The 86,600-nt window shown below is 65.2% G+C and carries 75 protein-coding genes, 9 pseudogenes and 3 riboswitches (1 of these 87 cut by a window edge); of the genes and pseudogenes, 44 read left to right on the top strand and 40 right to left on the bottom strand.

Annotation, left to right across the window (positions count from 1 at the left end):
- Positions 1 to 216: pseudogene (locus tag FFS12_RS07330) on the top strand (peroxiredoxin); the annotation flags it as partial.
- A 224-nt stretch (positions 217 to 440) separates the two neighbouring features.
- The gene (locus FFS12_RS07325; protein ID WP_137886226.1) at positions 441 to 1,553 is read left to right on the top strand and encodes a CapA family protein; all 1,113 of its coding nucleotides are present in this window, start codon (positions 441 to 443) and stop codon (positions 1,551 to 1,553) included.
- Positions 1,554 to 1,684: 131 nt separating this feature from the next.
- On the opposite strand, the gene FFS12_RS07320 is transcribed toward FFS12_RS07325, so the two are convergent.
- From FFS12_RS07320 to purE, 3 genes are all read right to left on the bottom strand, one after another.
- Positions 1,685 to 2,218: a DUF3299 domain-containing protein gene (locus FFS12_RS07320; protein ID WP_137886225.1), complete on the bottom strand. Its 534-nt coding sequence runs from the start codon at positions 2,216 to 2,218 to the stop codon at positions 1,685 to 1,687.
- A 92-nt stretch (positions 2,219 to 2,310) separates the two neighbouring features.
- Positions 2,311 to 3,396 carry a 5-(carboxyamino)imidazole ribonucleotide synthase gene (locus FFS12_RS07315; protein ID WP_137886224.1) on the bottom strand — a complete coding sequence of 362 codons (1,086 nt, stop codon included), beginning with the start codon at positions 3,394 to 3,396 and terminating at the stop codon, positions 2,311 to 2,313.
- A 148-nt stretch (positions 3,397 to 3,544) separates the two neighbouring features.
- Positions 3,545 to 4,036 carry a 5-(carboxyamino)imidazole ribonucleotide mutase gene (purE, locus tag FFS12_RS07310; protein ID WP_137886223.1) on the bottom strand — a complete coding sequence of 164 codons (492 nt, stop codon included), beginning with the start codon at positions 4,034 to 4,036 and terminating at the stop codon, positions 3,545 to 3,547.
- Positions 4,037 to 4,330: 294 nt separating this feature from the next.
- Here purE and adhP point away from each other — a divergent pair, with 294 nt between their 5' ends.
- Positions 4,331 to 5,353 (top strand): alcohol dehydrogenase AdhP, encoded by a 1,023-nt coding sequence (gene adhP / locus FFS12_RS07305; RefSeq protein ID WP_137886222.1) that lies wholly within the window; start codon positions 4,331 to 4,333, stop codon positions 5,351 to 5,353.
- A 35-nt stretch (positions 5,354 to 5,388) separates the two neighbouring features.
- Here the strand turns inward: adhP and FFS12_RS07300 are convergent, their stop codons facing one another.
- On the bottom strand, positions 5,389 to 6,303 hold the full coding sequence (locus tag FFS12_RS07300) for a LysR substrate-binding domain-containing protein (RefSeq protein WP_137886221.1): 915 nt from the start codon (positions 6,301 to 6,303) through the stop codon (positions 5,389 to 5,391).
- Between the two features lie 181 nt (positions 6,304 to 6,484).
- Between FFS12_RS07300 and FFS12_RS07295 the strand changes: the two genes are divergently transcribed.
- The 3 genes from FFS12_RS07295 (at position 6,485) to FFS12_RS07285 (ending at position 10,407) form a co-directional block, all read left to right on the top strand.
- Positions 6,485 to 7,909: an aspartate ammonia-lyase gene (locus tag FFS12_RS07295; protein WP_137886220.1), complete on the top strand. Its 1,425-nt coding sequence runs from the start codon at positions 6,485 to 6,487 to the stop codon at positions 7,907 to 7,909.
- A gap of 176 nt (positions 7,910 to 8,085) precedes the next feature.
- Positions 8,086 to 9,546 (top strand): sodium:alanine symporter family protein, encoded by a 1,461-nt coding sequence (locus FFS12_RS07290; protein ID WP_137886219.1) that lies wholly within the window; start codon positions 8,086 to 8,088, stop codon positions 9,544 to 9,546.
- A 105-nt stretch (positions 9,547 to 9,651) separates the two neighbouring features.
- A complete protein-coding gene (locus FFS12_RS07285; RefSeq protein ID WP_137886218.1) occupies positions 9,652 to 10,407 on the top strand; it encodes an ABC transporter substrate-binding protein in 756 nt (251 codons plus the stop codon).
- A gap of 10 nt (positions 10,408 to 10,417) precedes the next feature.
- On the opposite strand, the gene FFS12_RS07280 is transcribed toward FFS12_RS07285, so the two are convergent.
- Positions 10,418 to 11,899, bottom strand: coding sequence for a PLP-dependent aminotransferase family protein (locus FFS12_RS07280; protein WP_137886217.1), 1,482 nt, complete (start codon positions 11,897 to 11,899; stop codon positions 10,418 to 10,420).
- 121 nt (positions 11,900 to 12,020) lie between these two features.
- On the opposite strand from FFS12_RS07280, the gene FFS12_RS07275 reads away from it, so the two are divergent.
- The 3 genes from FFS12_RS07275 (at position 12,021) to FFS12_RS07265 (ending at position 13,972) form a co-directional block, all read left to right on the top strand.
- Positions 12,021 to 12,653 carry an FMN-binding negative transcriptional regulator gene (locus tag FFS12_RS07275; RefSeq protein WP_137886216.1) on the top strand — a complete coding sequence of 211 codons (633 nt, stop codon included), beginning with the start codon at positions 12,021 to 12,023 and terminating at the stop codon, positions 12,651 to 12,653.
- A gap of 167 nt (positions 12,654 to 12,820) precedes the next feature.
- On the top strand, positions 12,821 to 13,270 hold the full coding sequence (locus FFS12_RS07270; RefSeq protein WP_137886215.1) for a GNAT family N-acetyltransferase: 450 nt from the start codon (positions 12,821 to 12,823) through the stop codon (positions 13,268 to 13,270).
- A gap of 21 nt (positions 13,271 to 13,291) precedes the next feature.
- The gene (locus FFS12_RS07265) at positions 13,292 to 13,972 is read left to right on the top strand and encodes a GNAT family N-acetyltransferase (protein WP_137886214.1); all 681 of its coding nucleotides are present in this window, start codon (positions 13,292 to 13,294) and stop codon (positions 13,970 to 13,972) included.
- 172 nt (positions 13,973 to 14,144) lie between these two features.
- Here the strand turns inward: FFS12_RS07265 and FFS12_RS07260 are convergent, their stop codons facing one another.
- The 3 genes from FFS12_RS07260 to FFS12_RS07250 form a co-directional block, all read right to left on the bottom strand.
- Positions 14,145 to 15,515, bottom strand: a complete 1,371-nt coding sequence (locus FFS12_RS07260; protein ID WP_256657301.1) for a S8 family peptidase — start codon at positions 15,513 to 15,515, stop codon at positions 14,145 to 14,147.
- Positions 15,516 to 15,746: 231 nt separating this feature from the next.
- Positions 15,747 to 17,555: a sodium-extruding oxaloacetate decarboxylase subunit alpha gene (gene oadA / locus FFS12_RS07255; RefSeq protein ID WP_137886213.1), complete on the bottom strand. Its 1,809-nt coding sequence runs from the start codon at positions 17,553 to 17,555 to the stop codon at positions 15,747 to 15,749.
- A gap of 10 nt (positions 17,556 to 17,565) precedes the next feature.
- The gene (locus FFS12_RS07250) at positions 17,566 to 18,984 is read right to left on the bottom strand and encodes an acetyl-CoA carboxylase biotin carboxylase subunit (protein ID WP_137886212.1); all 1,419 of its coding nucleotides are present in this window, start codon (positions 18,982 to 18,984) and stop codon (positions 17,566 to 17,568) included.
- A gap of 217 nt (positions 18,985 to 19,201) precedes the next feature.
- On the opposite strand from FFS12_RS07250, the gene FFS12_RS07245 reads away from it, so the two are divergent.
- Entirely contained in the window at positions 19,202 to 20,149 is a 948-nt protein-coding gene (locus tag FFS12_RS07245; protein WP_171011839.1) for a LysR family transcriptional regulator, read from the top strand.
- Here the strand turns inward: FFS12_RS07245 and FFS12_RS07240 are convergent.
- Both FFS12_RS07240 and hexR read right to left on the bottom strand, forming a co-directional pair.
- Positions 20,091 to 20,315 (bottom strand): PA3496 family putative envelope integrity protein, encoded by a 225-nt coding sequence (locus FFS12_RS07240; protein WP_137886210.1) that lies wholly within the window; start codon positions 20,313 to 20,315, stop codon positions 20,091 to 20,093. The genes FFS12_RS07245 and FFS12_RS07240 overlap by 59 nt on opposite strands.
- 97 nt (positions 20,316 to 20,412) lie before the next feature.
- Complete coding sequence (hexR, locus tag FFS12_RS07235; protein ID WP_137886209.1) at positions 20,413 to 21,279, bottom strand: transcriptional regulator HexR; 867 nt, start codon at positions 21,277 to 21,279, stop codon at positions 20,413 to 20,415.
- A 132-nt stretch (positions 21,280 to 21,411) separates the two neighbouring features.
- Here hexR and zwf point away from each other — a divergent pair, with 132 nt between their 5' ends.
- A complete protein-coding gene (gene zwf / locus FFS12_RS07230) occupies positions 21,412 to 22,836 on the top strand; it encodes a glucose-6-phosphate dehydrogenase (RefSeq protein ID WP_218568966.1) in 1,425 nt (474 codons plus the stop codon).
- 91 nt (positions 22,837 to 22,927) lie between these two features.
- On the opposite strand, the gene FFS12_RS07225 is transcribed toward zwf, so the two are convergent.
- Positions 22,928 to 25,813: an EAL domain-containing protein gene (locus FFS12_RS07225; protein WP_137886207.1), complete on the bottom strand. Its 2,886-nt coding sequence runs from the start codon at positions 25,811 to 25,813 to the stop codon at positions 22,928 to 22,930.
- Positions 25,814 to 26,013: 200 nt separating this feature from the next.
- Between FFS12_RS07225 and uvrD the strand changes: the two genes are divergently transcribed.
- The 4 genes from uvrD to FFS12_RS07205 all read left to right on the top strand — a co-directional run bounded on the left by uvrD (position 26,014) and on the right by FFS12_RS07205 (position 30,468).
- Entirely contained in the window at positions 26,014 to 28,200 is a 2,187-nt protein-coding gene (gene uvrD / locus FFS12_RS07220) for a DNA helicase II (protein WP_137886206.1), read from the top strand.
- 177 nt (positions 28,201 to 28,377) lie between these two features.
- Positions 28,378 to 28,953, top strand: a complete 576-nt coding sequence (locus FFS12_RS07215; RefSeq protein WP_137886205.1) for a TetR family transcriptional regulator — start codon at positions 28,378 to 28,380, stop codon at positions 28,951 to 28,953.
- A gap of 113 nt (positions 28,954 to 29,066) precedes the next feature.
- Positions 29,067 to 29,927, top strand: a complete 861-nt coding sequence (locus tag FFS12_RS07210) for a Tim44 domain-containing protein (protein WP_137886204.1) — start codon at positions 29,067 to 29,069, stop codon at positions 29,925 to 29,927.
- Between the two features lie 133 nt (positions 29,928 to 30,060).
- A complete protein-coding gene (locus FFS12_RS07205) occupies positions 30,061 to 30,468 on the top strand; it encodes an SMI1/KNR4 family protein (RefSeq protein WP_137886203.1) in 408 nt (135 codons plus the stop codon).
- 69 nt (positions 30,469 to 30,537) lie between these two features.
- Here the strand turns inward: FFS12_RS07205 and FFS12_RS20130 are convergent.
- From FFS12_RS20130 to FFS12_RS07195, 3 genes and pseudogenes are all read right to left on the bottom strand, one after another.
- Positions 30,538 to 30,642, bottom strand: a pseudogene (locus FFS12_RS20130) (hypothetical protein); the annotation flags it as partial.
- 50 nt (positions 30,643 to 30,692) lie between these two features.
- Positions 30,693 to 31,358, bottom strand: coding sequence for a GntR family transcriptional regulator (locus FFS12_RS07200; protein WP_137886202.1), 666 nt, complete (start codon positions 31,356 to 31,358; stop codon positions 30,693 to 30,695).
- 69 nt (positions 31,359 to 31,427) lie between these two features.
- A pseudogene (locus FFS12_RS07195) lies at positions 31,428 to 31,547 on the bottom strand (SDR family oxidoreductase); the annotation flags it as partial.
- A 199-nt stretch (positions 31,548 to 31,746) separates the two neighbouring features.
- Between FFS12_RS07195 and FFS12_RS07190 the strand changes: the two are divergent.
- The 4 genes and pseudogenes from FFS12_RS07190 (at position 31,747) to FFS12_RS07175 (ending at position 35,567) form a co-directional block, all read left to right on the top strand.
- Entirely contained in the window at positions 31,747 to 33,138 is a 1,392-nt protein-coding gene (locus FFS12_RS07190) for an aspartate aminotransferase family protein (RefSeq protein WP_137886201.1), read from the top strand.
- Positions 33,139 to 33,246: 108 nt separating this feature from the next.
- The gene (locus FFS12_RS07185; RefSeq protein WP_137886200.1) at positions 33,247 to 34,626 is read left to right on the top strand and encodes a glutamine synthetase family protein; all 1,380 of its coding nucleotides are present in this window, start codon (positions 33,247 to 33,249) and stop codon (positions 34,624 to 34,626) included.
- A gap of 15 nt (positions 34,627 to 34,641) precedes the next feature.
- Positions 34,642 to 34,818, top strand: a pseudogene (locus tag FFS12_RS07180) (SDR family oxidoreductase); the annotation flags it as partial.
- Positions 34,819 to 35,084: 266 nt separating this feature from the next.
- Positions 35,085 to 35,567, top strand: coding sequence for an acyl-CoA thioesterase (locus FFS12_RS07175; protein ID WP_137886199.1), 483 nt, complete (start codon positions 35,085 to 35,087; stop codon positions 35,565 to 35,567).
- A gap of 55 nt (positions 35,568 to 35,622) precedes the next feature.
- Here FFS12_RS07175 and FFS12_RS07170 read toward each other — a convergent pair.
- A pseudogene (locus tag FFS12_RS07170) lies at positions 35,623 to 35,814 on the bottom strand (pyridoxal kinase); the annotation flags it as partial.
- 131 nt (positions 35,815 to 35,945) lie between these two features.
- Between FFS12_RS07170 and FFS12_RS07165 the strand changes: the two are divergent.
- Both FFS12_RS07165 and FFS12_RS07155 read left to right on the top strand, forming a co-directional pair.
- Positions 35,946 to 36,401 (top strand): DUF3301 domain-containing protein, encoded by a 456-nt coding sequence (locus FFS12_RS07165; protein WP_137886198.1) that lies wholly within the window; start codon positions 35,946 to 35,948, stop codon positions 36,399 to 36,401.
- Positions 36,402 to 36,658: 257 nt separating this feature from the next.
- A complete protein-coding gene (locus tag FFS12_RS07155) occupies positions 36,659 to 37,069 on the top strand; it encodes a hypothetical protein (RefSeq protein WP_137886196.1) in 411 nt (136 codons plus the stop codon).
- A gap of 149 nt (positions 37,070 to 37,218) precedes the next feature.
- On the opposite strand, the gene FFS12_RS07150 is transcribed toward FFS12_RS07155, so the two are convergent.
- Positions 37,219 to 38,097: an alpha/beta fold hydrolase gene (locus FFS12_RS07150; RefSeq protein ID WP_137886195.1), complete on the bottom strand. Its 879-nt coding sequence runs from the start codon at positions 38,095 to 38,097 to the stop codon at positions 37,219 to 37,221.
- Between the two features lie 52 nt (positions 38,098 to 38,149).
- Complete coding sequence (locus FFS12_RS07145; protein WP_137886194.1) at positions 38,150 to 39,118, bottom strand: GTP-binding protein; 969 nt, start codon at positions 39,116 to 39,118, stop codon at positions 38,150 to 38,152.
- 81 nt (positions 39,119 to 39,199) lie between these two features.
- On the opposite strand from FFS12_RS07145, the gene FFS12_RS07140 reads away from it, so the two are divergent.
- Positions 39,200 to 39,553 (top strand): NADH:ubiquinone oxidoreductase, encoded by a 354-nt coding sequence (locus tag FFS12_RS07140; protein WP_137886193.1) that lies wholly within the window; start codon positions 39,200 to 39,202, stop codon positions 39,551 to 39,553.
- Positions 39,554 to 39,582: 29 nt separating this feature from the next.
- Here FFS12_RS07140 and FFS12_RS07135 read toward each other — a convergent pair.
- A pseudogene (locus FFS12_RS07135) lies at positions 39,583 to 40,086 on the bottom strand (GTP-binding protein); the annotation flags it as partial.
- Here FFS12_RS07135 and FFS12_RS20125 point away from each other — a divergent pair.
- Together FFS12_RS20125 and FFS12_RS07130 are read left to right on the top strand one after the other, a co-directional pair.
- Positions 40,078 to 40,221 (top strand): annotated as a pseudogene (locus tag FFS12_RS20125) (GTP cyclohydrolase I FolE2); the annotation flags it as partial. The pseudogenes FFS12_RS07135 and FFS12_RS20125 overlap by 9 nt on opposite strands.
- Positions 40,222 to 40,404: pseudogene (locus FFS12_RS07130) on the top strand (metal ABC transporter solute-binding protein, Zn/Mn family); the annotation flags it as partial.
- 28 nt (positions 40,405 to 40,432) lie between these two features.
- On the opposite strand, the gene FFS12_RS07125 reads toward FFS12_RS07130, so the two are convergent.
- Entirely contained in the window at positions 40,433 to 40,954 is a 522-nt protein-coding gene (locus FFS12_RS07125) for a DUF3617 domain-containing protein (protein WP_137886192.1), read from the bottom strand.
- Between the two features lie 161 nt (positions 40,955 to 41,115).
- On the opposite strand from FFS12_RS07125, the gene cls reads away from it, so the two are divergent.
- Entirely contained in the window at positions 41,116 to 42,555 is a 1,440-nt protein-coding gene (gene cls / locus FFS12_RS07120) for a cardiolipin synthase (protein WP_137886191.1), read from the top strand.
- 23 nt (positions 42,556 to 42,578) lie between these two features.
- Here the strand turns inward: cls and cfaB are convergent, their stop codons facing one another.
- The 8 genes from cfaB to FFS12_RS07080 form a co-directional block, all read right to left on the bottom strand.
- Complete coding sequence (gene cfaB, locus FFS12_RS07115) at positions 42,579 to 43,769, bottom strand: C17 cyclopropane fatty acid synthase CfaB (protein WP_137886190.1); 1,191 nt, start codon at positions 43,767 to 43,769, stop codon at positions 42,579 to 42,581.
- A 102-nt stretch (positions 43,770 to 43,871) separates the two neighbouring features.
- Complete coding sequence (locus FFS12_RS07110) at positions 43,872 to 44,654, bottom strand: DUF2063 domain-containing protein (RefSeq protein WP_137886189.1); 783 nt, start codon at positions 44,652 to 44,654, stop codon at positions 43,872 to 43,874.
- Complete coding sequence (locus FFS12_RS07105; RefSeq protein ID WP_137886188.1) at positions 44,645 to 45,490, bottom strand: DUF692 domain-containing protein; 846 nt, start codon at positions 45,488 to 45,490, stop codon at positions 44,645 to 44,647. Before FFS12_RS07105 ends, FFS12_RS07110 begins: the two co-directional genes overlap by 10 nt.
- Positions 45,491 to 45,548: 58 nt before the next feature.
- Positions 45,549 to 45,803, bottom strand: coding sequence for a hypothetical protein (locus tag FFS12_RS07100; RefSeq protein WP_137886187.1), 255 nt, complete (start codon positions 45,801 to 45,803; stop codon positions 45,549 to 45,551).
- A gap of 177 nt (positions 45,804 to 45,980) precedes the next feature.
- Positions 45,981 to 46,739, bottom strand: a complete 759-nt coding sequence (gene cobM, locus FFS12_RS07095; protein ID WP_137886186.1) for a precorrin-4 C(11)-methyltransferase — start codon at positions 46,737 to 46,739, stop codon at positions 45,981 to 45,983.
- 32 nt (positions 46,740 to 46,771) lie between these two features.
- Positions 46,772 to 47,182, bottom strand: coding sequence for a cobalamin biosynthesis protein (locus FFS12_RS07090; RefSeq protein WP_137886185.1), 411 nt, complete (start codon positions 47,180 to 47,182; stop codon positions 46,772 to 46,774).
- 109 nt (positions 47,183 to 47,291) lie between these two features.
- On the bottom strand, positions 47,292 to 47,999 hold the full coding sequence (locus tag FFS12_RS07085; RefSeq protein ID WP_137886184.1) for a CbtA family protein: 708 nt from the start codon (positions 47,997 to 47,999) through the stop codon (positions 47,292 to 47,294).
- A 10-nt stretch (positions 48,000 to 48,009) separates the two neighbouring features.
- Entirely contained in the window at positions 48,010 to 48,195 is a 186-nt protein-coding gene (locus tag FFS12_RS07080; RefSeq protein WP_137817515.1) for a CbtB domain-containing protein, read from the bottom strand.
- A 109-nt stretch (positions 48,196 to 48,304) separates the two neighbouring features.
- Positions 48,305 to 48,533: riboswitch (cobalamin riboswitch) on the bottom strand.
- Between the two features lie 89 nt (positions 48,534 to 48,622).
- Positions 48,623 to 48,837: riboswitch (cobalamin riboswitch) on the top strand.
- A 172-nt stretch (positions 48,838 to 49,009) separates the two neighbouring features.
- On the opposite strand from FFS12_RS07080, the gene cobW reads away from it, so the two are divergent.
- The 4 genes from cobW to FFS12_RS07060 all read left to right on the top strand — a co-directional run bounded on the left by cobW (position 49,010) and on the right by FFS12_RS07060 (position 55,733).
- Positions 49,010 to 50,077 (top strand): cobalamin biosynthesis protein CobW, encoded by a 1,068-nt coding sequence (gene cobW, locus FFS12_RS07075; protein WP_137886183.1) that lies wholly within the window; start codon positions 49,010 to 49,012, stop codon positions 50,075 to 50,077.
- Between the two features lie 119 nt (positions 50,078 to 50,196).
- Entirely contained in the window at positions 50,197 to 53,952 is a 3,756-nt protein-coding gene (cobN, locus tag FFS12_RS07070) for a cobaltochelatase subunit CobN (RefSeq protein WP_137886182.1), read from the top strand.
- Positions 53,953 to 54,072: 120 nt separating this feature from the next.
- Positions 54,073 to 55,077, top strand: coding sequence for an ATP-binding protein (locus tag FFS12_RS07065; protein ID WP_137886181.1), 1,005 nt, complete (start codon positions 54,073 to 54,075; stop codon positions 55,075 to 55,077).
- Positions 55,002 to 55,733: a VWA domain-containing protein gene (locus FFS12_RS07060; RefSeq protein ID WP_137886180.1), complete on the top strand. Its 732-nt coding sequence runs from the start codon at positions 55,002 to 55,004 to the stop codon at positions 55,731 to 55,733. The genes FFS12_RS07065 and FFS12_RS07060 overlap by 76 nt, the downstream gene beginning before the upstream one ends.
- A 91-nt stretch (positions 55,734 to 55,824) precedes the next feature.
- Here FFS12_RS07060 and modC read toward each other — a convergent pair whose 3' ends face one another.
- From modC to modA, 3 genes are read right to left on the bottom strand one after another with little or no spacing between them, the layout of a single operon-like run.
- On the bottom strand, positions 55,825 to 56,964 hold the full coding sequence (gene modC, locus FFS12_RS07055) for a molybdenum ABC transporter ATP-binding protein (RefSeq protein ID WP_137886179.1): 1,140 nt from the start codon (positions 56,962 to 56,964) through the stop codon (positions 55,825 to 55,827).
- Between the two features lie 36 nt (positions 56,965 to 57,000).
- Positions 57,001 to 57,681, bottom strand: coding sequence for a molybdate ABC transporter permease subunit (gene modB / locus FFS12_RS07050; RefSeq protein ID WP_137886178.1), 681 nt, complete (start codon positions 57,679 to 57,681; stop codon positions 57,001 to 57,003).
- A gap of 19 nt (positions 57,682 to 57,700) precedes the next feature.
- Positions 57,701 to 58,456: a molybdate ABC transporter substrate-binding protein gene (modA, locus tag FFS12_RS07045; RefSeq protein WP_137886177.1), complete on the bottom strand. Its 756-nt coding sequence runs from the start codon at positions 58,454 to 58,456 to the stop codon at positions 57,701 to 57,703.
- A gap of 745 nt (positions 58,457 to 59,201) precedes the next feature.
- On the opposite strand from modA, the gene FFS12_RS07035 reads away from it, so the two are divergent.
- The 5 genes from FFS12_RS07035 to FFS12_RS07015 all read left to right on the top strand — a co-directional run bounded on the left by FFS12_RS07035 (position 59,202) and on the right by FFS12_RS07015 (position 64,436).
- On the top strand, positions 59,202 to 59,549 hold the full coding sequence (locus tag FFS12_RS07035) for an MTH938/NDUFAF3 family protein (RefSeq protein ID WP_137886176.1): 348 nt from the start codon (positions 59,202 to 59,204) through the stop codon (positions 59,547 to 59,549).
- 148 nt (positions 59,550 to 59,697) lie between these two features.
- Positions 59,698 to 61,641, top strand: coding sequence for a DUF47 family protein (locus FFS12_RS07030; RefSeq protein ID WP_137886175.1), 1,944 nt, complete (start codon positions 59,698 to 59,700; stop codon positions 61,639 to 61,641).
- Positions 61,638 to 63,257: a PEP/pyruvate-binding domain-containing protein gene (locus tag FFS12_RS07025; protein ID WP_137886174.1), complete on the top strand. Its 1,620-nt coding sequence runs from the start codon at positions 61,638 to 61,640 to the stop codon at positions 63,255 to 63,257. Before FFS12_RS07030 ends, FFS12_RS07025 begins: the two co-directional genes overlap by 4 nt.
- A 202-nt stretch (positions 63,258 to 63,459) precedes the next feature.
- Complete coding sequence (locus tag FFS12_RS07020; RefSeq protein WP_137886173.1) at positions 63,460 to 63,873, top strand: arsenate reductase ArsC; 414 nt, start codon at positions 63,460 to 63,462, stop codon at positions 63,871 to 63,873.
- 338 nt (positions 63,874 to 64,211) lie between these two features.
- Positions 64,212 to 64,436 (top strand): hypothetical protein, encoded by a 225-nt coding sequence (locus tag FFS12_RS07015; RefSeq protein ID WP_137886172.1) that lies wholly within the window; start codon positions 64,212 to 64,214, stop codon positions 64,434 to 64,436.
- Between the two features lie 43 nt (positions 64,437 to 64,479).
- Here the strand turns inward: FFS12_RS07015 and FFS12_RS07010 are convergent, their stop codons facing one another.
- On the bottom strand, positions 64,480 to 65,253 hold the full coding sequence (locus tag FFS12_RS07010; RefSeq protein ID WP_137886171.1) for a CHAD domain-containing protein: 774 nt from the start codon (positions 65,251 to 65,253) through the stop codon (positions 64,480 to 64,482).
- Between the two features lie 69 nt (positions 65,254 to 65,322).
- Positions 65,323 to 65,818: pseudogene (locus FFS12_RS20120) on the bottom strand (ParA family protein); the annotation flags it as partial.
- A gap of 144 nt (positions 65,819 to 65,962) precedes the next feature.
- Between FFS12_RS20120 and FFS12_RS07000 the strand changes: the two are divergent.
- A complete protein-coding gene (locus FFS12_RS07000) occupies positions 65,963 to 66,748 on the top strand; it encodes a TOBE domain-containing protein (protein WP_137886170.1) in 786 nt (261 codons plus the stop codon).
- 60 nt (positions 66,749 to 66,808) lie between these two features.
- On the opposite strand, the gene FFS12_RS06995 is transcribed toward FFS12_RS07000, so the two are convergent.
- From FFS12_RS06995 to cbiE, 3 genes are read right to left on the bottom strand one after another with little or no spacing between them, the layout of a single operon-like run.
- A complete protein-coding gene (locus tag FFS12_RS06995) occupies positions 66,809 to 67,528 on the bottom strand; it encodes a cobalt-precorrin-6A reductase (RefSeq protein ID WP_137886169.1) in 720 nt (239 codons plus the stop codon).
- Entirely contained in the window at positions 67,525 to 68,637 is a 1,113-nt protein-coding gene (locus FFS12_RS06990) for a cobalt-precorrin-5B (C(1))-methyltransferase (protein ID WP_137886168.1), read from the bottom strand. The genes FFS12_RS06995 and FFS12_RS06990 overlap by 4 nt, the downstream gene beginning before the upstream one ends.
- A gap of 12 nt (positions 68,638 to 68,649) precedes the next feature.
- On the bottom strand, positions 68,650 to 69,879 hold the full coding sequence (gene cbiE / locus FFS12_RS06985) for a precorrin-6y C5,15-methyltransferase (decarboxylating) subunit CbiE (protein WP_137886167.1): 1,230 nt from the start codon (positions 69,877 to 69,879) through the stop codon (positions 68,650 to 68,652).
- A gap of 231 nt (positions 69,880 to 70,110) precedes the next feature.
- A riboswitch (cobalamin riboswitch) is annotated at positions 70,111 to 70,342 on the top strand.
- A gap of 91 nt (positions 70,343 to 70,433) precedes the next feature.
- On the opposite strand from cbiE, the gene cobG reads away from it, so the two are divergent.
- From cobG to FFS12_RS06940, 9 genes are all read left to right on the top strand, one after another.
- Positions 70,434 to 71,822: a precorrin-3B synthase gene (gene cobG / locus FFS12_RS06980; protein WP_256657298.1), complete on the top strand. Its 1,389-nt coding sequence runs from the start codon at positions 70,434 to 70,436 to the stop codon at positions 71,820 to 71,822.
- Positions 71,815 to 72,441: a precorrin-8X methylmutase gene (locus FFS12_RS06975; protein ID WP_137886165.1), complete on the top strand. Its 627-nt coding sequence runs from the start codon at positions 71,815 to 71,817 to the stop codon at positions 72,439 to 72,441. Before cobG ends, FFS12_RS06975 begins: the two co-directional genes overlap by 8 nt.
- Complete coding sequence (locus FFS12_RS06970) at positions 72,438 to 73,187, top strand: precorrin-2 C(20)-methyltransferase (RefSeq protein ID WP_137886164.1); 750 nt, start codon at positions 72,438 to 72,440, stop codon at positions 73,185 to 73,187. Before FFS12_RS06975 ends, FFS12_RS06970 begins: the two co-directional genes overlap by 4 nt.
- 176 nt (positions 73,188 to 73,363) lie before the next feature.
- A complete protein-coding gene (cobJ, locus tag FFS12_RS06965) occupies positions 73,364 to 75,019 on the top strand; it encodes a precorrin-3B C(17)-methyltransferase (RefSeq protein ID WP_137886163.1) in 1,656 nt (551 codons plus the stop codon).
- A 165-nt stretch (positions 75,020 to 75,184) separates the two neighbouring features.
- Positions 75,185 to 76,288 (top strand): AI-2E family transporter, encoded by a 1,104-nt coding sequence (locus FFS12_RS06960; RefSeq protein ID WP_137886162.1) that lies wholly within the window; start codon positions 75,185 to 75,187, stop codon positions 76,286 to 76,288.
- A 19-nt stretch (positions 76,289 to 76,307) separates the two neighbouring features.
- Positions 76,308 to 77,855, top strand: coding sequence for an efflux transporter outer membrane subunit (locus tag FFS12_RS06955; protein ID WP_137886161.1), 1,548 nt, complete (start codon positions 76,308 to 76,310; stop codon positions 77,853 to 77,855).
- Positions 77,848 to 78,978, top strand: coding sequence for an HlyD family secretion protein (locus FFS12_RS06950; protein ID WP_137886160.1), 1,131 nt, complete (start codon positions 77,848 to 77,850; stop codon positions 78,976 to 78,978). The genes FFS12_RS06955 and FFS12_RS06950 overlap by 8 nt, the downstream gene beginning before the upstream one ends.
- A 19-nt stretch (positions 78,979 to 78,997) precedes the next feature.
- Positions 78,998 to 80,023, top strand: coding sequence for a DUF2955 domain-containing protein (locus FFS12_RS06945; protein ID WP_137886243.1), 1,026 nt, complete (start codon positions 78,998 to 79,000; stop codon positions 80,021 to 80,023).
- Positions 80,024 to 80,034: 11 nt separating this feature from the next.
- Positions 80,035 to 80,520, top strand: a complete 486-nt coding sequence (locus FFS12_RS06940) for a potassium channel family protein (protein WP_137886159.1) — start codon at positions 80,035 to 80,037, stop codon at positions 80,518 to 80,520.
- Between the two features lie 66 nt (positions 80,521 to 80,586).
- On the opposite strand, the gene glmS is transcribed toward FFS12_RS06940, so the two are convergent.
- From glmS to atpD, 5 genes are all read right to left on the bottom strand, one after another.
- Entirely contained in the window at positions 80,587 to 82,437 is a 1,851-nt protein-coding gene (glmS, locus tag FFS12_RS06935; RefSeq protein ID WP_137886158.1) for a glutamine--fructose-6-phosphate transaminase (isomerizing), read from the bottom strand.
- Positions 82,438 to 82,447: 10 nt separating this feature from the next.
- Entirely contained in the window at positions 82,448 to 83,218 is a 771-nt protein-coding gene (locus FFS12_RS06930) for a DeoR/GlpR family DNA-binding transcription regulator (RefSeq protein ID WP_137886157.1), read from the bottom strand.
- A 229-nt stretch (positions 83,219 to 83,447) separates the two neighbouring features.
- Positions 83,448 to 84,812, bottom strand: coding sequence for a bifunctional UDP-N-acetylglucosamine diphosphorylase/glucosamine-1-phosphate N-acetyltransferase GlmU (gene glmU / locus FFS12_RS06925; protein ID WP_137886156.1), 1,365 nt, complete (start codon positions 84,810 to 84,812; stop codon positions 83,448 to 83,450).
- 98 nt (positions 84,813 to 84,910) lie between these two features.
- Positions 84,911 to 85,336 (bottom strand): F0F1 ATP synthase subunit epsilon, encoded by a 426-nt coding sequence (locus FFS12_RS06920; RefSeq protein ID WP_137886155.1) that lies wholly within the window; start codon positions 85,334 to 85,336, stop codon positions 84,911 to 84,913.
- 44 nt (positions 85,337 to 85,380) lie between these two features.
- Positions 85,381 to 86,600, bottom strand: partial view of a F0F1 ATP synthase subunit beta gene (gene atpD, locus FFS12_RS06915; RefSeq protein ID WP_137886154.1) — the 3' portion only. It continues 157 nt past the right edge of the window; 1,220 of the gene's 1,377 nt are visible here — the last part of the coding sequence; its start codon lies beyond the right edge, outside the window; it ends in the stop codon at positions 85,381 to 85,383.

The following is an 86,600-nucleotide window of genomic DNA, read 5'->3' as shown; positions in this document are numbered from 1 at the left end:
CCGATGAGCGCCGGGCGCAACTTCGACGAAGTCCTGCGCCTGCTCGACTCGCTGCAACTGAACGCCAAGCACACGGTCGCCACCCCGGTGAACTGGAAACCGGGCGAGGACGTGATCATCCCCACTTCGGTGTCCGACGAGGAGGCCAGGAAGAAATATCCGCAGGGCTTCAAGACGCTGAAGCACTATCTGCGCGTGGTGGCGCAGCCGAGGTAACGAGCATTGCCATGGGCAAGGGGCGCACGAGGCGCCCCTTGCCCATGGCAATGCTCACCGGCGCGCTCAAAGAGTACGTCCCCTTTAGCCTGGCCCTGGCTACCCTGAAGAGGCTGCAGACTCGCTAGCTATAGTTAAGGCGTGATGATCGTTGCGATGGGGCGGTGAGCTAATCGGGGGGCTGTCACCGGTTTACGTTATTCAGGCTATTCGGGAGGGCGCCCATGGCCGCTGTTACCGATACGCTGAAGCTGTTTCTCGCCGGCGACGTCATGACCGCCCGCGGCATCGACTCAGTGCTGCCGCATCCTGGCGATCCGCGGCTTTACGAGTCCTACGTCAAGGATGCCGGCGTTTACGTCCGGCTGGCAGAAAGACTCAATGGCCCGATTCCCCGTCCAGTCGACTTCAGCTATGTCTGGGGCGCTGCGCTGGATGAGCTCGAACTGCGCCAGCCACACGTACGCATCATCAATCTGGAAACTGCGGTGTCGCGCCACGGCCGACCGGAGCCAAAGGGCATCAATTACCGCATGAGCCCGGAGAACTTCCCGGCCATCAGCGCAGCCGGCATCGACTGCTGCGTGCTGGCCAATAACCATGTGCTGGACTGGGGGGCCGCCGGCCTGATCGATACGCTGGAGACGCTAGCGAGCAACGGCATGTGCAGCGCTGGCGCCGGGCGCGACCGGCAATCTGCCGAAGCACCTGCCGTGCTGCCGCAACCTGGCGGGCGGCGCTTGCTGGTATTCGGTCTCGGCACGCCCGACTGCGGTATTCCGCCGGACTGGGCCGCCACGGCTAGGCACGCGGGCGTCGCGTGGCTGGCGGATCTGTCGAGGCACAGCTTGCGCCCTGTGGCCAAACGAATTCTCGAGGGCAAAAGCCCGGGGGATCTGGTGGTCGCCTCCATTCACTGGGGCGGCAACTGGGGGTTCGATATCTCACAGGAGCAGACCCGGTTCGCCCATGCCTTGATCGACGAGGCCGGGGTTGACCTGGTGCACGGGCATTCCTCGCACCACATCAAAGGCCTCGAGGTGTACCGCGAACACCTGATTCTCTATGGCTGCGGTGATCTGCTGAACGATTACGAAGGCATCGAGGGCCACAGTGCCTTTCGCGGCGACCTGGGGCTCATGTACTTTGCCGCGTTGGACCCGGGCGGGCGTCTGCAGTCGCTCGACCTGGTCCCTACCCGCCTCCGGCGCTTGCGCATCTGCCGCGCCGAAGGGGATGACCGTCAGTGGCTGCACGACACCCTTGCGCGCGAGTGCGCGCGCCTGGGCAGCAGCATCCAGTTGGGGGCGGACAATGCCTTCGCGTTGCGTTGGTAGGCGCCTCCGGACAGGACCAACCCTTGTCCGCCGCTGGGCCTGTTGGTTTTTGGCCCCCCGACTGAGTTGATTTTTGCCGATGGGGTTTTACACAGAGCTACGACCCTCGGCGCAACCGAGTCGTCGGCTGACTACAGATCGGCGTCCACCACCACCCGCACCTGGCTCGCCTCCAGCGCATAGGCCGCATCGGCCAGATCATTGCTGACCGGCTCGACCTTCAGCGTGCCGCTCACCCAGAGCGGGGTGTAGAGGTCGTCCAGCTGCAAGCCTTTGGGGTAGCGCACCAGCACCAGTTGGTTGGGTGGCGGTGGCGGGACGTGGATGCAGGCGCCGGGATAGGGGACGAGGAAGAACAGGGTGCTGCGGCCTTGACCGTCGGTTTCCAGTGGCACGGGGTAGCCACCGAGGCGGATCTGTTTGCCGTTCAGGGCGGGCACGGTCTTGGCCGAGTACATGACTGCCGGCAAGCCCTTTTCCTGCTTTAGCCCACCCTTGCCATTGAAGGTGCCATTCGCCTCGGGCGTGTCGTGGCTGATCTCCGGCATGGCCTCGAGGGCTTGCTGGTCGGCCTCGGGCAGCAGCTCGAGCCAGTCGGTTTCCGGCAGTTCGGCGTGGGCAAGGCTGCTGAGCAGCAACAGGGTCATCAGGATCAAACGGCGCATGACAAGGCTCGAGATGAAGACCGGGTAAGACTAGCGCGCAGGCGCTGCGCCGTTCCAGCACCCTCCCCCTGGCGGGAGAGGGCGTAGCAGGCTCAAGCCTTGCCGATCAGCGTTTCCACGGCGGTGATCTGCCGGTCCAGCGTGGCGCGGTCGGCGCTGCGCAGGGTGGCGTGACCGACTTTGCGACCCACCTTGAAGGCCTTGCCGTAGTGGTGCAGGTGGCAATCCTCGATGCTGATCACCTTGGCCACGTCCGGCACTTCGCCGATGAAGTTGAGCATGGCGCTTACCCCGACCTTTTCAGTTGAGCCCAGCGGCAGGCCGGCGACGGCGCGCAGATGGTTTTCGAACTGGCTGCACTCGGCGCCTTCGATGGTCCAGTGCCCGGAGTTGTGCACGCGCGGGGCAATTTCGTTGGCTTTGAGGCCGCCGTCGACTTCGAAGAATTCGAACGCCAGCACGCCGACGTAGTCGAGCTTGGTCAGCACCCGGCCGACATAATCTTCCGCCAGCGCCTGCAACGGATGCGCGCTGCTGGCGATGGACAGGCAGAGGATGCCGTTTTCGTGGGTGTTGTGCACCAGCGGGTAGAAACGCGTTTCGCCATCGCGGGCGCGCACGGCGACCAGCGAGACTTCGCCGCTAAAGGGTACGAAGCCTTCGAGCAGGCACGGCACGCTGCCCAGCTCGGCGAAGGCGCCGGTCACATCGGCCGCTTTGCGCAGGACTTTCTGGCCCTTGCCGTCGTAGCCGAGGGTGCGGGTCTTCAGCACCGCCGGCAGGCCGATGCGGGCGGCGGCGGCGTCGAGATCCGCTTGCGACTGGATGTCGGCAAACTCCGGCGTGGGGATGCCGAGTTCCTTGAATAGGCTCTTTTCGAACCAGCGGTCGCGGGCGATGCGTAGCGCTTCGGCGCTCGGATAGACCGGTACGAACTGCGAGAGGAAGGCCACGGTTTCCGCCGGTACGTTCTCGAATTCGAAGGTCACCAGATCCACTTCGTCGGCCAACTGCCGCAGGTGATCCTGGTCGCCGTAGTCGGCGCGGATATGCTCGCCGAGGGCGGCGGCGCAGGCATCCGGCGCCGGGTCGAGAAAGGCGAAATTCATCCCCAGCGGAGTGCCTGCCAGAGCCAACATGCGACCCAGCTGGCCGCCACCGATTACACCAATTTTCATCTATAGAGCCCCTTTCAGTAGGTGGCGAGACCAAGCAGTTGAGCGACGCACGCAGCGCAGGAAGCGGAGTTTACACACAGTAAATGAGCATTCCGAGCAGCGGACGGCGCTCAACTGCGCCGCATCGCAGCCCTAATGGAATGGGCTCTCAGGCCTCACGCGGGTCCGGATTGTCCAGCACGCTGTCCGTCTGCTCGGTGCGGAACTGCTTCAGCGCGGCATGGAACTGCGGGTGCTGGTGGCCGAGGATGCTCGCCGCCAGCAGTGCGGCATTGACCGCGCCGGCCTTGCCGATGGCCAGGGTGGCGACCGGGATGCCCGCGGGCATCTGCACGATCGACAGCAGCGAATCGACACCCGAGAGCATCGACGACTGCACCGGCACGCCGAGCACCGGCAGGTGCGTCTTGGCGGCGCACATGCCCGGCAAGTGGGCGGCGCCACCGGCACCGGCGATGATCACCTGGATGCCGCGCACGTCCGCCTGTTCAGCGTACTGGAAGAGCAAGTCCGGGGTGCGGTGGGCAGAAACCACCTTGACCTCGTAGGGAATGCCCAGTTTGTCCAGCATTTCGGCGGTGTGGCTAAGGGTGGACCAATCGGACTTGGAGCCCATGATCACGCCAACCAGTGCGCTCATCGTCGTGCCTCTTCTTCATTGGGCGCCCGCAGGCGCGGCAAAAACTAACAAGCCACGCTGGAGACCAGGCGTGGCTTGTGTGCGAATGCTTTCTGTGTGAAAGGCCAGGGCCGGTGTGAGACCGGCCAAAGGCCGCGCAGTATAGCGCAAAGCCTGGGCTGGCGAGTATCCACTGTGACCGTCCGTCCAGCGCCCCACGCGACAGCCGACAAAGCGCTAAAAAGTTATCTTGACTCAAGGTTCGACAGCCACAGCGGCGGACAATCCCGCCGTGCCCCTCAAGAGGAACGCGCCATGTCCACGACCATGCAGGCCGCAGTCGTCCACGCCTTCGGTCAACCGTTACGGCTCGAAGAAGTGAAAATCCCACTGCCCGGCCCCGGGCAGATTCTAGTGAAGATCAAGGCCTGCGGCGTCTGCCACACTGACCTGCATGCCGCCGAAGGCGACTGGCCGGTGAAGCCCAGCCTGCCATTCATTCCCGGCCATGAGGGGGTGGGCTACGTCGCCGCCGTCGGCGCCGGGGTGACCCGAGTGAAGGAAGGCGACCGTGTCGGCGTACCCTGGCTGTACAGCACCTGCGGCTGCTGCGAATACTGCCTGAGCGGCTGGGAAACCCTCTGCGAAAGCCAGCAGAACACCGGCTATTCGATCAATGGCGGCTACGCCGAGTACGTGTTGGCGGATCCTAACTACGTGGGAATCCTGCCGAAAAACGTCGAATTTGCCGAGATCGCGCCGATCCTCTGCGCCGGCGTCACCGTCTACAAGGGCCTCAAGCAGACCGGCGCACGGGCTGGCCAGTGGGTGGTGATTTCCGGCATCGGCGGCCTCGGCCACGTCGCCGTGCAATATGCCCGCGCCATGGGCCTGCATGTGGCGGCGGTGGATGTAGATGACGCCAAGCTGGCCCTGGCACGCAAGCTCGGCGCCAGCCTGACCATCAACGCCCGCAATGAAAATCCCGTTGAGGTGATCCAGCGCGACATCGGCGGCGCCCACGGCGTACTGATCACCGCGGTCTCCAACAGCGCCTTCGGCCAGGGCATCGGCATGGCTCGCCGGGGCGGTACCGTGGTGCTGATCGGCCTGCCGCCGGGGGATTTCCCCACACCGATCTTCGATGTGGTGCTCAAGGGCCTGAGCATCACCGGCTCCATCGTCGGCACCCGCGCGGATCTGCAAGAAGCCCTGGAGTTCGCCGGCGAAGGCCTGGTCAAGGCGACCATCCACACCGATAAGTTGGAGAACATCAACCAGATCCTCGACCAGATGCGCGCCGGTCAGATCGAGGGCCGTGTGGTGTTGGAGATGTAGGCACCAGGGCGGACGGGCATCAGCCGAACTCCATCCTAGACTGGCTCGGCACTCCCCGCCCCACCCTCGAGCTTGCGCCAGAGCAGGCGCACCGCCGCCTTGCGCACCAGCGCGCAGCGGTACAGACGAATCTCCAGTGGCACATGCCACTGGGGGCCGCCGCACTCCACCAACTCGCCGCGGGCCAGTTCGGCGGTGATGCTCAGGCGCGGCACCCAGGCCACCCCCAAGCCCTGCAACGCCATGCTCTTCAGGCTATCGGCCATCGCCGTCTCGTACACCGTGGTCGAACGCAGCCCCCGCTGGCGCAGCAGCAGATTCACCGACCGGCCAAGGAAGGCGCCCGCGCTGTAAGCCAGCAGCGGCACGCTCTGGCCGCTCTCCAGATCGAACAAGGCCTGGCCATTGGCAGCCACCGCGCAGACCGGCAGCATCTCGGTGCGCCCCAGGTGCAGGGAGGGGAAAATTTCCGGGTCCATCTGCAAGGACGCGTCCGGGTCGTAGAAGGCCAGAATCAGGTCGCAGGCGCCTTCGCGCAGGGCATGCACCGCCTCGCCGACGTTGGTCGCCACCAGGCGGCTGGCGAGATTCAGACCCTCGCTGCGCAAGCGTGCGATCCACGGCGGGAAGAAGCCCAGCGCCAGCGAATGCGCGGCGGCGAACTGCAACACCTCGCCCTGCTGCCCTTCCAGGTGGTGCAGGTGGCGCACCACATCGCCGAGCTGCTCGATCACGCTGCGCGCGGTGACCAGGAACAATTGCCCGGCCTCGGTCAGCTCCACCGGCGTGCGCGCGCGATTGACCAGGGTCAGCCCCAGGGTTTCTTCCAGGTTGCGAATCCGCCGGCTGAAGGCCGGCTGAGTGACGAAGCGCTTCTCGGCCGCCTGGGAAAAACTATGGGTCGCGGCCAGGGCACTGAAGTCCTCCAGCCATTTCATTTCGAGGTTCACCTGGGGCCTCCTCGGCCGTTATCACTGAGATCTATACGCTCGCCACCAAAGCAGCGTCACACCGACATTATGCCGATTCGGTATGGGCCAGCGCTTAACAGCATTGGCCGAATGAAAAGCTCAAGCCTAGTCTAATCGGCATCGCGGCCTAGTCCGTGCCTACCCTGAGATGACTTACATCATGTCTGCTGCTGCATCCTTCCGCGTCGAAAAAGACCTGCTTGGCACCCTCGAAGTTCCGGCTGAAGCCTATTACGGCATTCAGACCCTGCGTGCCGTGCATAACTTCCGCCTCTCCGGTGTGACGCTGTCGCATTACCCGAAACTGGTGATCGCCCTGGCGATGGTCAAACAGGCCGCCGCCGACGCCAACCGCGAGCTGGGCCACCTGTCCGCCGCCAAGCACACCGCGATCAGCACCGCCTGCGCCCGCATCATCCAGGGCGAGTTCCACGAGCAGTTCGTGGTCGACATGATCCAGGGCGGCGCCGGCACCTCGACCAATATGAACGCCAACGAGGTGATCGCCAATATCGCCCTGGAAGCCATGGGTTTTGAGAAAGGCGAGTACCAGCACCTGCACCCGAACAACGACGTGAACATGGCGCAGTCGACCAACGACGCCTACCCGACCGCCATCCGCGTCGGCCTGCTGCTCGGCCATGACAGCCTGCTGGGCGCCCTGGACCGGCTGATCCAGTCGTTCGCCGCCAAGGGCCTGGAGTTCGGCCACGTGCTGAAGATGGGCCGCACCCAGCTGCAGGACGCCGTGCCCATGACCCTGGGTCAGGAATTCCGCGCCTTCGCCGTGACCCTCGGCGAAGACCTACAACACCTGAAGCGCCTGGCGCCCCTGCTGCTCACCGAAGTCAACCTGGGCGGCACCGCGATCGGCACCGGCATCAACGCCGACCCGGGCTATCAGAAGCGGGCGGTCGAGCGTCTGGCCATCATCAGCAACCACCCGGTGGTGGCGGCGGCCGACCTGATCGAAGCCACCTCGGACATGGGCGCCTTCGTGCTGTTCTCCGGCATGCTCAAGCGCACCGCGGTCAAGCTGTCGAAGATCTGCAACGACCTGCGCCTGCTGTCCAGCGGCCCGCGCACCGGGATCAACGAGATCAACCTGCCGGCGCGTCAGCCGGGCAGCTCGATCATGCCCGGCAAGGTCAACCCGGTGATCCCGGAAGCGGTCAACCAGGTGGCCTTCGAAGTCATAGGCAACGACCTGGCGCTGACCATGGCGGCCGAAGGCGGCCAGCTGCAGCTGAACGTGATGGAGCCGCTGATCGCCTACAAGATCCTCGACTCGATCCGCCTGCTGACCCGCGCCATGGACATGCTGCGCGAGCACTGCATCGACGGCATCAGCGCCAACGAAGCGCATTGCCGCCAGCAGGTGGAGCAATCCATCGGCCTGGTCACCGCGCTGAACCCCTATATCGGCTACGAGAACGCCACCCGCATCGCCAAGGTCGCCCTGGAAAGCGGCCGCGGCGTGCTGGAACTGGTGCGTGAAGAAGGCCTGCTGGACGAGGCCACCCTGGCCGACATCCTGCGCCCGGAAAATATGATCGCGCCGCGTCTGGTGCCGTTGAAGGCCTAAGTCCAGCTACAGATACAGGCTCTACCGCAGAGCACGCTCACCAGGCTAAGGGGATCACTCTCCCCTCGCCTTTCAGGAGATGAGGCGAACCCTCATCTCCTTTTTTATGCCTGCTGGCGCAGAAACCCGGCTCCCGCTCTAGGCGCACCCGCAATAACAATAAAGAGGGATACATCATGCTTGAGGTTCTGAACGACTTCCTGTCCGGCAAGCTGCTGATCGTGCTGATCGTCGGCCTGGGCAGCTACTTCACCATCCGCTCGCGTTTCGTCCAGTTCCGCCATTTCGGCCACATGTTCAGTGTGTTCAAGAACTCCATCCGCGGCAGCGCCGGCCAGCTCAGCTCGTTCCAGGCGCTGATGCTCAGCCTGGCCGGCCGGGTCGGCGCCGGCAATATCGCTGGGGTCGGCATCGCCGTGACCCTGGGCGGCCCGGGCGCGGTGTTCTGGATGTGGGTGACCGCCCTGGTCGGCATGTCCAGCAGCTTCTTCGAATGCTCCCTGGCCCAGCTGTACAAGCGCGCCGACGGCGACGGCCTGTACCGCGGCGGCCCGGCCTACTACATCCAGCACGGCCTCAAGCTGCGCTGGATGGCGATGACCTTCGCCGTGCTGCTGCTGGTGACCTACGGCTTCGCCTTCAACGGCCTGCAATCCTTCACCGTGACCCACTCGCTGGAGAACGCCTTCGGCTTCCCGGTCGAGTACACCGGCATCGGCCTGGCCGTGCTGCTGGGCCTGGTGTTCATCGGCGGGATCAAGCGCATCGCCGCGGTCTCCGACCTGCTGGTGCCGGTCAAGACCCTGGCCTATATCGGCGTGACCCTGTACGTGATCGCCACTCAGATCGAGCTGGTGCCGGGCATGCTGGTGACCATAGTCAAGAGCGCCTTCGGCCTGGAACCGGCCTTCGCCGGCCTGCTCGGCAGCGCCATAGTCATGGGCGTGAAGCGCGGTGTGTTCGCCAACGAAGCCGGCCTGGGTAGCGCACCGAATGTGGCCGCCGTCGCCGCGGTCAAGCACCCGGTGGCCCAGGGCGTGGTGCAGGCGTTCAGTGTGTTCCTCGACACCTTCGTCATCTGCACCTGCACCGCCCTGCTGATCCTGCTGTCGGGCTTCTACACCCCGGGCTTCGAAGGTGACGGCATCGTCCTCACGCAGAACTCCCTGGCCGCGGTGGTCGGTGACTGGGGCCGGATCTTCGTCAGCGTGGCGCTGAGCCTGTTCGTCTTCACCTGCATCCTCTACAACTACTACCTCGGCGAGAACGCCCTGCAGTTCCTCATCGGCCGCAGCCGTGTCGCCCTGCTGAGCTACCGCGGCCTGGTGCTGGCGCTGATCTGCTGGGGTTCGCTGCAGAACCTCGGCACCGTGTTCGCCTTCGCCGACATCACCATGACCCTGCTGGCCTTCGTCAACCTGATCGCCCTGGCCCTGCTGATCAAGGTTGGCCTGCGCCTGATGCGCGACTACGACGAGCAGCGCAAGGCCGGCGTGGAGACCCCGGTGTTCGACGCCCGCCAGTTCGCCGATCTGGACCTGGACCCGGCCGCCTGGCCGGAGGCACCCCTGGCGCCGCTGGCAGCCTGGCCCAGCGCGGCCAGCCAGCCGCCGGTCAACGCCCTGCAACAGCGTTGACTTATCGCCGCCTGGGCCTTGGCCCGGGCGGCGTTCGTTGTGTCATAGGCCCCGCGCGGCCAACTGGCAAGCGCGGGACTCTCCGTTTCACAGGAGTGCCAGACCATGCGCCATTATCTTTCAGCTGCATTGTTGTGTTGCTGGCTGTTCAGCCCCTTCAGCCAGGCCGAGTTGCCGCCGGGTTACCGGATGGTGCTGCTCACCGAGAACTTCCCGCCCTTCAATATGGCGAACAACGGCAAGAACTTCGCCCGCGACCCGAATATTCAGGGCGTCAGCGCCGACATAGTGCGTGAGATGTTCAAGCGCGCCGCCATCGACTACAGCCTGACCCTGCGCTTCCCCTGGGACCGCATCTACCAGCAGGCGATGCACAGCCCCAATCACGGCCTGTTCTCCACCTCCCTGAGCGAGGCGCGCAAGCCCTTGTTCAAGTGGGTCGGGCCCATCGCCCAGTATCAAAGCGTGCTGGTCGGCCTCAAGGACGGCGGCCCGCAGCTGGACAACCTGGAGCAGGCCAAGGCCTACCGCATCGGCGCCTACCAGAGCGCGGCGGTCAGCCAGCACCTCGAACGCCTGGGCTTCAAACCGCAAAACGCCCTGCGCGACCAGGAAAACATCCGCAAACTGCTCAGCGGCAAGATCGACCTGTGGGCCACCTCGGACCCGGTCTGGCGTTATTACGCCAAGCAGGAAGGCGTGAGCGGGCTGGAAACCGTGCTGAGCTTCGACTCCTCCAAACTCTACCTGGCGCTGAACAAGGACACCCCGGACGAGGTGGTCGAGCGCCTGCAAAGAGCCCTGGACCAGATGAAAGCCGAGGGCTACGGCAGCTGCACCAAGAACCCCGAACTCTGCTAAGAGCCGGCAGTCAATCCGCCCAGGCCTTGCGCAACGCGCGCAGGGCCTGGGCGATCTGCGGCTCGGCGACCCCGGCGAAACCCAGCACCAGCCCGGCCCGCTGGTCCTCAGTGCCCGGCGAATCCGCCAGCCAGTAATCGCTCAAGCCATTCAGCTCGACCCCGACCGCCGCCGCCCGCGCGATCAGCTCGCGCTCGCGCGCCCGGCTCGCCACCCGCACGCTCAGATGCAGGCCGGCATCCACCGCCGGCAGCGGCTGACAACCGGCGATGGGTTCCGGCCAACCGCGCAACAGCGCATCCCGGCGCGCGCGCGCAGCTCGGCGCATGCGGCGGATATGCCGCTGGAAATGCCCGGCGGCGATGAACTCGGCCATCACCGCCTGGGTGCCGATTTCCGAGTGCCGCACGCCCAGGGCGCGCAGCTGCGCGAAGGCGTCGGCCAAGGCGGGCGGCACCACCAGATAGCCCAGACGCAGGCCGGGAAAGGCGATCTTCGAGAAGGTCCCGACATAGAGCACCCGGCCCTGCCGATCGAGCGCGGCCAAGGGCGACAGCGGCGTACCGCGATAACGGTATTCGCCGTCGTAATCGTCTTCGACTATCCAGGCCTGCTCGCGCTCGGCCCATTCCAGCAACTCCAGACGCCGCGCCAGGGACAGGGTGACGCCGGTCGGGTACTGATGCGAAGGCGTCACATAGGCCAGCCGGCAATCCTTCAGCGCCGCCAGTTGCGCGCAGTCCAGGCCGTCCCGATCGACCGCGATCCCGTGCAGCCGCGCGCCGGCCAGTGCGAAGGCCTGCCCGGCGGCGCGATAGCCGGGGTTTTCCACCGCCACGCCATCGCCCACCTCCAGCAGCAGCTGGGCGCACAGGCTGATGGCCTGCTGGGCGCCGCTGGTGACTATGACCTGGGCCGGATCGCAAACCAGCCCGCGGCTATTGCGCAGGTAGGCGGCGATCAGCTCGCGCAACTGCGGGTCGCCCGCGGGCTCGGCATAACCCAGGCGCTCCAGCGGCGGATGACGCCAGAAGCTCGATTGCAAACGGGCCCAGATGTCGAAGGGGAACAGGTCGAACGCCGGGATGCCGACGCGAAAGGCGCGGGGCGCACCGGCGCGCGGGGCGGGCAAGCGGTTGTTCTGCAAGCGCCAGAGCAGGCTGGTCTGCGGCGCACTGGCCGGAGGCACAGGGGCGCTGGGCGGCGCGGCGCTGCCGGCCAACTCCGCCACATAGGTGCCATCGCCGATGCGCCCCTCGAGATAGCCCTCGGCATATAGCTGGTCGTAGGCGCGCACCACGGTATTGCGCGATACCCCCAGCGCCGCCGCCAGGTCACGGCTGGCCGGCAGGCGCACGCGGCTACTCAGCTGACCGCCAAGAATGCGCTCGCGCAGAGCCTGATACAGCTGGCGGGACAAGCCTTGGCGGCGGTCGAGATGAATGCCCGAGGGATCGAGCGGCAGCGGTGGACACGGAGTGTTCGGGGGCATGATCGACGGGCCGAGTGGTGATCATCACAGCCTAAATTGGCCCAATGAAAATTGCCATGAATGGCTCTTACAACAGACCAATAGCCGGCCTAGGATGCGTTCATCCCGCCGGAGAATCGCCATGTACCTACCGCCCGCGTTCCGTGAAGAAGACCTGCCCACGCTGCATGCGCAGATCGCGCAGACACCTTTGGCGATCCTGCTGAGCCAGGGCGACAACGGCCTCGAAGCCAGCCATCTGCCGCTGCTGCTGAGCCCCGACGAGGGTCGCTTCGGCACCTTGCAAGGCCACTTCGCCCGGGCCAACCCGCACTGGCGAAGTCTCGCGGCCGGCGCCGAGGTGCTGGTGATCTTCCCTGGCCCGCAGGCCTACGTCAGCCCCAGCTATTACCCGAGCAAGGCCGAGCACGGCAAGGCGGTGCCGACCTGGAACTACATCGCCGTCCACGCCCATGGCCATGCCGAGGTCTACGACGAGCCCCAGCGCCTGCGCGAACTGCTGACGCGGCTGACTCGGCAACACGAACGAGACCGGCCACAGCCCTGGTCGCTCGACGATGCGCCGGCGGACTATCTGGACAGCCTGCTGCGCGCCGTCGTCGGCTTCTCCCTGCCGATCGAGCGCCTGGAAGGCCAATGGAAACTCAGCCAGAACCGCAGCCGCGAGGACCGCGCCGGCGTGCGCAAGGGACTGGCCAGCAGCGCGTCAGCGAGTGACGTCGAACTGGCGGCACGGATGCAGGACGGTTCGTAGGGACACACTTGAATACGAGCAGGGCTGCAATTCTTTGTAGGAGCGGGCCATGCCCGCGAAAGCCCCTCAAGTAAAAGCATCGCGGGCATGGCCCGCTCCTACAGGTTTTGCACTCTTCCAAAGCACGCCCTGCAACCCCAAAACAACCCTCTGTGGGAGAACAGACGATGACCACGCTCACCATCCGCCCCGTCAGCCCGGACGACCACGCCGCCTGGCTGCCCCTGTGGCAGGGCTACCAGCGCTTCTACAAGAGTGAAATTCCGGAGGAAACTACCGCCGTCACCTGGCAGCGCTTCCTCGATCCGGCCGAACCCATGCACGCCACGCTGGCTTGGCAGGGCGAACGCGCTGTCGGCCTGGTGCACTGGATCTTCCACCGTTCCTGCTGGACCACGGGCGACTACTGTTACCTGCAGGATCTGTTCGTCAGCGAAGGCCAACGCGGCGGCGGCATCGGCCGGCAACTGATCGAACATGTCTACGCCCAGGCCAAAGCCGCCGGCGCCTCGCGGGCGCACTGGCTGACCCACGAAACCAACCTTGACGCCATGCAGCTCTACGAGCGCATCGCCGAACGCTCCGGCTTTATTCAGTACCGCAAGCTGCTGCCTTAATCACCATCACGAGGACCCGCCATGTCGAACCAGCCTTTACTGCACTGGCAGCCCGCCAAAGCCCCCGAACGCCAGCCGTTGAGCGGCCAGCGCGTGCGCCTGGAACCCCTCGACCCGACCCGCCACGGCGACGATTTATGGCAGGCCCTGCAAGGCTCGCAGGCCGACCCGGCGCTCTGGGACTACATGGCCTATGGCCCGTTTGGCGAGCGCAGCGCCTTCGACGCCTGGCTGAGCGGCAATGCGGCGAGCAGCAATCCGCTGTTCTACAGCGTGATCGACCCGGCCAGCGCGAGCGCCCAGGGCCTGCTCAGTTTTCTCAACATAGTCCCGGCCCATGGCAGCATCGAGATCGGCAATATCTGCTACGGCCGCGCCATGCAGCGCAGCGCGCAGGCGACCGAGGCGATTTACCTGTTAGCCCAATACGCCTTCGAACTGGGCTACCGCCGCCTGGAATGGAAGTGCAACGCGCAGAACGCCCGCTCGACACGGGCCGCCGAGCGCTTTGGTTTCAGCTACGAGGGGCTGTTCCGCCAGCACCTGGTGATCAAGGACCGCAACCGCGACACCGCCTGGTACGCCCTGCTCGATAACGAGTGGCCGGCCGTGCAGCGGGCCTTCGAGCGCTGGTTGGCGGCAGACAATTTCGATGCTACCGGCCAACAACGGCAGACCTTGGCGGCACTGCGCAATAGTTAAGAACGGCGCACTGCTGGGGCGGAACAGGTCGATGCCGTTCACCGCGACCTATGCGGCGAAATGCTCGACCTGTAGACGGCGGCCTACTGCCTCACGGTCGAGTGCGCCCTACAGGGTATGCGCAGGCGTAGGGCGGACTCGGCGCGCAGCGACAGTCCGCCCGCTCGCACACTCAGGGGCAACTCAGTTCGCTGCCGAAGCCAGCCACGTCCAGGCGCCGCGCTTGCTGAACGTAGCCCTGCAGAGACGGATCGACCGCCGCCTGGCTCAGAATTGCAGTCTTGATCTGCGTGGCGTCGGCGCAGGGGTTGAGCGATCTATACAGGGCCGCCGCGCCGCTGACATGCGGCGTCGCCATGGAGGTGCCGCTGTAGTAGGCATAGCTGGCCTTGCCCTTGCGATCGGGTACGGTGGAAAGAATGCTCACACCCGGCGCGGCGATCTGCACCGTGTTGACGCCCCAGTTGGAGAAGCTGGCTTTACCGCCCAGCTTATCCACCGCCGCCACGGCCAGCAGGTTGGCCAGCGGGTAGCTGGCCGGATAGCTCGGGCTGCTGTCGATATTCACGCCGGCGTTGCCGGCCGCGGCGATGAACAGGATGTTGGCATCGCCAGCAGCTTTGATGGCATCGGACAATGCTTGGGAATAGCCACCGCCGCCCCAGGAGTTGTTGCTCGCCACCAGGCCCGGAGCATGGCGCTGCTTGAGGTCGGTGATGTAGTTGACCGCCTTGACCGCATTGGCGGTGGTGCCGCCCTGCCGACCGAGGAACTTGGCGCTGATCAGTTTGGCCGTCGGGCAGACGCCGAACACGCCGATAGCGTTATTGATCGACGCCGCCACGGTGCCGGCGACGTGGCTGCCGTGATCGTCGCTGGCGCCGTCGTAGACGCTGGCGTCGTTGCTGACGAAGTCCCAGCCATTGATGTCGTCGACATAGCCATTGCCGTCATCGTCGAGCCCATTTTTTAACTCGCCTGGGTTGACCCAGACATTGGCCTTAAGATCCGGATGGCCGATCATCAGGCCCTCGTCGATCACCCCCACTACCACCGAGCTGTCGCAGCGCCGGTCGGCATTCCACGCGGCCAGCGCGCCAGAGCCATAGGGGTGGCTGGGCGAAGTGCCGGCCCCCTGCATGCCCCACAGATTGCCCAGATAGGGGTCGTTCGGATTGTCCGTCTGCGTGCGGTACAGCCAGTTCGGCTCGGCGAAGGCCACCGCCGGATCGGCCGCCAGCTGTTCCAGCAGGCCCGCGCTCACCGCCCCCGGCCCTTGCAGGCGCACCCGCAGCAGCTCGCCCTGGTCGGCCCGCCGACCGCTCAGCCGCTCCAGCGGCAGCGCGCCGATCGCCGCGAGCAGCGCCTGCTGCGCCGCCGCCGAGGACTCGGCGCGGAACTGCACCAGCAGTTCCCCGGGCACATGCGGGCGACCGGCACTCAGGCTCTGCTTGACCGCCGCCAGGCCGGCCGGGTCGGCCAGCGCCAGCGCCGACGCCAGGCAGGCGGCCAGCGGCCATAGATGGATCTTCAGGTTCTTCACGATACGGCCCTCCACTCGACGGGAAAGGACCCACGCGCACGTCCCCGGCACACAGCCGCCTGCTCACCATGGCACTTGGGTCGCCAGTTCCTCCGGCGGCGCCAGACCCGCGCCACCGCCAGATGCTTCTAACAGTAGAGTACCAATCCCGACCGCCGGCCAGTCGCCAGCAACCCCGCAGGACCGCCGGCGCTACCGCTGGTCGCGGCGCATCGCTTAGCTCAACAGCGCCTAAGCCTCGATCTCGACCAGAATTTCGCCCGGGTTGACCCGGTCGCCCTTGGCCACATGGATGGCCGTGACAGTGCCGGCGATACCCGCCTGCACTTCGGTTTCCATCTTCATCGCCTCGCTGATCAGCACGGCCTGGCCGGCTTTCACCGTGTCGCCTTGCTTGACCAGCACGTCGACTATATTGCCCGGCATGGTGGTGCTGACGTGGCCCGGCGCGCTGGCCTGCTTGCGCTTGCCGCTGGCGCCGCTGACGAACTCGTTGAGCGGCTCGAACACCACCTCTTCCGGCATGCCGTCGATGGACAGGTAGAAGTGGCGCTTGCCCTCGGTCTTCAGGCCGACGCCGGTGATGTCCACGCGGTAGCTCTCGCCATGCACGTCGATGATGAACTCGGTCGGCACGCCCTCGCCGCCGGCCGCCGCCACACCGCCGGCTTCCGGGATCGGCAGCAGGGCTTCCGGCGTCAGAGTGCCGGCTTCGCGCTCTTCGAGGAACTTGCGCCCGATGTCCGGGAACATGGCGTAGGTCAGCACATCCTCTTCGGACTTGGCCAGGGCGCCGATCTCTTCGCGCAGCTTGCTCAGCTCCGGCTTGAGCAGATCGGCCGGGCGCACCTCGATCACGTCTTCGCTGCCGATCGCCTGGCGCCGCAGCTTCTCGTTGACCGCGCCCGCCGTCTTGCCGTAACGGCCTTGCAGATAGAGCTTCACTTCGTTGGTGATGGTCTTGTAGCGCTCGCCGGCCAGCACGTTGAACACCGCCTGGGAGCCGACGATCTGCGAGGTCGGGGTGACCAGCGGCGGATAGCCGAGGTCTTCGCGGACCTTGGGAATCTCGGCGAACACCTCGTTGATGCGATGCAGCGCGCCCTGCTCCTTGAGCTGGTTGGCCAGGTTGGACATCATGCCGCCCGGCACCTGGTTGACCTGCACGCGGGTGTCGACCACGGTGAACTCGCTCTCGAACTGGTGGTACTTCTTGCGCACGGCGTAGAAGTACAGGCCGATCTCCTGCAACAGCGGCAGGTCCAGGCCGGTGTCGTATTCGCTACCCTTGAGCGCCGCGACCATCGATTCGGTGCCCGGGTGGCTGGTGCCCCAGGCGAAGCTGGAGATGGCGGTGTCGATATTGTCGGCGCCGTTCTCGATCGCCTTCAGCTGGCACATGGCGGCCAACCCCGCCGTATCGTGGGAGTGGACGAACACCGGCAGCGACTGCTCGGCCTTCAGCGCCTTGACCAACTCGCCGGTGGCGTAGGGGGTGAGCAGGCCGGCCATGTCCTTGATCGCCACCGAGTCGCAGCCCATGGCTTCCATCTGCTTGGCCTGGGCGACGAAGGCCTCGACCGTGTGCACCGGGCTGGTCGTGTAGCAAATGGCGCCCTGGGCGTGCTTGCCGGCGGCCTTCACCGCTTCGATGGCCACCCGCAGGTTACGCACGTCGTTCATCGCATCGAAGATGCGGAACACGTCGATGCCGTTCACCGCGGCCTTGGCGACGAAGGCCTTGACCACGTCATCGCTGTAATGCCGGTAGCCGAGCAGGTTCTGCCCGCGCAGGAGCATTTGCAGACGGGTGTTGGGCAGCGCCGCGCGCAGCTTGCGCAGGCGCTCCCAGGGGTCTTCCTTGAGGAAGCGCACGCAGGCGTCGAAGGTCGCGCCGCCCCAGACTTCCAGCGACCAGTAGCCGACCTGGTCGAGCTTGGCGCAGATCGGCAGCATGTCTTCGGTGCGCATGCGGGTGGCGATCACCGATTGGTGGGCGTCACGCAGGATGGTGTCGGTAACGTGGATCTTCTTAGTCATATTCAGTTCCTCACAGGCCGGCGTGGGCGGCGATGGCGGTGGCGATGGCCAGGGCCAGGTGCGATGGGTTGCGCTTGATCGAGTACTCGGTCAGTTCCGGGTGGCTCTCGACGAAGCTGGTGTTGAACTGGCCGCTGCGGAACTCCGGGTTACGCAGAATTTCCTGGTAGTAGGCGGCGGTGGTCTTCACCCCTTGCACGCGCATGTCGTCCAGGGCGCGCAGGCCGCGGTCCATCGCCTCTTCCCAGGTCAGCGCCCAGACCACCAGCTTCAGGCACATGGAGTCGTAGTAGGGTGGAATGGTGTAGCCGGTGTAGATCGCCGTGTCGGTGCGCACGCCGGGGCCGCCGGGCGCGTAGTAACGGGTGATCTTGCCGAACGAGGGCAGGAAGTTGTTCTTCGGGTCTTCGGCGTTGATGCGAAACTGCAAGGCGAAGCCGCGGTACTGGATGTCTTCCTGCTTGACCGAGAGCGGGTTGCCTGCGGCGATGCGGATCTGCTCGCGGACGATGTCGATGCCGGTGATTTCCTCGGTGATGGTGTGTTCCACCTGCACCCGGGTGTTCATCTCCATGAAGTACAGCTCGCCATCTTCGGCGAGCAGGAACTCCACGGTGCCGGCGTTCTCGTAGCCCACCGCCTGGGCCGCACGCACCGCCAGGTCGCCGATATAGGCGCGCTGTTCCGGCGTCAGTTGCGGGCTGGGGGCGATCTCGATCAGCTTCTGGTTGCGCCGCTGGATCGAGCAGTCGCGCTCGAACAGGTGCACCACGTTGCCGAAGCTGTCGCCGAGGATCTGCGCCTCGATGTGCTTGGGATTGACGATGCACTTTTCCAGGAAGACCTCGGCCGAGCCGAAGGCCTTGGTCGCCTCGGAAATCACCCGCGGGAAGGCCTGCTCCAGTTCCTCGGGGCTGTTGCAACGGCGGATACCGCGACCGCCGCCACCGGAAGTGGCCTTGAGCATCACCGGATAACCGATGCGCTCGCCTTCCTTCAGGGCCTCGGCGATATCCGCGACGTTGCCTTCGGTGCCCGGGGTGACCGGCACGCCGGCGGCGATCATGCTGCGCCGGGCCTCGGTCTTGTCGCCCATGCGGCGAATCACCTCGGCCGATGGGCCGATGAATTTGATCCCGCGCTCGGCGCAGATCTCCGCCAGCTCGGCGTTCTCGGAGAGGAAGCCATAGCCCGGGTGCAGCGCATCGCAACCGGTCTCGACCGCCAGATTGACCAGCTTGCGCGGGTTCAAGTAGCCGGCCAACGGCTCGGCACCGATGCTGTGGGCCTCGTCGGCGCGCTTCACGTGTAGCGCCATGCGGTCGGCATCGGAGTAAACCGCCACCGAGCGGATGCCCATCTCGGCGCAAGCGCGCACGATGCGGACGGCGATCTCGCCACGGTTAGCGATCAGGATTTTCTTGATCACGGAAGGTTTCCCTCGGCCTGGTGAACTGGCGACCGCTTACCGCCGGTCGACCCCTGCGCGAGCCCGAGAATCACATTCTGGAGCCCATTCGCGTAGTTACCCTAGCCCCCTGCACCGATTAACCAAAATCAATAATTATTGGGTTAGCTATTAGTAAAGACTTATAGTCACTCGACCAAACATAGCTAAACAGGTGAAATCCGTGCGTAAGTCCTTGATGCGCATGACCTTGCGTCAGCTCCAGGTGTTTCGCGCGGTCTGCGAAAGCCGCTCCTACAGCCGCGCGGCCGAGGAAATGGCCCTGACCCAGCCGGCGGTCAGCCTGCAAATTCGGCAGTTGGAAGAGCTGGTGGGGCAGCCGCTGTTCGAGTACGTCGGCAAGAAGCTCTACCTGACCGACGCCGCCGACGCACTGCAACGCGCCAGCGCGGATATTTTCCAGCGCCTGGAAAACCTCGATATGCAGCTCTCGGATTTGCAGGGCTCGCTGCAGGGCCAGCTCAACCTGGCGGTGGAATCCAGCGCCAAATACTTCGCGCCGCACCTGTTCGCCGCCTTCAAGCGCCAGCACCCGGAGGTCAACCTGCACCTCGCGGTGGTCAACCGCGCCCAGGTGATCAAGCGCCTCGCCGACAACCGCGACGACCTGGTGATCATGTCGCTGGTGCCGCAGGACATGGCCCTGGAGTTTCTGCCGTTCCTGAACAACCCGATAGTCGCCGTGGCGCCGCCCGAGCATCCGCTGTGCAGCGCCGGGCCACTGACCCTGAAAGACCTGGAACCCTACCCGCTGCTGATCCGCGAACCCGGTTCCGGCACCCGCAAGGCCTGCGAGGAGTATTTCCAGCAGAAGCACGCGCACTTCGCCCAGACCCTCGAAGTGGCCTCGCTGGATGCCCTGCGCGAATGCGTGGTGGCCGGCCTCGGCCTGGCGCTGCTGCCGCGCCACGCAGTCAGCCTGGAGCTGGCCACCGGCCTCTTGCGCGAGCTGGCGGTGGAGGAGCTGCCGCTCTACCGCAGCTGGTGCGTGGTCCATGCCCGAGGCAAACGGGTGTCGCCGGTGGGTCAGGCGTTTCTGGCGTTTATCCGCGCCGAACGCACGCAGATCAGCGCGCTGGCCGCGCGTTTCGCCGGGACGCTGCCCGGACCGCATCCAGGTAATTAGCGGCGATCAGTTCGGGGAAGTCGACCAGCTCCTGCTGCAGCCGGCGCTGCTCGGCGAAGTCCTCGATGGCACGGCGGTAGGCCATGCGGCGCTGATCTTCTTGCTGGCGGCGGGTTTTAGCCGCCGAGCCTGAGTACTGCTGCGAGTCATCCACATAACGAGCCATCTCGGATCTCCCATGAACGAGTGCGGGGAGCACCAGCATGGGCGGCGGGCGTTACGTTTTAGCGGCAGAGCAATGAAACTGCGGTGACCGCGCGGTGTCAGTCTTCGCTCGCCTTCACGGTCTTCGGCGACAGGCGCAGGCTGCGCAAGCTGCGCTTCACGCTCTTCAGGTGATTGACCAGGGTCGGCCCACGGGCCATGGCCACGCCCATCGCCAGCACGTCGATCACCACCAAGTGGGCGATCCGCGAGGTCAGCGGGGTGTAGATCTCGGTGTCTTCCTGCACGTCGATGGCCAGGTTGACCGTGGCCAGCTCGGCCAAGGGCGTTTGGCTCGGACACAGGGTGATCAAGGTCGCGCCGGTTTCGCGCACCAGGTTGGCGGTGATCAGCAGATCCTTGGAGCGCCCCGATTGCGAGATGCAGATGGCCACATCGGTCGGCTTCAGGGTCACCGCCGACATCGCCTGCATGTGCGGATCGGAATAGGCCGCCGCCGTCAGCAGCAGGCGGAAGAACTTGTGCTGGGCATCCGCCGCCACCGCTCCGGAGGCGCCAAAGCCATAGAACTCCACGCGCTGGGCCTGGGAACAGGCGGCGATGGCGCGCTGCAGGGCCTGCGGATCGAGCTTTTCGCGCACCTCGATCAGGGTGTGCAGGGTGGTGTCGAAAATCTTCAGGCTGAAGTCGGCGACCGAGTCGTCTTCATGGATCGCGAACTGGCCGAAGCTGGCGCCGGCCGCCAGGCTCTGCGCCAGCTTCAGCTTGAGATCCTGGAAGCCGGTGCAGCCGATGGCGCGGCAGAAGCGCACTATGGTCGGCTCGCTGATTCCCACGCTGTGCGCCAAGTCGGCCATGGAACTGTGCATCACCGCCGCGGGGTCGAGCAGCACGTGATCGGCGACCTTAAGTTCCGACTTTCGTAACAGATGACGCGACTGGGCAATGTGTTGCAAGAGGTTCAAGGGGCTGGGCTCTGTTGATGGGTTATGATCGGCGCACGCCGGGTTGTAGCGTGCTTGTAGTTATACTACATGACCCGCCTCCCGCCCAGGTAAACCGCGCTCGGAGAGCCCTTGTTGACCATCCCTTGTGACATGTTGGTATTTGGCGGTACCGGTGATCTGGCCCTGCACAAACTGCTGCCGGCGCTCTATCACCTGCACCGCGACGGCCGCCTGCATCCCGACCTGCGCATCCTCGCCCTGGCCCGCAGCGCGCTGGCCCGCGAGGCCTATCAGGCGCTGGCCGAGCGGCGCTGCCGGGCCCAGGTCGCCCGCGCCGATTTCGATGCGCCGAGCTGGAGCAGCTTCGCCGCCCGCCTCGACTACTTCGCCATGGACGCCGCGCAAAGCGCCGACTTCGGCCGCCTGGCCAAACACCTGGGGCAGGCCGAGCAACGCGTGCGGGTTTACTACCTGGCGACCGCGCCGGACCTGTTCGAAGACATCGCCGCCCACCTGGCCATCGCCGGCCTGGCCGGGCCGCACGCGCGCATCGTCCTGGAGAAGCCGATCGGCCATTCGCTGGAGTCGGCCCAAGCCATCAACGCGGCGATCGGCGCGGTGTTCGATGAGTCGCGGGTGTTTCGCATCGACCACTACCTGGGCAAGGAGACTGTGCAGAACCTGATGGCCCTGCGCTTCGCCAATGCCCTGTTCGAGCCGGTGTGGCGCGCCGGGCATATCGACCATGTGCAGATCAGCGTGTGCGAAACCCTCGGAGTGGAAAACCGCGGCGCCTACTACGACCGCTCCGGCGCCATGCGCGACATGATCCAGAACCACCTGCTGCAACTGCTCTGCCTGGTGGCGATGGAGGCGCCGGTGCGCTTCGACGCCGAAGCGGTGCGCAACGAGAAGCTGAAGATTCTGCAGGCCCTCAAACCCATCTCAGGCCTCGATGTGCAGGACAAGACCGTGCGCGGCCAATACGCCGCCGGGAAGATCGGCGGGCAGGAAGTGCCGGCGTATTATTTCGAAAAAAATGTCGACAACGACAGCGATACCGAGACCTTCGTCGCCCTCCAGGTCGAGATCGACAATTGGCGCTGGGCGGCCGTACCGTTTTACCTGCGCACCGGCAAGCGCATGGCGAAGAAGGCTTCGGAGATCGTCATCCAGTTCAAGCCGGTGCCCCATCGCCTGTTCGACGGCGGCCAAGCCAATCGCCTGCTGATCCGCCTGCAACCGGAAGAACGCATCAGCCTGCAACTGATGGGCAAAACCCCCGGCAAGGGCATGCGCCTGGCTCCGGTGGAGCTGGACCTCAACCTGGCCCAGGCGTTCCACCAGAAACGCCGCTGGGACGCTTACGAACGGCTGCTGCTGGACGTGATCGAGGGCGACTCGACGCTGTTTATGCGCCGCGACGAGGTGGAAGCCGCCTGGGCCTGGGTCGACCCGATCCTCAAGGGCTGGCTGGAGTACTACCAGAACCCGCGCCCCTACCCGGCGGGCTCCAACGGCCCCGAGCAGGCGCAGAGCCTACTGGAACTGCAAGGGCGCAAGTGGCTGGAGTGAACGCAGCAGCCTTGTAGGGTGCAACCCGCGCGGAGAGGTCATTAACCTGGCGCGGTTCACCCGGCGCGCCTATCCCCACGGCAAATCCGGATCACCACCACAGCGCCGTCGCCTGATCGCGCAACAGCTGCGCAAACTCCTCCGCCTCCAGCGGCCGGCTGATCAGGAAGCCCTGGATCTCGTCGCAGCGCTGGGCTTTGAGGAAGTCCATCTGCGCCTGGGTTTCGACGCCTTCGGCGACCACCTTCAACTCCAGGCTGTGGGCCATGGCGATGATGGCGCGGGTGATGGCGGCGTCTTCGCCGTTGGCCGAGAGGTCGCGGATGAAGGTCTGGTCGATCTTCACGTAGTCCACCGGAAAGCGCTTGAGGTAACTCAGTGAGGAATAGCCGGTGCCGAAGTCGTCGATCGCCAGCTTCACGCCCAGCTCGCGCAGCTGCTGGAAGGTCGCGATGACGCTCTCGACGTTGTCGAGGAGCTGACTTTCGGTCAGCTCCAGCTCCAGGAAGCGCGGCGCCAGGCCGGTTTCGTCGAGCACCTGGCGCACCAGGCTGGTCAGGTTGCCTTGGCGTAACTGGTGCACCGAGAGGTTCACCGAGACGCGGATATCCGCCAGCCCCTGGCGTTGCCATTCCCGCGCCTGCCGGCAGGCCTGGCGCAGCACGAATTCGCCGATCGCCGCGATCAGCCCGGTCTCCTCGGCCAGGCCGATAAAATCCCCCGGCGGCACCAGGCCCAGCTCGGGATGACGCCAGCGCACCAGGGCCTCGGCGGCGTTCAGGCTGTCATCGGCCAGACACAGCTTGGGCTGGTAGAAGACCTCCAACTGGCCGAGCTCGATGCCTTTGCGCAACTGGTTTTCCAGCTGTAGACGCTCGAGGGTGCAGGCCTGCAGGTTGTCGGTGAAGAATTGGAAGCTGTTGCCGCCCAGATGCTTGGCGTGCTGCATGGCCATGTTGGCCTGGCTGATCAAGGCGGAAATTTCCCGCGCGTTGTCCGGCAGCAGGCTGATGCCGAGGGACGCGCTGACCACCAACTCCTGACCGCCGACGGTCATCGGCATGCGCAGCTTGGCGAGCAGGCGGCTGGCCATCCGCGCCAGGCTCGACAGGCTGCCGTAGGAATCCAGCAACACGGCGAATTCGTCGCCGGAGAGCCGCGCCAGGGTGTCGGCCTCCGGCACCGCCTGGGTCAGGCGCCGGCTCATCTGCCGCAACAGCTGGTCGGCGACTTCGTGGCCGAGGCTGTCGTTCAACAGCTTGAAACGGTCCAGGTCGATATGCAGCAGGGCCAGGCTGCGCCCGCTCTGCCGCGCGCGTTGGCTGGCCTCATGCAGGCGCGCCTTGAACAGCGTGCGGTTGGCCAAGCCGGTCAGCTCGTCGTAGTGCGACAGGTAACGCAGGCGCTCCTCGGCATCGCGGCGCGCCGTTAGGTCGGCGAAGAAGCCGACGATATGACTGACCCGCCCGCGCGAGTCGCGCACCACATTGAGCTGCAACCACTGCGGGTACAGCTCGCCGTTTTTGCGGGTTTCGATCAACTCGCCCTGCCAGGTGCCGCTCAGCTCCAGCTCCTGGCGGATCACTTCGTACTGGCGGCGCGTCGCCCGGCTGCTGATCAAGCCGGCGACGCTGCGCCCATGTACTTCGTCTTGGCTGTAGCCGGTGACCTGGCTATAGGCCCGGTTGACCGCCAGTACTAGGTAGTCCGGGTCGAGGATGACGATGCCCTCGCTCGCCGCCTCGAACACGGTGGCGGCCAGGCGCTGTTCTTCCTCACGCCCCTTCCAGCTACTGATGTCGCGGCGGGTGCCGAGCATGCGGGTGACCTGGCCCTGGGCGTCGCGCTCCACCGCGCGGCCGCGATCCTCGATCCATACCCACTGGCCGTCGGCGTGGCGCACACGGTATTCGATCTGGTAGCCGTCGCTCAGCCCCTTCAGGTGCTCGACCAGGGTTCGCCGCAGCAAGGGCAGGTCTTCCGGGTGCAGGCGCGGCTTAAGATCGCGCAGCATGGCCTTCACCTCATCCGGCTCGAGGCCGAACAGCTCCTTGAGCTGCGAATGGTGCACCTGGTCGGTCACCAGGTTCCAGTCCCACAGGCCCAGCTCGCTGGCCTCCAGCGCCAGGGCCAGGCGCTCCTCGCTCTTGCTCAGGGCATGGCTGGCCGCATCCAGCTCCAGGGTGCGCTGGGCCACGCGCATTTCCAGCTCGCCGTGGGCCTGGCGCAATTCGCGTTCGGCGCGCCGGCGCTGTTCCACCTCGCGCGCCAGCTCGCCGTTGAGCCCCTCGGCCTGGGCCTTGGCGGATTCCAGGTGGCTGATCAGCGCCTGATTGTGGAAACGCTGGAGCAAACTGCGCTGCACCAGGCGATTGACCTGCCAGGCCACCACCAGTAGCGCGCCGAACAGAATCAGCCCGAGCAACCCCCAGCCCTGCTGCAACGGCTGGCTACTGAGCAGGAGATAGACCACCGCCGGCAGCAGGCACGGCAAGGCGAAGGTCAGAAAAGCCGAGAGGCTGACCGCATAGGCGATGCTGGCGGAGAGAATGGCGGCGGCGATCAGGCCGAACATCAGCGCCTGCTGGAGGAAGGCGTCCGGCGGCACCAGGGCGATCGCGCCGATGGCCAGGGTCACCCCGGAAGCTGCGGCGCCGAGCAGGAACATCCGCCGCCAGTGCGGCTTGGCCTGGCGCGAGGGCCGCGCGGCATTGAAGGCCGCCACCTGAATCAGCCGCAGCACGGCCAGCAGCATCAGCCCGATCAGCCAGCCGGAGAGCAGCAGGCCGCCCTGCGGGGCCCATAACAGATAGGCGCAGGCCAGGCCGCTGAGCAGCATGAATAGCGTGGGGATCCGCGAACCCTGATAGAGCAGACGGGTGCGTTCAACGGCGATGTCGGTGGCGAACAGCTGGCGGATCTCCCGGTCGGCGTCCGCAGACGACTGCGCGGGGAGGGTCCTGGAATGAGCGGTCATAGGCTATTTTCTTGTGATGCCGTGCCTAGGCGTCGCCGGAGCATACCCGAGCCCAGGGCATCACCCAAGGCTGAAGTGCGGCATTTGCACCGCCGCCAGCCCGTACTTTCGATAGCCGCGGCCGCGCCTGTCAGGCCGACCGACCGGTCATTCGCCGCCTGGCGTTTGCCCTGGCTACCCTGGCCCCCTAGAATGCCGCGATGCGCGACGATCTCTCCCTTCTGCTGAATTCCCTCAACGACGCTCAACGCCAGGCTGTAGCAGCCCCGGTGGGCCGTCAGTTGGTCCTGGCCGGCGCTGGTTCCGGTAAAACCCGGGTGCTGGTGCACCGCATCGCCTGGTTGATCCAGGTCGAGCACGCCTCGCCACACTCGATTCTGTCGGTGACCTTCACCAACAAGGCCGCGGCCGAGATGCGCCAGCGCATCGAGCAGATCCTCGACATGAGCCCGCAAGGCATGTGGGTCGGCACCTTCCATGGCCTGGCGCACCGCTTGCTGCGGGCGCACTGGCAGGAAGCCGGCCTGAGCCAGAGCTTCCAGATTCTCGACAGCGACGACCAGCAGCGGCTGGTCAAACGGGTGATCCGCGACCTCGGCCTGGACGAGCAGCGCTGGCCGGCGCGCCAGGCCCAGTGGTTTATCAACGGGCAAAAGGATGAGGGGTTAAGACCCCAGCATATCCAGGCCAGTGGCGATCTGTTCCTCGCCACCATGCGCAAGATTTACGAAGCCTACGAAGCGGCCTGCCTGCGCGCCGGGGTGATCGACTTCTCCGAGTTGCTGCTGCGCGCCCTGGACCTGTGGCGCGACCATCCGGGCCTGCTCGAGCATTACCAGCGGCGCTTCCGGCACATCCTGGTCGACGAGTTCCAGGACACCAACGCCGTGCAGTACGCCTGGCTGCGCCTGCTCGCCAAGGGCGGCGACAGCCTGATGGTGGTCGGTGACGACGATCAGTCGATCTACGGCTGGCGTGGGGCGAAGATCGAGAACATCCATCAATACTCGGCGGATTTCCCCGACGCCGAAACCATCCGCCTGGAGCAGAACTACCGCTCCACCGCGAGCATCCTCAAGGCGGCCAACGCGCTGATCGTCAATAACAGCGGGCGCCTCGGCAAGGAGCTGTGGACCGAGGGCGGCGAAGGTGAGCCGATCAGTCTGTACGCCGCCTTCAACGAACACGATGAAGCGCGTTACGTGGTGGAAAGCATCGAAAGCGCGCTGAAAACCGGCTTGGCGCGCCGCGATATCGCCATTCTCTACCGCTCCAACGCCCAGTCGCGGGTGCTGGAAGAGGCGCTGCTGCGCGAGAAGATTCCCTACCGCATCTACGGCGGCCAGCGCTTCTTCGAGCGCGCCGAGATCAAGAACGCCATGGCCTACCTGCGCCTGCTCGACGGCCGCGGCAACGATGCGGCGCTGGAGCGGGTGATCAACGTGCCGGCACGCGGCATCGGCGAAAAGACCGTCGAGGCGATCCGCGACCACGCCCGGCATGCCGATCTGTCGATGTGGGAGGCGATGCGCCAACTGCTCGCCAACAAGGGCCTGAGCGGTCGCGCCGCCGGCGCCCTGGGCGGCTTTGTCGAGCTGATCGAGAACCTCGCGGCCAAGGTCCTGCAGATGCCGCTGCACCTGATGACCCAGACCGTCATCGAGCAGTCCGGGCTGATCAGCTACCACAAGGAAGAAAAAGGCGAAAAAGGCCAGGCGCGGGTGGAAAACCTCGAGGAATTGGTCAGCGCCGCGCGCGCCTTCGAGAACAACGAGGAAGAGGATCTAACGCCGCTGGCGGCGTTCCTCGGCCACGCCTCGCTGGAAGCCGGCGACACCCAGGCCGACGAGCATGAGGACAGCGTGCAGCTGATGACCCTGCACAGCGCCAAGGGCCTGGAGTTCCCGCAGGTGTTCCTGGTCGGCATGGAAGAAGGCCTGTTCCCGCACAAGATGAGCCTGGAAGAACCCGGCCGCCTCGAGGAGGAACGCCGCCTGGCCTACGTCGGCATCACCCGCGCCATGCAGCACCTGGTGGTCAGCTACGCCGAGACCCGCCGGCTGTACGGCAGCGAGACCTACAACAAGGTCTCGCGCTTCGTGCGTGAGATTCCGCCGGCGCTGATTCAGGAAGTGCGCCTGTCCAACAGCGTCAGCCGGCCCTATGGCTCCAGTCACCGGGGCGCCAACACCAGCAGCCTGTTCGCCAATGCCGAGGTGCCGGAAACCGAGTTCCGCCTCGGTCAGGCGGTGAAACACTCGCTGTTCGGCGAAGGGGTGATCCTCAACTTCGAAGGCGCCGGCGCCCAGGCGCGGGTGCAGGTGAATTTCGCCGACGAAGGCAGCAAATGGCTGATGCTCGGCTATGCCAAGCTGGAGCCGGTGTAAGTCGTGTAGGGCAATGCAACCCGCGTGAAATGGGATGATTCAGTTGGCGGGTTTCACCCTGGGCACTGCCACCCCCCCGCGCCGGGCGATAACCCCGCCGAGCCAGAGGGCTCCGTTGGTCGTTTTCATCGGCAGCCCAAGGTTCGCGACTCATACTTGCAAGTCGAGGTATGCCCGATGAATCGATCGCCCAGCGCCAAGCAAATTCTCGACTGCGCCCTTGAACTGGCCGACACCTGTGGCTGGGAGCGTCTGCATCTGTTCGCAGTCGCTGAGCGACTAGAGGTCGGCCTGGACGCCATCGCCCGCCATTACCGACAAAAAGACGACTTGGTCGAGGCCTGGTTCGACCGCGCGGACAGCGCCCTGCTGGCACGCGCCCAGGCACCCGACCTGGCGGCGCTGCACCCCGAAAAACGCCTGGAAGAACTGCTGATCGCCTGGCTCAACAGCCTCGCCGCGCACCGGGCGGTCACCGCGCAGATGCTGCTGTACAAGCTGGAGCCCGGTCACCTGCACTTGCAGGTACTCGGCCTGTTGCGCATCAGTCGCACCGTGCAGTGGTGGCGTGAGGCGGCGCGCCGCGAGAACCAATCGCTCAGCCGGATCATCGAGGAAAGCCTGCTGAGCACCGCGTACCTGTGCACCTTCCTGCATTGGCTGCGCCACCCGCAAGAGGAAGAAGCCGATCTGCGCGCCTTCTTGCGCCGACAGCTGCGCTGCACGCCGCTGCTCCTGCTGCTGCGCCCCTAGGTTTGCCGCGCTGCACGCCGGCGGGCAAAAGCCCGAAACACTCTGCCGCTGGTCATAGCCACTCAGCCTGTGCAACATGGCGCGCGTTGAATCAATAACAGAGAGCTCCAACAATGAAGCGTTTCCTCAGCCTTGCCATGGTGCTTTGCGTCGCCCTGACGCTCAGCCTGGATGCCAATGCCAGACGCATGGGCGGCGGTAAATCCTTCGGCTCGGCGCCGACCCACCAAACCCGCCAGGCCACCCCGCCGGCCACCAACCAGGCCGCCGCTCCGGGCCGTGCAGCCCCTGCCGCCGCGGCCAGCGGTGCTTCGCGCTGGCTCGGGCCGCTGGCCGGGATCGCCGCCGGTGGCCTGCTCGCCTCGATGTTCATGGGCGACGGTTTCCAGGGCATGCAGATCTTCGACTTTCTGATCATCGGCCTGATCGCCTTCCTGGCCTTCCGCTTCATTGCCGCCCGTCGCCGTCAGCAGGCCCAGGGGCAACCGGCCGCTGCCGGGCATGCGCCGTTCCAGCGGCAAATGCCGGTGCCCGATGCGCCTTCACCAGCCTCGATCTTCGGCGGCAGTAGCAGCAGCGCGGCCGCACCGGTGATCAACGCCCCGAGCTGGTTCAACCAGCAGCGCTTCCTCGAGGCCGGCCGTGAGCACTTCCTGTCCCTGCAACAGCACTGGGATGCGGCCGAGATGGACAAGATCGCCGAGTTCGTCACCCCGCAGATGCTCAGCTTCCTCAAGGAAGAACGCGCCAGCCTCGGTGACGGCTTCCAGTCCACCTATGTGGATGATCTGCACGTGCAGCTGGACGGCATCGATGAACTGGCCGACAAGACCGTGGCGACCCTGACCTTCAGCGGCGTCGCGAAGACCTCGCGCTTCGACCAAGGCGAAGCCTTCAGCGAAAGCTGGCGCATGGAGCGCGGCAACGGCGACAACCCGCCGTGGCTGGTCGCCGGTATCCGCCAGAACGGCTAAACCTGACAGGCGTTAGCGCTACAGCGAAAACCCCGGCCCTGGTCGGGGTTTTTCTATTCAGACAACCGCAGGCATTGCGCTTGCGCCGAGCTACTGTATAAAGCGCGCCATCCCAAGTGAGAGGTTCTCTGCCATGGAAGAAGTGATCGACGAGCTGCGTGAACTCAACGAGAAAGTCCCGGTGCCCCTGGAGCTGCCGGACGAAGAATTGCTGGTGGAAATCGAAGAGCAGTTGCTGATCAACCTACCCTTCGAGTTTCGCGAATTTCTGCTCAAGGTCAGCGATGTGGTCTACGGCCGCCTGGAGCCGGTGACCGTGACCGACCCGCAATCGCATACCTACCTGCCGGAAGTGGCCTCGGTGGCCTGGTCGCTGGGCCTGCCGCGCGAGCTGATTCCGCTCTGTGAAGACCACGGCAACTACTACTGCGTCGAACTGGACGGCACCGTGCTGCTGTGGGACGGCGACGAAGCCGAACTGACCGACGAGAGCTGGGATTCGGTGTGGAAGTGGGCGCGCGAGGTCTGGCTGCAAAGCTGAAAACGCCTGCTAGCCGCTCGACCGTGATTCCCGTAGGGCGGCCTCGCCGCGAAGCGGCAGCCCGCCAGCGAGAACCTCGACAATCACCTTGCGCACCCGCTCGGTGGGCCGGCCGGCTTTCTCTGGGGTCACGCCCATATCCGCCAGCAACATGGAAAGCGCCTTGAGCTCGCGATTGCCCCATATCCGGATCGCGAGCAGGGCTCGCTCCTACAGCTTCTGCGTCAGACGCGAACCTTGCCATTGCTCGCCTCCAGGCTGAGCAGATTGAGCAGGAACTGCCCGAAGTAGCTCAGATCCTGCTCCAGGGCCGCCCGCGCGGCCTTGCCGTCACCGGCCTGCAGCGCCTTGAAGCAGTCGTCGTGGAAGTCGTTGAGGCGCAGCGACAAGTCGGCCTCGGTGAACAGCCGATTGAAGAACGGCCCGACCTGCAGCCACAGCCCTTCGATCAGGCGCAGCAGCACCGGGTTGGCGCAGGCTTGGTAGAGGGTCAGATGAAACTGGCTGTTGTCGTTCAGATAGCCCCGCACGTCGCGGCGCTCCAGCGCGTTTTCCATGCGCTCGACACAGCCCTGCAGGATCGCCAGATCGCTGGGCGTCAGGCGCGGCGCGGCGGTCTCCACCGCCAGACCTTCTAGCGCCAGACGCACCTGGAGCAACTGCTGAAAGCGTTCGCGGGTCATCGGCGGGACGCGCACCGAGCGCTGCGGCTCGGCTTCCAGCGCGCCTTCGGCCACTAGGCGTTGCAAGGCGGCGCGCACCGGCATCGGGCTGGTGCCCAAGGCCGCCGCCAGGTCGCGGATTTTCAGGCGTTCGCCGGGGTGGAATTGCCCGGCCAGCAGGCCCTCGCGGATACGTTGGTACAGCTGTTCTTGCAGATTGTCGGCCATGCTCGCGTCACCGTGCAGGGGCCGGCGGCGCCGGCAGTTGGTTCAGGGTCAGGCTGCAGTTGCGCATCGTCAGGGTGCCTTGTTCTCGATCAGACAGTTACCGCCATCCACCACCAGCAATTCGCCGGTGATGTAGCTGGCCTCAGGTGAAGCGAGGAAGGCCACGGCCGCGGCGACCTCCTCCGGGCGATCGCGAAGCCAATCCCCTCGGCGCTGCCCGCACCACTGACTAACGCCACCTGTCCTTGCCATGGGCTCACCGACATAAAAATCCTCTATGTGATCACAAATTATGCGAATTGTAGCTTATCGGCTTTTTTATCGCAGCTATTGACAGTTCTGTGATCACAAAACAATCATGTGCGGAAATTCGAACGAGGTGCTCAAGATGACCGCCAGCGGTATCAGCGAAAGCGCCGTGGAAACCTTGGCCGCCCGCGAGCGCGCCCGTTTCCTCGAGCAGAACCCCAACTCCATCGCCCTCGCCGAGCGCGCCCGCCACTCGCTGTTCGGCGGCGTGCCGATGCACTGGATGAGCGACTGGTCGACGCCTTCGCCGCTGTTTGTCAGCCGTGCCCAAGGCGCGCGCTTCTATGACGTCGATGGCCACGAGTACGTCGACTTCTGTCTCGGCGACACCGGCAGCATGTTCGGCCATTCGCCGGCGCCGATTGCCCGCGCCCTCGCCGAACAAGGCGGCAACGGCCTGACCACCATGCTCCCCGGCGAAGATGCAGTAATCGCCGGCGAGCTGCTCGCCGAACGCTTCGGCCTGCCCTATTGGCAAGTCGCGACCACCGCCACCGACGCCAACCGCTTCGTCCTCCGCTGGGCGCGGGCGATCACTAGCCGCAAAGTGGTTCTGGTGTTCGACGGCTGCTACCACGGCACAGTCGACGACGTCATGGTTCGGCACCAGAACGGCCGCACCGTGCACCGCCCCGGCCTACTCGGCCAGGCCTACGACCTGACCCAATACAGCCGCGCCGTGCCCTTCAACGACCTCGCCGCCCTCGAAGCGGCCCTGGCTCAAGGTGACGTGGCGGCGGTGCTCTGCGAGCCGGCGATGACCAATATCGGCATGGTCCTGCCCGAGCCCGGTTATCACGCCAAGCTGCGCGAGCTGACCCGCCGGTACGGCACGCTGCTGATCATCGACGAAACCCACACCATCTCCACCGGCCCCGGCGGCTGCACCCGCGCCTGGAACCTGGAGCCGGACTTCATCACCCTCGGCAAACCGATCGCCGGCGGCGTGCCCTGTTCGGTCTACGGTTGCAGCGCGGCAATGGCCACGGCCATGCAGCTGGCCCGCCGCTACGCCAGCGAGCACAGCGAAGGCCACGGCCACAGTGGCATGGGCACCACCCTGTCGGCCAACGCCCTGGCCATGCACTGCATGCGCACCAATCTCAGCGAAGTGATGACCGCGGCCGCCTATGCGCACATGCTGCCGTTGGCCGCGCGCCTGGCGGCCGGCTTTCGCCAGTTGATCGCCAAGCACGCGCTCGACTGGTCGGTGACCGAACTCGGCGCCCGCAGCGAGTTCCAGTTCTGCGCCCAGTCACCGAAAACCGGCGCCGAGGCCGAAGCGGCCTTCCATGACAGCCTGCAGATGACCCTGCACCTCTATCTGATCAACCGCGGCATCCTCATCACGCCGTTCCACAACATGACCCTGTGCTGCCCCAACACCAGCGTCAGCAATGTCGATCGTCTGCTGGCGACCCTGGATGAAGCGCTGAGCGAGCTGCTGGCTATTCCCGGCGCGCGCGAGTAGCCCCAGTTGGCGGACTGCCGCGTCGCGGCGAGTCCGCCCTACGCCCCGAATCCGTAGGGCGTACTCGCCGAAGGCAGTACGCCTCCCCCCCAGCACGAGATAGCCACCATGAAATTTGCCGATATCCAGGAAGCCCGCGACTTCCTCGAACAACATCCCGAGGTGCGCAGCCTCGAGCTGTTCATCATCGACGCCAACGGCGTGCCGCGCGGCAAGTTGCTGCATCGTGAAGAGCTGCTGGCGGTCTTTGAGTCCGGTCGGCCCCTGCCGAGCACCATCCTCGCCCTGACCATCAATGGCGATGACGTCGAAGACACCGGGCTGGTCTGGGAAGTCGGCGATGCCGACTGCTGGACCTACCCGCTGCCCGGCAGCCTGTGCCTGCAACCCTGGCGCCAGCAACCGACCGGCCAGTTGCAGGTGAGCATGCACCCGCAGCACGGCCAACCCGCCGCCGTCGCCGATCCGCGGCATATGCTGATCAAGGTGATCGACGGCCTGAAGGCCGAGGGTTATCACCCGGTGATGGCCGTCGAGCTGGAGTTCTACCTGCTCGACCGTGAGCGCGGCGAACACGGGCGGCCGCTACCGGCGCGGCAGATGAACGGCCAGCGCCCGCAGGCCACCCAGGTGTATGGCGTGTATGAGCTGGAGCAGCTGCAGCCGTTCCTCAATGATCTGTACGACGCCTGCGATGCCCAGGGCCTGCCGGCGCGCACGGCGATTTCCGAATACGCCCCGGGGCAAGTGGAGATCACCCTCGAACACCGCTACGACGCACTGCAAGCCATCGACGAAGGCATTCGCTACAAGCGCCTGGTCAAAGGCGTGGCGAACAAGCACGGCCTGCAGGCCTGCTTTATGGCCAAACCCTTTGGCGATCTGGCCGGCACCGGCATGCATATGCACGTCAGTTTGGCGGACGAGAAAGGCAATAACCTCTACGCCAGCGAGCTTTCTGACCTTGAAAGCAGTGCGGGCACACTCTTGAAGCATTCCATCGGCGGCATGCTGGCCACCCTGCTCGACTCGCTGGCGCTGTTCTGCCCCAACGCCAACTCCTTCCGCCGCTTCCAGGCCAACAGCTATGCGCCGCTGGCGCTGACCTGGGGCATCAACAACCGCACCGTGTCCCTGCGCGTGCCGGGTGGCCCGGCCAAGAGCCGGCATATCGAGCACCGCATCTGCGGCGCCGACGCCAACCCCTATCTGGCCGCCGCGGCCATTCTCGCCGGCATCCATCACGGCATCCGCCAGCAGCTCGATCCCGGCGCGCCGATCGTGGGCAACGGCTACGCCCAGGCCAAGGAGTTTCTGCCGACCGACTGGCTGACCGCCCTGCGCGCACTGGAAGACTCCAACTGGGCCAAGGAAGTCTTCGGTGCGGAGTTTCTCAAGGTCTATCTAGCGATCAAGCACGAGGAATACCGCCAATTTATGGGCGAGGTCGGCGAGCAGGATTGGCGCTGGTACCTGACCCAGGCGTGAGAGCGCTAAGCTGAAGGCAATCCCAAGGCCTACAAACGCCAGCTGCTGGCGCTCTACCCGCAGGGCCAAGACGCGCGTTTTATCCGCCCGGAGGAAGTCGCCGAACTGGTCTGGTTCCTCTGCCAGCCCCACGCGGAAGCCCTCACCGGGGCCAACCTGGCGATCGATTTCGGCCTCTCGGCCGGCAAGTAAGGCGTAGCGTCGGCGCCAGCGCCCGCGCTGCAGGCCACCCCCCCGACGCACCAATCGGGGGCGCACGCCCCGACCTACGCGCAGCAAACCCCCGCAAACAGGCGACCAACCCCTTAGACGCACGGCCCCCGAGCGCCGGCGCCGTGCGCTAAAACGTGGCGCGCGGCAGATTTCGGCAGGCTCCACCCCTGGCCTGGCGCTATCCTTGCTATGACGCCCCGACATCCTCGCCTGGCGAAGATCCCCCGCCCCTTAAAGAGTCTGTTATGGAATTTGGAAACGCCCAGCTGTCGATGACCGTGTTGATGACCCCGGACAAGGCCAACTTCTCCGGCAACGTGCATGGCGGCACCCTGCTCAAGTACCTCGACGAGGTCGCCTACGCCTGCGCCAGCCGTTATGCCGGCTGCTATGTGGTGACCCTGTCGGTGGATCAGGTGGTGTTCCGCGAGCCGATCCATGTCGGCGAACTGGTGACCTTCCTCGCCTCGGTCAACTACAGCGGCACCAGCTCGATGGAGATTGGCGTCAAAGTGGTCACCGAGAACATCCGCGAGCGATCGGTGCGGCATACCAACAGCTGCTTCTTCACCATGGTCGCCGTCGACGACGCCGGCAAGCCCACCCCCGTGCCGCCCCGCCAGCCGCACAGCGCCGACGAAAAACGCCGCTTCAAGCAGGCCCAGCAGCGCCGCCAGCTGCGCCAGGAGCTGGAGCGGCGCTATCAGGAAATCCTCGAAGAAGCCTGAGGCCAGGCCGCGCCGCCTACACATCTTGTTTAACTAGGCGCGGCCTCCCCTCCGGCGCCGGAATTTGCGCCGACGCCAACACTTCTCCCGCCCACTGGCCATACTGAGTGTGATGGGAGAATTGCACGGTATTCAGCGGCCAGACGTCGACCCCAAGGCCCGGCATGGGCCATGCCGCCACGCTGCCGCCGGCATGGCCGAACAGCCCATGGGCCTGGATCGCGGGCAGGTGCGCTGGGCGTTGCATGCCGGGTTCCTGAGTCGTGAAAGCGGCAATCGTGAGAGCGAAAGTATGGCGGCAAATAGCCCCGACCAGGCAGGCTGGAGTGCCTGGCGCGCGGCGGTTAAGCTGACCGCCCTTGTTGGAGCGCAACCACCATGCTGACCCTGGGTAATCTGTTCGTGCTGATGCTGCTGGCCGCCGGCGGCGCCTGGCTGTGGCATGCCCATGGCTTGCGCGAACGGGCCTTGGCGCAGGTCAAACAGCATTGCCTGCAGGTGGACGTGATCCTGCTCGACGACAACGTCGCCCTGCGCAGAATCGCCCTGCTGCCCGACGCCCGCGGCCGTAAGCGTCTGGCGCGGGTGTATGGCTTCGAGTTCACGGTCACCAGCGAACAACGGCATGCCGGCACCATCATCATGTTCGGTGAGCACGTCGGCCATATCGAGCTGGCACCGCACCCGTTCGTGGAAAAACCCGCCAGCGCCTTGGACAAGCCCGACCTAGTGCCCGAGATAACGCCCGACAAAACGCCGGTGAAGCCCAGCACCTCTGCCGAAGTGATCCAGCTCAGCGAGTGGCGGCGCACCCATGACAAGTGGCACCACTGAGCCACGCCAGCATTAGCAGGCCGTTGAAAAACTACCTACGTTGCCGATACGGCGTTAAAAACGGCCTCAAAATGCTCATTTACAACACGTAAACTGCGCTTTTTCGGCCGTTTTTGCCTTGTCTCGGCTGCCTCGCCTACATTTTTCAACGGCCTGTTAGTGGCCTGTGTAGCGGCATTGCCTTTCGTCTTGGCTGCAAGAACGAATTTTTGCAGGCGTGGTCTCACCCCCATCTGATCGATCACCGAGGAGGCATCATGCTTATTAAGAAGAAAACACTGTTGGCCGTGGCTGCGTGCACGATGATGTTCGCCTCGGCTTCCCTGCTCCCCATCTCCGCCGCCCATGCAAGAAGCGGAAACGGTGGAGGGCACGGCGGCGGCACTGCCGGCGGGCATTCCGGCAGCCATAGCAGTAACGGCCATGGCGCCGGCTTGAGCAGCGACCACTCCGGGAAGGCAGTCAGAGCGGGGGATGAACACAGCAACCACTACGGCAGAGATCGGGCGGATGACTCCGAGCATGGCTCGATCACCTCCGGCGTCGCCAACTCGAAGGACACCCGAGGCTTGTCCAAGGCCACGGCCATTTCGGCCACCACCCCCGGCGAGCACAACACCAAAGGCTTGAGCAACGCCGCAACCTCGACCTCCAAGAACGACCGCTGATCTCCGGCAGTTTCGCCGGGCGCGCCGTCCGCGGATGACGCACCCGGCCTCCAGCAGTCCCGGCTGCCGTGTTGCTTTGGCGCCGCATGGAGTTGCGGGGACACCGAAGCCGTTGTTCACGGCCGATCCGGCGGCGGAGCTTGCCCGGCTCAGCTGTGTTGCAAGAGGAAATTGGCGACGCGCTCGGCGCAGTCCTGCGGGGCTTCCTGCATAAAGCAGTGCCCGCCGGCCACCACCTGGGCACTGACGTGGGCATTTAGCGCCGTCACCCGCGCCACCGCCTTGGCGACGAAGGGATAGCTCTGCTGACCGTGCAGAATCCGCGTTGGCGTCACTATCCCGCCCAGCGACGGCCACAGCCGGCGGGGGTAGGAACTGAAGATTTCCACCTCGCGGCTCGGCCGGCATTTCAGCTCGACGCCGCCCTCCACCTCCTTCAGCGCATGCTCGACATAGGCCCACAGCGCCGCATCCTCCCAGCCCTTGAAGATGCCACGGCCATACAGCCCGGCATAGGCCGCGGCTCGGTCCGGCCACTGCCGCCGGCGGGCGGCGGACTTGCGCGCCAGGGTGCTGCGCCGATGCAGGCCGAGCACTTCGGACAGCGCCATCACGCCGATCAGCGCCGGTGGAAACAGCACCGGGTCGAGCAGCACCGCGCGCCGAAACAGCTGCGGCTGCTTGGCCAGGATCAGACTGCTGAGCACCCCGCCAAAACTGTGCCCGACGGCAAAGCAGGGCACCGCGCCGAAGATCCCGCGGCCACTCTCGAAGGCCTCCAGCGCCAGCTCGGCACTGCGGTTCCAGCCATGAAAACGCCCGCCGTGGTCGCTGTCGCCATGGCCCTGGATATCGCACAGCCAGAGGTCGAAGTCCGCCGCCAAACGCTTGAGCAGCGGCTCATAAGTGCGCCCGCAAAAACCATTGCCATGCAGAAAATGCAGCAGCGGTTTACCCGAGGGCGGGCAGTGCCAGCCACGCAGGGTGAAGCCGGCGGAAGTGGGATGGGACCAAGGCTCTAGCGTCATGGGATAACTTTGCGGCGAAGTGAGCGCGGCAGTTTAGCTGCCGGCTGGCGTGCTAATCCAGCTGACAGGCGGCCAGCCCGGCGCTGAGCGTCGCCTCATCCTGGGCCTGGCTGAAGATCAGCTCCAGGCGCGAATCCTTACGCCATTCGCTGGCTTGCCAATGGACCGGTTCACCGTTCAAGGCATTGCCGGAGAGCCAGCCGGCATTGGTCTGCAGCACCAGCTTGGCGCGCCGCCAGGGCAACGTGGCCAGCCACAGCTGCACGCGCATCAACTCGAAACGCTGACTCGGGTGCCAGCGCCAACCGATGCTCCAGCCCTCCACCTGCCCCTGGCTTTGACAGATCGGCTGCCGGCGGTCGAGCCAGACACTCGGCAGGCTAGGCGCACCAGTCGATGGCAACCCCAGTGCCTCCCCGGCGCTCTCGGCCTGAGCCTGCAGACCTGGCAACTGGGCCAGCGCCAGCGCGCCCTGACTGGTCCAGCACCACGGCCGCGACGGCAGCTCGGCCAGCAGCCGCGCCCGCACCGCATCATCGAGGTTTTCCGCCTTGTTCAGCACCAGCAAACCCGCCTCGGCCAACGCCGCTTGCTGAGTCTCTGGCAGCGCTTGGCCGGCGGCCAGGGCGACGGCATCCAGCACCAGCACACTCGGCTGCACCGCCAGCACGCCCGCCCAGGGTGGCTCATGCAGCTGGCGCAAAATTTCCGCCGGGTGGCCAAGACCGGACGGCTCGATCAGCAGGCGATGCGGCTTGGCCTTGCGCAGCAAGCGGGCCAGACCGATCTGAAACGGCGCGCCATTCACGCAGCACAGGCAACCGCCGGCGACTTCACCGAGGGCGATGCCATCGTCGCTGCTCGCCAGCAGCGCGGCGTCCAGGCCAATCTGGCCGAACTCATTGATCAGCACCGCCCAACGCTCGTGCACCGGCCGCTGCGCCAGCAACTGGCGAATCAGGCTGGTCTTGCCCGCGCCCAGGGGGCCGGCGATCAGGTGGGTGGGGATATTCTTCAACATGGGCTTATGGTGAGGCTTGTCCGGGTCAGGGGCAAAGGTGTCGTGCTAGAGTCCCGCGCATTTCGTTCTGGAGGCGTTGTCATGCGTCTGTGGCTGCTCGCACTGCTATCCGCCCTGCCCTTGTTCGCCCAGGCCGAAGCCTGTGTGGTGCATAGCCAGGCCGCGCGACTGGACATCAAGGTCTGCCAGCAAAACCGCAGCATCCCGGCGCAACTGTTTCGCCAGGGCTTTTGCCAGCCGCAACTGCAAGGGCAGAAGGTGGCCGTCGAGTTTGTCGAGCAGTGCCCGAGCGGCTCCTTTGGGGTCTGCCGCTCGGCCCGGGTGGCCGGCACGCCCTACCAGCAGGACATCCATTACTACGGCGTGGCCAGCGACGCGGCCTATCTCAAGCCGGCCTGCGAGGGCCAAAGCCAAGGCCTGTGGATGGGCCGTTAGTCGCCTGTCCGCTGCTTGGCGGGCGAGTATCAGGCGGCCTCCGCATGCCGGGGGCCGAAGGGGTCCGGCAACTGTTGCCAGGCCTCCACGCCCTGGGCCATTTCGAAGTCCGTCAGCTGACAGGCATCCAAGTCTTCATTGAGCTTGGCGAAGTCGATGTTCTGCCCGATAAACACCAGTTCCTGGCGGCAATCGCCGACCTCTTCACGCCAATTCCGCATGATCGTCTGCAGCCCTTCGGCATCTTGCGGCCATTGGCTCTTGGGCACGAAGCGCCACCAGCGCCCGGCGAAACCATGGCGCAGCAAACCGCCGGCCTGGGACCAGCTACCGGCTTCTTGGTGCTTGCTGACCGGTCAGCCCCCGTTGGAACGCAGCAATCGGCCATTGGTCCACTCACGATTTATGAAGCTGAAAAAGCGCTCGGGATGGAACGGCCGCCGCGCCCGGTAGGCGCTCGAAGCAATGCCGTACGCCTCGGTTTCCGCCACATGCTCGCCGCGCAACTCCTTGAGCCAACCCGGCGCCTGCGCAGTGAAGCCCTGTTCAAGCGTCCGGCGCTGGTCAGCCCTTTGGCTGGCTGGAAGTCATACCCGGCCTGCATCGCTGCACGCCAGGATTCACGGGAGTTCCACGTGGAACTGAGCCTCGCCGTGAGCTATTCGTCGGCGGTGTTCATCGAGAACATCAAGGACTCGCGCCTGCTCGAGCAAATCGCCCAGGAAAGCGGGACGCAGATCGGCGGCACCCTGTATTCCGACGCCCTCGCGGCTTCCGGCCCGGCCAGCAGCTTTATCGGTCGGTTCGAGCACAATCTGAAAACCCTGCATCAGGCGCTGGCGCAGCCATAAGCAGCGCGCAGCAGATCATCAACAGGGACTAAGGCTGGCGCGGTTGTAACGTGCCGCACTCCGCCGCCAGCCAACGCCCGTGGGATTCCAGGCTGCCGCTTTGCGGCTGGCCGCCCGCCGTGAAGGTGCTGTTGAGCGTGGTGACGAACTCGCGATCACTGACAAAACGCGTCTGCCCTTCGCCCTTGCCCTGCGGGCAGCTAAAGCGGAACTTCCAGAGCTGCGCGCTGCGTTCGGTGATCTGCTGGGTACAACCGGCCTGCGCACCCTGCAGGGGAATAGTGTCGGTCTTGGCCTGCTCTGCAGTCAGGCAAACGCGCACCCCTTGCCCAGCGATGGCAACCCCCTGCTGCGCCATCGCCTGTTCGGCCATTTGCCGCGGCTGTGCCGGTAAATTACCGAGCAATAGCTCCAGGTTCGGCAACGCCTGACCATTGAGCTGCATAGTGTTCGGGCTGATTTCCCAGAGCCCGGGCTGCAGCGTTTGTGCCTGGGCCAGTTGCGCTAGCAGGCAGATCGCCGCACTAAGGGTAAAAAGGCGGATGTCCATGCTCGGGATTCCTTGCAGAGGCTGCTTATGCGCTCGGCGTGGCCCGCCCGAATAGCGTGCCGGCGACGCCAACCCGCGCTAGCCTACCCAGTAGTAGACGCCGTCAGTGGCTGACAGTTGCAGCGGCGCACGGCACCTTTGCGCAAGGAAAGTACTCGAGCATGGACTACAGCATTCCCCCGCTACTCGGCTATCTGCTGGTGCTGGTGCATCTGCTCGGGATTGCCGCGGCCATCCATGCGGTGCTCAGCGTACGCACTGCGCAAGGTGCGATTGCCTGGGCCATCGCCTTGCTGTTTATGCCCTACCTGACGCTGCTGCCGTATCTGGTGTTCGGCCGCAGTACCTTCGACGCCTACATCAAAGCCCGGCGCCAGGCCGACCGCGAAATGCACCGCGCGATGGCTAACCTGAACTGGCGACCCTGGGTAGAAGAAGCCCTGGCGGCACGTGAATCCGAGGTTTACGGCAATCTGCGGGCCATGCCGCGTCTGAGCCGGATGCCGTGCCTGGCGAACAACCAAGTACGCCTGCTGATCAATGGCGAGGCCACCTTCGCGGCGATCTTCGCCGCCATCGGCGCGGCCCGGCAGGCGATCCTCATCCAGTTCTTCACCGTCCATGACGATGCTCTGGGCCGCCGCCTGCAAGCCTTGCTGTTGGAGCGCGCCGCGGCCGGGGTCGCCGTCTATTTGCTCTACGACAGCATCGGTAGCCATGCCTTGCCGCGCAGCTATGTCGAACGCCTGCGCAGCGGCGGTGTGCAAATCCAAGCCTTCGCCACCCGCAGCGGGATGTTCAACCGCTTCCAGGTCAACTTCCGCAACCATCGCAAAATCGTGGTGGTGGACGGCGAGTACGGTTTCATCGGCGGGCACAATGTCGCTGACCTATACCTCGGCCTGAAACCGCCGCTGGCGCCCTGGCGCGATACCCATATCGAACTGCGCGGGCCGGTGCTGGCCTGTCTGCAGGAGTCGTTCGCCGAGGACTGGTTCTGGGCCACCCGGCAGCTGCCGCCGCTGATTCTGCCGGAGGCCTATCCCAGCGGCGGGATGCTCTGTCAGGTGCTGACCAGCGGCCCGGCGGATGCGCAGGAAACCTGCTCGCTGTTCTTCGTCGAAGCGATCCATGCGGCGCGCGAACGGCTGTGGATCACCAGCCCGTATTTCATCCCCGACGAGGCGGTGTTCGCCGCCTTGCGCCTGGCGGTGCTGCGCAATGTCGATGTGCGTATCTTGCTCCCGGCGCGGCCCGATCACCGCATGGTGTTCGCCGCCTCCAGCCTGTACGCCTTCGAGGCGCTGCATGCCGGCGTGCGCGTGTTCCGCTACCAACCGGGCTTCCTGCACCAGAAAGTCGTGCTGATCGACCAGGACGCCGCCGCCATCGGCAGCGCCAACCTGGACAACCGCTCGCTCCGACTGAATTTCGAGATCATGCTGCTCACCGTCGATCGCGGCTTTGCTAAGGAAGTCGAGCGGATGCTCGAAGACGACTTCGCGCAATCGCACGAACTGGCCGCCGGCGACGACCAACATATCCATCGCCTGCGGCAGCTCGGCATGCGGGTGGCGCGGCTGATTTCGCCGATTCTCTGAGGCTACCCCGGCGCGCTCTGCTTTCAGGCTTCGCGGTAAAGATCGGCCCGACTCCAGGGCAGTTCGTGGGAACCATCGCTTAACGGCTTGACCGCCAGAATCTGATGCAGATTCATCCAGCCGCGGGCAAACCCATAGGCGCAGCCGGCCAGGTACAAGCGCCAGATCCGTAACACCTGCTCCGGCACCAACTGCGCCGCCTCCGCCAACTTGTTCTCCAAACGCGCGCTCCAAAACTCCAGGGTTCGCGCGTAATGCCGGCGCAGGCTTTCCACATCCACCACTTCCAGGCCCGCCTCGCTAAGGAGCGCAGTCATGTTGGCCAGATGCGGCAGTTCACCGTGGGGGAACACGTAACGGCCGATAAACGCGCCGGCACCGCGCCCGACCGGCCGACCATCGGTGTTCTTGGAGGTGATGCCGTGGTTCAGCACCAGCCCGCCGGCCCGCACCGCGCCGTACAGGCGTTGACAGTAGAGCGGCAGGTTGGCATGGCCGACATGCTCGAACATGCCGACGCTGACGACCTTGTCGAAGCGACCATCCTGCGGCAGATCGCGGTAGTCCAGCAGTTCCAGTTGCACCTGAGCCTCCAGCCCTTCGGCCCTGACCCGCGCGCGCGCCAGCTCCAGCTGCTCCTGGCTGAGGGTGATGCCGAACACCTGCACGCCAAATTCGCGGGCGGCGAAGCGTGCCAAGCCGCCCCAACCACAGCCGACATCGAGCAGACGCTCACCCGGCTGCAGGCGCAGCTTGCGGCAGAGGTGGCGCAGCTTGGCCTGCTGGGCCTGTTCGAGATCTTCCGTGCCGGTCTCGAAGTAGGCACAGGAATAGACCATCTCGCGATCCAGCCAGAGCGCGTAGAACTCGTTGGAGAGGTCGTAATGATAGGAAATGGCGGCGGCATCGGTGGCCTTGTCATGCTCGGTGCGCGCCGGCAGGATCGCCTCCCCCTCGCCGAGCAGCGCTTGGCTGAGGACATCGCCGATGCGAATGACTTCGCTCATCGGCCCCTCGAGGCCCAGCCGCCCCTCCACGAAGGCGCCACCCAGCGCATCCAGGCTGGGATGGGTGAATTGCGCGACCAGGCTCGGATCTTTGAGCACCATGGTGACGCTCGGTGCCGGGCCGAGGTCGAGTTCATGACCGTTCCACAAGCGCAGCCGCAATGGCAGTTGAAGGTCGCGCAGGGTCGGTGGAAGTTGCGCCAGCATAGGGAGCTCCACGTTCACACTCATGAGTGCAAGCGTAGTTCAAATGCCTCCCAGGCCAAGCCAGAGGTTCAACGACCTCGTTATAGGCCCAACAACCTTCGCCTATGACACCCGCTGCAGCAGCCCCTCGCTCAGCCATTGCTTGAGCCAGGTCGCCGCCTGCACAGGCGCGGCGTCGCCCTGCGCGCTCAGCTCGACGCATAACTCGGCGAAATTCCAGCCTTGCTGGCTCATGCCGTGCAGCGCCGCGGCTTCCGCAGGACCCAGGCTGCGGTACTGGCTGACCAGGCCCTGGCGCCAGATCAGACAGACCTGCGGCTGTTCCAGCGGCGTGCTGGCCGGCGGCTCGTCCGCGGCCTTGAGCGCGCGCCACAACGCCAGGCTGTTGTAGTGGCAGACCTGCCACTGCACGCTGGGCAGCAGGCGTACCCGCAACTCGGGCCAGTCCGCGGCCGGCAGCGTGGCCATGCTCTGCAGGGTCAGGGGTTCGCCGTCCGCGGCGTCGAAGGCCAGGGTGAAGGCCCATTCCAGACGCGCGAGTTCGGCCAGCGGCGCGCCCTGTTCGGCGACCAGGTAGCCGTCGATAAAGTCCGCCAGCCGCGCGCCCAGCCAGCGCAGGCTGAAATGACGGGAGGGATGAGCTTGCAGGTAGGCACTCGCCAGGCGCTCGAACTGGTCGTCGCCGAGCCAATGACGCAGGGTTGGGAAGTCTTCGCGTAGGGCGTCCAGCAGGCGCGCCCGGTAGGCGTTGTGATAGATCGCCAGGCCTTCCTCGGCGCTCAGGGCTGGGCTGCCGAGCAGGCTGTCGCGCAACGCCGCGTTGGGCTGCGGCTGCGCGCCGAGCAGGTAGGTCTCGAGTTCGAGCTGCCAGTCGTTCAGGCGCATGCGGCCTCCGTGCCGAGTGCCACGGCAGCGAGTGCGCGGGCCTGGTCCAGTTCGGCGAGCAGCTCGGCGAGGGGTGGGAAGTGATCGTCGCGCTCCAGCAGGGTGGCGACCGGGCCGAGGTGCTCAAGGGTACGCTGATAGAGCCGCCAGACCGGATCGCTGACCGGCTGATCGTGGGTGTCGATCAGGTAGCTGCCGTAGTCGCTATGCCCGGCCAGGTGCAGCTGGCGAATCCGCGCGGCTGGCAGCGCGCTGATAAAGTCCCAGGGCTCGAAGCCGTGATTGCGCGCGCTGACATAGACGTTGTTGACGTCCAGCAACAGCTCGCAGCCGCTCAGCTCGCTGAGGGCGGCGAGGAACTGCCATTCGCTGAAATCAGAGTTCGCGGTGCGCACGTAACTGGAGACATTTTCCAGCACCAGCGGCCGCTCTAGTACCTCCTGCACCTGGCGCACGCGGGCGGCCACATGCTGCAGGCTTTCTTCGGTGTAAGGCAACGGCAGCAGGTCGTGCAACTGATGGGCGTTGCCGCGGCTCCAGCACAGGTGGTCGGAGATCCACGCCGGCTGCACCCGGTTGGCGAGATGCTTGAGCTGCTGCAGGTAAGCTTGGTCGAGCGGATGCGGGCCACCGATGGACAGCGAGACGCCGTGCATCACCAAGGGGTAGTGCTCGCCGATGGCGTCCAGGTAATACAACGCCTTGCCGCCGTCGACCAGATAGTTTTCCGAGATGACTTCGAACCAGTCCACCGCCGGGCGCTGTTCGAGTATCTCGCCGTAGTAGGCGCTGCGCAGCCCCAGGCCGTAGCCGAGGCAGGGAGTAGCTGAAGACATGCCGGGCTCCTTCGCCAGAGTGGCCGGGGTGACCGTAAATCGGCCACCCCAGGCGCACTTATTTGCCGACTTTGCCGCCGGCATTGTTGCACTCGGCCAGGGTCATGTTCTTGAAGCCTTGTCCCTTGCAGGAGCCCTGCCCTTTGCAGGCGTTTTTCGCGGTCTTGCAGTCGTTTTGCCCTTTGCAGGCGTTGACGCCATAACAGGGCACCATCTGGGCCTCCTCGGCAAAAACCTGGGGCGAGATGCTGGCGAACAGTCCGGCGGCGGCCAGGGCTAAGGCGGCGCCAGCAGCGGCAGTTTTCATGGTCATGTTGTTATCCTCATCTGATGGGGGGCGTCGGCCGTGGACGGCTTACTCAGGCCCGACACATTGATAGAGTGAAGACAGTTTCTGGCGTTACAGCCAGGCGAAAAGAATTTCCCGAGCCCTTCAGCGATTCCCCCGAGGGCAGATCCAAGCGCGAGCCTGGCCACGAGCTTCTGTGGATCAGGCCTGGTCCGCCGGCCGATAAAGGTGTTCGTGGCCTGCGCGGTAAAGCGTGGAGTCGGCGAAGTCCTCGGCCGCCAGCACCCGGCCGACCAGGATCAACGCCGTGCGCTGGAAGCCTTTGGCCTGCACCTTGGGCTGGATGTCGGCCAGGGTGCCGCTGACCCAGTCCTGATCCGGCCAGCTGGCGCGGTGAATGACCGCCACCGGGCAGTCGGCGCCATAGTGCGGCAGCAGCTCGGCGACGATCTTGTGCAAATGGCTGATGCCCAGGTGAATCGCCATGGTCGCGCCGTGGCGCGCCAGGTCCGGCAACTGTTCGCCGGCCGGCATCGAGGTTTTGCTCGCGTAGCGGGTGAGGATCAGGGTTTGCGAGATACCCGGCAGGGTCAGCTCGCTTTCCAGCAGCGCCGCACAGGCGGCGGTGGCGGTGACGCCCGGAACTATCGCGAACGGAATCTGCAGTTGGCGCAGCAGGCGAATCTGCTCGCCGATCGCGCCATACAGCGACGGGTCGCCGGAATGCACGCGGGCGATATCCTGGCCCTGCTCATGGGCCGCCTTGATCAGCGCGATGATTTCCTCCAGGTGCAGTTCGGCGGTATTCACCAGCAGCTCGGCACTATGGCCTTCGAGCACTGCCGCGGGCACCAGCGAACCGGCATAGAGAATCACCGGGCAGGAATGGATCAAGCGTTGCCCCTTGACCGTGATCAGCTCCGGATCGCCTGGGCCGGCGCCGATGAAATAGACCGTCATGGGCCTCTCCTGAGTCGTGAAGTTGGAAACACTTATGGGCGACGAATGCAGGCCAGGGCAAAGCTGGCGCTGGCATTGCTGTGTTTGCCGATCAACAGCTCGGCCCGACTACCGCTCAACGCCTCGGCCTGTGCCAGGGCACAGGCCTCGGCCACCCCGGCGCTGCCGGTGGCGCGCAAGGCGATGGCGGAATGTTGCGTCAGCCGGCTAGCGAACGCCGCCAATTGTGCGGCAGAGAAAAACTCCAATGGCAGCTCCAGCGTTTGCGCCAGGGCCAGCAAGCCGGGCTCGGCGCGTTTCTGCTCGATACTGGCCAGCCCGCTCAAGTCCGCCAGCTGCAAGCCATAGGCATCCAGCGTCTGCTCCAGCAGCTCGCGCAGCACGGCTTGCGAACAGCCACGCCGGCAGCCGAGGCCGGCGATATAGAGCGGAGCGGCCGTCATGGCAGCGGCGCAGTGGCATGGATAGAAGCGTGGACAAAAGCGAAAAACCCGCTGACGGCACAGCCGTCAACGGGTTCATGTGCAGCCGGCCGAGGACCGGAGCAGTGGCTCACGCCGCGTTCGGGCCGGCGAAACGGCGATACAGCCAGGCCGAGAGCAAGCCCAACGCCACCCAGAACAAGGCATTGGTAATCAGCGAGGCCCAGATGAACTGGTGTTCCAGCGCCTCTGGCGCCAGGCTCGAATGCACCTCGGGCTGCGGCGCACCGATCACGTGCGGCACCAGCAGCAGCGCCAGGCCAAGGCTGCGCAACGCCCAGTACTTACCGAAGACGATCAGCGCCAGACCTACCGCCGTGGCCATGGCGGTACCGATCCACCAGTACTGACGCAACGCCAGATCGGCGGCGGCAGTCCCCGGCAACTCCGGCGGCAAGCCCAACGCAGGCGCCAGGCTGAAGGTCGCGAAACCGCCCAAGCCCCAGAGCAGGCCTTCCCAGGTCCGGCCCGGCGTACGCAGGCTGTACAGACCGGCCAGCATCAGCGCGAAGCCCACCGCCACCACCAGATTACCGCCAGTGGTGGACAGCACGCGCTGCCAGCCATCTTCCGGCGCCCAGGCCTCGGCGCTGTGCTCATGCGCGGCAACGCCGGCCTCATGCCCATGCTCGCCGACCTGTTCGGTGGCCGGCGCGCTGTTCTCGAAGGTTTCCGCTGTAAGAATCAGCGGTGCGACCCAGAAACTCTGCAACAGAGTCAATAAAAGTGCCGCCAACAGCCCGCTGAAGCCGGCCGTCTGGGCGATGCGCTTAATCATGGCAAGCCTCTCAGTGGCACGGAAATGCGGAGCTGTGGCGGGTATCGTGCGCCGCGTTGTGTACGGCATCGATCTGCGAGAAGCCGGCGAAATAGACCAGCAGTGCGCCCAACAGGCCGGCACCGATGGCCAGAACCAGGCGTTGCGAGAGCGAGGCACTGGCCTCGGCAGAATGTGTCAGGGTGCTAGTGGACATGACCGTTCCCTCTGAACTGGAAATGAAAACGTAGCAGAAGGGAACGCACGAGGAGCCGAATGCGAACGCACTCGAGCTTCCGGCTTGCGCCCGCCCACCGCGGGTTTGCCAAACTGTAATGATTTCAGGCCGGTCTCCGGGCTTGCGCTGACTGCTGGATGCGAACATCCACAGTGTCATGGGACTCACCTTCCCATGCCCTGCGGCACAGTGGTTTTTCGGTCCCATCATTCGCTTACCGTTGCGGGGGCAGCGTCGGACTAGCTCCTGGGAGCGCACCGACTTCCCGTTTCACCTTGCGCACGACCGCACAAGACACCTGAAACAGCCTTTCTAGAACATCACGAACACGGGTCGAGCGTCAACTTCGGCGGTGGCGCCGCAGTAGTTTTCACACCGCCTGAATTGACCCGACTCCGCGCACTGCGTAGCCTTGCCGCTTCGAGGTTCTCTGGGCTCAGCAAGCCAGCACCAGAGCTAAGAGGGAACGCGGTTGAACGCCGTGGCTGCCCCCGCAACTGTAAGCGACTTGATCTCTTCCAATGCCACTGCCGTATGCGGGAAGGCGAAGAGAGGGCCCCCTGATTAGGAGAGCGGGCCAAGTCGTGAGCCAGGAGACCTGCCTTCGAACTTCTTAGAACCTGTTCAAGATCTAGTCGAGCGCCGCTCAGGCAGATAGTGCACAGGTTCGTACGACAACCGGGCGGGGTGATCCGGTGGCGAACTGCTTAATGCGAGCCTGGTGCTCCGCTACGCTCGTCGCGCATGCCCGCCGATCCGCTTTCGCTTCGATCTGAACAGGGCTGCGCGACGCATGAAAACCTTGGCCAAACTACCCGTCACCATAGTTACCGGCTTTCTCGGCGCCGGTAAAACCACCCTGCTGCGGCACATGCTCAACAACGCCGAAGGGCGGCGCATCGCGGTGATAGTCAACGAGTTCGGCGAACTCGGCATCGACGGCGAAATCCTCAAGCAATGCTCGATCGGCTGCAGCGAAGAAGAAGCCGTCGGCCGGGTGTTCGAGCTGGCCAACGGCTGCCTGTGCTGCACCGTGCAGGAAGAATTCTTCCCGGTCATGCGCGAGCTGGTGGCGCGGCGTGGCGACCTCGACCAGATCCTCATCGAGACCTCCGGCCTGGCCTTGCCCAAGCCGCTGGTCCAGGCCTTCAACTGGCCGGAAATCCGCAACGCCTGCACCGTCGACGCGGTCATCACCGTGGTCGACGGCCCCGCTGTGGCCGCCGGCACCTTCGCCGCCTTCCCGGATCGGGTCGACGCCCAGCGCCGCGCAGACCCGAACCTCGACCACGAATCGCCGCTGCACGAGCTGTTCGCCGACCAACTGGCCAGCGCCGACCTGGTCATCCTCAACAAGGCCGACCTGCTCAGCCCCGCAGCGCTAGCCGCCGTCCGTGCCGAAGTGGCGGAAGAACTGCCGCCGGCGGTGAAGGTCATCGAAGCGCGCAGTGGCGAGCTGCCGTTGTCGATCCTGCTTGGCCTGAACTCGGAAACCGAGCTGCATATCGACGGCCGCAAGACCCACCACGACCTCGAAGACCACAACCTTGATGGCCACGCCGAGCACGACCACGAGGAATTCGACTCCTTCGCCATCCAGCTGCCGGAAGTCGATGAGCACTTGTTGCTGGCCAGCCTCAATAGCCTGGTCGAGCGCCACGGGGTGCTGCGCATCAAGGGCTTCGCGGCGATTCCCGGCAAGCCCATGCGCCTGCTGATCCAGGGGGTCGGCAAGCGTTTCGACAAACACTTCGACCGCGCCTGGCGCGCCGATGAAAGCCGCGCCAGCCATCTGGTGATCATCGGCCAGGAGTTGGATCAGGCGCTTATCAGCAACGAGCTGAAGACCTCACTGGCCTGACGCGCGCAGGGTGCGCCATGCGCACCGCAGAACTTGATCGCCGCCTGGTGCGCGCGGCGCACCCTACGCTCCCAACCCACGAACACGCGACCGCGCCACCACAGGACCCACGCTGACCCATGCACCTCTTGCGCACCCAGCCCGGTGGTTTCGTCCCCGCCGATGGCATCGCCCATCTGGCGCAGACCCCCGCCGATGTCGTGATCCTCTGCACCGGCGACTCGCACCTGTCGCTGCTGGCCGAGGCGGCGCGGGAGCTGCCGGCGGACTACCCGAGCCTGCGTCTGGCCAGCCCGACGCAGCTGCAAAATCACGCATCGGTCGACCTCTATGTGGACGAGGTGCTGCAACACGCCAAGCTGATCCTGATTTCCCTGCACGGCGGCATCAGCTACTGGCGCTATGGCGTCGAGCGCCTGGTCGAACTCGCCGCCCGTGGCACCAAACTGATTCTGGTGCCGGGCGACGACAGCCCCGATCCGGAATTGACCGCGCTGGGCAACGTCGCCGCCGCCGAGGCCGAACGGCTCTGGCAGTACCTGCGCCAAGGCGGGGTGGACAACGCCAGGCAGCTCTATCACTACCTCGCCAGCACCTGGCTGGATGCGGCTTACCCCTGGGTCGAACCGCAGCCGCTGCCGCGCGTGGGCCTCTATCACCCGCGGCAGGCCAACGCCGAGCTGAGCCATTGGCAAGCCGACTGGCGTGCTGGGCAAGCGGTGGTCGGGCTGCTGTTCTACCGCACCCACGTGCAGTCGGCGAACACCGCCTTCATCGACGAGTTCTGCCAACGCCTGCTGGCCCAGGGTCTCAACCCCCTGCCGATTGCCGTGGCCAGCCTGAAAGAGGCGGCCTGCCTGACGGTGGTGGAAGATGTGCTCGAGCAGGCGGACGCCGCGCTGATTATCAACACCACCGGCTTCGCCCAGTCCAACCCCGAGGCGCCCAACCTGCGCCCGTTTCGCCGCAATGTGCCGGTGCTGCAGGCCATCTGCGCCCTCGACAACCTGCCGCTCTGGCGCGACAACCCCCAGGGCCTGGGCCCCCGTGACTTGGCCATGCACATCGCCCTGCCCGAGCTGGACGGCCGCATCATCACCCGGCCCATCAGCTTCAAGGGCCTGGCCTGGCGCAGCGAGCGCAGCCAGAGCGATGTGGTCTGCTACCAGGCCGAAACCGGGCGGATGGATTTCGTCGCCGAACTGGCGCGGCGTTGGGTCGAACTGGCGCGTTTGCCGAGTGCCGACAAACGCATCGCCCTGGTGCTGGCCAACTACCCGACCCGCGACGGCCGTATCGGCAACGGCGTCGGCCTGGATACCCCGGCCGCCGCACTGAATATCCTCCGCGCCCTGCAAGCCGAGGGTTATCCGCTGCAGGACTTGCCCGCCAGCGGCACCGCGCTGATCCACCTGTTGCTAGGCGGGGTGACCAACGAGCTGGACCACCTCGACCTGCGCCCCTGCGCGCAAAGCCTCGCGCTGGACGACTACCGCCAACACTTCGAACGCCTGCCCGCCGCCAACCAACTGGCCGTGCGCGAACGCTGGGGCGAACCCGAGCAGGATCCCATGCACCGACAAGGTAACCGAGGCGGGCGGATGATGATCGCCGGCCTGCGTTTCGGCCTGTGCTTCGTCGGCATCCAGCCGGCGCGCGGCTACCAACTCGATGCCAGCGCCGTGTACCACGACCCCGACCTGGTGCCGCCCCACGGTTACCTGGCGTTCTACTTCTGGCTGCGGGCAGTCTTCGGCGCCAATGCCGTGGTGCATGTCGGCAAGCACGGCAACCTGGAATGGCTACCGGGCAAGAGCGTCGGCCTGTCGGAAAACTGCTGGCCGGATGCGCTGCTCGGGCCCATGCCCAACGTCTACCCCTTTATCGTCAACGATCCCGGCGAGGGTGCCCAGGCCAAGCGCCGCACCCAGGCGGTGATCATCGACCACCTGATGCCACCGCTGACCCGGGCCGAAAGCTACGGCCCGCTGCGCGATATCGAGCGGCTGGCCGACGAGTATTACGACGCCTCCCTGCTCGACCCCCGCCGCGCCATTGAACTGCGCGGCGAGATTCTCGCCCTGGTGCGCGCCACCCAGCTCGACCGCGAACTGCAGTTGCAGATCAACGAAGACCCGGACAGTTGGCTGCCGCAGCTCGATGCCTACCTGTGCGACCTCAAGGAATCGCAGATCCGCGATGGCCTGCACGTGTTCGGCGAGTCGCCGGCCGGGCGCCTGCGCATCGACACCTTGCTGGCCCTGCTGCGGATTCCCCGTGGCGATGGCCGTGGCGCCAACGCCAGCCTGTTGCGGGCCCTGGCCAAGGATTTCCAGCTGGGCTTCAACCCGCTCAACTGCGAAATGGCCACCCCCTGGAACGGGCCGCGCCCAGCCGAGTTGCAGGCGCTGAGTACCGATGCCTGGCGCACCCAGGGCGACACCCGCGAGCGCCTGGAGCTGTTTGCCTTGCAGTTGATCGAGGCGACCTTGCTCGGTGCGCCGATGGCCGTCGGCACTGAAACCGCGCCGGTGCTCGAAGCACTGCGCAATCGGGTCGCACCGACCCTGGACGCCTGTGGCCCGGCGGAAATCTCAGGGCTGCTGGCGGCCCTGCGCGGCCGCTTCGTCCCCGCCGGCCCCAGTGGCGCACCGAGCCGTGGGCGCCTCGATGTGCTGCCGACCGGGCGCAACTTCTACTCGGTGGACGTGCGCAACCTGCCGACGCCGACTGCCTGGCGCATCGGCTTCCAGTCCGCCAGCCTGCTACTCGAACGCCACCTGCAAGACAACGGCGACCACCTGCGCCAGCTCGGCCTGTCGGTCTGGGGTACCGCGACCATGCGCACCGGCGGCGACGATATGGCCCAGGCCATGGCCCTGCTCGGCGTGCGTCCGATGTGGCAGGCCGGCAGCCAGCGGGTCGAGGATTTCGAAATCCTGCCGCTGTCGCTGCTCGACCGCCCGCGGGTGGATGTCACGTTGCGGGTCTCGGGTTTCTTCCGCGATGCCTTCGGCAACCTGATCCGCCTGTTCGACGCCGCCGTGCAAGCGGTGGCCGAACTGGACGAGCCAGAAGACCTCAACCCCCTGGCCGCCCGCGTGCGCCTCGAGCGCCAACGCCTGGAGGCCCAGGGTGTCGACGCCGCAGACGCTCGCCGTCAGGCCGGCTGGCGCATCTTCGGCTCCAAGCCGGGGGCCTACGGTGCCGGGGTACAGAACGCCATCGAGGAGCGCCTGTGGCAGACCCGCGCCGATTTGGCCGAGGTCTACCTGAACTGGGGCGGCTACGCCTACGGTGCGGCGGACAGCGGTACACCGGCGCGCGAACACTTCGTCCAGCGCCTGGAGCGCCTGCAAGCGGTGCTGCATAACCAGGACAACCGCGAACACGACATTCTCGATTCCAACGATTACTACCAGTTCCAGGGCGGCATGCTGGCGGCGGTGGAAACCCTGCGCGGCGAGCAGGTCGCCAGTTACCACGGCGACCACAGCCAGCCGGACAACCCGCGCATCCGCACCCTCAAGGAAGAATTGAATCGCGTGGTCCGCGCCCGCGCAGCCAATCCCAAGTGGATCGCCGGGATGAAACGACATGGCTACAAGGGCGCGTTCGAGCTGGCCGCGACCGTGGATTACCTGTGCGCCTTCGACGCCACCAGCGAATTGATCGACGATCATCAGTACGAGCTGCTGAGCGACGCCTACCTCCTGGACGCGGACACCCGCGAGTTCATCCAGCAACACAACCCCGGCGCCCTCCAGGACATCACCGAACGCCTGCTCGAAGCCCAGCAACGCGGGCTGTGGCAGGAGCCGGGCGAGTACCGCGCGGCCCTGGAGAATTTGCTGATGGATAGCGAGGAGAGCTGATGGCTAAAGCACAACCTGTAGGAGCGGGCCATGCCCGCGATGCTTTGCCTTGGGCACATTCGCGGGCATGGCTCGCGCCTACAAACTCTTTGAATTCCTGACTCTTTTGGAAGGCCGACCATGACCATTCCCCTCTTCCCGCTGGCCGCCGTGGTCGCCGCCGATGAGCTAAAGCTGGCGCTGTGCCTGGCGGCCATCGATCCGGCGATTGGCGGTGTGTTGATCGAAGGGCCGCGCGGCATGGCCAAGTCGACCCTGGCCCGTGGCGTCGCCGAACTGCTACCCGGCGGCCACTTCGTCACCCTGCCGCTGGGCGCCAGCGAAGAGCGCATAGTCGGCACCCTCGACCTCGATGCGGCGCTGGGCGAAGGCCGTGCGCAATTCTCCCCCGGCCTGCTGGCCAAGGCCGATGGCGGCGTGCTCTACGTCGACGAAGTCAATCTGCTGCCGGACCACCTGGTCGACCTGCTGCTGGACGTCGCCGCCAGCGGGGTCAACCACATCGAACGGGACGGCATTTCGCATAACCACAAGGCCCGCTTCGTGCTGATCGGCACCATGAACCCGGAAGAGGGCGAATTGCGCCCGCAACTGCTCGACCGCTTCGGTCTGAATGTCATGCTCGGCGCCCAGCCGCAACCGGCCGAGCGCGCCGAAATCGTCCGCCGCCGCCTGGCATTCGATGCCGACCCGCAGGCCTTTCTCCAGCGCTGGGCCGAGTCGCAGAACGCCCTGCAGCAACGCTGCGTCGCCGCCCGTGAGCGGCTGGCACTGATAGCGCTGGACGACGCGACCCTCGATGAAATCGCCCGCCGCTGCTTCGCCGCCGGTGTCGACGGCCTGCGCGCCGATCTGGTCTGGCTCCGTGCCGCCCGCGCCCACGCCGCCTGGCGCGGCGCCGAGCAGATAGCCGCCGAGGACATCGACGCGGTCGAACACTTCGCCCTGCTGCACCGTCGCCGCCACAGCCCATCACCGGCCGCCCAGCCGCCGCAAGCGCCGCCACCCGCCGCCGGCCAGAGAGGGCAGGCTGCCGCTGGCGAAGGCCAATGGGGCGAACTACCCGCTCAACCGGTACCCATGGGTGCGCAGCGCGAGCTGCCGCGCTGGCCAAAAAAGCCCTAAGCATCCGCCCGCGACAGGTCACTGGCGCGGATGCCAAACCCAGACCCGGCCGCCTCGACGGAGGCCGCCACGGCGCCTCCCGGCACGGCGAACTGGGCGCGATCCACTGGCTCGCCACTCTGCTACGCGGCCGCCCACGACGCCAGGCCGACCTGCAACGCCGCCCGCGCAGCCGCCAGCCCGGCGAACTCTGGCTGGTGATAGTCGACGCCTCCGCCTCCACCCGCCGCCACGGCGCCCTCGCCCAGGCCAAGGGCCTGCTCGCCACCCTGTTCGAACAGGCCTACCGCCAACGCACCCGCCTCGCCGTACTCCACGCCACCGGCCACCAACCGCAATGGCTCTGGCAAGGCCAGAAAGCCTCCCCCGCCCTGCACGACTGGCTCAGCCAACTCGGCGCCGGCGGCGGTACCCCACTGCTCGAAGCCCTGCAACAGGCCTCGACCTGGCTGGAACGGCGCCAGCGGCAGAAACCGGCCGAACAGCAACACCTGCTGATCCTCACCGACGGCCGCCTGCGCGACTGGCCGGCCCTGGTGCCGATGGCCTGTCCGGCGCTGCTGGTTGACATTGAAAGCGGGGCGATCCGGTTGGGACGGGCTAAGCGGTTGGCGGAGGAGTTGGGGGCGGAGTACTGGGCTATCGAGGATCTATAGCTAAGCACCGCCTCGAGCCCTGGTGCCCATCAACGGCGTATGACATGCCCATCCCCATTGCCGGCCATTGCTCATAGCGCGCAACGCGCAGCTAGGCCAGCAGGGCTACCGACTTGATTTGCGCCCACAAGCGCTGGCCGCGGTGCAAGCCAAGCTGGTCACGGGAATAACGCGTGATGCGGGCCAGCAGAGGCGTGCCCTCCATCTCCAGGCGCACCAACACATGGGCGGCGTTATCCGCGGGAATCTCGGCGCTGACGGTCACCGGCAGCAGATTGAGAATGCTGCTGTGCAAGGGTTTCTCCAGGTTCAGGCTCACGTCACGCGCCTGGATCTTGCAGCGCATGCGCTTCCCTAACGTGACTGGCGAGTGGGCGACCCGAACGCTCATGGCACTGTTCGGAAAGCCCAGACTCAGCAGCCGATAAGCCGAGTCATAGCCAGTCACCACGCCTTCAACCACCACGCCCGCATCCTCACCGAGCGCCATGGGCAAATCCAGGCGAGCGAGGATTTCACCCATCGGGCCGCTGGCAAGCACCTTCCCCTCATCCATTAACACCAGGTGATCAGCCAGGCGGGCGACCTCATCCGGCGAATGGCTGACATAGAGAATCGGGATATCCAGTTCGTCATGCAGGCGCTCCAGGTAAGGCAGTATCTCGCCTTTGCGTTTGAGATCGAGCGCCGCCAGCGGCTCATCCATCAGTAGCAGCTTCGGACTGGTGAGCAGGGCGCGGGCGATGCCGACGCGTTGACGCTCGCCACCGGAAAGTCGGGCGGGCATGCGCTCGAGCAAGTGTTCGATGCCCAGCAGCTCCACCGCGTGGTCCAGTGCCACCCGGCGCTCGTTGGCGGCGATGCGCTTCAGGCCATATTCCAGGTTGCGCCGCACGGAAAGGTGTTCGAACAGGCTGGCTTCCTGAAACACATAACCCAGCGCGCGCTTGTGGGGTGGCAGGAAATGGCCCTTGCTGCTGTCCTGCCACAGCTCGCCGTTGACCTGCAGATAGCCATCTTTAGCCCGCTCCAGTCCGGCGACACAGCGCAGGCAAGTAGTCTTGCCAGAGCCAGAATAACCGAACAGTGCGGTCACGCCGCGGCCCGGAAGCTGCAAATCGACATCCAGGGAAAAGCCGGGATACGGCACGCGAAAGCGAGCATGAATCTGATTTTCAGACGATTCGCCGAGAAGCAATGGCGCCGTTATGGAGGTGGAGGTGCTACTCATGCCTGGAAATCCCTTGGTCAGTCAGTTCTATGCGACTCAGCGCCCAGCCGGTCTCATTCGCCCCTTGAAGTGGAGCGAGAGCAGTACCAGGAAGGAGAACACCAGCATGCCGCCGGCTAGCCAGTGCGCCTGGGCGTACTCCATGGCTTCGACATGATCGAAGATTTGCACCGAGACGACTCGGGTCTTTCCGGGAATATTCCCGCCGATCATCAACACCACGCCGAACTCGCCGACGGTATGGGCGAAGCCGAGGATCGATGCGCTGATGAAACCTGGCCTGGCCAGCGGCAAGGCCACCGAGAAGAACCTGTCCCAGGGGCCGGCACGCAAGGTAGCAGCCACCTCGAGGGGCCGTTCACCAATGGCCTCGAAGGCATTTTGCAGGGGCTGTACGACGAAGGGCATCGAGTAAAAAACCGAGCCCACCACCAAGCCGGCGAAGCTAAACGGCAAGGTGCCCAACCCCAGGCTCTGGGTGAGCTGCCCGATAAAGCCCTGCGGGCCCATAGTGACCAGCAGATAAAAGCCGATCACGGTGGGCGGCAGCACCAGAGGCAGGGCGACTACCGCGCCCACCGGCCCCTTCAGCCTCGAAGGGGTGCGTGCCAGCCACCAGGCGATGGGGGTGCCGATGACCAGCAGCAGGGCGGTGGTCAGCGATGCCAACTGCAGGGTCAACCAGATCGCGGCGAAATTGGCGCTGGTAAGCGGCATCGCGGACTATCTCCCGGACTTAGAGTTGGTAACCGTAGGACTTGATCACGGCAGCGGCTTTCGGCCCTTTGAGGTATTCCACCAGCGCCTTGGCCGCGGGATTGTCCTTGCCTTTGTTGAGGATCAGCGCGTCTTGCTTGATCGGGTCATGCAGCTGCGCGGGCACTATCCAGGCCGAACCGCTGGTGATTTTGCCGTCCTTGTAGACCTGCGACAGAGCGACGAAACCCAGTTCGGCATTGCCACTGGCGACGAACTGCAGGGCCTGGGTGATGTTCTGCCCCTCGACGATCTTCGGTGCCACCGCTTTGCTCAGGTCCAGCTTTTCCAATACCTGGGTTGCAGCCAAGCCATAGGGTGCGGCTTTCGGGTTGGCAATGGCCAGGTGTTTGAACTCGTTCTTCTTCAGTACCTCACCTTTGCCGTCGACATAGCCGTCCTTTGCCGACCACAGGGCCAGGGTACCGATGGCATAGGTGAAGCGCGAGCCGGCGACGCTATCGCCTTCGCTTTCCAGCTTGGCCGGCGTACTGTCATCGGCGGAGAGGAACACCTCGAAGGGCGCGCCATTCTTGATCTGGGTATAGAACTGCCCCGTGGCTCCGAAGGCGGCAACCAGTTTGTGGCCGGTATCCTTCTCGAAGTCGCTGGCAATCGCCTGAATGGGCGCGGTGAAGTTGGCGGCAACGGCCACTTGAACCTCTTCGGCCAGCGCGTTGCTCAGCGCAATGCTGGCTGACAGTGCGACAACTAGGCGAGACATAGGATGAATCATGGACTGCTCCTTTCTTTTTTTGTAGCTCGTAGAGAACACAGGACGCGCTTCAGGCATCGCTAGCCAGAATCACGCTTGACGCTTTGAAGAAGGCGCACGCCCGCCTGCCGGGCATGAGGCCGAGCACCTCGTACGACTGCATTGATGTCGCATCCCGCTCTGGTATCGCTATGTAGCTGACTATATAGCGCCATGTGTGACCTCGAAAAGCACGGAGGGAAAACCCCGTACACGCAGTGTGTTCAAAGGAGCTGTCAGCCGCCTGGTTGGAGGTGCCGCTCACTCAGCCAGGCGGTGACCACTTTGTTGCCATCGTCGGCTTGGAGAGCGTTAAAACCTCGGCCTAACAGAGGGCAAAGAGGTCGTAGTCTTGGCCACAGCGCGCCGCAAAGTCAGTACCGTGGTGACTCGGGATGCGCTGTCAGACCTCGCAGTTCTCCGGCAGCGAACAGTTGCCTTGCTGGCGAATTTCCGCATCTTGAAAATAATTAACTTTAAAGTCAAATTTTGGCGTTATGCACGCCGTCCTGTGCCTGTTGGCACTCTCTGGGCGCTCGAAACGCTCGTAACCCTCCTTAATCCGTAGCAGCTAAGACCCAGCAAACAACCTCGGCATCGTGAGTCCCCCTATCCGGACTCGCTGGCCTTGGTGATTACGGCGACCATACTTAAACAGTCGAATGACTACTCCAGTGGGGTGTTGGCTCAGTCCGCCGCTGGCACCAGAGCACTGGCGGAGGTGGGTATGCGCTTCGATGCATTTTCTTTTGGCTCCATCAGCATCGATGGGGTCACCTATCCTCATGACGTGGTGCTCGTTCATGGACAGGTCCGCAAACGCAGGAAGAAACCGTCCAAGAAGTTCCGCGATGCCTTTGGTCACACCCCGCTGTCAATTGAGGAGGACATCCCCTGGGACTGCCGGCGGCTGGTAATTGGCACCGGCAGCGGGGCGTTGCCAGTCATGGAAGAGGTGAGGCGCGAGGCTGAGCGTCGGCACGTCGAATTGGTCATAGTGCCGACAGCAGAAGCCATAGCGAAGCTGAAAGAAGCGCATGACCAGACCAACGCGATCTTGCATCTCACGTGCTAGATCGCCCGACCTATGAGGCAAGTGCGGCGGTTCGATGACAGGCATAGGGGACGGGTTGTGTTGCAGCCGAGGGTGTCAAAAACGGGAGGGTGGCATTACCTGCCCCAGGGGGTGTCCTGAATCGCGCAGTGCAAGCGAGGGGGATCGAATGGAAAAGCTCGATGTCATCGCGTCGCTGGGCCAGATGCAGTTGCTGCGCCCAGCCTGGATCAACGCTGCGCTGGCGGCGAATGACCGGCTGAAGCTGTATCTAACGGTGCTGCAAGCCGCGCAGGCACACGCGGAACAGCCGAATACGGCGCCGCTGGATCTGACGCGTGAGTTTGCCTCGGCACAGATCGGCGCCCCTTGGCTCAAGGATCTGTCCGGCACGGCTTACCGGGAAGGCAAAGCGCTGCACGTGCCCGATTTCCTTCGCGTCGCCGCCCTGCTGCGGGATGATCTGCGCATCATGGCGCGCCCGCTGGTCGAGGGCGGTAATGCCGCCGAGTCCGAACTGGATAGCCGGGTGGATCACTGGTGCGCCTGGCTCGACGCGCTGACGGACGACACGCTCGAGGCAACGCAGCTGAAGGCGCTGACAAGTGGCAAGCGCGGGGGAGGGGACAGCTTCCACCTGCTGGTGATGGATCTGCATAAGGTGCTCAACCGCATGGCGGTCGAGATGTCGAGCGAGGCCATCGACGGCGCGCACGTTTGGCAGTTGGGCGACGTTGACCGTCCCCGGGTCGCCTCCTTCATGCGCGGACTCAATCGCACCCGTGCCCTCAAGCTGAACCATCCCGGGCTCGATACGGCCGCCACCCGCGATGGCGAACGCCTGCTGCTGCAGAACGACATCGGCGCCAACGACGCGCACGTACTCGTGGCCCAAGTGGAAGGGATGCGCATCACCTTGACCTATTCCGACCTGCACCGCCAGCGCTTCGCCTTCTTCCAGTCCATGCTGGCCGAGGTCGGCGCTAGCTGGTCCGTGCCGGAAACGCGCACCACGGCCGGTCTCAATGCGGGCGAGGCCTATCACGTCGGCACCGCAACCTTCGAGTGCGAAGACGAGGATGCGCTGCAGCGCGTGCTCGAAGGCATTGGTTCGCGCATCGTGTTCCTGATCGACTGGAACCGCGCCCGTAAACGTCTGCTGCAGTTCGTCAGCAAGGCCGATGCGGTGGCGGTCCTCACCGAAACTGCCCGCCGCGAGGTGGGCCACATGGCCTGGCTGGTGGCCGGTGGCGAACAACTGATCAACGGTGCCATGCAGGCCCTGGGCGCGGACTACTTCCACATCGGCGACCATCTCGACCAGGTGATGGGGCCGGTGCAGGCGAAGGAGTTCCTCGTCGAGGTGCTGGTACTCTCCAGCCAAGCGATACAGCAGCACCAGCCGCTCGCGCTGATCGCGGACGATACGAGGCTGCTGCTGGTACGTCATATGCGTCGCCTCCGCGACGAATTCGATCTGTTGACCGAACATGCGGCGTACTGCCACGCGCTTGCCGAGGGCGTGCGTGATGCCCTCGCACACGGACACGAACGCGACAAGAAGGCTGCGCGCAAGCTGGCCGAGCGTGCCAAGGAATGGGAGCACCAGGCCGACCTGCTGGTGATGAGCTCGCGCGTCCGCGCCGAGCGCCATCCGCGCTGGCTACCCTTCACCCGCCTGATCGAGCGTGCCGACGATGTGGCCGATTGCCTGGAGGAGTCGGCTTTCCTGTTGTCGCTAGTCGCCGATGACCACCACCAGGGCTGGCGGGGTGAAGTGCACCAGGTGATGCAGCTACTGGCCGATGAGGTCCTCGCGGCCACGCAGGACCACGTCAAGGCGCTCGCCATCGCCTGCACGCTCGGGGAGGAGAGTAGCGGGGAGGACCACGAGGAATTCGTGGCTGCGTTGTGGCGAGTACTCAATGCCGAGCGCCAGTGCGACATCCTGCTGCGCGACGTCCGGCGTGCGCTATCAGAGCACGTCTCCGATGCGGCGACACTGAACCTGAGCACGGAATTCGCTGCCGCACTCGAGCTTGCCACCGACGCGCTGCTCGCCACCGGTTACGGCCTGCGCAAGCTCGCGTTCAGCCGCGTGGGGGGCGTATGAACCCGCGACTCGATCCCGTGCAAGCGGCGGCCGCAGAGAACGCGCTCAGGCTGATCCATCTCATCGGCGGCGGCACGGCGCTGCCCGCGGCTGCGACCCCGGCAGCCTTGGGGTTCAAGGCCTGGAGCCTCGCCCGCATGGCCGCACTGGGCCTTCCCGTGCCGCCGGCCTTCGTTCTCGGCACGGGTTGGTGCGGGCGGGCTGAGGTCGGCCCCCAGCTCTGGCAGGGGGCACTGCAGGAACTGGAGCGTTTTACCGGCCTCGGACTCGGCAATACGCGACACCCCTTACTGCTGTCGGTGCGCTCGGGCGCAGCGGTTTCCATGCCGGGGATGATGGAGACGCTGCTCAACATTGGTCTCACCGACGCGACCCTGCCCGGCTTGGTGCGGCTCACCGGGCATCCCCGCCTCACCTGGGATGCCTACCGCCGCCTGATTGCGGGGTATGGCGAGGTGGTCGCCGGCATCGATGCGCAGCATTTCGAGGCGGACCTCGATGCGGTACGTGCCGATAGCGACGAACGCGAACTCGATTTCTCCGCGCTGCGGGAGGTGGCGAACCGCCATCAGGCCACCTATGCGCGGGAGGCCGGCGAGGCTTTCCCGCAGGATGCGCAGGTGCAACTGCGCGAGGCGATCGCCGCCGTCTTCGCCTCCTGGCACAGCGACAAGGCACACGCCTATCGTGAGCTGCACGGCCTGCCGCACTCGATGGGGACGGCAGTGACGGTGCAGCGGATGGTGTTCGGCAATGCCGGCGGGATGTCCGGATCGGGCGTAGGCTTTACCCGCAACCCTATTAGTGGCGAGCCCGTGCCCTGGGTCGACTTCCTCTTCAATGCCCAGGGTGAAGACGTTGTCAGCGGCCGGCGAAGTGCACAAGGGCACGACGAGCTGGCAGCCGTTGCGCCACAGGTCTGGGACTCACTGCTGCGCGCCACCGTGCAACTCGAGCGGGCCTTCGGCGACATGCAGGACTTCGAATTCACCGTGCAGGATGGCCAGCTTTACCTCCTGCAGACGAGAGGCGGCAAGCGCACGCCACAGGCGGCGGCGCGCATTGCGCTCGATCTCTGCGATCAGGGGGTGATCACCCAGGAAGTCGCGCTTGCAAGGACGCGGACGCTCGATGCACAGGCGCTCGTGCTGCGCGTGGTGGCCGCCGAGGATGGCAAGACTCTCGCACCGCTTGCCCATGCGGCCAGTGCGGCCAGCGGCGTGGTGTGTGGCGAGATCGCCCTGGACGAGGCGCGAGTGCGGGAGCGCAAGGCTGCCGGCGCCACCGTGGTGCTGGTACGCCGCGATGCCGAGACGCGCGACATCGCCGCCCTCGATCTGGCCGACGGTTTGCTGACCCAGCGGGGCGCGCGCACCTCGCACGCTGCTGTGGTGGCGCGCCAGCTCGGCAAGGTGTGCCTGGTCGGCTGCGAAAGCCTGGCGATCAACGAGTTGGAGCGCGTCCTGTCCATCGGCGGCCTGGATCTGAGGGAGGGCGATCCAATCACGCTCGACGGCAACGAAGGCGTGCTCTACGCCGGCACGACACGGGTGGAGGAGCGGATTCCGCAAGAACTGCTTGACCGTCTCGATAGGCTGCGCAGCTCGCACGGCTGAACGTGCAACGCGCAAGCCGCCGGCAGCGAATGCAGTCGGCTCAAGTGACTTGATGATCAATCTGCGCAAGATCCATTGTAGAGCGAAGACAGACGGGAGCCTTTCATCGGCCTGAAATGCCGCTGTCAGAAAGCTCGGTTGAAATGGAAAGTGCCTTTGTTTCGACAACTAAACAAACAGGCTGGACGAGGTAAAAGTAGCTATGGCTGACAAATTCCGTGTTCTGTTCGTCTGCGCACACAATGATGTTCGTTCCCTGATGGCGGAAGCGCTGCTTCGGCATACCGACGCCGAACACTTCGAAGCCCTCAGCGCCGGCATTGCGGCCGGTGAGGTGGATCCACGCACGCTCGAGTCCCTCGATCATATCGGCATCGCCACGACCGGCCTGCGGAGCAAGGCCATCGATGAGTTCGAGGGGCAGCAGTTCGATTACGTGGTCACTCTCTGCGACAAGTCGTCCGGGGAGGCTGCGCGGATGCCGGCCTCCGGAGAAGTGATGGTGTGGAACTTCGAGGATCCGGTTACCAGCGAAAGACATGACCCCTTTCGTCATGCCCTGCAGGAGATTCACGATCGCGTCAAAATGTTCGCCACTGTGAAGACCAGGCACTGACGCTCCTATAAACCCGAAGCAGACATTGCTGGACACTGCTCAGTAAGCTCCTTGCAGAATTAACAGGAGCATTCCTTTTATTCACGACAGGCCCGGTCGCAGGGATGTGCCGATCGAACTTATGGCCACGAGTAAGTGATCTCTATTGGCCGAAATTGGGCACTCGGCCCCGCCAGAAAGGGGGAGATAGTGCATCAACAAATCGCTTATTCCTAATCGCTCTGAAATAGACAGAAATCGCCTGAGAGCACCGATCTAGAGGCCTCTAAAGGTGTTGGCCCGCATCATGATGGCGAGCTATCATCAACACCTTTGTAAGGTTTCCCGGGACTCTGCTGATGAACGTCGAGATAGAAGAAGTACAGGGCACGGCTGGCTGGGTGGTAAAGCTGGACACCTGCACTGTAAGTTTCCGCAGCCAGGCTGAGGCAGAAGCTTATGCCGAGCGGCTGCAGGCTCGACTCGATGCGCCTCACGCCCTGCCGGCAAGCTGCAGTGAAGTGTTAACCGAGTTGTCATTATCTGGCAGCACTTCGCAAGCAACACTTGAGTCGCTTCAGTAGGTATTTACTTGCTTTGTCTGGCTGCCACTCAAGGCGGCCTTTTTTACGCCTGCTGATTCTTCGCCAGCAACTCTGCAAGCTGGAACAACTCCACCTCGGCACTCATAAGAGCCGCGGTAGCCGCTACCTGCCATTTATGCTGTAGCGCTTGAAGGTCTTCCTCCAGTCTCGCCTTGAGGCACCATTGATAATGATCATGCCAAGCGCCCAGTGCAGTCTGCACAACCTTGAGCGAAGCTGCTGCCTCCGCGGATATTGGAGAAAGCTGAGGATAGGCATCGGTTGCGTAACGTGTGCGCTTGACCAAAATCCGTAGCTGGTGCCGATCGCATTGAGGGTCTGTCAGTGCGGCTTTCAATCGCTCCACCTGCTTGTGCAAGCGCTTGGCAATCTTCTTCTTGATCCAGCGTAATTCATCGTCACGCTCAGCAACACGAAAGGCTGATGGCCATTCATCCAGTCGGGAAAAGAGCTGATTGATCGTCGAGCTTTCCACGATGCTGCCATAGCTGGACTGCAGGATAGCCTTCCGGGCATTGGCCTGTTGTGTGAGCCCCTGCCGTTCAAGCTCATCGATCAACACTTCAAGATCACGCACTGGGGTAGTCAGTTTGCCAACCTCGGCAGCTGCTTCATTGAGAAGCGCTACTGCGCCGATCCGGCGTAATGGTCGCAACAGACTTCTCATGCGCCGCAGATTGATCCGCAAGTCATGCAGAGCCTCGCTATCTGTCCTGGCCTCTATGCGAGCGTAGGCATGGTAGAGCGCTGTCTCAAGCACCAAAACCTGGGCAACGATTGCATCTACGAATGACATCCGACGTTCCAAACACAGCTATGGAGAAATCAGATTAGCCGAGGAAACCTGGGTCATTTGAGCCACACATCAGGGAGATGTCGCCAGTCTACGGCGACTGGGGCAGTCAGGCTGCCAGGCCTTTACCTCCAGGAAGCTATATAACTCCACGAACTGCTGGGTCAGCTTGTGCGTAGGGCCAGGTAGATCAACGGCATGCAAGCCTGATGTGACTCATGCATTCTCACCGAGCTTATGAGGTACACCTGTATCACCGCTAGCGCCTCGGCAATCAACTCATCGAGAAGTATTTGTGGTAACGAGGCGCGAGGTTGGAATTGGTTGACGACAATGCCTTCAACTTCCAAGTTCTCATCGTGATCCCCCTGGATTTCCTCAATTTCCCCGAGCACGGCATAGCGTGTCTGGCGAGAAAAGCTGGCGCAGTCGAAAGGGATCAGGCAGCGGTCAGCGGCTATCAGCGCCGAGATGCTGTAGAAGTCGAGGCCCGAGTATCCAGGTAAATCCGCTCGTAATCCTCGTCCAGCTTATCCAGAAGCTTGCTCAGCTTTTGGGCCCGGTTTTTTATGCCCGCGCGTTGCCTAGCATGCAGCGGATTGAGCGAATACAGTGCGTGGCGGTTGATCGGATGCTAGGCGTTCAAGCATCGCGAAGTCAGTATGAAGGCCAGTGGTAAGATGCCAGCGGGACCACTACTCGCAGACATACGATGAAGCTGGAAGGGCGTTTCTGGATCACGCACAACGGCAAAGACCTTGCCGGGGAAAGACGCATCGCCTTGCTGGCGCGGATCGACAGCACGGGCTCGATCAGCCAGGCAGCGAAAGCCGTGGGCGTGAGTTACAAGTTTGCCTGGGACTCTGTCGATGCCATGAATGCCGCCGCCGGCAGCCCACTGGTCGAACGCAGTGCCGGTGGCAAGGGTGGCGGCGGGACCCGCTTGACGCCGGCTGGCCATGCCTTGATCGAAGCCTTCCACCGCTATGAGCGAGAGCATCGGCTTTTTCTCCAGCGCTTAGGTGAGGATGCCGGGATCTCATCCTTCCTAGAGATCATGGAACGCTTGCGCATGAAGACCAGTGCGCGCAACCAGCTGTTCGGCAAGGTCAGCGCGATCCAGCGCGGCGAGGTCAACGACCGGGTCGAGTTCCATTTAGACAGCGGCGATCGCTTGTGCGCGTCGATCACGCACGACAGCACCGAACGTCTCGGACTCAAGGAAGGGGATGCCGTCTACGCCCTGATAAAAGCCTCTTGGGTCCTGTTGGTTGACTCCGACTTCACCCCCAGTGAGCCAACGGACAACTTGCTGCATGGCGAAGTCCGACAGGCCACCCGAGGGAGCGCGGAAACCGCGGTGGCGATTGAACTGCCGGGCGGCGCGTACATTGCCGCGGTGCTGAGCAATGCACATGCCGATGACCTTGAGCTCTGCAGCGGCAAGCCGGTAGCGGCCCTTATCAAGGCGGCCCATATCATTCTGGGCAGGTTTTAGCGCGGCTCGGTCCTTGGCCACGATCCTAGCGTTCAACCGCCCTCTGCGCGGGCTGATGATCTAGGCGGGCGAAAGCGCGCTGAGCAGGCTCTGCGGGTCGCTGAATTCGCGGTCGACCGGCGGCAACTGCGGCCGGCGCAGCACCAGCACCGGCAGGCCCAGCTCCCGCGCCACTTGCAGTTTGGGTTCGGTGGCCTGGCTGCCGCTGTTCTTGCTGATCAGCACATCGCTGCGCAGCCGGGCGAACAGTTCGCGCTCGCCTGCCAGGCTGAACGGGCCGCGCGCACCTATCACCTCGGCGCGTGGGTTGCCGGGCAGGGATTGCAGGCAGCGCACGCTCCAGTGTTGCGCCTCGGGGATCTCGTGCAGGTGCTCCAGCGGCTCGCGGCCGAGGGTGAACAGCGGACGGTGAAAGCCCTTCAGCGCTTCGATCAGCCCGGCCCAGTCCGCCACTTCGCGCCAGTCGTCGCCGGCTTGCGCCTGCCAGCCGGGGCGGCGCAAGGCCCAGCAGGGAATGCCGGCCAGGCGCGCGGCCGTGGCGGCGTTCCGGCTGATCTGCGCGGCGTAGGGATGGGTGGCGTCCAGCAGCAAGCCGATGCCGGCCTCGGCGATAAAACGCGCCAGCCCTGCGGCGCCGCCGAAGCCACCGACGCGCACCCGGCAGGTCAGGTCGTCCGGCACCCGGCCCAGCCCCGCGAGGCTGTAGAGGTGCTCGGGGCCCAACTGGCGGGCGATGGCCAGGGCTTCGGTGATGCCGCCGAGCAGGAGGATGCGGCTCATGGTTGCTCGAGCGCCGTGCCGACGCCTGCTTGTCCCACGATCCGGCCCTGGCGGTCGATGGCGAACACCTCCAGCGCCACCTGCGCCGGCACTTTGCTGCGGGCGAAGTCGAGGGCCTGCCTGCAGACCGCATCGCCCAGGGCAAACCCCGCGGCGCTGGCCAGCGCCAAGGCTTGTTGGCTGGTGTTGGCGGCGCGCATGGCGTACTGCAACTCGGCGCCGGCGCCCAGCTCGCCGGCCCAGTCGGCCAGTTGCGGCAGGTCGATACTGGAATGCCGACTGTGCAGGTCCAGGTGACCGCCGGCCAGCTTGCTGATCTTGCCGAAACCGCCGCACAGGCTGAGTTTATCCACCGGCGCCTGGCGCAGATGCTTGAGCACCGCACCGACGAAGTCGCCCATCTCGATCAGGGCCGTGTCCGGCAGGTGGTAGTAGGCGCGCATGGCGTCTTCGCTGGCGTTGCCGGTGCAGGCGGCCAGGTGCTGGAAGCCGTTGGCGCGGGCGACGTCGATGCCCTGGTGGATCGAGGCGATATAGGCGGCGCAGGAGAACGGCCGGACTATGCCGCTGGTGCCGAGAATCGACAGCCCGCCGAGAATCCCCAGCCGCGGGTTCATGGTTTTCAGCGCCAGCGCCTCGCCGTTCTCCACCCCGATCGCCACCTCGAAGCCGCCGGCATAGCCTCGCTCGGCGGCGAGTTGGGTCAGATGGCTAGTCATCATCTGCCGTGGCACCGGGTTGATCGCCGGCTCGCCCACCGCCAGGGTCAAGCCGGGTTTGGTGACCGTGCCGACGCCCGGCCCGGCCTGGAAACGCACGCCGGGCTCGGCGCTCAGGCGCACACGGGCGAACACCAGGGCGCCGTGAGTCACGTCCGGGTCGTCGCCGGCATCCTTCAGGGTGCCGGCTTCGGCGCCCTCCTCGAACAAGCGGCAAAACTCCAAACGCATCAACACCTGTTTGCCCTTGGGCAGGACGATTTCCACCGCATCGCTGGCCGAACCAGCGAGCAACAGGCGCGCGGCGGCCAGGCTGGTGGCCGTGGCACAACTGCCGGTGGTGTAGCCGCTGCGCAGGGGCGCAGGCTGTTCGGGGGTTTCGTCGCGCATGCCGTCAGCCGTTCATCCTAGACACTCCACATCCTCACGCAGCGGCTTGCTCACCTCAAGCAGCGTGATGGGCAATGCCGCGCGCCAGGTGTCGAAATCGCCGAGAGGCTGAGCCTGGGCCACGCTGATGCGAGTCAACTCGCCGCCATGGACCGCCCGCCAGGCCACCAGGGTCGCCTCGCTCTGCAGGGTCACCGCATTCGCCACCAGCCGGCCGCCGGGGCGCAACTGGGCCCAGCAGCTTTCCAGCACACCGGGCAGCGTGACACCGCCACCGATGAAGATTGCATCGGCTGGCGGCAAGCCGTTCAAGGCCTCGGGCGCGCTGCCGGCGACCAGTTGCAGCCCGGGCACGCCAAGGGCCTCGCGGTTCTGCGCGATCAAGGCCTGGCGCCCGGCGTTGGCCTCGATGGCGATGGCACGACAGCTGGGATGGGCGCGCATCCACTCGATGCCGATGGAGCCGCAGCCGGCGCCGACATCCCAGAGCAGTTCGCCCGGCGCCGGGGCCAAGCGCGCCAGGGTGATGGCGCGGACATCGCGTTTGGTCAGTTGGCCGTCATGGGCGAAGGCCGTGTCCGCCAGGCCCGGGGTCAGCGGCAGGCGGCGCGCCGTCAGCGCGGCCAGGCAGTCGACCGCCACCAGGTTGAGCGCCGCCGTGCTGGCCAGGCTCCAGCCCTGCGCCGTGCCGTCGATGCAGCGCTCCAGCGGGCCGCCCAGGTGCTCGAACACCCGCAGGCGGCTGGCGCCGAAACCACGCTCAGCGAGCAGCGCGGCGATGGCGGCGGGGCTGCTGCCGTCATTGCTCAGCACCAGCAGGCGCGCGCCGGGGTGGATCTGGGTATGCAGGGCGGCTAGCGGGCGGGCCATCACCGACAGACAAGCCACGTCCTGCAGGGGCCAGCCGAGCCGCGCGGCCGCGAGGGAGAAGGACGACGGCGCCGGCAGCACCAGCAGCTCAGCGGCCGGCAACCGCCGCGCCAGGCTGGCGCCGACGCCGAACAACATGGGATCGCCGCTGGCCAGCACGCAGACCGGCGTACCGCGCGCCGCCAACACGGGTGTCAACGCGAAGGGGCTCGGCCAGGCTTGGCGTTGCCCGCGCAGGCAAGCAGGCAGCAGATCCAGCTGGCGCTGTCCACCGAACACCACCGAGGCTTCCAGCAGCGCCCGCCGTGCCGGTTTGCCGAGCCCGCTGAAGCCGTCTTCCCCGATCCCCACCACCGTCAACCAAGGCGACATCCGCAACTCCTCACTGGCATTTGCTGCACACCCCGCCAGCATCCGACGAGGAGGCGTTTCCCAGGAACCTGTCAGGCTCCAAAGGCCGGGCAAAGCAGGCATAATAGCGCGTTCGTCGGTGCCCTAAAGTAAGTTCAAGATCTCGCGAGCTAAGGCCAGACAAGGCGAAATTGGCTGAAGAAGCGGAGTTGACTGTAGTCAATGAGCATTCTAAAGACGATTTCAACGCCGTATGGCCGACGCGCAGCAGATCGCCAACAGAAAGAAAGGGCCGAAGAGGGAACACGGAAAAACCGTGGCTGCCCCCGCAACTGTATGCAGTGAGTTCGAGCGCCCCTCCGCCACTGGTTCACACCGGGAAGGCCGCGCCGGATGTCGAGCCCTGTGGATAACCCCTCTAAGGTGTTATCCACAGGGCTTGCAACTGCCAGCCAGGAGACCTGCCGCCGAACTTGGTCGCGTGTGCAAGCATCGGACGGGGTGTGCCGATGTCGTGGAGAGTTCCCTGCGGGGAGCGCTCGCCCGGTCACCGCGACAGCCGATCGGGTGACCCTTTGAACGACAGCGCGCCGCAGTCTCACGAACTGCCCCACGAATTGCCCAGCGAGCCACGCCCTTCGGCGTGCCCCGGACTGCTGCGCATAGTGCAGGCTCGCGACGGCGGCATCTGCCGGATCAAGCTGCCAGCCGGTCGCTTGCGGGCCAGCCAGGCCTTGGCCGTGGCGGCTGCTGCGCAGGAGCACGGCAGCGGTGTAATCGAGGCGACCAACCGCGCCAATCTGCAGATTCGCGGGGTGCGCGTCGGCCAGGAAGATGCCCTGATCGCCAGCCTGCTGGCCGCCGGCCTCGGCCCCAGCAGCCCAGGCGCCGATGATGTGCGCAACCTGATGGTCAGCCCGGCCGCCGGCCTAGACCCGGCCGCCCTGCTAGATGTCAGCCCCCTGGCCGAACAGTTGCTGGCTACCTTGCAGGACAATCCCTCGTTGCACCGGTTGTCGGCGAAGTTCGCCCTGCTGCTGGATGGCGGCGAACGCCTGGCCATGCTCGAACATCCCCACGACCTGTGGCTGAGTGCCCTGCAGGGCGGCGGCCGGCCGCTGTTCGCCTTCGGTCTGGCCGGTTGCCCACCCCTGCCCGGCAGCCCGGACACGGCCCTCGCCGCCGTCACTCTGGCGCAGGTGCCGGCGCTGGTGTTGGCGTGCCTGGAGCTGTTCCTCGAACTGGCCGGCCCCGAGCACAGCCGCATGCGCCAGCTGCTGGCGGAACTGCCGGCGCAGGCCTTCCTCCAGCGTCTACAGGCTCGGCTGGACTTCCCCTTGCAGCAAGACGCAGCGCTGCGTCAGTGGCGCCGCCCGGCGGCCGAGGCCTGGGCGCACCTGGGTCTGCAGCCGCAGCTGCAGCCTGGACTGCTGCAAGTCGGCGCAGCACCGCCGCTCGGCCGCCTGCACGTGCAGCAGCTGATCGAACTGGCGCGGCTGACGCAGCAGTTCGGCGACGCCAGCCTGCGCCTGACGCCCTGGCAAAGCCTGTTGCTGCCGAATATCCGCCAAGCCGACGGCCCGACGCTACTGCGCGCCTTGGGCGAACTCGGCCTGGTCTGCGATCCCCTGCAGCCGCTGGCCCGCATCATCGCCTGCAGCGGCTCGGCCGGCTGCGGCAAAGGCCTGGCCGCGACCAAGGCGGATGCCCTGGCCCTGGCTGCACGCCTGGCCGGCAGCGCGCCTCTGCCCGGCCTGCACCTGAGTGGCTGCCCGCGCTCCTGCGCCGCCGCCCATGATTCACCGCTGACCCTGCTGGCTGTCGCCGACGGGCGTTATGACCTCTACCAACGCGATGCGGCGGTGCCCGGCTTCGGCCGACCGCTGGCGCGCCATCTGACCATTACCGAGGCCGGCGACCTGCTGGCCGCGCTGCCTGACCCATGGAAACCGACCGATGATTGATTACATCCGCGATGGCCAGGAAATTTACCGCCAGTCCTTTTCCATCATCCGCGCCGAAGCCAAGTTGCAGGACATCCCCGCCGACCTGGAAAAACTCGCGGTGCGGCTGATCCATGCCTGCGGCATGGTCGATGTGGTCCAGGACCTGCGCTTCTCGCCGGGTGCCGGCAGCGCCGGGCGCCAAGCCCTGGCCGCCGGCGCGCCGATCCTCTGCGATGCGCGGATGGTTGCCGAAGGCGTGACCCGCGCACGCTTGCCGGCGAACAACCAGGTAATCTGCACCCTCAATGACGAAGGGGTGCCGGAAATGGCCCGCGAGTTCGGCAATACCCGCTCGGCGGTCGCGCTGGAGCACTGGCGCGAACACCTGGAAGGCAGTGTGGTGGTGATCGGCAATGCCCCGACCGCGCTCTTCTATCTGCTGGAGATGCTCGACGCCGGCGCGCCGAAACCGGCGCTGATCCTCGGCTTCCCGGTAGGCTTCGTCGGTGCCGCCGAGTCCAAGGAGATGCTCGCGGCCGACAGCCGTGGCGTGCCTTACGTCATAGTTCGCGGTCGCCGCGGCGGCAGCGCGATGGCCGCCGCCGCAGTCAACGCCCTGGCCACGGAGGTGGAATGATGAGTAGCAAAGGACGTCTGCTCGGCATCGGCGTGGGTCCCGGCGACCCCGAGCTGATCACCCTCAAGGCCTTGCGCCTGCTGCAGGCCGCCCCCGTGGTCGGCTACTTCGTGGCCAAGGCCAAGATCGCCAAGGGCCAGCACGGCAACGCCTTCGGCATCATCGCCGCACACCTTGGCAGCGAGCAGCAGACCCTGCCGATGGTCTACCCGGTGACCACCGAGAAGCTGGCGCCGCCGCTGTGCTACGAGGACATCATCAGCGACTTCTACGACACCTGCGCCGAACAGATCGCCGCGCACCTGGAAGCAGGCCGCGATGTGGCGGTGATCTGCGAAGGCGACCCGTTCTTCTACGGCTCCTACATGTACCTGCACGATCGCCTGGCCGGCCGCTATGCCGCCGAAGTGGTGCCCGGGGTCTGCTCCATGCTGGGTGGCGCGGCGGTGCTCGGTATTCCGCTGGTGTACCGCAACCAGAGCCTCTCGGTGCTCTCCGGGGTGTTGCCGGCGGACGATCTCAAGCAACGCCTGGCCGCTACCGACGCGGCGGTGGTGATGAAGCTCGGACGCAACTTCGACAAGGTTCGCGCCGTGCTCGAAGACCTCGGCCTGGCTGAACGGGCGCTCTACGTCGAGCGGGCAACCATGGACAACCAGCGCATAGTGCCGCTCGATCAGGTCGATCCGATGGCCTCGCCGTACTTTTCGCTGATTATCGTGCCGGGCGAAAAATGGCAGGCCTGATGACGCGCCCGATTTTGCTCCGCTCGCCCGCAACATGGTGACAAAAGCCTGAGTAGGGTGCGCCGCGCGCACCAACCGGCCTCGGTGCGCACGGCGCACCCTACGGATGTTCTCGCGACGCAGATGTTTCCCTGACCGCGTTGACGATCTACCCGACATTTAACTGGTACCCCAGCATGCATAACGCCCCGGCCATCGTCATTCTCGGCAACACCAGCCTGGCCACCGCACGCCGCATCCAGGCACTTTATCCACAGGCGGAGATCCACGGCCTGCGTGGCCGCGTCGAAGGCGTCGAGCAGCCCTACGACGACTTCGGTGACACCCTGCGCGAACTGTACCGCCGCGATACGCCGATCATCGCCCTGTGCGCCGCGGGCATCGTCATCCGCACCCTGGCGCCACTGCTGCAAAGCAAAGGCGCCGAGCCGCCGGTGTTGGCCGTGGCCGAGGATGGCAGCGCCGTGGTGCCGCTGCTCGGCGGCCTCGGCGGGGTCAACCGCATGGCCCGCGAAATCGCCGCCGCGCTGGACGTCGCGCCGGCCATCACCACCAGCGGCGAACTGCGCTTCGGCACCTGCCTGCTCAATCCGCCCGCCGGCTATGCGCTGGCCGATATCGAACAGGGCAAGCGCTTCGTCTCCGACCTGCTCGGCGGCGAGACGGTGCGCATCGAGGGCGACGCGCCGTGGCTGGCCAAGGCCAGGCTGCCGGTGGATGACCGGGCCGGACGGGTTATCCACATCAGCCCGGCGGATCGCCCCGCAAGCGGCACCGAGTTGCTGATCCACCCCCGCGTGGTCATGGCTCTGGTCGATTCGATGGAGGGCGATACCGCCGCCACGGTTCGCGCCGGCCTGACCGGCGCCGGCCTGGCGCCGCTTTCCCTGGCCTGCCTGCTAGCCCCGTGCGGACGGATGAGCGATGCCCAATTGCCCAGGGCCGCCGAAGCGCTCGGCGTACCGCTGCGCTTTATTGCCGACGACCCAGCGCTGCCCGCGCTGAACCAGCAAGTCGGCGGCATCCGCCTGTTCGTCTCGCCCGAGCCAGTCGACCCAGCCGCCATCGGCCAGGCCCGTGGCCGCTTGACCGTCGTCGGCCTTGGCCCTGGCGCCGCCGAATTCATGGTGCCGGCCGCCAAGCTGGCGTTGCAGCAGGCCGAGGATGTGCTCGGTTACGAGACCTACGTGAAGATGGCCGGGCCGTTCCGCCCGGAGCAGGTGCTGCATTGCAGCGACAACCGCGAAGAACTGCAGCGCGCCCGGCATGCCTTCGAGTTGGCCAGCAGCGGTCGCGCGGTGGTGGTGGTGTCGTCCGGCGACCCCGGGGTGTTCGCCATGGCGGCGGCGGTATTGGAAGCGCTGGAAGCCTCGAGCGATCCGCTCTGGCAGGCCGTCGACCTACAAATCTTCCCCGGCGTCTCCGCCGCCCTGGCGACTGCCGCACGGGCGGGCGCACCGCTGGGCCACGACTTCTGCATCCTGTCGCTGTCGGACAACCTCAAGCCCTGGGACATCATCGAACTGCGCCTCGAGCATGCGGCGGCGGCCGATTTGGCGCTGGCCTTCTACAACCCGATCTCCCGCGCCCGCCCCTGGCAACTGGGGCGCGCGCTGGAGATAGTCGCCGGCCATCGCAGCGGCGATACCCTTGTGGTGCTCGGTCGCGATATCGGCCGGCCGGGGGAAACCCTGACCCTCACCACCCTCGCCGAGCTGCGCCCGGAGCAGGTGGACATGCGCACCATGGTGATCATCGGCTCATCGACGACCCGACGCTTTCCCCGTCAGGATGGCGGCGCCTGGGTCTATACGCCGCGCTCTTATCCCTGAGGTCTGCAGGCTGTTTTTAGCTACTTGGCCGCAGCGGGCGGCCCAGCCACGGCATGACGGGCAAGCGGCGAGGTGCCGTGGCTTGCGGCTACCCTCCGCGGTTGAGCGGCTATGCTTGGGCTTACCGCCCCCATGCCTTTGCAGCGACCTGCCAGGAGATAATCGATGTTGCCCACGCCCACTGCCGAGAAGGCGCTGTCCCACGGCCTGCTCGATATATTGATTCGTGCCGGGCTGATCGCCGTGCTGGTGACTTTCTGCTTCCAGATCTTCCACCCCTTCCTCGACCTGATGCTCTGGTCGCTGATCCTGGCGATCACGATCTACCCGCTGCACTGCAAGCTCCTGGGCAAGCTGGGCAACAATGAAGGCCGCACCGCGACGCTGATCGTGCTGATCGCCCTCGCCATCCTCATGGTGCCGATCTACCTGTTAGGCACCTCGATGGCCGACTCGGTGGAGCAGGCCATGGCCATGGTCAAGAGCGGCGGCTTCCATATTCCGCTGCCGGCCGACTCGGTCGCCAGCTGGCCGCTGGTGGGCAACGCCCTGCACGGTTTCTGGCTGCAAGCCGCCACCGACCTGACCGGCCTGGCGCAGAAGCTCGCCCCGCACCTCAAGGGTGTCAGTCTCACCCTGCTGGGTAAGCTCGCCGGCCTCGGCATGGGCCTGCTGATATTCATCTTCGCCCTGATCATCGCCGGCATCTTCATGGCCTATGGTGAGAGCGGCGGCCGCAGCGCGGTGCAGATCGCCTCGCGCATCTCCGGCCCGGGCAAGGGAGCGCAAATCACCGAACTGTGCACCGCCACCATCCGTGCGGTGGCTCAGGGCGTGGTCGGCATCGCCTTCATCCAGATGCTGCTGATCGGCGTCGGCTTCGTGCTCATGGGCATCCCCGGCGCCGGTCTGCTGGCCCTGGCGGTACTGCTGCTCGGCATCATGCAGCTACCGGCCACCCTGATCACTCTCCCGGTGATCGCCTTCGTCTTCGCCACCGAGGGTGCCAGCATGGCGACCATTGCCTTCGCCATCTATGTCTTCGTCGCCGGCCTGGCCGATAACGTGCTCAAGCCCCTGCTGCTCGGCCGGGGCGTCGATGTACCGATGCCGGTGGTGCTGATCGGCGCCCTGGGCGGCATGGTCACCGGCGGCATCATCGGCCTGTTCATCGGCCCGGTGGTTCTGGCGGTCGGCTACCAGCTGTTCTGGCAATGGGTCGAAGACCAGCCGCAGGGCGGCGGGCCAGGCGAGCAGAAGCAGACCTGACGCGACCCGGCTCGCCCCCATGTCGCCCTTACTTCGCCCAGGCCGGTTACTCCTGCTCGGCGCACTCGGCCTCAGCGGCTGCGTACGCCTGGGCCCGGACTTCCAGGCACCGGGCGAGGCATGGGTCGAACACTGGAACAGCCCGGCGCTCGAGCAGGCCAGCCAGCAGCGTCCGCAACCCGACTTTCTGCAGTGGTGGCAGGTGTTCGCCGACCCTATCCTCGACCGCCTGATTGCCGAGGCCGACGCCCACAACCCCAGCCTGAAGATTGCCGGCCTGCGGGTGATGGAAGCCCGCGCCCAATTGGGCATTGCGCAGAGCGGACGCTACCCGCAACTGCAGCAGGCCAGCGCCGATAGTCTGTACTTGGACCGCAACCAGTCCGGTGGGCGTAACCCGCAGGACAGCCATTTCTGGCAACACAGTGCGGGCTTCGACATAGGCTGGGAGCTGGACTTCTGGGGCCGCTTCAGCCGCGCCATCGAGTCGGCCGATGCCAGCTACTTCACCGCCCAGGCCAATTATGAGGATGTACTGGTACTGCTGCGGGCGCAGGTGGCCGATACCTATTTCGCCCTGCGCACCACCGAAGCGCGTCTGCGTGTCGCCCGTGTGAACGCCGAGCAGCAAAAGCGCAGCTATGAAATCACCGAGAAGCTGTTCAAGAGCGGGCAGACTGCCGAACTCGACCTGCAACAGGCCAAGACCCAGTATCTGGGCACCCTGAGCAGCATTCCCGACTTCGAGGACCAGGTACTGCGCACCCGCAACGCCCTGGCCGTGCTGATCGGCCGTCCGCCCAGCCCGCTGCCGGAGTTGGCCGAGAAAGAGGAGCTGATCCCGCTGATCGATCGCGCCGTGCTGCAGGACGTACCCGCCAACCTGCTGCTGCGCCGGCCGGACATACGCGCAGCCGAACTCACTGTCGCCGCCCAGTCGGCACTCATCGGCGTGGCCGAAGCCGATCTCTACCCCTCGCTGAGCCTGCTGGGCAGCATCGTCTGGTCCGCCAGCTCACTGGACGGCGCCTCCAACAGTCTGGACCTGGTCGGCGGCCCCAGCCTGCGCTGGAACCTGTTCGACCACGGCCAAATCAGCAACAACGTGCGCGTGCAGGATGCCCGCTTGCAGCAGCTGATCGAGGTCTACCGCGACAGCGTGCGCCAGGCGGCGCGTGAAGCCGACGATGCCGCCAATGGCCTGATCAAGGCGCTTGAGCGCGAGCGTATCCTGCGCGAGGCGGCACTGGCCGCCCAGCGCTCGGTGACCCTGGCCAACGCCCAGTACCTCGAAGGCTACTCGGACTTCCAGCGCGTGCTGGATGCCCAGCGCGCGCTGTTCCTGCAACAGGATAACTACCTGCTCAGCCGTGCCAATGCAGTGAGCAATCTGATTGCCCTGTACAAGGCCCTTGGAGGCGGCTGGTACAGCGCTCAGCCGAGGGTCGACCAGGCCAGCCGCGAGCAGATGCAACAACGCACCGACTGGGGCGACCTCCTGGATGAGCCCACGGACCCCACGGCCAGCGCATCCCCGACTCCACACAAGGTAAGTGACGATGAGTGAAGTAGCGCAGCCCGCCCCCTCGGCTCCGGACACCGGCGCGCCCGCACCTACCGCCGACCCGGTAAAGAAGGGCGCGAAGTGGGTGACTGGGCTGATCGGCCTGAGCCTGGTCTGGTACCTGCTGGCCGACCGCTTTACTCCTTACACGCAGCAGGCGCGGGTGCAAGCCTTCGTCGTCCCGGTGGCCGCAGAAGTGGCCGGCCGGGTGACCCGGGTGCAGGTGCGCAACAACCAGGACGTCAAGGCCGGCCAGGTCCTCTTCGAGGTGGATCAGCAGCAGTATCAGATCGCCGTCGATCGCGCCCGTGCCGATCTTGAGTCGACACGCCGGCAGATCGGTGCCAGCACCGCCGGAATCGACTCGGCGCAAGCATCCTTGCGGGCCGCCCAGGCCAACGAACTCAAGGCTCAGCAGGATAACCAACGTCTTGAAGGCTTGTACCGCGACGATCCGGGAACCATTTCCGTGCGTCTCCTCGAGGTCTCCCGCTCCACTCGCGAGCAGGCCATCAGTCAGGTCGCCGCGGCCAGGGCCGAAGTGCAACGCGCACGTGAACAACAAGGCGGCAGCGAGGAAGACAACGCCCAACTGCGCAGCGCCGCCACCGCCCTGGCAAAGGCCGAACTGGACCTGGCCAATACCCGGGTACGGGCACGTTCGGCCGGGCTGATCACCGACCTGCGTACCGAGGCCGGACAGTTTGCCGCAGCCGGCAGCCCGGTCATGACCCTGATCGCCATCCACGACGTATGGATCAGTGCGGACATGACCGAGAACAACCTGGGCCAGGTCGAGCCCGGCACCCCGGTTGCCATAGTGCTGGACGCGCTGCCTGGCGAGATATTCAAAGGTCATGTGCGCAGCGTCGGCTATGGGGTCAGCGTCGGCCAGAGCACCGCGCCCGGCAGCCTACCGACGGTGGAGAACAGCCGCGACTGGCTGCGCCCGGCCCAGCGTTTTCCGGTGGTGGTGGAAATCGATCCGGGTGAATTGACCGACCTGCGCGGCATCCGCGTCGGCGGGCAAGCCGAAGTCATGGCGTTCCCCCGCGAGGGCAACCCGCTCAACCCGCTTGGCCGCCTGTTCCTGCGCCTGATGAGCTGGCTGTCCTATGCCTATTAAAAGCGCGCCTACTGACCGCATGCCCACTGAGCGCGAGCCCCGCAGCCAGCGGGCACTGCGCCTGGCCAGCGGCACCGCGCTGTGCCTGGCCGCCAGCTTCGGCCTGAACCTGCCGATCCCCTTCCTGGCGCCGCTGCTCACGCTGTTTCTGCTGGCCTCGCTGAATCGGCCGCTACCCCTCAAGGCCGGGCTGGGCCTGGCGCTGATGGTGATGCTGACCACCGGCAGCGGCCTGCTGCTGATCCCCTTGCTGCGCTACGCGCCGCTGAGTGGCGTGCTGCTGGTCGGCCTGTGCCTGTTCCTGGCCTTCCGCTATGGCCTGCGCGGTGGCAACCCGCTAGTAGCGACCTTCCTGGTGGTCGGCCTGACCCTGATCTCCGCCGCCGGCACCACCGATTTCGGCCTGGCCGTCATGGTCATCGGCGCCTTGGTCAAGGGCCTGCTGCTGGCCGTGCTGGCCGTGATGCTCAGCCATTGGCTATTTCCCGAGCCGGCCAATGCCCCAGCCACTCCTGTCCCAGCCAAGTTGGCGCCCGCCGAGGCCGGCTGGATTGCCCTGCGCGCCGCCCTGGTGGTGCTGCCGGCCTTCCTGCTGGCGCTGATCGATCCGGCCAGCTACCTGCCGATCATCATGAAATCGGTGAGCCTCGGCCAGCAGAGCTGCACCACCAAGGCGCGCGATGCCGGCCGCGAGTTGCTCGGCTCGACCCTGCTCGGCGGCCTGTTGGCGATCCTGTTCTGGTGCGCCCTCAGCCTGTTTGTGCAGCTATGGATGTTCTTCCTGTGGATGCTGCTGTTCGGCCTGCTGGTGGCGCGCAAGCTCTATGCCCTGAGCCCGACCCGGCAAAGCCCCGGCTTCTGGCTCAATACCCAGGCCACCCTGATCATCCTGCTGGGTCAGTCGGTGCAGGACAGCGCCGCCGGCAAGGATGTCTACAGCGCCTTCGCCGTGCGCATGGGGCTGTTCATCGCCGTCACCCTCTATGCCTGCCTGATGGTCCACCTGCTCGACCAACGCCGCCGCGTGCGGCAACACGCCCGCTGAAGAGGTCACCCATGCTGCTCAATCTGCTGACCGGCCTCCCCGTGATGTTGCTCTGCCTGCTGCTGCAGGCCATTTTCCTGGCCGTGTGCCTGCGCCAGTACGTGCGCTTCAGGCAGGCCCGGCAAGGCCGCGAATCGCAGTGGCTGGATATCCTGTTGCTGTCGATGGTGATGCTGCTGATGTTGCTCGGCAATTTCGTGCAGATGGCCATCTGGGCCGCCCTGTTCATGCTGCTCGGCGAATTCGGCGAGTTCGCCACCGCGCTCTATCACTCGGGGGTCAACTTCGCCACCCTGGGCTATGGCGATATCGTCATGTCCGAACGCTGGCGTCTGCTCGGCCCGCTGGAAGCGGCCAACGGCATCCTGATGTTCGGTGTCTCCACCTCGGTGATGACCGCCGCGGTGATGGATGTCATCAAGCACAACCTGGCCCGGCTGCAGCCGAACGAGCCCCCTGCAAGACGAGACGACGTTTTCCCTAACCATAAGGGCTAGGCGAACGGCGGTGCTTGTGTGTTGAATTCAGGACTCCCACACCCGCCGCGCGCTTATCCCTGAGGCTTATTCGACGGTGACGCTCTTGGCCAGATTGCGCGGCTGGTCGACATCGGTGCCCTTGAGTACGGCGACGTAGTAGGACAGCAGCTGCAACGGGATGGTGTAGAGGATCGGTGCCAGCGCATCGAGGATGTGCGGCATGTTCACCACATGGGTGCCCTCGCCGTTGCCCAAGCCGGCTTGCTCGTCGGCGAAGACGATCAGCTCGCCGCCACGGGCGCGCACTTCCTGCAGGTTGGATTTGAGCTTTTCCAGCAGCTCGTTGTTGGGCGCCACGGTGACCACCGGCATGTCACTGTCGACCAGGGCCAGCGGGCCATGCTTGAGTTCACCGGCGGGGTAAGCCTCGGCGTGGATATAGGAGATTTCCTTGAGCTTCAGCGCACCTTCCATGGCCACCGGGTACTGCGCGCCACGGCCGAGGAACAGCGCGTGATGCTTCTCGGCGAACAGCTCGGAGATTTTCTCCACCCTGGTGTCCATCGCCAGCGCCTCACCGAGGCGAGTCGGCAAGCGGCGCAGCTCTTCCACCAGCTCGGCTTCCACACCGGCCGCCAAGGTGCCGCGCACCCGACCGAGGGACAGGGTCAACAGCATCAGCGCCACCAGTTGGGTGGTGAAGGCTTTGGTCGAAGCCACGCCAATTTCCGGGCCGGCCTGGGTCAGCAGGGTCAGGTCGGACTCACGCACCAGTGAGCTGATGCCGACGTTGCAGATCGCCAGGCTGGCCAGGTAACCGCCGTTATCCGGGCCCAGCGCCTTGCCGTTGCGCAAGGCGGCCAGGGTGTCGGCGGTTTCGCCGGACTGGGAGATGCTGACGAACAGGGTGCCCGGTTGCACCACCACCTTGCGGTAGCGGAACTCGCTGGCCACTTCGACCTGGCACGGAATGCCGGCCAGGCCTTCCAGCCAGTAACGGGCGACCATGCCGGCGTGGTAGCTGGTGCCGCAGGCGACTATCTGCACGTTCTGCACCTTGGCGAACAGCTCGGCGGCTTGCGGGCCGAAGGCCTGCACCAGCACCTGATCGGAACCCAGACGGCCTTCCAGGGTGCGCTGCACCACCTTCGGCTGTTCGTGAATCTCCTTGAGCATGAAGTGGCGATACTCTCCTTTATCCGCCGCCTCGGCCCCTTCGTGGTATTGCACGCTTTCGCGCACCACCGGCTGACCATCGACCGTCCAGATCTGCACGCTGTCCCGGCGGATTTCGGCGATATCGCCTTCTTCCAGGTACACGAAGCGGTCGGTAACCTGCCGCAGTGCCAGCTGGTCGGAGGCGAGGAAGTTCTCACCGAGACCGAGGCCGATGACCAGCGGGCTACCGCTGCGGGCGGCGAGCAGACGATCCGGTTGCTGCGCGCTGATGACCGCCAAACCATAGGCACCGTGCAGTTCCTTCACCGCGGCTTTCAGCGCCGCCGCCAGATCACCGAGATCCTTGAGCTTGTGATCGAGCAGATGGACGATGACTTCGGTGTCGGTATCCGAGCCGAATAGGTAGCCGAGGCCCTTCAGGCGCTCACGCAATTGTTCGTGGTTTTCGATGATGCCGTTGTGCACCACCGCCAGCTCGCTGCCGGAGAAGTGCGGGTGGGCGTTACGCTCGCTCGGCGCACCATGGGTGGCCCAACGGGTGTGGGCGATGCCGAGGCGACCGGCCAATGGTTCGGCGCTCAGCGCGTTTTCCAACTCGCTGACCTTGCCCACACTGCGGCGGCGTTCCAACTGCCCGGCACTGCTGAAGACCGCCAGGCCGGCGCTGTCGTAGCCGCGGTATTCCAGACGTTTCAAACCTTCCACCAGGATCGCGGTGATATTGCGCTCGGCGACGGCGCCAACGATGCCACACATAGTTTTCTCCTTAGGCTTCTACGGCTGCGCAGATCAGGTTTATCCCGCGCGCCGTGATCGATTCACGGGCCTCCAGTGGGAGGCGTTCGTCGGTAATCAGGGTATGGATGCTGCTCCAGGGCAGCTCCAGATTGGGAATCTTGCGGCCGATCTTATCGGCCTCGACCATGACGATGACTTCACGGGCGACTTCGGCCATGACCCGGGAGAGGCCCAACAGCTCATTGAAGGTGGTGGTGCCACGCGCCAGGTCGATACCATCGGCGCCGATAAAGAGTTGATCGAAATCGTAGGAACGCAGCACTTGCTCGGCGACCTGGCCTTGGAAGGATTCGGAGTGTGGGTCCCAGGTGCCGCCAGTCATCAACAACACAGGTTCGTGCTCCAGCTCGCGCAAGGCGCTGACCACACTCAAGGAGTTGGTCATCACCAGCAAGCCGGGTTTGTAGCCAAGCTCCGGAATCAACGCCGCGGTGGTGCTGCCACTGTCGATGATGATCCGTGCATGTTCACGCAGCAGCCCGGCCGCCGCCCGGCCGATCGCCTGCTTGTACTTGGAGATAGGTTGGCCGCCGTCGGCGATCAGTTCCTGCGGCATCGGCACCGCCCCGCCGTAACGACGCAGCAGCAGGCCGTTCTTCTCCAGCGCGCCGAGGTCTTTGCGGATGGTGACTTCCGAGGTGGCGAAGCGCTTGGCCAGCTCATCGACGCTGACTTCACCCTGCTCGGTGAGCAGAGCAAGAATGGCGTGACGGCGTTGCGGGGTGTTGCGCTTCGACATAGGCCAGTTAAGTTTCGATTCGAAAGATAAGTGCGCGAATCAAAACCTATCGAAGCTTTCGAGTCAAGAGCCGCTTGGCGGTAGGAGCCAACTCGTGACCCACATGGATGTGGGGAATGCGATAAGCCGTAGGGAACGGCTTCCGCCTGGCGATCAGACCCTAGGGCGTACTCGCCGAAGGCAGTACGCCGAACTCAATGGCGGGCTGCCGCTGCGCGGCGAGGCCGCCCTACTTCTTGATTTTGACCGGGCGCTTCCAGCCTTCGATATTGCGCTGCTTGGCCCGGCCCACCGCCAGAGTGGCGGCCGGCACATCGGCGGTGATCACCGAACCGGCGCCCGTGGTGGCGCCGTCGCCAAGGGTCACTGGCGCGACCAGGGCGCTGTTGGAGCCGATAAACACGTCTTCGCCCAACACCGTCTTGAACTTGTTGGCGCCATCGTAGTTGCAGGTGATGGTGCCGGCGCCGATGTTGCTTCGCGCACCCACCTCGGCGTCGCCCAAATAGCTCAGGTGGCCGGCCTTGGCGCCTTCACCCAGCACGGCATTCTTCAACTCGACGAAGTTGCCCACATGGGCCTTGGCGCCCAGCACCGAACCTGGGCGCAAGCGCGCGAACGGCCCGGCATCGCTGCCCTCGCCCAGTTCGGCGCCGTCGAGATGGCTGTTGGCTTTGACCACCGCACCCTTGCGCAGGGTGCTGTTCTTGATCACGCAATTGGGGCCGATCTCGACGTTATCTTCGATGAGCACACGGCCTTCGAGGATCACGTTGATGTCGATCAGCACATCGCGGCCGACCGTCACTTCCCCACGCAGATCGAAACGCGCCGGATCGCGCAGGGTCACACCCTGGGCCATCAGTTGGCGGGCCGAACGTTGCTGGTAATGGCGCTCGAGTTCGGCCAGCTGCAGGCGGTCGTTGGCGCCCTGCACTTCCATGGCATCCAGCGGCTGCTCGGTGGCCACCACCAGGCCGTCGGCCACCGCCATGGCGATCACGTCGGTCAGGTAGTACTCGCCCTGGGCGTTGTTGTTCGACAGGCGGCCGAGCCAGTCGGCCAGGCACTTGCCGGGCACCGCGAGGATGCCGGTATTGCCTTCGCAGATCGCCCGCTGCTCGGGCGTCGCATCCTTGTGTTCGACTATGGCTTTGACCACGCCCTTATCGTCGCGAACGATCCGCCCGTAGCCGGTCGGATCGTTCAGATCGACCGTCAACAGCCCAAGCTGCTCAGCACTGACCCGTTGCAGCAGGCGTTGCAGGGTGTCGACCTCGATCAACGGCACATCGCCATACAGGATCAGCACGTTCTCGGCCGAAAGCTTGGGCAGCGCCTGCGCCACGGCGTGGCCGGTACCCAGTTGCTGGGCTTGCAGCACGAAACTCAGATCGTCCGCGGCCAAACGCTCGCGCACGGTTTCCGCACCGTGGCCGATCACCACCTGGATGCTCTGTGGCTGTAGTTGCCGAGCACTGTCGATGACATGCCCGAGCATGGATTTACCGGCGACCGGATGCAGCACTTTAGGTAAAGCGGAACGCATGCGCGTGCCTTGGCCTGCAGCGAGGATGACGATATCGAGAGACATGAGAGTGGATCCTGAACAGCCTACGGAGTGAAAGGCCAGAAAAGAAAAAGGGTAGCCAAGGCTACCCTTTTACTCGATCGCGATGAAGTCTTGCGGGATTAGCCGCCGAACTTCTTGCGCACCGCCTGGATGGTCCGCAGCTGAGCTGCAGCCTCGGCCAGACGGGCAGCGGCGGAACCGTAGTCGAACTCCGCGCCTCTATCATGCAGGGCCTTCTCGGCAGCCTTGACGGCTTCCTGAGCAGAGGCTTCGTCCAGGTCGGCTGCACGCTGCACGGTGTCGGCCAAGACCTTCACCATGTTCGGCTGCACTTCCAGGAAACCACCGGAGATGTAAAACACCTCGGACCAGCCACCCTGCTTGATCAGGCGGATCGGGCCCGGCTTGAGATCGGTGATCAGCGGTGCGTGGCCTGGAGCGATACCAAGATCACCCAGGTTACCGTGCACAATCACCATCTCGACCAAACCGGAGAAGATCTCGCCTTCCGCGCTGACGATATCGCAATGGACTGTCATAGCCATTTGCTTGCCTCAACCTGATTAGCGCCCGTCGCCGGGCGCTGGGATTACAGTTTCTTGGCTTTCTCGATGACTTCTTCGATGCTGCCGACCATGTAGAACGCTTGTTCTGGCAGCTGGTCGTAGTCACCGTTGAGGATGCCTTTGAAGCCAGCAATGGTGTCTTTCAGGGAAACGTATTTACCCGAAGCACCGGTGAAGACTTCAGCCACGAAGAACGGCTGCGACAGGAAGCGCTGGATCTTACGAGCGCGGGATACCAACTGCTTGTCGGCTTCCGACAGCTCGTCCATACCCAGGATCGCAATGATGTCCTTCAGCTCTTTGTAGCGCTGCAGCACGTACTGAACGCCACGCGCGGTGTCGTAGTGCTCCTGACCGATTACCATCGGGTCCAGCTGACGCGACGTGGAGTCGAGTGGATCGACCGCCGGGTAGATACCCAGGGAGGCGATGTCACGAGACAGTACGACGGTGGCGTCCAAGTGGGCGAAGGTGGTCGCCGGGGACGGGTCGGTCAAGTCATCCGCAGGTACGTAAACGGCTTGGATCGAGGTGATCGAACCGTTTTTGGTCGAAGTGATGCGCTCTTGCAGAGTGCCCATTTCCTCGGCCAGGGTCGGCTGATAACCCACTGCGGACGGCATACGGCCCAGCAGTGCGGATACTTCGGTACCGGCCAGGGTGTAACGGTAGATGTTGTCGACGAACAACAGGACGTCGTTACCCTCGTCACGGAACTTCTCGGCCATGGTCAGGCCGGTCAGGGCTACGCGCAGACGGTTGCCCGGCGGCTCGTTCATCTGACCGTAAACCAGCGCCACTTTGTCGAGAACGTTGGAGTCCTTCATCTCGTGGTAGAAGTCGTTACCCTCACGAGTACGCTCACCCACACCGGCGAACACGGAATAACCGCTGTGCTCGATGGCGATGTTACGGATCAGTTCCATCATGTTCACGGTCTTGCCGACACCGGCGCCACCGAACAGACCGACTTTACCGCCTTTGGCAAACGGGCAGATCAGGTCGATAACCTTGATGCCGGTTTCCAGCAGGTCGTTGCCGCCCGCCTGTTCGGCGAAAGACGGTGCAGGGCGGTGGATACCCCAACGCTCTTCTTCGCCGATCGGGCCGGCTTCGTCGATCGGGTTGCCGAGTACGTCCATGATCCGGCCCAGGGTCGCTTTACCGACCGGTACGGAGATGCCTGTGCCCGTGTTGCTGACGTCCAGACCGCGCTTCAAGCCTTCGGTCGAGCCCATCGCAA

Origin of the sequence: Pseudomonas sp. 2FE, from assembly GCF_005503735.1 — a bacterium.
Classification (GTDB): domain Bacteria; phylum Pseudomonadota; class Gammaproteobacteria; order Pseudomonadales; family Pseudomonadaceae; genus Aquipseudomonas.
The sequence above is the reverse complement of the archived record's forward strand: the minus strand, read 5'-3'. Positions and strand labels throughout refer to the sequence as shown.

Coding starts and splice junctions, on each gene's coding strand:
- FFS12_RS07010 (WP_137886171.1), bottom strand. CDS start 65,253: ATGTCATTCGTAGATGCAATCGTTGCCCAGGTTTTGGTGCTTGAGACA.
- FFS12_RS07080 (WP_137817515.1), bottom strand. CDS start 48,195: ATGTCCACTAGCACCCTGACACATTCTGCCGAGGCCAGTGCCTCGCTC.
- FFS12_RS06930 (WP_137886157.1), bottom strand. CDS start 83,218: ATGTCGAAGCGCAACACCCCGCAACGCCGTCACGCCATTCTTGCTCTG.
- FFS12_RS06945 (WP_137886243.1), top strand. CDS start 78,998: ATGCCCACTGAGCGCGAGCCCCGCAGCCAGCGGGCACTGCGCCTGGCC.
- FFS12_RS07190 (WP_137886201.1), top strand. CDS start 31,747: ATGACCGCCAGCGGTATCAGCGAAAGCGCCGTGGAAACCTTGGCCGCC.
- FFS12_RS07245 (WP_171011839.1), top strand. CDS start 19,202: ATGCGCATGACCTTGCGTCAGCTCCAGGTGTTTCGCGCGGTCTGCGAA.
- FFS12_RS06955 (WP_137886161.1), top strand. CDS start 76,308: ATGTCGCCCTTACTTCGCCCAGGCCGGTTACTCCTGCTCGGCGCACTC.
- FFS12_RS06920 (WP_137886155.1), bottom strand. CDS start 85,336: ATGGCTATGACAGTCCATTGCGATATCGTCAGCGCGGAAGGCGAGATC.
- cobJ (WP_137886163.1), top strand. CDS start 73,364: ATGCATAACGCCCCGGCCATCGTCATTCTCGGCAACACCAGCCTGGCC.
- FFS12_RS07265 (WP_137886214.1), top strand. CDS start 13,292: ATGTCGAACCAGCCTTTACTGCACTGGCAGCCCGCCAAAGCCCCCGAA.
- FFS12_RS07105 (WP_137886188.1), bottom strand. CDS start 45,490: ATGTCTTCAGCTACTCCCTGCCTCGGCTACGGCCTGGGGCTGCGCAGC.
- FFS12_RS07295 (WP_137886220.1), top strand. CDS start 6,485: ATGTCTGCTGCTGCATCCTTCCGCGTCGAAAAAGACCTGCTTGGCACC.
- FFS12_RS07110 (WP_137886189.1), bottom strand. CDS start 44,654: ATGCGCCTGAACGACTGGCAGCTCGAACTCGAGACCTACCTGCTCGGC.
- FFS12_RS07320 (WP_137886225.1), bottom strand. CDS start 2,218: ATGCGCCGTTTGATCCTGATGACCCTGTTGCTGCTCAGCAGCCTTGCC.
- FFS12_RS07060 (WP_137886180.1), top strand. CDS start 55,002: ATGGGGCGAACTACCCGCTCAACCGGTACCCATGGGTGCGCAGCGCGA.
- cobW (WP_137886183.1), top strand. CDS start 49,010: ATGAAAACCTTGGCCAAACTACCCGTCACCATAGTTACCGGCTTTCTC.
- glmS (WP_137886158.1), bottom strand. CDS start 82,437: ATGTGTGGCATCGTTGGCGCCGTCGCCGAGCGCAATATCACCGCGATC.
- FFS12_RS06990 (WP_137886168.1), bottom strand. CDS start 68,637: ATGCGCGACGAAACCCCCGAACAGCCTGCGCCCCTGCGCAGCGGCTAC.
- FFS12_RS07240 (WP_137886210.1), bottom strand. CDS start 20,315: ATGGCTCGTTATGTGGATGACTCGCAGCAGTACTCAGGCTCGGCGGCT.
- cfaB (WP_137886190.1), bottom strand. CDS start 43,769: ATGCTGGCGCAACTTCCACCGACCCTGCGCGACCTTCAACTGCCATTG.
- FFS12_RS07035 (WP_137886176.1), top strand. CDS start 59,202: ATGCGCTTCGATGCATTTTCTTTTGGCTCCATCAGCATCGATGGGGTC.
- FFS12_RS07090 (WP_137886185.1), bottom strand. CDS start 47,182: ATGACGGCCGCTCCGCTCTATATCGCCGGCCTCGGCTGCCGGCGTGGC.
- cbiE (WP_137886167.1), bottom strand. CDS start 69,879: ATGTCGCCTTGGTTGACGGTGGTGGGGATCGGGGAAGACGGCTTCAGC.
- FFS12_RS07065 (WP_137886181.1), top strand. CDS start 54,073: ATGACCATTCCCCTCTTCCCGCTGGCCGCCGTGGTCGCCGCCGATGAG.
- FFS12_RS06995 (WP_137886169.1), bottom strand. CDS start 67,528: ATGAGCCGCATCCTCCTGCTCGGCGGCATCACCGAAGCCCTGGCCATC.
- FFS12_RS07225 (WP_137886207.1), bottom strand. CDS start 25,813: ATGACCGCTCATTCCAGGACCCTCCCCGCGCAGTCGTCTGCGGACGCC.
- FFS12_RS07205 (WP_137886203.1), top strand. CDS start 30,061: ATGGAAGAAGTGATCGACGAGCTGCGTGAACTCAACGAGAAAGTCCCG.
- cobN (WP_137886182.1), top strand. CDS start 50,197: ATGCACCTCTTGCGCACCCAGCCCGGTGGTTTCGTCCCCGCCGATGGC.
- FFS12_RS07140 (WP_137886193.1), top strand. CDS start 39,200: ATGCGTCTGTGGCTGCTCGCACTGCTATCCGCCCTGCCCTTGTTCGCC.
- modA (WP_137886177.1), bottom strand. CDS start 58,456: ATGATTCATCCTATGTCTCGCCTAGTTGTCGCACTGTCAGCCAGCATT.
- purE (WP_137886223.1), bottom strand. CDS start 4,036: ATGAGCGCACTGGTTGGCGTGATCATGGGCTCCAAGTCCGATTGGTCC.
- FFS12_RS07215 (WP_137886205.1), top strand. CDS start 28,378: ATGAATCGATCGCCCAGCGCCAAGCAAATTCTCGACTGCGCCCTTGAA.
- FFS12_RS07145 (WP_137886194.1), bottom strand. CDS start 39,118: ATGTTGAAGAATATCCCCACCCACCTGATCGCCGGCCCCCTGGGCGCG.
- FFS12_RS06960 (WP_137886162.1), top strand. CDS start 75,185: ATGTTGCCCACGCCCACTGCCGAGAAGGCGCTGTCCCACGGCCTGCTC.
- FFS12_RS07100 (WP_137886187.1), bottom strand. CDS start 45,803: ATGACCATGAAAACTGCCGCTGCTGGCGCCGCCTTAGCCCTGGCCGCC.
- oadA (WP_137886213.1), bottom strand. CDS start 17,555: ATGACTAAGAAGATCCACGTTACCGACACCATCCTGCGTGACGCCCAC.
- FFS12_RS06940 (WP_137886159.1), top strand. CDS start 80,035: ATGCTGCTCAATCTGCTGACCGGCCTCCCCGTGATGTTGCTCTGCCTG.
- FFS12_RS07200 (WP_137886202.1), bottom strand. CDS start 31,358: ATGGCCGACAATCTGCAAGAACAGCTGTACCAACGTATCCGCGAGGGC.
- FFS12_RS07030 (WP_137886175.1), top strand. CDS start 59,698: ATGGAAAAGCTCGATGTCATCGCGTCGCTGGGCCAGATGCAGTTGCTG.
- FFS12_RS07020 (WP_137886173.1), top strand. CDS start 63,460: ATGGCTGACAAATTCCGTGTTCTGTTCGTCTGCGCACACAATGATGTT.
- FFS12_RS06970 (WP_137886164.1), top strand. CDS start 72,438: ATGATGAGTAGCAAAGGACGTCTGCTCGGCATCGGCGTGGGTCCCGGC.
- FFS12_RS07270 (WP_137886215.1), top strand. CDS start 12,821: ATGACCACGCTCACCATCCGCCCCGTCAGCCCGGACGACCACGCCGCC.
- FFS12_RS07015 (WP_137886172.1), top strand. CDS start 64,212: ATGAACGTCGAGATAGAAGAAGTACAGGGCACGGCTGGCTGGGTGGTA.
- cobM (WP_137886186.1), bottom strand. CDS start 46,739: ATGACGGTCTATTTCATCGGCGCCGGCCCAGGCGATCCGGAGCTGATC.
- FFS12_RS07210 (WP_137886204.1), top strand. CDS start 29,067: ATGAAGCGTTTCCTCAGCCTTGCCATGGTGCTTTGCGTCGCCCTGACG.
- FFS12_RS06950 (WP_137886160.1), top strand. CDS start 77,848: ATGAGTGAAGTAGCGCAGCCCGCCCCCTCGGCTCCGGACACCGGCGCG.
- FFS12_RS07155 (WP_137886196.1), top strand. CDS start 36,659: ATGCTTATTAAGAAGAAAACACTGTTGGCCGTGGCTGCGTGCACGATG.
- cls (WP_137886191.1), top strand. CDS start 41,116: ATGGACTACAGCATTCCCCCGCTACTCGGCTATCTGCTGGTGCTGGTG.
- FFS12_RS07275 (WP_137886216.1), top strand. CDS start 12,021: ATGTACCTACCGCCCGCGTTCCGTGAAGAAGACCTGCCCACGCTGCAT.
- FFS12_RS07025 (WP_137886174.1), top strand. CDS start 61,638: ATGAACCCGCGACTCGATCCCGTGCAAGCGGCGGCCGCAGAGAACGCG.
- zwf (WP_218568966.1), top strand. CDS start 21,412: ATGTTGGTATTTGGCGGTACCGGTGATCTGGCCCTGCACAAACTGCTG.
- FFS12_RS07285 (WP_137886218.1), top strand. CDS start 9,652: ATGCGCCATTATCTTTCAGCTGCATTGTTGTGTTGCTGGCTGTTCAGC.
- FFS12_RS07325 (WP_137886226.1), top strand. CDS start 441: ATGGCCGCTGTTACCGATACGCTGAAGCTGTTTCTCGCCGGCGACGTC.
- uvrD (WP_137886206.1), top strand. CDS start 26,014: ATGCGCGACGATCTCTCCCTTCTGCTGAATTCCCTCAACGACGCTCAA.
- adhP (WP_137886222.1), top strand. CDS start 4,331: ATGTCCACGACCATGCAGGCCGCAGTCGTCCACGCCTTCGGTCAACCG.
- FFS12_RS07125 (WP_137886192.1), bottom strand. CDS start 40,954: ATGGACATCCGCCTTTTTACCCTTAGTGCGGCGATCTGCCTGCTAGCG.
- FFS12_RS07150 (WP_137886195.1), bottom strand. CDS start 38,097: ATGACGCTAGAGCCTTGGTCCCATCCCACTTCCGCCGGCTTCACCCTG.
- FFS12_RS07185 (WP_137886200.1), top strand. CDS start 33,247: ATGAAATTTGCCGATATCCAGGAAGCCCGCGACTTCCTCGAACAACAT.
- FFS12_RS07280 (WP_137886217.1), bottom strand. CDS start 11,899: ATGCCCCCGAACACTCCGTGTCCACCGCTGCCGCTCGATCCCTCGGGC.
- modB (WP_137886178.1), bottom strand. CDS start 57,681: ATGCCGCTTACCAGCGCCAATTTCGCCGCGATCTGGTTGACCCTGCAG.
- FFS12_RS06975 (WP_137886165.1), top strand. CDS start 71,815: ATGATTGATTACATCCGCGATGGCCAGGAAATTTACCGCCAGTCCTTT.
- FFS12_RS07315 (WP_137886224.1), bottom strand. CDS start 3,396: ATGAAAATTGGTGTAATCGGTGGCGGCCAGCTGGGTCGCATGTTGGCT.
- modC (WP_137886179.1), bottom strand. CDS start 56,964: ATGAGTAGCACCTCCACCTCCATAACGGCGCCATTGCTTCTCGGCGAA.
- FFS12_RS07290 (WP_137886219.1), top strand. CDS start 8,086: ATGCTTGAGGTTCTGAACGACTTCCTGTCCGGCAAGCTGCTGATCGTG.
- FFS12_RS07085 (WP_137886184.1), bottom strand. CDS start 47,999: ATGATTAAGCGCATCGCCCAGACGGCCGGCTTCAGCGGGCTGTTGGCG.
- glmU (WP_137886156.1), bottom strand. CDS start 84,812: ATGTCTCTCGATATCGTCATCCTCGCTGCAGGCCAAGGCACGCGCATG.
- FFS12_RS07000 (WP_137886170.1), top strand. CDS start 65,963: ATGAAGCTGGAAGGGCGTTTCTGGATCACGCACAACGGCAAAGACCTT.
- FFS12_RS07165 (WP_137886198.1), top strand. CDS start 35,946: ATGCTGACCCTGGGTAATCTGTTCGTGCTGATGCTGCTGGCCGCCGGC.
- FFS12_RS07175 (WP_137886199.1), top strand. CDS start 35,085: ATGGAATTTGGAAACGCCCAGCTGTCGATGACCGTGTTGATGACCCCG.